This window comes from Vibrio sp. 16 (assembly GCF_963681195.1).
GTDB classification, from domain to species: domain Bacteria; phylum Pseudomonadota; class Gammaproteobacteria; order Enterobacterales; family Vibrionaceae; genus Vibrio; species Vibrio sinaloensis_D.
Window position 1 is genome coordinate 461,370 of record NZ_OY808998.1, and the last position, 115,343, is coordinate 576,712.

Here is a 115,343-nt window from a genome sequence, read left to right on the forward strand (position 1 = left end):
GATGCCAAGCTTCGCCAAAGTAGCCACCACCACGAACATGAGCAATCGCATAAATGATCCCGCGATCCATCAATGAGATTGTCTGCGGCATAAAGTAAGGCTTCATCGTAAACCCATACGCACCATATCCATAAACCACCACAGGAGATCGCTCAGTCAGCATTGACGTCTTGTACGCCAGAGTCACAGGAACCTGAACACCACCCGATGGGATGAATATCGTTTCTGTATGGTACTCTTCGGCTTGGTATGACGGGTACGTATCTTCGCTCAATCGGCGACGGGTTAACGTAGAAACATCGAACTCTTCCCAAAGCGCAGGTTGGGTCATCGACATTGAACGAATACGCAGTTTGTCGCTGGCGTAATCCCCAACTCGACTCAGCCAAGCGACGCTGCCTGAAGGAGAAAGTAATTCTCGATGTTGCTCCCGACCACGGTGGTTTAAAATGACGAGACTTTTTTGTCCTTGCTTCTGTTCAATCGCCGCAAGGCCTGATTGGAAAACGTAGTAAGTTTGCAATTCTGCGCCTGAGCTAGTCGCGTAGATGACCTGCCAGTCCGAATCCTTTAGCGAGCTTGAGTATAGAGCGAACTGACCATCACGGTTGCTTTGTACATACAGCTTGCCCTTGGCGATGTCTGCGTAGTACTCGAAGCCCTCACGTCTTTTGGCTAACGGGGCTGACAACTCACCATTCGACAGATCAAGAACGCGCTGTTCGCTGGCAGATTCAGAGTTGCTTTGCACAATGGCAAATTGGCGATCGCTAGCTAGGTAGGCAGAGACAAGCCATGATTGATCCGTCTCGGTGTAAACGTCCGTGACTTTTCCACCCACTAGCGAATAACGCACCAATCGACTTGGTCTGGCATCCTGAACCGTTTTCACGATGCCATACACACTCTTGCTATCGGCAGACCAAATCACAGTAGTGTCACCGTTGGCATTAAAGCGCTGCTCTTTACCAGTGGCCACTTCAACCACCACCATTTGGTACTGCTCGTTACCAACTAGGTCTTCAGTAAGGGCAATTTTTCGTCCATCTGGGCTGACTGACCAGCCACCAAGCTGATAGTAGTCATGCTGGTTTGCTCGCTGTTCGATGTTGAGTAGATCAACGATTTGAGATGAATTGGCGTCTCTGACTCTCAGCCATCGTTGACCTTCTACGCGGGTGACCAGATACTCTTTTCCATCACGGATCAGCCATGGCTGACTGCCACGCTGTACGCGATGATTTGCCCACTCGTCTTGAAGCGCATCGCTCAGAGGTTGGAGGGCTTGTTGGAATTGTTCGACTTGACGATTGCGCTGCTCAAGATAGCGAATTACCTTGGCATTTGAGCGAGAATCGTCTCGAAGCCATTGATGGTTTTGCTCACTCTCTTCACTCGCAATAGCATTTGATGCTAATACTGAAAAAGAAAGCAAAATAATATTCACTAATCTCATTATAAACAACGCAACATACAAATTATTAATAGGCGCCGAAGTTTGCATGAGAATGGTAATGAGATCAATTATCGTTTACAGATAAATGTGATTTAGATCTCATTGGTGAGCGAATTTTATAGAGTAATTGCTTTATCTGGTGAAGAAGTGTTCCTGTGTTTTATCAGGAACACCAATGATGTGGGTGAATAGTTATCCCATAATATGCAGCGAATCCGTTATTGAATTAGTCTAACGACCAACGATCCCGGCGCTCGAACTGACTCAACATTGTGGCTTATGACGGTACCGTTAATCGGCGAGTAGTAAACCTCGATTTCATCACCGAAACTATTGTATTGCGTTGCCAATTTCTCCCCTTCACAAACCGTTTGCATTAAGTCGACATGGCAGATTACGAACCCCCCTTGGCTTGCTCTGACACTGACAATTTGCTCGCCTTCCACGCAAGGCACCTCAGATTCGTCCACATTGCCTGACAGCGCTTCATAAGACTTAAGAATGTTCATCACCCCTTTGGTTGCTCGCTCTACCATCACTAAATCGGTGTAGCGGCCAATGCCAACCTCTATCGTGATCGAAGGAATGCCGGCGCGGTTGTAAACCGTTTCCAAAATGCCAGGGTCACCGGGATCATTAAGAATAACGTCGGGGTTAATGAGCCTAGCCATACGAATCGCATCTTCTAGGCGGTAATCAGCAAACGCATACAAGGGATAAGCACTGCCGCTGGTTTGGGAATGGAGATCGATAGCCAGATCCGCATTGGGTTTGAGCAGATTCTCCCACAAACTGTTTGCGTAGCGGCTTGCGTCATCACCAGTAGGGCTACCCGGGAAGACGCGATTAAGATTCGCAGATGAGCTATCCGGCGCGGCGGAGTGAAAGTCTCGGCTATGGCGGGCAATGCCTGACAGGTTAACCGTAGGAACAATCGTCACGACGCCCGCAATGGCTTTGCCGACGAGCTCCCGAGCGATTTGCTGCGCCGTTAAAATACCATTTTGCTCGTCACCGTGAACACCTGCTGTGATCATAAATCGCTTACCCGGATTTTGACCTTTAAACACTCTCACTGGCAGTGTTTGCGGATGGCCAATAGCATCCGTTGCCACAGCAAACCAAAACTTGTGCTCCCCCGCCTCTAACGCGTTAACGTCTAGCGCTTGAATGGTTGGGTACATAGGGACGATACACTCGTTCAAAGGTTTGCTCATTCTTTACTCCGATTGTTCTCTGGGCAGGCCATTGCCTCTTAGTTCGCCTTCATAGTAACCGATGTGTAAAGAAGATCCATCCTCTGGGTATTAGGCTTTATTTTACGATGAGGATTCAACGCTTTAGAACGTGATGCAGGAAAAAGAAAACCGGGCATTCGCCCGGCTTGGTTAGCTTTCTCGGGTTGAAGTGACTATCACACTGAACAAGATAAGTGCCCCACCAGCAAGTTGGGTTACACTCAACGTTTCTTGCAGCCAGACCATAGCGAAGATCGCACCGAATAACGGCTCACTGCCCATTAGCAAGGAAACACGAGTAGGCGAGGTTCTGCGCACCGCGTAGTTTTGGACATAAAAGGCAAACAGCGTACAAAACAGCACTAAGTACGCAACCGTAATCCAAAACTCCGTCGAGGTCGGCAACACAAACTCCGACGCAGGTAGAAACGCGACTGCGCCAACAATCGCACATGACGCCACAACCAACGACTGAAGTGAGGTTAACGTTGAGGTGGTAATCTCTTTGCCCTCAGTAAACCGTTTGGTTAACGTCACCATCAGCGCACGTAGCAGCGCCGCGGTCAGAATAAAGTAATCGCCCGTATTTAACGAAAACTCGATCCCTTGTTCACTGGTCAGCAGCAAAACCCCCACCACACTACAGACGGTGAGACCAAGTAGGGTATTGCTTACGCGCTTTTTGTTAATTATCAGTTCCGCGAAGGCCGTTAAGATCACGGTCAAGCTGATCAAAAAGGCCGCATTGGATGCCGAGGTCTGAGAAACCCCAAACACTTCGCAGAAAAAAATCGCCGATAGAATAAAGCCGGTCGGTATTGCTATCTTCCAATCTTTATTGAGCCCTCGGCGAAAGTCTCGAATCACTACAGGTAGCATACATAAAAAAGTGATTGAGAAACGTATCGTAATGAAGAGTAAAACACTGGTATACACTAAGGCACTTTTTGTGAGCCCGTAACTGGTTCCCCAAAATACCGCCACCAAAAGCAGCAATGATTCTGTTACTGGAAACTTAAAACTTCCTTTTTTTAACGAACTCGCAGCCGTAGTCATACTATTCCTCCATTTTTGTAAAAGCGATCACGAGTACATCCCGGTACGCGCATTTGTCTGAACTCTCAGGTCGAATTGGTGAGACTTCGTGCATGGTTTGCTCATCGTCCGCCATCACGACATCAAACGTTTTATCCAACACTAAGGTCTCCAACTCTTGTTTGTTTGCATCGGTGATGGTAGTCAGCCCTCCCATCACATTGATTTTGTTGATCATCAGCGACGCAATGTAGGTGACACCATCACGATGCAAACCTTCCGGTGTGGGCTGTCCCAACTCGGAATCATCAGCAATGATTCGGTAAGGGTGGAGCCGAATATTCCACTTGGTTGGCTTACCTTCTGCGCCATCGTAAATGTCACTCATCAATTGCAGCAGTCGCTCCAAAATCGGCGAAGTCACAAAGCGGTCTGTCAACGGTTCAAAGTGACGTTCAATATCACCATTGAGCTGGTTAATGTAAGAAGGCTGAACATAAGGTTCATGAGGCAACATGGTAATCTCATGGCTGCCCGGCAACTTCATAAACTGACCATATCGGCGATAGCGATACGTACCGCCGTCTGCCATGTATTGATCCCTTTCCAAGTGATTCCAACAGTTTTTAAAACGAATCACCTCATCGACGTTGGTTTGCAGTAAGGACGTCATGTGCTTACCGCTGACAAAGACATATTGATTTTGCGCCAATATTTGCGTAATCACTGAAACGTTACGACTCGCGACCTGTTTAACGCTCTCCATAAATTGCACCTCTCTACTACACTGCTTGATGGGCTTTTTGCGGTTGAGTATCCAACGGCAAGGAGCGCTGGCTTCGTTCATGAGCCACTTCCACTTCCCAACGGTCACGATCACACAGATACCTTGGGTTTTCCGCCACGATACTTGTCGCCAGAGCACTTCCTCTGGTGAGATTGAATAGAACACTGCCAGAAATGAATTCCGCAGTGTGGGCGATGAACGCATAGCTGGCATTTTGCATCATGCTGCCAAAGCGACCTTCAACCGCTTCTTGTGTCCACATGTCGTTATGCATTGCTTTTGCTTTGAGAACATCGGTAGGTAAAGCTGCTGTTTCCAGCAGCTTGTAAGCCTTCATCAGGAGTGTTGCGGCGGGTGCTTCGCGCACCTCTAGTACCTTTTCGTCCTGATCGAGATGGTCGAACCCTACATATCGGCCAATCTCGTACGCGCCAACGTGGTTGTTAATGAAGGTAATTAACTCAAGTAAATTAATGGGCTGATCGTTCAAGGTGACAGGGTAGCCTTGACGAAAGCCAATCTTAATTTGATCGTTTTCTAGATGTTTTTCTGGCTGCCAACGCGACCAGGTAAACAGAGATTCTGAAACGGTGAATTGTTCTGGGTTGTCGAGAACGCCAGACTCAAACTCACGACACCAAAGGTTGGAGTCACCGCTCACATTGCGGCTTTTAAAACCAACTAAACCTGAATGGAAAAGTGCTTTGGCTTTCTCTTCTCTTGTAAGCGCGGAATACTCATAAGGAGAGCCATAAAACCCATCAAAGCCCGAGCGCTCAATCGCGCCATTAAGACGACGTAAACTGTTTTGTGACTGGTTGGCGGTATGAATAATCGCATCACAGCCAAGGATTTCCGCCAGCTCCACCGCTTTTTTGACAATAATTGGGCGTGAGAGTGACGAGCTAACAGGGTAATCCCCTAGGTACATGGATTGAGCCTGAATCGCGGACACTAAGCTGTGTTCAACGAACTCCTGCTTTGCATCGATGATCTTAAGATCGAAGCCGTAGTGATCGGTGATGAGCTTTAGGTTCGATTCTTCGATACCATCACCCAAGTCGACCGCGACAGCCGTGACTTTTGCGTGACTATTTTTGAGTAGTTCTAATACATATGAGCTATCTAGCCCCCCACTGAATAAGGTCAAAATATGCTTCGAAACGTCAGCAACTGCCTGAACATCCTCGATACTTCTGATCTTCTTCATGTTTCACGTCCTTTATTATTTTTAGTTGTTGTCAATTGACTTAATTAGTATCTATAAGTAACTTGAGCGAAACAATATAGCCATAATGCAAAGGATAATTGCGCCATGGACACAAATAAGCTTATTCCGCTACTTTCAGAGATGGCAATCTTCGTAAATGTTGTGGAGTCGGGCAGCTTCTCAAAGACCGCCAAAAAACTTGGTGTATCCCCGTCATCCGTGAGCCGATCGGTCACTAGGCTAGAGAACGCGTTGGAAGAAAAACTGCTAGAGCGCACCACTCGCCAGATGCGTCTTAGCTCAACCGGGCAAGAGGTTTATAGCCTGTGTAGTGACATGATGAACTCTGCCAAAATGGCGGTTTCTGCGGCGCAGGTCGATAAAACCGATGTTTCAGGTAGCCTACGTGTTGCAGCGCCAAAAGCATTGTCTCGCCAAGTACTTATGCCGATGATCCTCGACTTTATCGACGACTACCCCAACGTGTCGTTGCAGCTCAAAGTCGCCGACCACTACATTGATCCGATTGGCGATGAAGTGGACATCATCATTATGATCACCAACAAACCAACGGAAGGGTTGATCGCCAAACCTTTAGGTCAATGTCGATTGGTTTTGTGCGCAAGTCCAGCCTATATCGAAGAATATGGGATGCCGATTCACCCAGAAGACATTTCAAGCCACAACTGTTTGTGTTTAGGGGAGAATCCTCGCGACCGAGTTTGGGAATTTACTAACAATAACAAGCGTGTATCGATTAACGTTAACGGCTCATTTGTTGTGAACCACAGCGAAATTCGCCGTGAAGCTGTGTTGCGTGGGGTAGGTATTTCGGTCTTTCCAGAGTTCGCTATTCAATCGTATATCGACTCTGGGCAAGTGGTAGAAGTCTTGCGAGACTGGCACGTAGGCGGCAACTATCAAGGCAAAATCATCGCCCAATACGCGCAATCGAAGTACATCCCAAGCCAGATCAAGACTTTTATTGAGTACTTGCAGCAAAGATTAGTGTAATCCAACTAAAAAAAGTGAAGCCTGAGACTTCACTTTTTAGGTGCGAACGCTTGGGTGTCCTTATCGCTTCGACGCGTTCAAACGAGCGACAAGCGCCTCTGCAAGTTGATGGGTAGCAATGTTGCGCTCGACGATATGGCTCGCCAGTTGCCCCGCCCTGATCACCGACAACCAGTCTTGTATCATTGCTTCAAAACCCTTTGTCGTTAGCATTGGTGTCCAATCTTTCAATGCTAACGCCACCTCTTGCCCCTCTTCCCATTGGCGACCAGCCATAAAGGAATCAAATTGCAGCGCCTTATTTTGGTAGGTTGCCGAGACCCTTTCTGTGGTCACACCAAACTGACGATTCATTGAAGCATGGAGCAGCGTTTCGCCGGCCTGCCACTGAATATCTAGCCGACCTAACTGCTCACCCACCCATTGTTGGGTGACATAGGCGTCGTTTATGTCCGCTCGACAATCTAAGTTAACGCTATCAAGTGGATGGATAAAATCATCAAATACGAACGTTCTCACCTCACCAGATAGATTATGACGATGCTTCTCCCAACGAAGAGAGGTTAATGCCCCACATCGACCATTAGCGACTTCCGGCAAGTAGTGATTATAGAGAGGAATATGACGACGATTATAACCGACATAAAGCGGCGCGTTATGCTTGCTCGCAATGTCATACAGTTCCATGACATCTGCGGCATTGTCCGCTAATGGCTTATCGACAAACGTTGGGATGCCTAGCTGCAAAAAATAACTCGCGATCTGCTTATGCACACTCGTGGCAGCATGAATCATTACGGCGTCGACCCCGAGCCGAGGTAAATCGCGATAGTCATGACAGGTTTGCCCCACTCGATATTGCTCAGACAATACCTGCAAAGCGTCTGAGCTTCGGGTACAAAATATAGGCTCAACATCAGCCAGTTGAGTGATAATGGGAAGGTATGCCTTCTGAGCGATATCACCTAGGCCAATAATGCCAATTTTCATCATTGTTTTAACTCCACTTAAGCATGCGTACTTCGTTGCCCTCTTCAGGCTTTCTTGGGATATTGAGCGACAACAACAAACTGACCATCGCCATCCCAGCACCGATATAAAACACGGCAGAGGGAGAGATTAACCAAATAAATCCAAACGACACTGGGATGAATACCGCAGCAATATGGTTGATAGTAAACGACACACCCGCTGTAGAGGCCATGTCAGCAGGGTCGGCGATTTTTTGGAAATAGGTTTTAATCGCAAGGGCTAAGGCAAAGAATAGATGGTCGATAACATACAGCGCGGCCGCCCATTCTGCAGTTTGAACCATTGCGTATCCAACAAACACACCAATTAAGCCAACATACTCAAAAATCAGCGCTTTCCGCTCGCCCACTTGACCAATGAATTTACCAATTCTTTTTGCAAACAAGAAGTTAAATAGGTAGTTGATAAGAAACAGCAAGGTAATATCTGCAGCCGAATAGCCAAATTTTTCGACCATCAAAAACCCTGCAAAAACGGTGAAAATTTGTCGACGAGCACCACTCATAAAGGTTAATGCGTAGTAAAGCCAATATCGCTTGCGCAACACCAACTTTTTATTCTGAGGGACTTTCGACTGAAACTCGGGAAAGGCAAACGCCATCCAAACCACCAGCAAGAATCCGACCCCACCGAACGTTAAATAAACCCATTTGAAGTCCATATGGAAGACTTCAAGGCAGAACCACAGAGCCCCATAAGTACACAGTGAGGCAAGCGCGCCTATCGATATAAACTTACCCAACATTTCCGGCGCTTCATCTTTCGATAACCACTGAAGTGACAGCGATTGCTTGAGGGTTTCGAAGTAGTGGAATCCAATCGACATGAGTAAGGTCGTCATCAGCAAGCCAAATAGCGTGGGAAAGAATCCGGTAATCGCAGTGCCCAGAGTAAGCGCCGCAAGCGAGAGTAAAATAAAACGCTGCTCACGAATAAAAAGAAGGACGAACACGGCGGTAAACGCAAGGAAACCGGGGATTTCACGTACACTTTGCAACAAGCCAATATCGGCGCCATCAAAGCTCGCTTTTTCTATCACAAAGTTGTTTAGCAACGCCATCCAGCTTGAGAAAGCGATAGGGACAACAATGGAAACCACCAACAGGAAGTTCTGCGGCGTTTTCCACGATGTGGATTCAGAGTTCATAAATCATCCTTGGTTTGAAGAATCGCTCCGAAACGAATACTCGTTTCCAAACATTCAGAGTCATAGGTTTTGATGCGCCATTCAATATGGAATAAAGTGCGCAACCTCAGCGAACTCTAACACGTTATTCTCGTTTCTTCTGCTCAAATGTCACGTCTAAGGTCTCTCAAAGCAGAATCCATTCATATCTTCAAGAGCACTAAAAAAGACACCTCCAATAGGCTTTGCAACCTAAGTGGAGGTGTTCATTGGTGAAGTGCTATTGGTTATTGCTTATTGCTTATCGAGCTGCTTTAACATGGCCTCCACTGCGACTTCAAGTTGTCGATCTTTGTTCTTGGCGACATCTTCTGGCGATTTGTAGACCAAGATGTCAGGGACAATTTCTTGGTTTTCAAACCAATTGCCGTTGTCATCTTTGAAGCCTAACTGTGGCACACCATAGTTGATCCGAGACTCTTGCAGGCTTGGCCAAATTACCGCCGTCCCCGTCCCTGGTACGCGCTCGCCGACTAACATTCCTAGCCCCTCTCGCTTATAGAAGAATGGCGTGATAGAACCATCAGAGTAGCTGTTCGCATCGGCAATCATAATGCTTGGTTTTGCCCAGCGTCTTTCTGGGAATGACGTCAATTTATACCCATCACGAGTTTCAATCGAGCTGTGACGTACACCAGAAAGCACCTCCATCAATTGACTAGTCAGGTTGCCGCCCATATTAAAGCGCACATCCACAACCACCGCTTCCTTGTCGCGGTACTTGCCAAACAGATCATTCTGCATTCGCTCAAAGCTATCTGGCCCCATTTCAGCTAAGTGGACATAGCCAAGTCGACCATTCGACAGTTTTTCCGTCAGCGCTTGACGCTCCTCAACCCACGCATCATAAGCCAGTTGCCCTTCTTGCCAAACGCTAATTGGAACAAGCTTAAAGTCTTGAGCTGATTCATCACCCGGCTTCAATACATTGAGTTTGGTGACACGCCCCTGCTTAAAGTTGAGGTGGGAGTAAATGTCTTGATTTGGCGCAATCTCTACCCTATCTACAGAGTAAATAATACTGCCCGCTTTGATTGGAGACTGGTAGGTATCCGCAGGACCGCCTGCCAATACCGCTTTTACTCGCACGCCTTTGCCTCGGTAATTGTGATCATAAAACAGACCGAGCGAAGACGGCTCTTCCCAAGTACTTAGCGAATCATCAAACTGGGAGCCCGTATGAGAGGCGTTCAATTCACCGGCAAGCTCGCTCAGTAGCTCAGCAAAATCAATGTAGTTGTGAATACCCGGAAGCTGCTGTTTGTACAACTCACCATACTTATCCCAATCAACACCGTGCATGTTCGGGTCGTAGAACTTCACTTTGGTCAACTGCCACACATGGTCAAACATGGCGCCAACTTCGGCTGAAAAGTCGTAATTGGCCTGTGCTGCGTAGTCAATGTATTCGCTCTCGGCTGTCACAACATTGAGCTTCTCGATGCCTTGATCGCCAATGATCACCAAGGTTTCATCATCGGGTGCCATGGCAGCAGCGCGAACGTCGTAGTAACTGCGAGTGAACAGAGGTGTGCGCTCTCCGGTTGTTAGATCAATCTCAAAGATTTCCGCATTATCCCCTTCAGCACTGATGACCACCATATACTGATTGTTTGCCGATAAGTGAGTGAACATCGGTGACGTCGAGTAAGCAGTGACGCGCTCAGTTCGATATTTCAGCCCCTTCTCTTCAATGATGCTTGGCTCAGGTGGCGAGTTTTCAGCATCACTCTCTTGGTTTGCTGCAATCTCTTCATCAAGCCAACGCTGTTCATCGGTCTTATTGGCATTAAACTGCGCTTGCTGGTTTAAGTAAGTGATGTAGATATCTTGCTGCTGGGCGAAGCCATCAATGCCATAAGTAGAATTGGCGTTACTCAACCAATACACCGCTTGGCCATCTTGGGAGAATTTCGGGCGATTTTGGGTAAACCCGCTCTTAGTGATATTGATTGGCGCTTCACTGCCATCGGCTTTGATCAGAACAACGTCACTGTCTAACTCAGAGTTGTTGCGCGTCGCCACATATTCACTATCTGGGGACCAGCTGTAAGACAAATCCCCATCCATGTAGGAATAGAGCGCTTGATTGTCCAATAAGGTGTACGTTGCATCTTGCTCAAGATCGTACACTTTCAGCGTATTACGATCTTCTCGATACAACACGCGCTTACCATTCGGTGAATAGAGCGGTTGGAACTCATCGACTGGTTTATCAGACAATTGCTCTTCGACAATATCATACGATGTCGAGAAGCTTTTCCCCGTGTCATTCACATAACTTTGGAATACATCCCAGTTACCGTTTCGCTCCGACGCATACATGATGGAGTAGCCGTCGTTTGAAAATGAGATGTCTCTCTCTGCCGCTGGTGTGTCGGTAATTCGTTTCGTCATGCCAGATAATAGCGACACAACGTACACATCTCCACGGGCAACAATCGCCACTTCAGGCGCGTATGGTGAGACCGCGATTTCCGTCGCTTCATGATTCAAAGTCACAAAGCGTCGTCCCTGATTTAGCGAGGTTTGACGAATAAACACATCAACAGGCTCTGCGTTTGCCTGCTCTGCTTTCTTAAGCCAGATTTGGCCATTGTAACCGTAGGCGAGATCACCGCTTAAACTCGCACTGAGGAAACGAACAGGTAAGGTGTCATGGTTGGTGATTTGCTCTGGCTCGGCGCCATCCTCCATGCGCTTTTTCCACACATTGAATGACCCAGAACGTTCAGACAAATAGTAAAAGCTTGAGTCATCACTCGCCCAAACGGCATTTCTGTCTTCGCCGCGAAACGAAGTGAGTTTACGATGCTGCTTCGTTTGCGTGTCATAACGCCAAATGTCACGAGTAGCGTCTGAAACTGCTCGCTTTCGCCACTCTTGCTCAAATGAAGGCTCATCCGTATAGAGATATGCGGTGCCATCCGGCTTCATTGACAACGCACTCACTGGATTTGATAACAGCAGCTTCTCGCGTCCACCTTCGCTTGATACGGAATACAAGCGCTTGCTGCTATTGCCCATAAAGCCGTTATTTAGCGTTGCGTCACTGTCACCAAGTCGTCTTGAACTGAACAACACCTCTGAACCATCAGAACTAAATTCGTATGGCACGTCGGCGCTTGAGTGATAGGTCAACCTTTTCGCTTGTCCACCAGTAACGGGCACGATGAACACATCACCAGAACCAAACCGTTTCGATTGAAACGCAATCGACTGACCATCAGGAGACCAAACCGGGTGATCGCTATACACATCACTCCCGGTCAATGGCGTCGCTTCTCCCCCGTTCGCGCTGATAAGCCATATCTGCCCAGCATAGGTAAACGCGATCTTTTCGCCGTCTGGAGACATCGCGATATCTCTTAACCATTTAGGGCTCGTATTTTGAATGTCTGAAGCAGTGGCAACATTGGGTAATGCAAGTAACAAAGAGAGCGCAAGCAGGCCCTTTCTACGACTGAAGCGTAACATAATGTTCCTTTATTATTATTTTTAAAAGATAATTACTTATCGTAGTACGATAAGTTTTTAATGACAACGATTAATTGAAAAATAGCATGGATTAATTAATACAAATAAGCCTTCTTAATGTACGACATAAGTCAAAAGAGTGCATATCTGAGCACCTTGAGAAGCCCGTCTCAATTAGAGCATTCGTTCTGTAACGCTATGTAAGGTATCCGTACAAAAACATATAAAACGTATAGAATTCTTCCTTATAAAAACGTCGGTGGCTCTATGAAAAGAATAATTGTTGTGTGTATTGCAGTGGCGGTGTTGGGTAGCATGGCTAACTCATCAACCACGACGAACAAAAAGATACTCCACTTAAAGCATGATGGTGAAGTTTACGTCTTCGATCGCGAGGAGTACGCGATGCTTCAATGTCAGTATGTTCTGGATGAAAAAACCTGTAACGAGCTTGAAGTATATTATGCTGAAATGGAATCTACGCCGGAGCAATAAGTACTAAACGCAAGGCTTAATGCGTTTACTCTCCTCCAGCTAAACGTTTTTCATAATTTGGAAAACAAAAACTAGCGATCTATTTTTCGCTGCTTTACCCCCAATAACTGTCCGTATTTGTGGGGCACGTACTTGGTTATACTCAGCCCGAAATTAAACAAAAAGCTCTGAATTTACGATTCAGCTCGCTTACAGGAATGAATATGACGAATTACGTAGTGTGCGCACTGTACAAGTTTGTGCGACTTGAAGATTATGTTGACCTTCGCCCCGCTCTAAAAACGTTAATGGATGAAAACGACATCCGTGGGACGTTACTTTTAGCAAATGAGGGCATCAATGGCACTGTGGCCTCCACTCGAGAGGGGATCGACGCTCTGCTTGCTTGGTTTAAGCAAGATCCTCGCTTGGCGGATATTGTTTACAAAGAATCATTTGAAGCCAATCAGCCGTTCAATCGCAGTAAAGTTAAGCTGAAAAAAGAAATTGTGACGTTAGGTGTCGAAGGTATCGACCCTCGCCATGTGGTTGGCACGTACGTAAAGCCGAGCGAATGGAACGACTTGATCTCCGACCCTGAGGTATTTGTTGTCGATACTCGCAACGACTACGAAATTGAGATTGGCACATTCAAGCATGCCGTAAACCCAAAAACAGACACCTTCCGAGAGTTCCCTGACTACGTTGCTCAGAACATGGACCCAGCAAAACATAAAAAGGTGGCGATGTTCTGTACGGGCGGCATCCGCTGTGAGAAGTCCACGGCCTATATGAAAGAGCAAGGTTTTGAAGAGGTTTACCATCTTGAAGGTGGGATACTCAAATACCTTGAGGAAGTGCCAGAAGAAGAGAGCTTGTGGGAAGGTGATTGTTACGTCTTTGACGGACGGGTCGCGGTAGACCACAAACTAGAGAAAAGCGGTTACGAGATGTGCAACGCGTGTCGCTTACCGATAACGCAAGAAGACATGGCCTCTGAAGCCTACGAAAAAGGCGTCAGCTGCCCGAAATGTGTCGATAAACACACTGATGAACAAAAAGCACGTTTTCGCGAGCGCGAGCGCCAAGTTCAGTTAGCGAAAGCACGCGGCGAAGTGCATGTTGGTGGCGAAGCGGATCAAGTGATCGCTCAAAGACGCAAAGAGAAACTTGAGCGCAAAGCCGCACAACGTAAATCGAAATAAAGTTGTACCCAAACAACATCACTATTTAGCGTAAAAGGGAGCCTCGCTCCCTTAATTTCCTTCTGAAAACCTCATTATCCAATGCGCTCCCCCTCCCACAGATACCTTATCGTTATAAATAACAATTATTCACTGAAAATTTATTTTTAAACAATACTTTAACAATTCATTTTTTCCAGTTATGGTTGAGCGATGTTTAACCCGTCGTGAGATAACATTATGGAAATATTGATCCGTCCTACGCTTGTCAATGATGCTGCAGCAATTTGTGACATTTACTCGCAACCGAGCGCTCAAAGAGAGACGCTGCAACTGCCAAAACCATCGGTTGCCATGTGGACCCAACGACTGGAAAACATCCCCGCTGGCGTATACAGCTTTGTTGCTGAAGTTGATGGAAAAGTGGTAGGAAACATTGGTTTTGAGCACAATCAACGCCCTAGAATTAGCCACTGTGCCACTTTTGGTCTGGGGGTTCACGATGAGTATCAAGGCATTGGGGTTGGCAGTAAACTTATCGAAACGGTACTCGACCTTGCCGACAACTGGTTACAAGTAAAGCGAATCCAAATTGAAGTCAACACAGACAATGAAAAAGCGATTGCCTGCTATAAGAAGTTTGGCTTTGAGATAGAAGGAGAAGCAAAAGCACGCTCATTCCGCGATGGAGAGTACATCGACACTTACTACATGGCGCGTTTACGCTTCTAAATACAAAACACCAACCTAGACAATTGCGGTTTAGGTTGGTGTTCGCGATTAGTTTATAAGCTGAGTAGCGATCTCAACAAAAGCGGTTAATCTGTCATCTTTACCGCTAGAAGCACAATGGTATCGATAGTAATAGTGACTTCCTTTGGCAGAATAACGCTTATAATTTTCTTCAACTTCTAGCTCATACATATTTGCCCTACCTTCCGCGTAGTGAATGTTTTGATAAAAACTCGCGTTATCTTCGTCTCGCATTGACAGAATAACCCCAGAAGTTGGCATAGGGTGGAGCCATTTTACTGCGTATCGGTGGCATTTCTGCTCAGAAATTGGCGCAGAAAATAACGTATTCCATTGTGTACGTCCGACTTCAATACTGTACTTACCATAAATGGAGTTTTCGAGCCTAAGTATCCCTGATGCTTTAGCTGGCTTACCCGCCTTAAAGACACCATCGCTCCAACGAACAAAGAGACGACCTCCCAATGAGCGTAAATCAATATGCGCTTCAGGCAAAAGCGTTAAGTCAGCAATTGATACCTCTTTGTTGCTTAAATTATGCAGCGAAAACGAACCATCAAACTCTTCCTTCTCAAACCGCTCTAATATATTAACCGGAGCACCGGAAAACGCTAGAATCGCGAATATGGCGTACACAATGGTCGCCACCAAAGCGATAAATGCCACAACGGCGATCGTACTCTTCATAGTTGGCGCTTCCTGTTGAATAAAGAAAATCGGATACACCCAGCATAACTGAGTGTATCCGACCAATCAGCTAGTCATCACTGCCTAGGCGTTATGTCCGAGGCTAGTTAATTGACACTGGCACTAAACTTCCGTCTGATGCGACAAGCTTAACACCTGCCAAAGCAACATTGCCGGAACCTGTCGTACTTATTGTGGTCAATATTCCTTCTGTTGCTCCCGCGTCGAGCCCTATAAAGCCTCCATCTTTCACGGAAGAGATAGAGACACCATCAGCAAGAAGAAAGCTAATCTCATAACCTCTGACACTTTTTCCGTCACGGATGTCCACTTGACCCGTGCTTACGTCAAAACTCACTTTAGCCAATGGTGATGGCGCTCCATCTTCTGTCGCTGACGCCTCAAACGTTGCCGCCGCAACCGTCGCATAACTTCCATCAACTTTAGGCCCAAAACTGCTAATTGCTTTAGTTGGAGAAGCTCCCGGAGTGCTTGGTGTCGGTGTTGCCGCTGAGCCATCGCTTCCGCTATCACTTCCACCACCGCCGCCTCCACACGCGGCAAGCAGCACAGTAAGAATGATGGGAGAAACAATATTTTTAATTAAAAACGGTTTCATCTAAGTAATCCTTATTCTAATTCCATGTCGAGAACTGATTTTCAGCAATACGACTCAACTACTATTTGCTGTAAAGATCGATCTGCATCAGGTCTCGAATATCAATCTGACCATCACCATTAATATCCGCTCGCGAATCAAATTCTGCAGAACTGTACTCCTTGCCCCACGCTAAAACTGCAAGATCGAGATCCGCCTGGTTGATTAGATTATCTTCGTTGAGATCGCCCGCCATCGCGCCGTCTTTCGAGAATAACTTCAAATAAGTGACTAAATCTTCGATACCATCACCATTTGAATCCGTTAGGCTTGGGTTCAAACCAACTTCGTATTCCACCAAGTTACTCAGTTTGTCTCCATCTTTATCACTCGTGGCGTCAGTTGCATCATCGATGTTCAAGCCGTGCTTGACTTCCCATTCATTGGGTAGGCCATCACCATCACTGTCTAGCGGTGCCGCAGGAAGTATTAATGCAGAACTACCAACAAGATGGGTACCGGCTTCGGCTTCAACCGACTCAACTTGGAACATATAGTTTTGTGAACGAATAGATTTGCCACCCGCCAGTGACACAGTCCAAGAAAGCGTCTGGGAACTATCAGCCGGCACTGACGCAAGACTTTGCTCTGGAGTCACAACCGTCACAAGGTCAGCGGTTTCAAACTCACTGTCACCACCTGAAACAATCTCTTTTGGCGGGATGAGCTTCAACGTTACTTGTCCTGAATCGGTGGCACCAGAGTTAGTCACAGTCGCGATCACTTCAAAGCTTTCACTGTCGTCAGATAATGAGCTGACATTACTTGTGAGTGACGAAATGTTCACCACAGGTCCTAGGCTTGACTCTACGGTGCTTAACGCATTATCCATACTGGTATAACTTGCTGCGACAACATCTTGAAGAACGTAAAGCAATTGTGCCAACTGTTCGCGATTCGCCACTGACTCTGCGGAGTCATCAAACTCTTCGCGTACAATAAGCTCACTTAACATCAAACCAGACAACCCTGTCGATACGCTCATTGAAGTTTCAAGTAACGATTGATAATCATCACGCGCTTGAGTTGCCAATAAGTCATAGTTGATTGGTTTGGTTGAGGTAGCGAGCTTGTCACCTGCTGTTACTTTCGCTTTCTCGACTTCCTGCTGTTCTAGATAGCTGTCGATGGCACCAAGCAACTCTGAATCATAAAGATCAACAAAGGTCTCCAGTTGCTTGTTGTCCAAAGCCGTTAACATCGACTGGATTGCGTTGTTGAGCAAATCATACGCCGAAGTATCGATCGCATAGGGTACAACCGCATACTTTGCAGCCGATGCTCTTCTTATTGCGCTGGCCTTTTTCGAACTGCCGCCATACGCATACATCATTCCCAAAGCAGTATCATCGGATAATCCGTACAAGTGGACACCCGCTAAACCACCTTTGGCCACACCAGTCACACCTTCCAAACCAGTTAAGACACTCGGGGCGACAATGATCGCTCGTCGAATTGGAGCTACGTAAGGAGTCGCAACCGGCACTTTCTCTACTACAGCCATCGCCTTATCTAGCTCACCAAGTGTTTCAATTACACCCTTAACCAAGCCAATGGTTCGCTTTACCGAGTCCACGGTATCAAGATTTCGCTCTAGATTGGCAAACTCCGCTTGAATCGCTTTAAGCTGAGTATTCGCGGCCAACAAGGCAGCGTTCATAGCATCAACGTCGGCGGTAGAGATGGAACGCGAACGGGAGAGTACAGTATCGATTGTCGGCTCAACCGCATTCGCATAAACAGGTACAACTACGTTACGCGACAATGGCGCCGCAACCATATTTTTTACGATTTCACTCACAACACCCTTGTAGCTGTTGTCATCACCTGAAGATGCTGAAATCGTATCTTTGATAATCGTAATGATAGGTCCAGCAGAGGAGTAATCGCTCAATGCCCAATCGACGGTATCTAACACCGTGTTGATCAGTTTGACTTTCCATTTGTCCAGTTTCGCAGCGGTCCCAGTTAGAATTTTCTTAACTAAACCGAGAGTTTTCGCTTTAAACCAACCAGCGCCATCTGTATCTAGCTTACTCGCCAGAGAGACCATTGAGTTGGAAAGTTTGTTGAATACGCCGGATAAGTCGAGGACAGCGACGGTCACATCAACGACACTTGAAGAAATTGTTTGAGCATCTTGAATGACTTGTTGATTGGATTCATTAAGAACGAGGTGAGCCGCAATAAGACGTTTCAAACCTTCACGCTGTGCTGCGCTCGGTCCTGAATCGCCGTCAGCGGTATCAGGGATCTCGTCAAGCCAGCTAAGTACGTCCGAGGCTTCGTCTGCAAAAGGCTTTTGAACCCATGTACCAAATTCTGAGGCTTCATTGGCGAGTTTGCGCATTCTTGCTTTTTCGTCTTCGACGGTAGAGAGCGCAAGCTGAACGTCCAATGTAGTCGGTGCTAGCGAAGCTGACTCATCTTCCACAGCGACAGCGACGGCTTCACTCATTGGTGCGTAATCAGGTTCTTTGGTTATGGTTAGCGTCCAATCCCCTTCGCCTAGCTCGATCTCAAATGTGCCGTCCGATTTAGTTGAAGCGATAACACGCTCATCCGTTTCATCGTTGACCGCCGAAATTTGCGCATCAGCCAACTCGAGAGGAACGGGGTCGTTATTGGTGATTTTACCTGTCAGCGTGCCAGTCACTTCGCTTGGCGTATAACTTGCCGAGTCTTGCACGTCTGAACTTGTTGATGATTTAAGAACTAAATTTCTCGTCAAACCGTCGCGCTTACCACTTGGGTCGTCAAAGGCAACAATGTATTTACCTGTGATACTTTCTCCAAGTTTACTGAGCAACGTGGAGGACTGAAATGGCCACCCCAAACTGCTACCAAGGGCGGCGTACTGTGATTCAGGAGACGAATAGAAAAAACTCAAGCCATTGAGCGCGCGGTCTGCTGCAGAAAATGTCGCGGACGTATTACTATCACCGCCATCTCCGGCAACGTGTGCTGGCGCGTCAGTGATGAGCACCACGATGTTTTGCGCATCATCACGGTAGTCCATCGCACCACTTGCGATCACTGAATCTAGAGGGTTTTCTGGCCAATCATTACCACCAGAAGCACTTAGCCCAGAGACCCATGACTTAAACGCATTCGAGTCAGAGGTAAAGGCGATTCTTCCGCGATAAGGGGTTTCATCACCATAGTGGAAACCAGCCAATCGATAATCGACTTTGTCGCTCTCTAATTGGTTTACAAAGGCAATAATGTTATTGATAACAACACCTATTTCACCGCCCATAGAACCTGTGCTATCGAGTATAAATACGATATCAGCACGACTTTCAACGGCACCTAACTCTTCAACGGAAGTCGGAGTAACGGCCGTACCTACCGATGTTCCATCGTATGGGTGTTTCACCGAAAGTTTGAGATCCGAAGTCGTTAACCCTTCAACATGCTCTCCTTCGCCATCTTTAATTTGAACAAACAGTTTTACCTGTTCAAAATCGGTTACGTCTGTCGAACTCACCTCAATTGAACGGACTGTTTTAACCTCACCATCGACACTTGAATACGCCGAACGTTTTCTTTGTGTCAAAAGCTCATCAATGCTCGCTTCTACCGCTTCATAATACCCATCGGAAACACCACCTTGCTGTTCATCAGCCGCAAAAACAGACTGAGAAACAAAGGTCAGTGAACAAGTTACGACTCCAGCAATCTTAAGTGCCGAAAATGCTTTCCGCATGACGTAATGGCCTTTAAGCTCCATAAAACTCTCCATGTGTCATCTATACTCGCCAAAGTAATAGATCCTGTGATTTAGGGGGAACTTGTCGAAGAAAGTGGATGAGAGAAATGGACTTACCAGACCACCATTCACATCATGTCATCGCTTTGCTTCGATAAAAAATCAGAATGGGAGTATGCCAATTAATATATTAGGCTTCTTTATGGATTATATAATTTGAGATCTAAAACTTACGATAATTATAAATATTCCCTCATGTATCAAAATTAGGAATATAAAACACAACAGAAGATTAGTTATTTTCAGATAGGTCAATAAAAATCAAGCGTGAATAAAAATGTGCTTTTATAACAATAACAAAGCTGACATAAAACACAGTTTAAAAGAAAGTAAACCACAATAACAAGGACGAAAAAACATCATTTTCAATTAGATATAATATTAATTTTAATAATAGAGATTAGGTGGTGTTAGATTAATTAAACAGAAGTCTAGTCAACTTCCTACTATTTAACTAGACTGTTCAATAAACTTAAGTGCTCGTAAAGTGAGGTTTTCAGTATAAGCATTAATCTTCCAGTGGTTGGGGCTCCACCCTTTTACAAATCGTTGAAAATCTGCCCAAGCGACCATAAACATAGGTCGAAGCTTTTGTTCCACATCCTTACTATCCAGTTCGGGGCGATATTGACTTAACGCGATCCTAAGCTGCGTGAAGTATTCGTCCAAAATCCACGCTTCCATCGCCTCACACTCTTCCGGCGGTACCGCGCTGCTCATAAACAGGGCGATATCTTTCATGGCGCAACCGTTACCAACGTATTGGAAGTCAACGGCAGCCGCTCGCTCGCCGCTTGGATCAAAACAGAAATTGGCCAACTTTCCATCGCCGTGGACGAGCGTCGAATACGGCGCAAACTTCAGTGTCCGATCAATCTTTTCAGCCGCATGTTTCAACCGAAGATCGCTCAGGGCGGCGAACTCATCTGGTCGAGTATCTAGATGCCAATATGTTCCTGTAGGCCATAATCCGTCAGCTCTGCTCGACATGTGTTGGGCATGAAAATGAGCGAACCACCGCAGCGCAGCACGCAAATGGGTCTTGGAGGCTTCCTGAATCACTTGGGAAAAGCCTATTTGGCTAAGATCTTCCATCACCAAAAGGAGCTCATTGTCTCCCTGCTCCACCAATAAGGTTTGAGGCACCGTGGCATAGCCTTCGCATTGGCTAGCGACGCGTTGGTAGAAGTTCATTTCGACTTGATAGGAGTGCAACTTGCGTTTGTGGGAAAGCTCGGTGTTCCAACCTCTGGGGTGATGTTCAGGCTTGGGTAGCGTGATGTGTTTGACCACAACACTGGTCGAGTCAATCCATAACCGAACCAACTCGCCATAACCACCCCAGAGTGATTGCAACACATCGACACGATGAAGAGTGTTAAAACCTAGCTGTTTAACAATCGCCTGATAGCGGCCTTTTTCCATCATGCTTTTAAATGCGCCCATTCAGGGTGGCGATCTAAATAATGCACCACGTAACTGCAGACAGGCACAATCTTCACATCCAATTCTTCTAATTTGGGAAGTACCGCTTCCATCATCACCTTGCCATACCCTTTCCCTTGCAAAGCATCAGGCACGCGTGTTGAGGTAATATGGTACACCCCACCCTCAATTTTGAATTTAACAGTCGCATAGTGTTCAGACTCTAAATGCACGCGAAACTGGCCTAATTCAGGCTCGAAAAGTACGGAATGCTGCATAGTAAACTCCTAAATTGATACATAGCTCAAAAAAATCATTACATTGATGTTTGAACAAACGCTCAAGCATAAATAGAATTTATACCAGTCTGAGCATTTAGACGTGAAAGATAATAACCTGCGGCAAACATAGCACGCAGAGCTAATGGAGGCTAGATGAGTACTCAGGCGGTGGCAATGAAGGAACAGTCTTCAAGTCCTTATAACAAACAGAGAAATGTCGTCACAGTCAATAGTGTCGATGCCCTAGCCATGGTTGAACATGGTGGTGAACTTACCATGAGTATCACGACGCCTGTCGGCCGTACTTTTCGCTGTAAAACGGCGTTTATTGGCACTCACTCAGACAGCATGATTCTTGCCGAACTTCCGAAAGTCTCCGATGAAGATTTGAATTTCTACTTTCAAGAAGGTTTTTGGACCACAGTGCGCGCCATTTCTCCACGAGGGGAAGGCGCCATTATTCATTTTAGAAGCCAACTCCAGCATATCCTTAAAGAGCCGATGCCATTGGTGATGATGTCTGTGCCAAAAGACATGCAGGTATCGCAGCTACGTAAAGAGCCACGCTTTGATGTAAACCTTGAAGCCAAAGCCAGCACTGAAAATAGAAAGATGGATTGCGAGATCCGTGATTTATCGAAAAGTGGTTGTCGATTCTTCGCGCCGCCTTTGAGTCGGCCTTTCCAAGTCGGTGACGAGATTGAGCTTATCGTTCAGGTACGAAACGGCAAGCAGATTCAGTTCGAGCCTCTATTTGGTACTGTGTGTAACTTGCAACGCTCAATGCACTACGCCAGATATGGCGTCCAGTTCAATGAAATGGGCAGAAACAACGCCAAGACGCTACTTAGCCATCTAAAGTTCGATGGCACCAAGCTCGCATTACGAACCTAGCAAACGAAAAATCCCCGCACGATGCGGGGATTTTTGTTTTTAAGCCCGTCTGACCTTCAAACCTGTCTAACCGATGAAGGAAATGTAGCCCTGTAAAATAATCAAGTTAACGATGTCGATAAAAAACGCCCCAACAATAGGCACAACCATAAACGCCTGTGGGGAAGGGCCAAATTTGTTCACTAAAGAACCCATGTTCATCACTGCCGTCGGAGTGGCTCCCAAACCAAAGCCACAGTGCCCACCAGCAATGACCGCAGCATCATAGTTTGCCCCCATAACTTTGAACGTCACGAAGTACGCAAAGATACCCAGCACGAGTGACTGAACGGCCAAAATCACCAAGAATGGTACCGCCAGATCGAAAATATTCCACAGCTTTAAGCTCATTAACGCCATTGCTAAAAACAATGACAAAGAGACCGTACCTAAAATATCAACCGTCTCTGCATCCACCTTGTGGACTTTCGTCACCTCAAGCAAATTGGTAATGAATACACCAATAAACAGCGCATAGACAAAGTCAGGAATCATCAGCCAACTGATATTAAAACTGCTTACCCACTGCTCTAGATATTTCGCGCCAGTCACGCAGATAAGCAGGATAAACAGCACTTCAATCACTTTCTTGGCGGTGACTTTATCTTCCTCGTACTCGTTATAGGTCACGAGCTCAGGGAATCTTTCGTGGGTTTGAGTGCCACGACCATACTCGGATTCAATCCCATTTTTATCGATAAGCTTTTGAGCCACCGGACTACCGATGATGCCGCCGATAATCAGACCAAAAGTCGCGGAAGCCATGGCAATTTCAAGCGTGTTGCTGATGCCGTAGTTTTCTGAAAACGTCTGCGACCACGCCGCACCGGTCCCATGTCCACCTGATAGAGTGATAGAGCCGGCGATGAGCCCCATTAAAGGATCAAGCCCTAACGCGGTGGCCAACGACACTCCAACACCATTTTGAATGATGATGTAAAAAGATGCGACCGCCAAAAAGACAAAGACCTTTGCGCCACCTTTCATCAGCTGAGTGTAGTTTGCAGCAAGACCAACGGTGCTAAAGAACATCAACATAAAGGTGTTCTGCAGCGGAAGTGAAAACTGAAGATCGACCCCGTTAAAATGCAAAAAAGTGATGACAACAGCCACAATTAAGCCACCTACGATCGGCTCTGGGATGTTGAACTTTTTCAATACGGGTAGTTTGGAATTAACAAAATGACCTAAGAATAGAACGCTGATGGCGATTAAGAAAGATTCTAGTGGTCCAATTGAAATTATCTGATTCATATAACCTCTTCATTGTGTGTCACCCATCTTCCTTAACGAGTTAAGAGCCCTTTGGCTCAACGTTTAAGTTCTGAGTCGTCGCCTCCCGGCGGCTGACCTAAACGCGATTAATCACATTTCTCTATTGAAAAAATCCTCTAAACAGTGGGATACCCACTCTATTTCAACAGTAAAAACCCTACAAAAATCGGTAGAGTTGCGAAAGAAAGCCGCCATTATTAATAAAAATGGAGCAATTTGTCGAGTATTGACTCCAAAAACGTACCTAGGCTAGATGTAAAGTGTGAAGAAAAACGACGCTAACGAGCTGTTATTTGGGGAGTTTCAGGCAAAAAAATAGCCAATCGCAAAAAGGGCGATTGGCTTATATATAGTGTGAACAAATGTTATTCACTAACAACGTCAGTTGGCTAGGTGACCCTCGGCTTAAAAAGGGTCGAATTAATTAATGCAGAATGCGTGCCAACTTTAAAACCGCGATATTTGATGATCCAGCCGCATTTTTGGCTAATTTTTGATTATCAAAATGCAATATGAAAATTGCAAAATGCAAACCTTTGCAAATTAATATTAAACTAGATTCTTATAAACAGTTCTATCAGTTTATTTTTTCATACTTTTTTTTATCCAGAATCGATATACTCCGTGTACCTAAATTTATTTACTGAGTAGCATGAACTATTTTTCGACATTTCTAAAAGGCATGGCGATGGGTGCAGCTGATGTTGTACCTGGTGTATCGGGTGGTACTATCGCGTTCATCACTGGCATTTACGACACTTTGCTAGAAAGCATCCGTCGCATTAACCCAAAAGTATTGGGAATTTGGAAACGTGATGGATTTAAAGCCGCATTTGACCATATCAATGGCTTTTTCCTGATCGCCTTGTTTGGTGGTGTCCTTACCAGCATTGCCACATTAGCGAAGCTGATTTCATGGCTATTGGTAGAACACCCTGTGCCAATCTGGTCGTTTTTCTTTGGTCTGATTTTGGTGTCAGTGTTCCATATCTTAAAACAAATTGAGCAGCGCTCCGCTAGCCGATTTGTCTTTTTGTTACTGGGTGTGGCGTTCGCCTACAGCATTACTGTGCTGCAACCGCTACAAATGGATCCGACCAGCGTAAACATCGTTATTGCAGGTGCAATCGCGATTTGCGCTATGATCCTTCCGGGCATTTCAGGCAGCTTTATCCTACTTTTGATAGGCATGTACACGCCTGTCCTTGGCGCTGTAAAATCCTTCGATTTAGCTGTCATTGCGCTATTTATGAGTGGCTGTGTGCTTGGCTTACTAAGCTTCTCCCACGTTCTTTCTTGGCTACTAAAGCGCTTCCGTGATTTCACTCTTGTCTTTTTGACTGGCCTGATGATCGGCACGCTACCTAAGATTTGGCCTTGGAAAGAAACGCTCACATGGCGTACAAACTCTAAAGGCGAGCAAGTGCCATTGATTCAACAAAACCTGTCACCATTTGACTTCGAATCGGTGACATCTCAACCTGCGCAGCTAGGTATTGCGATTGTCATGATGATCTGTGCAATTGCCTTAGTTTTAGGTTTAGAAAAATTCGCGGAGAATCGAGACATCTAATTGTCACGAAATGGAAAAAGGCGACTCGAAAGTCGCCTTTTTTGATCGGATATCGTTGAGCTGGTTACGCTGCAACCGATTGGTAGTTCCCTAGCAGCGCTTCATAGAACTCGCTGTCATTAAGTACCCCCACCAACTCTCCATCTTCTATCAACAGGATTGGTTGACCACTGCGCTGTTTCAGTTCAATCGCTTCGCGCATGCCAATGTCTGGACTGGTCACAATCACCGTCGAGCTATCCACTTCCTCAATTTGGCTGCTATTTAAATCCCAATGCAGCAGCTTTAACGACTCATCAGTTTTGATCAAACTGAGCTTTTGCTGATTTTGCTCGACCCAAATCGGCTGAGATGTGCACACTTGCAACTGGGTATCTTGGCTGTTCAGTTCACTGACTGGCTGCATGAGCGAGCGACCTTTTAAGACATTTAATGGATTGGTGTGAGCAACGAAATCGCGCACATAATCATTTTTAGGTGCCAGTATGATCTCTTCTGGTTTTCCATGTTGAATCAAACGACCAGATTCCATAATCGCGATGTTATTGCCGATTTTTAACGCTTCGTCGAGATCATGACTAACAAACAAAATCGTCTTGTTGAGCTTCTCTTGCAGTACCAATAACTCATCTTGAAGTTGAGCACGTATCAATGGGTCTAACGCAGAGAAAGGCTCGTCCATCAGCAAGATGTCGGTGTCCATAGCAAACGCACGGGCGAGCCCAACTCGTTGCTGCATTCCGCCAGAAAGCTCATGGGGGTATTTCTCTTCCCATTCTGCCAGATCGACCATCTCCAGTTGCTCACGCGCTTTTTTACGGCGCTCAGCTTTTCCCATACCTTGGAGCTCAAGGCCAAACGCAACGTTGTCGAGAACCGTCAACCAAGGCATTAGGGCGAATTTTTGAAACACCATAGACACTCGATGCGTGCGAAGGTGGCGCAGCGTCTCTTGGTCACAATTTGCCAAATCGACCGCTTGCTCTCCATCTTTGATTTCTAGGTGACCGCGTGAGATTGGGTTCAGACCATTCACCGCGCGGAGTAAACTTGACTTCCCCGAACCAGACAGCCCCATCAGGACACAGATTTCTCCTTCTTTGACGGTCAATGAAACCTTGTCCACACCAACAACTTGCCCTGTCTGGTCAATGATCTCTTGACGAGTGTGGCCTTGGTCTAGTTGCTGTAATGCCAGTTGTGGTTTATCACCAAAGACAACATCAAGATCGGTAATTGTGATTGCATCCATTGTTATGCTTCCTTTTGATTCGGTGATTTACACAAGCGATCCAAGATGATCGCAACCAGTACAATCGCAAGACCCGCTTCAAAGCCCTGTGAGATGTTCACAGTATTGAGTGCGCGAACCACTGGCTTGCCGAGCCCATCTGCCCCGACTAATGCTGCAATCACAACCATAGACAACGACAACATGATGCACTGAGTCACCCCCGCCATAATGGACGGCATCGCAGCGGGCAGCTCCACTTTGAATAGAAGCTTCATTCTGGTCGCACCGAATGCTTTACCCGCTTCCACGAGCTCCTCTGGTACTTTTGTAATACCAAGATACGTCAGTCGAATCGGCGCAGCGATAGCAAAAATGATGGTTGAGATTAACCCTGGGACAATACCCAAGCCAAACAAAACAAGCGTTGGAATTAAATAGACAAACGTTGGCACCGTCTGCATCAGATCTAGAATGGGTCGCAATAGGGTATAGAGCCAAGGCCGGTGCGCCGCCATAATGCCAAGTGGCACGCCAACCAACACCGAAATCGTCGTCGCGGCGAAGACTAAAACGAAGGTTTCAAGCATCTCTTCCCAGTAGCCAAGATTTAGAATGGTCAACAGCGCTGCCACAATAAATAGGACTAACGGAATACTTCGGTGGAGATACCAAGCGATCGCTGCGGTCATCAAGATTGGCATTGCCGGTGGCATCCATTTAAAACCATCTACAACAAAAAGAATGATGGTTTCGAGGAAGATAGAAATCGCATCAAACAAGCCAGCAGCGTTGTCCGTCAACCAATCAACACCGGCTTCCATCCATTGACCCAGCGGGATTTTGTTGTCAGTAATAAAATTCACATTACAACCTTTGTGTTATTTGTGTTTGCTGAAAGGGTCGGTGGGCAATACCCACCGAGCTGGCTTACGCCTTAGAACCAATGTAATTTTGAACCTGTGATACCGCGTCTTTGCCATCTAGCGTCTTCACGCCCTCTAGCCAATTTTCCACTTGCTCAGGGTTGGCTTGCAGCCACTGTAATGCCGCTTTCGAAGGCTTAACGTTCTGGTTCAAAATGGATTCCATCAATTGGTTTTCCATTTCTAAGCTAAACTCAAGGTTCTTAAGTAGCTGACCAACGTTTTGACACTCATTCAGGTAATTAGCGCGCACATTGGTGTAGACGTTGGCACCGCCATAATTTGGGCCAAAGAAGTCGTCACCGCCTGCTAGGTACTCCATCTCAACATTGCTGTTCATTGGGTGCGGAGCCCAACCTAAATAAACAATCCATTGGTTACGGCGTACAGCACGGGACACCTGTGAAACCATGCCTGCCTCACTCGACTCCACTAAGTTAAAGTCCTTTAGACCAAAAGCATTGCTGTCAATCATCGATTGAATCAGGCGGTTACCATCGTTCCCAGGTTCAATGCCATAAATGCGGTCGCGAAACTTATCGGCGTGAGTGGCAAGATCAGCAAAGCTCTTTACGCCAGCGTCGTACACATATTTCGGCACAGCTAACGTGTACTTCGCCCCTTCTAAGTTGGCACGCACGGTTTCAACCGTTCCCGCTTCACGGTATTTAGCGATATCTCCCTCCATAGTTGGCATCCAGTTGCCAAGGAAGATATCGATATCACCGTTCGCCATTGACGAGTATGTGACCGGGACAGAGAGCAAATCCGTTTTGGTTTTGTAGCCCAAACCTTTCAGCAGCTCTGAGGTGACCGCCGTTGTTGCCGTAATGTCCGTCCAGCCCACATCGGCAAAACGAACCGTTTCACACTGATTCGCGTAGGCATTCATAGCCATAGTACTCAGAGCGAGTGTTGAGAGTGTTTTTGTCATCATAGACATAGTGTTTTCCTTGTAATGATTACTGACTTTGGTTATTTGAATGCTCTTCTCGGAGAATTCATTCGTTGTTTGTTTTTCCACTGCGGCGCTATCCAAACTGGCACGTCTTGCTCAGCCAGCATAGGCTTGCCGAGGATCATGTCGGACGCTCGTTCAGCGACCATCATGGTCGGAGCATTGAGGTTGCCATTAGGGATAGTGGGAAAGACAGAAGAGTCGACCACGCGCAAGCCATCGATTCCTCGTACTCGGCAGTGTTCATCCAGTACCGCCATCGGGTCGTCATCTGCGCCCATTTTGCAACTACATGAAGGGTGATAGGCGCTCTCGACATTGGCTTTCACCCACTCATCAATCTCTTGGTCGCTGGTGATAGCGATGCCTGGCTGAATCTCCTCACCTCGATATGAGTCCATGGCGGGCTGCATCAAGATCTCTCGAGTAAGGCGGATACAATCACGCCAGTCTTGACGATCTTGCTCGGTAGAGATGTAGTTGAATTCAATATGTGGTTTCACCAAAGGGTCTGCGGATGTGATCGCCACATGACCGCGACTCTCAGGTTTGTTTGGCCCAACATGCACTTGGAAACCATGCCCGTCGAAGGCGGCGCGACCGTCATATCGCATGGCAGCAGGCAAAAAGTGATACTGAATGTTAGGCCACTTCAGACCTTCACGAGAACGAATAAAGGCGCAAGATTCAAAATGATTGGTAGCCCCCAATCCAGTGCGGGTTAAGATCCACTGAGCGCCGATCATCCCCTTGCTGACTAATCCTAATTTGCTGTTAAGAGTAATAGGCTGAGAGCAGTGATACTGGAAGTAAATCTCTAGATGATCTTGAAGATTTTGTCCCACACCCGGAAGATCGTGAACAAGGTCAACACCCGCTTTATTAAGCACATCTTTAGGACCAATGCCCGAAAGCTGCAGCAGTTGAGGTGAACCAATGGAGCCTGCGCTAGAAATCACTTCTTTTTCGGCAAAGCATTGCACCACTTTGCCCGACTTTTGAAACTCAACACCGACCGCGGTTTTACCTTCCAGAATCACTTTTCGAGCGACAACGCCTTTGATCAACGTGAGGTTTGAGCGCTTCAGAGCGCGTCGCAAATACGCGTTCGATGTCGATGCGCGAACGCCTTTGTCAACGGTCATGTGCATTGGGCCAAAGCCTTCTTGCTGATAACCATTGTAGTCCTTGGTTTCTGGGTAGCCGGCCTCTTTTCCTGCATCAATAAAGGCTTGGTACAAAGGATTGAGCGCCATATCATTCCCGTTACAGGTTCCGACAGGACCTTGTCCACCCCGGTACTCGTCTTCGCCACCAGACCAAGTCTCCGTTCGGCGGAAATAAGGTAAACATGCAGAATAACGCCAACCTTTGGCACCGTGCTGTTCCCACTCATCAAAATCGCACGCATGTCCACGGACATACACCATGCCGTTGATCGAAGAGCTTCCCCCAAGCACTTTACCTCGCGGGCAGTGGAGTTTGCGCCCATCAAGTCCCGCTTCCGCTTGAGTTTCAAATTGCCACGCGTAGCGGTCGCTATTCATTGGGTATGACAGCGCCGTCGGCATTTGAATGAAAATACTCTTGTCTGTTCCGCCAGCCTCAAGCAATAGAACGCGATGTTCACCACTCTCTGTAAGGCGATCTGCCAAAATACAGCCGGCCGAACCCGCGCCGACGATAATATAATCGTAGCGTTGTTCCATGTTATCTCTCCGTGATTGGGTTAAGCGTATGGGCTTGGGTAATCACCCAACTCGATCAAAATGCTCTTAGTTTGGGTGTAGTGATGCAGGGTTTCGACCCCGTTTTCGCGGCCAATTCCCGAGGATTTATAGCCACCCACAGGCATTTCAGCAGGAGAGTCACCCCAAGTGTTAACCCAACAAATACCCGCTTGCATTTGATGAATCACGCGATGTGCACGCGCTAAATTTTGGGTGAAGACACCTGCGGCCAATCCATAGTCAGTATTGTTGGCACGTTGAATCACTTCTGCTTCATCTTTGAACGTCATCACTGACATGACAGGGCCAAAAATTTCTTGCTGTACATGCGCCATATCGTCAGAGCATTGAGTAAATACTGTCGGCGCAACAAAATTACCGTGTTTTAGGTCGCCCTCTGTGACTTGGAAACCACCCGTAATCAGCTCTGCACCGCTCTGTTTTGCCGCTTCAATCGCGCCAAGTACTTTTTCCAAGTGAGGCTTGGAAATCAGTGCACCGATTTGTGTTTCCATCGACATTGGGTCACCGACACGCAATTTTTCTGTGCGCACTTTCAACTGTTCAATGAACTCTGGGTAAATCGACTCGTGAACAAATACGCGTGTGCCGTGAGTACACACTTCGCCTTGAGTATAGAAATTCGCAACCATTGCCGCCGACACAGCATCATCAAGCTTGGCATCATCAAAAATGATCATTGGCGATTTTCCACCCAGCTCCATGGTCACTTGTTTGAGTGAAACGGCACTATCTGCCATCACCTTTTTGCCCGTACCTGACTCACCCGTGAACGAGACTTTGGCAATATCAGGATGCGCTGTGAGCATTTGCCCGACGCGATAATCGCCTTGTACTACATTGAAAACACCATCTGGCATACCAGCTTCAGTGAAGATTTCCGCCAGTTTAACGGCAGTCAGCGGCGTCTCTTCGGAAGGTTTAAACACCATCACATTTCCCGCGGCCAACGCTGGGGCAGATTTCCACATCGCGATTTGGATCGGGTAGTTCCACGCACCAATACCAGCACAAATACCAAGCGGCTCTCTGCGAGTGTAAAAAAACTGGGATTCGCTAAGCGGTTGCTGCTCACCTTGCAGCGCGGGCGCAAGGCCAGCAAAGTACTCGATCACATCCGCGCCTGAAGCCACATCAACCTCGATTGCCTCTTGGAGTGGCTTCCCGGTGTCTTTCACCTCGAGTTTTGCCAGTTCATCGTTGCGCTCGCGAAGAATCGCCACTGCTTTAAGTAAGATTCGACTGCGCTCGACTGCACTCATCTTCGACCAGATCGCAAAGCCGCGTTTTGCTGATGCTATCGCGCGTTCCACATCTTGCTGGCTCGCTTGGCCAATGTCGGCAAGCGCCTCTCCCGTTGCTGGGTTGTATGTCGTAAATAGCTCACCCGACGTCGCAGAGTGAGTTTTACCATCGATAAAAAGTGATTTCGTTTCCATGTAAAGATCTGACTTAGTAGTTATTTTTTAGAATAAAAAGTGAGCTGTTTATCAAGATAATCGTTGATGATGAAGCGAGCCTTCGTCGCATCAATCCCTGAAGGGTTCAGGGTGCCACGTAGCCAGATACCATCAATCAGAGAAGCAATGACAAACGCAATCAGTTCGGCTTGCTGCGGGTCAAAAAGCCCTTTGAGTTCTAATTTCAAATGAGACAGCAAACGCTTTTCATTGACTGACTGTAGGCGCTTCAACTGAGGGTCGTGCATAGAATGTGACCAGAAAGCCAACCAGGTTTTCGCCACTTTGTTTTCCGCTTGGAAACCGACAAAATTGCCGTCAATGATGGCGTTGATTCTCTCTAGATGTGCCTCTTTGGGAATCTCTCTTAGTTGGCTGGTAATGGTTGAAGAGAGCTGACGCAAAATCGCCCGCATCGTCTCCTCGAGTAAACCGTGCTTGCCGCCAAAATAGTGGTTAATGATCCCAGTCGACACCCCTGCTTCTTTGCTGATCAATGAAATGCTCGCGGCGTGTAAACCCACCCGATCAATCACCGCCATTGTCGCTTGAACAAGCTGAGGTTTTCGTATTTCTGGCATACCCACTTTTGGCATGTTTTAGCCCTCTGTTATTTTTAATTGAACGATTAGTTAAATATAAAATGCCTGAAAATTAATTCGAACTCAAATCAATTTTCTATAAATTCAATTTAAAATTAGGAAAAATTGTCGTTTTTTGGTTAGTGTACAAAATCATAAACAACAACCAATACAGAGCTTAAATCACAGAAGTTAAGTTTTAAAATGAACGAGAAATTGATTAATATCAATGTTATACAAGTAAAACAAAAGCAAAAGTTCGCCACCAACCATCACCACCCAAAGAAGCTACAGAAACTCAAAACTCCCACAGAGAAACCAAAACCATAAAAAACAATTAGTGTACTAACCTTTGGCTTTTGCAGAAAAATTTCGTCCAACAAATAGCCAAATCACATTTCACTTACACAACCCCATTAAAATGATAATCAATTGCATTTACTTGGTGAGTTAATTAGGCTATCCACTCTCACAGCAACGACCAATTAGCCATTCATGAGCACGAACTCTTTTTTTGATCATTTATTTCAACACGCTCAGCAAGTCACCCCTTACTTAGCAGGGAAAGTCGAATCACTCCCCGTAGACTTGCAATCTGAGCGCCTTATCCATATCAGCCAGCCTTGCTCTGAACAAATAGAGCAGCTTTACCTCTCTTTGCAGTCTGCACATCCTGAGGCAGGCAGCGCCTATTGGCTCACTCGTACTTGGACATTACTCTGCTGGCAACCTGTCTATGTGGCGTTTATTTCGATCTATGCATGTCAGGGACTGCCTTACCTCACCCAGATGGCGCAGCAAGTTCAAGAGCGGTTTATTGGTGGATTTCAGTTCGAAGAGGATGAGGTTAGAACAGGAACGAGCGAAGTATTAATCGAGCTGGCAGGGAGTGAACTCATGGTGCTGTTTGACCACTATCGGCAAGAGATGAATCAATGGACGCGCATCAGACCCGGGTTTACCAAGCACCTGATCGCAGATGGCATCTTAGGCTGCATTGTTCGTCTCCACCAGTTCGCTCCCGACTTAAGTCATGATTATCTCAGACAACAAGCCCTGCTTTGGTTGAAAGCCTGTAACTTGCCCGACAAACTCGTTGCGACTTTGCACAGCGACCAACAAGATGGCCACTTGAAACTGGTACGTACGAGCTGCTGCCTTGTCTATAAATGTGACGGACGAGAGCTGTGCAGTGATTGCCCAAGACACCCTGAAAACAAAAAGGTGCTTACCGTTTAGCAAGGCGCAAACGTTCAGACCAAGGGCGATATGCGACCATACCGATGGCAAGAGAAAAGCCAAGACATAAATAGATCGGATAGTGTGGCGACAGGGTTGCGGTAAATGCGAGTAAAGATGCTAAGCCATAGCCTATGGTGTGAGACATAGAAACGTAGCCCGATACCACACCGGGAGTGTCCGGCATCTTCTCTGTCGCCATTGAAGTGTACGCTGGCACCAACAAGGCGGCGCCGACAGAAACAACGGCTGACGCGAGCACGAACACGCCAAAGTAACCGGACAAGAACAAGCCAAACCCAATCAAGAGCGCAATCGAGCCAAGTCGATACATACTCACTGCCGTCAGACGCTTCTTTTTTATAACAAACACTTGCGACAAAAATGTTGCCGCCGCACTGACCGTCAGTAATACCCCAATCGCATCACTGATTTCACTGGTCGACCATTGAGTGACGCTACTAATCAGCGGAGAAAAACTGTATTGCAACAAGGCAATAACCGCACACAAAAGAAGGCCGCTCACTAAAAAGGGCATCAAGACCATCTCAGGTAGCCACGGTGCAGAAGTGCGTTTACGCGAATCGGAATCAAGCGAGTTGGGGTTAGGTAGCCATGCTGCCGCAAGCAAGGCGATAAGAGGTAACAGAATCATTAGCATTAAAGGGGCAAAAGGAGAGAGCTTCAGCGCTAGCACGGCGACAAGTGGACCAATCAAACGGCCAACACTTAAGCCAATGCTGACCGATGTAATGGCTTGCAGGCGGTTCTCTTTGCCACAAAGAAGAATTGCCCAATGCTGGCTTGCTGGCACCATACCTGAGACTGTGCAGCCGTAAATAACCCTTGCCACAATCAAGCCGGTCAGTGTCCAGCCCATTGCCCATTCTCTATCACTGCTCGCCATTGCAAAAAGACAGAGCAGCAGAAAGCTCGCCGTCATTCCTGCAAGTGCTTGGAGGACAACATTTTTTGGTCCGTGGCGATCGCTCACTCTTCCCCAAAAAGGTGCCGAAGGCAAAAACAAGAAACTTCCTACCGCGATAAGCAGTGACCACGTCGAGAGACTGAACGCGGATTGTTCGACCAAAAAAGGAAGTGAGACCAATAAGCCATTTTGCCCCACTCCCATTAGCGCTGCGACCAAACCAATAACCACGAGCTGGAACTGAGAAGATTTTACCCCTGACATACTAAGATACTCTTGAAACGTCAATGTGATGGAATGACACACTGATAGTGATGAGAAATAACCACTTATGATTTTGAAAATCATTATCATTAAGATTAAGTTATGATAAGGTTAGCGCCTTGTAGACAATAACTCAACTTGTAATACCGCTATGTTCCAGTTGGTCGATGCATCATTCCATATTGATGATAGAGCTATTCTATCCCCGACATCCTTAACGTTTTCGCCAGGCAAGGTTACGACGCTACTCGGTCATAATGGCTGTGGAAAGTCGACCTTAATGAAGCTACTCAGTCGCCAAAATGCCCCTTCAACGGGCGAGGTGACGCTTAGTGGCACTCCTGTCAGCCAATTAACGGCGTTGGAATTTGCCCACCGCGTGGCCTATCTACCTCAGCATCCGCCGCTGACTGACGGCGTGACTGTTAGAGAGTTGGTCAGCTTTGGTCGTTATCCTTGGAAAGGAGCATTTGGACGTTACGGAGAGGAAGATAATCGGCTGATTGACCAAGCAATCGACAAAGTTGGCCTCAATTCATTTGCAAACCGTTTTGTCGCCACCCTCTCTGGAGGAGAAAGGCAAAGAGCGTGGGTCGCGATGTTACTGGCTCAGCAAAGTGAATGCATTTTGCTCGATGAGCCCACTTCTGCACTCGATGTTGCCCACCAATACGAGCTTCTTGCCCTCATCAGAGAACTCAATGAATCAATTGGCCTTACTGTGATTATGGTGTTGCATGATGTCAACATGGCCGCAAAGTTTAGCGATCACCTCATTGCACTCCATTCAGGAAAAGTGATCGCGCAAGGCACGCCCGAATCGATGATGACACCAGAAACATTGCTCAAGATTTATGGAATGGAGTTGGCTCTGTTCCCACACCCGGCGACAGGGCAACCCATTAGCTACGTCCCGTAAGTCAACTACCGCTATACACTCAAACTCAAAAGGAACTGTTGTGAAAAGAATCATTCTAGCGCTCACCGCACTGCTTACCTTCCATGTTAATGCGATTGAAATCGAACACGAAATGGGCGTTACGTCCTTTGAACAACGTCCAGAAAAAGTCGTGGCACTCGATTGGGCGTTAACTGAAACCGTACTTAGCCTAGGCATTGCGCCGCAGGGGATCGCTGACGTCAAAGGTTACAACACTTGGGTGGTTGAACCTGCGCTATCCCCTAACGTGATCGATGTCGGCTCTCGTCGTGAGCCCAACCTAGAGCTACTGACTGAAATCAAGCCAGATGTCATCTTGATCAGTAAGCACATGGCCCCTGCCTATGAACAGCTACAAAACATCGCCCCTGTGGTTGTGTTTAGTGTTTTTGGCGAAAGCAAACAGCCAATTGAATCCGCGAAATCCATTACTCTGGCTCTAGGCAAGTTACTTGATAAAGAAGCTCAAGCTCAGCAGGTCATCGCCCAAACAGAGCAACGTTTGCAGCAAAATGGTGACAAGGTTCGCGACGCCAACAAAACTGATAAACCGCTACTGTTTGCGCGTTTTCTAAATGAAAAAACACTGCGCATTCACAGCGATGGCTCATTGGCGCAAGCGACCATTCAAGGTATGGGACTCAAAAACGACTGGAATGAAGAGACCAACGTATGGGGCTTTACCACCGCGGGTACCGAGAAGCTCGCTGAACATCAAAAAGCCAACGTGATGTTATTTGGTCCGCTCAAAGCATCTGAGCGTGAACAGTTAGACAGCAATGCACTGTGGCAAGCGATGGAGTTCACTCGTACAAACTCGGTTTATGAGCTACCTGCCATCTGGACTTTTGGTGGTTTAATCGCTGCACAACGCTTTAGTGACCATATCACCCAACAACTTATTGCACAGTAATGAACACCATAAGCTTGAATAGACCGAACGGGCACTCGTGGAGAGTGCCTTTCTTTGCCATTATTGGCATGGTTGTCTTACTTGGTCTGATCAACTTTTCGGCTCCCTACTCTGGCGGTATCCGTCTTGTGTGGGAGACGATCACACAGTTTGATGCCACCAACTACCAACACTTGATCACCCATCTGACCTATCTTCCCAGATTGACCGTCGCGGTGCTGTGTGGCTTTGCGCTCGCGGTGGCAGGCTGCGTAATGCAGTTTGTGCTGCGCAATCCCATCGCGTCTCCGACAACCTTAGGGGTGGCTGCCGGTGCAGAGCTTGGGTTGGTACTCGGTCTGTTGTTTATTCCCGCTCAGATAGCCGTGTCTGGTTTTATCCCAGCCTTTTTAGGCGGGTGTTTTGCGACAGGACTGGTTTTTCTACTCAGTGCATCTCGAGGGTTTGCGCCTTTACACATGGTGCTTGCTGGCATGGTCATCAGCCTATTTTTAGGTTCATTGAACACCATGCTTATCATGCTCAATGAACAGCAACTGACCAGTGTGTTTGTCTGGGGAGCGGGCGCGCTAAATCAGAATGACTGGTCAAGTGCCAACGCTCTACTGCCACTCGTGATTATCCCGACCACTTTACTCTTGTTGCTACAAAGGCCGCTTTCGGCGCTGCAGTTTGGTGACACGGTCGCGACCTCTATCGGAGTCAATATCAAGCACATCAAACTGGTGTGTTTGTCATTGGCGATCTTTATTGCGGCCGCCGTTGTCAGTGAAGTGGGTCTTATCGGCTTTGTCGGTATCGTTGCCCCCGCTGTCGCTCGTATGCTTGGCGCTAGAAAGCTACTCGCGCAAATTCTCACCAGTGGATTGATCGGCGCGGCAATGCTGTTAGCCGTCGATCTACTTATTCAGCCGTTTTCTGGCGTTGGTGGCGAAATGCTTCCGACCGGAGCAATGACGGCACTCATTGGTGCACCTTTCTTATTGTGGCTGCTGCGCAGAACTTCGCTACAAAGCGATCTAAAAGCGCGAACAGAAACAGTTCAGCATTACCAACATGTCCCAACCATTCGAATCGCGACGGTGTTAACGTTACTGCTGTCTCTATTTGTCGCGGGCGCCATTTTTATCGGCAGGAATCAGTACGGCTGGTCAACTAGCTTGAGTTGGCCGCTGTTTGAACTGCGTGCGCCTCGCGTTTTTGTCGCCCTTCTCGCAGGTATTGGACTAGCGTTTGCTGGCACCATTATTCAACGTATTTCCAATAACCCGATGGCAAGCCCAGAGGTGCTTGGTATTAGCTCTGGCGCTGCGCTGGCATTGGTTCTTGGTACCTTAATAGGCGGTGCTGTCGGTCGAGAGCAGCAAATGTTCATCGGCACCATCGGCGCTTTAAGTGTGATTGGTGTGGTTTGGTTGATGGGTCGAAAGCACCAGTTCGCGCCTACCCAAACCTTGCTCACAGGCATTGCCTTGAGTGCAGGCTTAGACGCATTTTTGAGAATTGCGATGAGCTCTGGTCACGATGACGTGCGAGCGTTACTCACTTGGCTTTCTGGCTCAACGTACTTGGTTTCAAGCCAAGACATCGTACTCCTTTTGGTGGGCGTTACGGTACTCGGTGCTGCTTCCCTTGTTGTCAGTCGGTGGATTGAAATCATGGGTCTGGGCGAGGTTACCGCCAGTGCAATTGGTGTCAACTGCACCAGAGTCAGGCTACTGCTTTTGCTCCTTGTCGCCGCCTATACCACGCTTTGTACCATTGTTATCGGTCCATTGAGTTTTATCGGTTTGCTGGCTCCCCATATGGCGCGTTCACTTCACCAATACCGCGCGGCACCTCAAATGTTAACCGCAGCCCTGATTGGTGCGCTCGTTATGGTCACCGCAGATTGGGCAGGACGAACGCTTTGGTTCCCATGGCAATTTCCCGCAGGCTTGCTTGCATCGATTATTGGTGGGGGATATTTCCTCTATCTTATGAGGCGCTAACTCCCACTTGCTCATTCAGGCACTTCACTCGCCGATCGTCTCGAAGTGCCTGACATTCCTCCCAATTGTTAAAAATATTCACGAAACATAAAAAACTAGTTGATCATAATAATGATAATAATTAGCATTCGCATGTCAGTTTTGTTAATAACTATCGAGAACTATAATGAATCGTACAAACGATCTGCTCAGCACCTCATCGATAATCGATGACATACCCAAGAAGACAAATGGAAATGCTCCTCCCATCGCCTGCTTCCTCAATGCGCTTGCTCGTGAGTGTGAGGCCGTTCAAGTTGTCCATACCGAGACCCAGTCGCGACTTAACATCCCACTAAGTAACCTGCGAACCATTCAAATCGGTTTGCGGTATTTCTCTTCACTGGGCAGTCATGAATACCAACTTCCGGCACAACTTGTTGATTCAAATGGCTCACGTGACATTGAATTTAGTGAAATGCTCCAGCTCATTGTCAGTGACCAGGGCTTAGTGGGCATGGTCAGCCAAGAGCAGCAACAGATTTTTGTTCAACGTGTGCTCGAAAGTGTGCGAAATACCTATCAAGCAATCGAACACTCGCCATACCAACGCCAGCTATTCGAAGAGCGATTAGATTTTAAGACTGCCGAGCAAGGCCTGCTGATTGGTCACTCATTCCATCCGGCGCCCAAGAGCCGAGAGCAGTTTTCTCTGCAAGATGCCAAACGTTACTCCCCTGAAATGGGCTCTCACTTTCCGCTACACTGGTTGGAAGTCCAATCTCACCGCCTCCAGTTTGGCAGCTCCGCCGATGTAAGTTTCGATGAGAGAATGGCTCAACTGGTGGCCCACCATCCGCAGTTGGTTGAGGCACACCAAAACGCGAGAACCCGAGGAAATCAGCTACTGCCTGTGCATCCATGGCAATGGCAGGTGATGCGCGAGCGAGAAGACATTCAAGATTTCATCGAACAAGGTGAAATAACACCACTTGGCCAACTTGGCGCTTCTTGGTATCCGACCTCTTCGACGCGTTCACTGTACGCGCCAACGCTGCCTTATATGTTGAAGTTTTCGTTGAGCGTAAAACTGACCAATTCTGTTCGTAATCTTTCACTTAAAGAAGTGATTCGTGGGACGCGATTAAATGACCTATTCCACTCAACCGAATTAAACAACCAGCTTGGTTCTGAGCGCGGCTTTCAATTAATGCAAGAGCCCGCATTTATCGGCTTAATCGACAAAACAGGGGCAATGATTGACGAAAGTCTTGTGGCATTTAGAGATAACCCTCTTGCAACGAAACCACAAGAAGAGGCCGTTGTCCTTGCAACGCTTACCCAACAAAACCCTTATGCCACATGTTCGCTGGTTGCCCGACGCATTAAAGACTACGCTGCGACTAAACGCATTCCTGAGCCTCTTGCCGCCCAGCAGTGGTTTGATGCGTACTGCCAACACGCTGTCGTCTCTTTGTTTGATTTACAGGCCAATCACGGTGTGGTGTTCCTCGCCCACCAGCAAAACATCGTCATGCAGCTCAAAGATGGCTTCCCTATTGGCATGTATTACCGCGATTGCCAAGGCACTGGTTATACAGATCTTGCCTTTGCACGCTACAGCGACGCACTATCCAACGACAAAGAGAGCCTTGAGAACTACTGGAATCAAGAAAAAGTCAGACGCTACTTTGCCTACTACCTGATTATTAACTCCACCTTCAATGTCATCTCTGCCATTGCCTCAGCAATCAACGTGGAAGAAGCAGATTTGGTGCGCATCTTAAGAGCTCAACTGCAAGCGCTGCTTGATTCGGGCGTCGAGGATGCAGCCTGCTTGAATTACGTACTTGAAAGCGACGTTTTGTGCTGCAAAGGGAATTTCTTCTGCTATCTACAAAATTTCAACGAGAACTCAATCCCTGACCCAGCGGTGATCTACTTCGATCTCGACAACCCATTGGTACAAGTTAAGGAGTCTTCTCATGCATGATTTCACTACCTTTATTTTTGAATATCAACCTGAGCCGACAATACAGCTAACGTTGCAATCCGCTGACATTGAAAACCAAGGGACTCAAGTTGGATTGATAGATGAAATCGATCGACTGTTTACCCGAGAGAAGTCGCTTGCCTCTGTTGCAGTGAGTACCTCTGACCCTATGACTTGGTCCTACCTTGCGCAGCAGTTACCTCTGTTTAATCAAACACTCACTCGTGAAGCCTTCTACCAATCAGGCTATCACTGGCATAAACATACGCCCTCTGCCAATTTCCCACTGCAAAGGGTTCAGTCTGACAGCCGCTATCGTTCTCACCCTTTACGACCGAACAAGCCCAATGGAGAAGTGTACAAGCGCACCGACCTTGATGCGGAACTCGACGTCAGTTTTCGTCTACTCGACATCACTCAAGACATGCCAATGTTCACACGTTGGATGAACAACCCTCGTGTCGCACACTTTTGGGAACAAGCATGGAGTGAAGAAAAGCTGACCGAATTTGCACAAGAGCGACTCAATGACCCGCACATACTGCCTTTGATTGGTGAGTTCAATGGCCAACCCTTTGGCTATGTTGAAGCGTATTGGGTCTGTGAAGATAGATTGAGCCCATACTACGACGTGCAAGATTTTGACCGTGGCATCCACCTGCTTGTCGGAGAACAAGCATTTCGTGGTCCTCGTTTCTTTAACGCTTGGATGCGCGCAATTAGTCACTATTTGTTTATCGACGACAACCGTACACAGCGTATTGTCCTTGAACCCCGCTCTGACAATGAGCGCCTCTTCAATCGTATTCTGCCTTTGGGGTACACAAAATGTTTTGAGTTCAATTTCCCTCACAAACGCTCCGCACTCTTGATGCTTCAACGCGAAGTATTCTTTAAGGAGCAGTGGTAATGGAACAAATCGCGCTACAAAAATACTGGGCGACGGCGAACAAAGCGTTGGTAGGCAAAATCCTCTCTGAGTTCGCGTATGAACAAGCCTTCCAGTTTCAACCTAATGGCGATCGTCTTGGCCTCCATTTGGCGAAAGGCGTGAGCTATAGCTTCTGCGGGCAAACGAACATCTGGGGACAAGTCCGTATTGACCCAAGCACGATCGTCCGTATTGCTGACTCCGAGTCACCCAGTGGTATAACCGCAGCACAATTGATGCGGGATCTTCAACCTTTGCTCAATATGTCCGATGATGCATTTGCCGAGCACCTTGAAGATCTCAATGCCACCCTGCTGGGCGATTGCAAGATCTGGCTGCGCAAAGAGACGATGACGGCCAGAGACCTGGCTCTGCTTGGCGGCGAGCAACAGCAGAGCTACTTCGATGGCCACCCAAAGTTTGCCTTCAACAAAGGACGCAGAGGTTGGGGTTTACACGATCTTCGAGACTATGCGCCGGAAGCAGAAAAAGCCATTCCGCTCGATTGGGTTGCAGTACATCGCGATATTATTCAATTGGCGACCAATCAACACGTCAATTGGCAAGAGCTGTTATCGGCGTCCATCTCGCGTGATGAGCTCAATGAAATGGATCGAATCGTCGCGGCATTTAACGTCGATATCGCGGATTATCACTACGTTCCCGTTCATCCATGGCAGTGGGAGAACAAAGTCGCCATGCTCTTCACTCGAGAGCTCGCACTGAAACAAATGCTGTTTATCGGTTCATTTGGTGATGCGTTTTTACCGCAATTATCGCTGCGCACTTTGAGCAACCTCACCCGCCCCAATAGTTTCGATATTAAACTGCCGCTTACGGTCATGAATACTTCTTGCTATCGAGGCATTCCTGGGAAGTACATTTTGGCAGGCCCGATGGCATCCGATTGGATCGATTCTGTGTTTAAAAGCGATCCTGTGTTGGTTGAAAAAGGTGCGCAAGTCTTGCAAGAACCGGCAGCGGCTTTCGCTCATCAGCACGACTTCCAACAGCTTACTGATGCGCCCTACCGCTATCACGAGTTGCTTGGGGTCATCTGGCGCGAGTCTGCAGCAAGCAAATTGGCGCCAAACGAGCATGCCGTTTTAATGGCCGCGCTAATGGAATCTGACAATCAAGGACAACCATTAATTGCCGAGTATATTGCCCTATCTGGCCTCTCAACCGAGGCATGGCTAACGCAGCTGTTCGATAGTGTGGTTATCCCCTACTACCACTTGTTATGCAAATACGGCGTGTCACTGATTGCTCACGGGCAAAATGTCACCCTAGTGATGGAGAAGCACCAGCCAAAACGCATCCTACTTAAAGATTTTCAGGGTGACATGAGATTGGTCGACCAAGATTATCCAGAACAAGCCTCGCTTCCTGACCCAGTAAAACAGGTGACCGTGCGCTTACCTGAGTCGTTGATCATTCACGATCTACAAACGGGCCACTTCGTCACTACGCTGAGATTTATCTCTCCACTGCTTGCAAAGCTCGGCTTCAGCGAACAGGAGTTTTATCGATTGTTGGGCGATCGAATCAAACGCTACATGGCGGAAAACCCAGAATACCAACACCGATTTGCCAAGTTCGATCTGTTTAAACCTCAGATTTTACGAATTGGACTTAACCTCGCTAAGTTCAGACACAGCACAGACTCAAGTGCTTCAAGAATGCTTCCAGACATGGATGACATGTTGGACAACCCACTCTATCTCGCTCAAGCGAAAACAGAGACCAAATAATAACTATAAAAACATTTAACGCCCGTTTAAGCCCATAGTAAAGGATGATTCAAATGGAAAACACTAACAACGTCAAACTCGACCTTGCAGGTATTGGGGTCGGCCCCTTTAACCTCAGTGTCGCCGCACTTTTAGACACGCAGCCTCAAATCAATGCCACATTTTTTGAAGGTCGTGAACGCTTTTCTTGGCACCCTGGTTTGCTATTGGATAACACCAATATGCAGACCATGTTTTTGAAAGATTTGGTTAGTGCCGTCGCTCCGGAGAATCGTTACTCCTTCCTCTCGTATCTGGTTAGGAACAAAAAGTTCTACCGTTTCCTCTCGGCGGAGCTGAACTGCATCAGCCGACATGAGTTCTCAGACTACCTTGCTTGGGCAGCACACCAAATGGGTAACGTTCAGTTCTCAACTAAGGTAGAGCACGTGGATTACGACGGCGAGCAGTTCACCCTTCATACCAATCAAGGCGCTTACCACGCCAAAAACTTATGTATCGGCACAGGCAAGGTGCCGTCATTCCCTGATTGCAGCAAAAAGTTCATTAGCGACAAGGTATTTCACGCAGCCGAGATTGGGCTGCGAGATCGAGATTTCACCAACAAACGCGTCATGATCGTTGGTGGAGGTCAAAGTGGCGCGGACATTTTCCTTAATGTCTTGCAAAGCAAATGGGGCAAACCTCGCTCGTTGGATTGGCTCTCGCGTCGTTCCAATTTCCAACCGCTCGACGAAGCCGCATTTACCAATGAATTTTTCGCACCGGATTATGTGAACGCATTCATCAACCTATCGCCGGACGTTAAACGCAACGAGATTACTCAGCAAAAGCTCACCTCAGATGGCATAACACAAAAAGCCCTACTGATGATTTATCAAGAGCTTTACCACCGCTTTGATGTTCTCAAAGAAGAAAAGTGGGTGAGATTGCTGCCGCATCGCACTTTAACCAATATGCGTGAAATCAATACTGGCTACGAGCTCTGCGCGGGCAATGCGCTAAGCCAACAAACTGAATACCACCAAGCGGACATCGTTATTCTCGCCACCGGATTTGAGGCACCAACACCTACTTGCCTGAACGGGATTTTGCCGCTGCTCGATCTTGATGAGAACAACCGCTATCAGCTCACCGCCAACTTTGAGCTCAAATGGGCGGGTGCCAAAACCAACAAGATTTTTGCCGTAAACGCCGGCATGCACAGTCACGGCATTGCCGAGCCACAGCTCAGTTTAATGGCGTGGCGAAGCGCGCAAATCATCAACCAGCTCGCTGGGCAAACTCTTTACGACACCGACTCGGGGCAAGGCATGATTGAATGGCTCTCCCCCGATAGCGCCATCAGCAAAGTAGTGGCGTAAGTCAGAAAGTTTTCGTTATTTGCAGGTGCTCAACTTGGTCTCACAAAGCTGAGTACCCGCTTTTTTTGTAGCAACATTGGAAGCCATAAAACCCGACACGTGGTTTGGCTTTCTTCATTTAAAAACAGAGATAAAAATGAAACTGAACAAAGGAAGTTTTCCTCTATCAACCATCGCATTGGCGATAGCTTCAACAACAGCCGCCGTTGCAGTCCAAGCACAAGACACCACCACGTTTGATGAAATGGTCGTGGTATCGAGTCGCCTACCGAAGGCGATCAGCGATATTCCAGGCACCGTCTGGTACATCGAATCTGAACAGGTTGAGCAGGAATATCGTGGTGGTAAAACCTTAGGGGAAATCCTCGCGACCGCCATTCCATCACTGGATGTGAGCAGCGGCGCCCGTACAAACTATGGTCAAAACCTTCGTGGACGCAAAATGCTAGTGATGATCGATGGTGTCTCGCTGCAATCTTCGCGTCCGATCAGCCGCCACCTAGATTCCATCGACCCGTTCAACATTGAACGCATCGAAGTGCTATCAGGTGCGACATCGATTTACGGCGCAGGTGCTTCAGGCGGCGTCATCAATATTGTGACCAAAAAAGGGTCAGAAGATGGCCTTGAGCTTGAAACGCTGGTTGGCGGTGCAACCGGATTTAACTCAAGCAAAGATCTTGACTACCGATTTGCTCAGTCCATTGCTGGCGGCAACGAAAAAGTGCAAGCTCGTACCTCGATCGTGTACTCAAAAACACAAGGTTTCTATGATGCGGATGGTGACATCATCACCCCTGACATCTCGCAAGGTTCACTTCAATTTAACGAGACTTTTGACGTGATGGCGAGCGCCAACATCAACCTTACAGATACGCAAAGCCTCAGCTTATTTGGCCAGTACTATGACAGTGAACAAGACTCTCCGTACGGTCTGTACATTGAGGGCCGAAACTTTGTCGATGTGCGTGATGGGTTTAAATCTGACCGTCAACACGGTACAGAGCGCATTATGCTGAGCGCGGTCTACAACAATGAAGCCTTCTTAGGTCATCAGTTGATCGCCGAGGCCTCTTACCGTAAAGAAGACCAAACCTACACCCCATACTACCAAGGTGCATCGCAACAAATTACCGATGTGCTTACGTTGAAAACAGCACTTTCCAAGCAGTTTGGTGCCGTAAACCTTATCTATGGTGTCGATGCTTATCGCGACAAACTGGACAGCAACCAAGCCTTATTCGATCCGACCATTGCTGGCAACTCTGGTAACCTAATCAACGAGACGTACGCGACAACCGGTCGTTACCCTGGTGTGGAAGTCGGCTCCGTCGCAGGCTTTATCCAAGCGGATTGGGCAATCACTGACGACTGGCAACTGCAAGGTGGCTTCCGTTACCAGTACATGAACAACAAAATCGACGACTTCGTTGCCTACAGTGTGCAAAAGAAAATTGCGGCAGGGAATGGCACATCGGCAGATGCGGTTCCGGGCGGTGAAACAAGCTACAACATTGGTCTTGCAAACCTAGGGACCATCTACAGCTTAAGCGATGCAACGCAGATCTGGGCAAACTTCTCGCAAGGTTTTGACTTAGCCGATCCAGCGAAGTACTACGGCCAAGGTAGCTACTCGTCAGCGCCAGATGCTAACGGTCACTGGTCTTTGCAAAACAGCATCAACGTTGACTCTTCGAAAATGGAAGGGGTGAAAACCAACAGTGTCGAACTTGGTTTCCGCACCAACCAAAACAACTTTAATATCCAAACGGCAGCTTACTACTCACAATCTGACCGCAGCATCAAATACAACCGCACCACGCTACTTATCGAGAAGTTGGACGACAAGCAACGCGTCTACGGTGCTGAAGGTATGGCCTCTTACTGGGTAACGAGCAACCTGCAACTGGGCGCTTCAGGTCACTATGTGATTTCTGAAGTTGAAGCAGAGAGCGGCTGGGACAAGATGAGCGCAGGCAATGCAAGTACATCAAAAGCCAGCGCTTGGTTGGGTTGGTACGACGACAACCTAGCAGCGAAACTGCAAAGCCAAACCATGTTTGACTACGAAGATGACGCGGACAACAAACTGGAAGGCTACACAACATTCGACCTTGTTGGTAGCTACCAACTGCCTGTGGGTAGCTTAGGTTTCGGTATCCAAAACCTTCTAAATGCAGACTACACGACGATTTGGGGTCAACGCGCTCAAATTCTATACGCGCGCCACTACGCAGCAGAAGCCTACGATTACCGCAGCCGCGGCCGTACATTCACGCTGAACTACCAAGTTAAGTTCTAAGCAATAAAAAACCGCCCAACTGATTGGGCGGTTTTTCTTTTGTATAACGCTCAACTGCGATTAAACAAACTGCATCAAGTGCTTCTTCACATCATCTGAAGCAAATGCTTGTTCAACACTCGCCGTATAAATCTGCTTGTAGTCTTCAGCAGTTAGCTCGAACTGCTCCATCACCTTGGTCACTTCGTCCGTCATGGTTGTGTTCGATACCGTGCGGTTATCCGTGTTGATCGTCACAGCCAGACCATCTTTGTGGAAATCGTTTAACGGGTGCGCTTTCAGTTCAGGAATCGCTTTGGTTTGAACGTTGCTGCTTGGGCACGCTTCTAAGCCAACCACATCTTCTTTAACGCGTTGATAAGCCTCTGCGTGATCTTTAATTGCAACACCGTGGCCAATGCGCTCTGCGCCTAGCAACTCAATCGCGTCGTACACGTTTTGGCCGCAACCTTGCTCACCAGCGTGAATGGTAATGCGATAACCCTGCTCGCGCGCATACTGAGTGTACTCAACGTAATCGTGGGCGAAGTTATCCAGCTCTGCGCCTGCTAAGTCAAAAGCGACAACACCGTTACCTAAAAATGGCACACCCGCATCAATAATGTCGTTAACCGAATCGATTGGCAGCAATTTGACCAATGACAGAATGTAGTTGCCATGAATGTCGTACAACGCTTCTGCACGCTTCATGCCCTTAACCACACTGTCGATGATCTCCGCGTAAGTTAATCCTTGCTGAGTATGTAACTGAGGTCCAAAACGCACCTCTAGGTACTTAACGTTTTCTTTCGCTGCGTCTTCAAACAGTTCAAACGAAATACGTTCAAGACTTTCTTTGGTCTGCATCACTTGAATCGGCAAAGCAAAACGGTCTAGATACTCTTGTAGATTAGGGCAAGTTTCAGGCGCAACCATCATCTCTTTGATCACTGCAGGATCTTGGCTAGGTAACTCAATTTTTTGCTCCGCCGCCAAATCAATAACGGTTTGCGGGCGAAGGCTACCATCTAGGTGGCAGTGAAGATCGATTTTTGGAAGATCAAAGTAATTCATCTGTTTACGTCCTAACTTTTACTTTTTATTCGATAAAACGCCTATCGTGGTCACACTATAACTATAGTCACCGTCAGGTTAATCACGCTTTATCTTTTGTTTTTGATAACGATAAAACTCATGTTATATGATCGACCAAGGTTAGCAACACGACAATTGTCCGGTAGAACAAAAAATTTCACTTGGGCATTGTAGATAAATCACTATGGATAAAAGCAAAATATTGGCCGAGGGATTGAGCAAAATCCGTCAATGGGTCAAAAACCAAGAGTATCGCACCATTCAAGTCTCCAAAGGCGACTTCATCATCAAGCAACATACGCAAGTAAGCGAGGTCTACTGGGCGGACAACGCGCAGTTTTCGGTGCTGCACACAGCAGAGAACGGTAAGACGCTCAGCTTGGGTGACTACCATCTCGCAGACAATTTTTTTGGTGAAATGGAATTCTTTTCAGACGGACCCAGCCCATTTAGTGTGGTAGCCACATCGGACGTAGAATTGATCGCCATTCCCATGGACAAGTTTGCTGAGCTGCTACTTCAAGATGGGCATATCGCATTTTGGATGAACCATAGAATGTCGAACATCTACCTCAACACCATGAGCATTGCGATTGAACGATCTTTATATCCGCTGAAATACAACATCATCAAAGATTTGGTTGATCGTCATACCTGTAACGAGAAGTCTCAAGGTCACAGCTATATGTATCAAGAAGCGCAACGATTTGGCTGTACCGAACGTGCATACACGCGCATCATCCGCGAGCTGATTGATGAAGGTTTGGTCGCAAAGGAGAGCGATAAATCGGGCGTTGTGCCAGTGAATCTAGACGCCCTGACTCAATCGTTGGAAAAGTATTACCAATAGCCCAAAAACAAAAGCGCTTTCCCAATTGAGAAAGCGCCGCTATTTATTTTATTGCTAGTCCAACCGCCACTACAAAATGCGAGAGCGGCTTGGCAAGAACACTTCACCCAACATGCAACGCACGCTTCCCCCGCCGATGTTTTCAATCGTCTGGACGTTAAATGGCATCAAACGGCCGTGGGTAGAGAGTTGGACGCGCTGCGCCGGCGAAAACGCATCGTACGCTGACTGCGACATTGCGATCACTTTCTCACCATTGATGGTCTCTAGTTGCAGTATATTTCCACAGAACTGATTCATCTGCTCCATCGAGATGGAAATCACCTGCTTGTCTTTGGCCAATGACTTAATAACGAATCGACGTTCAAACTCCGGGATCACTTCATCGCATATGACACAGAAATTCTCACCGATTGCCATCATCACATTGGTGTGATAAATCGGTTTGCCAGAAGGCAGCGCTGTCTGGAAAGAAACCACACGGCTATAACCAATTCGCTCTGCGTAATCTTCTAACACTTCGCGATCGCAGCGCTGGGAAAGGGCTGCGTAAATCGTCTTGTTTGAGTGGTCCATCACCATCACACCGGTGCTTTCCAAGTGCGCGTCAATCTCCAGATAAGAGGTCAAAGAGTCCACACTACTTACTTGGCGTCCCGCCAGTTCAAGTGTTTCTCGAAGCGCATCCGGTTTGACTTCTTGCTGGCGATTGTGACAGGCCATCGGGAACGTAAAGAGCTCTCCACTTGGCGTTGTGCTGAACCAGTTGTTCGGGAAAACAGCGTCTGGCGTTTCAACATCACCAGTTGGGTAATCAAACACCACCACCTGAACACCAGCATGACGAAGCTGGTCAACCATGTGGTTGAACTCTTGCATCGCCATATGACGAATATGTTCATTGGTATCATTCACCTGATGCTGGAATTCGTTGTCCTTCGCCGTTTCCGCGTTAAACGCAAATTCTTTTGGTGGCACCATCACTACGCAATTAGCGTTTTGAACCACTTCTGATTGTTTTTTTAGTCGGGTTTGCTGTTTCAACATCGTGACAAACTCATTTTTCCTCACTCAATGAAGCCAATTGTAGACATATTGTTAAATCAAAAATCACTGAAGTTAAGGGGGTAAATACGCTTAATTCAGAAATATTTACTGTGAATGCAAATTATTGAAGGGAAATTTATTGCCATAAAGACGGTTTGCTCTATTGGGTTGGATATTATGCAAAATTAAGAATATTCCACTAGTTACATTTTAATTACGAAACGTATACCATTGATAAGCCTTCCTCATTAATGGACGAACACACTCGTCGTATCGACACATTCAGTGTCATTTGTGCGTTTAGGAAACATGTATGTTTAAGAAATTTGAAGGGTTTACCAAACCTTTTCCCGATGAAGAACCCGGGCAGCCCCCTACGGGTATTTTTGCCTTTTGCCGTTACTACACACGTGGATATGAAATTCCACTGATCATCATGTCTTTCATGGCTATGATTGTTGCTATTGTGGAAGTGTCACTGTTCGGTGCCATGGGTAACCTTGTAGATTGGCTATCAACCAGCAACCCAGAGACTTTTTGGCAAGACAACAAAAGTGAGCTCATTTTTTACGCCATTCTACTTTTGGTTGTGATGCCAGTTTTGGTCACCAGTTACTCACTCTTGGCGCACCAAACCCTGCTTGGTAACTACCCAATGTCGATTCGTTGGTTAGCACACCGATACTTGTTAAAGCAGAGCATCAATTTCTACCAAGATGATTTTGCCGGACGTGTCGCAACCAAAGTGATGCAAACCTCGCTGGCAGTAAGAGAAACCGTGATGAAAACCATGGACGTTTTTGTCTATGTCTCGGTTTACTTCACCGCAATGATCGTATTGCTGGCACAAGCTGATATTCGTCTGATGATCCCGATGATGATTTGGCTTGGCTGTTATGTCGCGATCCAAATCTATTTTGTGCCGAAATTGAAAAAGGTCGCTTCGGAACAAGCAGACGCGCGTTCGACCATGACAGGTCGAATTGTGGACAGTTACACCAACATCGCGACGGTTAAGTTATTTTCCCACAGCAAACGCGAAACCGAGTACGCCGAAAAAGGCATGCGAGGCTTCCTTGATACGGTGTACAAGCAAATGCGCTTAGTCACCGGTTTTGACGTTGCGGTAGAAATCACCAACTATTTATTGGTCTTTTCCGTCGGCGCACTGTCAATTTATCTATGGATGGATGGCTCGATCAGCGTGGGTTCAATAGCCATCGCGATTGCATTGGCGCTACGTATTAATGGTATGTCGATGTGGATCATGTGGGAAGTCGGCGCGCTGTTTGAAAACATGGGTACCGTGGTTGATGGCATGAAGACGCTTTCAAAACCCATTGATATTCAAGACAAGGACAACGCGAAACCTCTGACTGTCGAACAAGGCGGCATCGAGTTCGATAACGTTAGTTTCCACTACGGGGATAAAACCAAGGGGGTGATTAGCAACCTAAACTTGAACATTAAGCCGGGAGAAAAAGTCGGCTTGGTGGGACGCTCTGGTGCAGGTAAATCGACCTTAGTGAACTTACTGCTGCGTTTCCATGATGTAGAAAGCGGCAAGATCAAGATTGATGGCCAAGTGATTTCTGACGTTACTCAAGATTCGCTTCGCGCGAAAATTGGCATGGTGACTCAAGATACTTCACTGCTGCACCGATCGATTCGCGATAATATTCTCTACGGCAACCCAGATGCCACTGAAGACGATCTACTGCGAGCCACCAAACAAGCGCACGCTCATGAGTTTATCGAAACCCTGAGCGACCCGTTTGGCAACACCGGTTACGATGCTCAAGTGGGTGAGCGAGGCGTGAAATTGTCTGGTGGCCAACGTCAACGTATCGCAATCTCTCGCGTGTTACTCAAAGATGCGCCATTGCTGATTCTTGACGAAGCGACTTCAGCGCTCGATTCGGAAGTCGAAGCGGCCATCCAAGAGAGCTTGAATGAACTGATGGAAGGAAAAACCGTTATTGCGATTGCGCACCGTTTGTCTACCATCGCAGCGATGGATCGCCTGATCGTGCTTGATAAGGGCGAAGTCGTCGAGCAAGGCACTCACCAAGAGTTGGTCCAAAGCGGTGGCATTTACGCCCAGCTGTGGAACCATCAAACAGGCGGGTTTATTGGTGATGAAGAGCCAACTCAAGAGCTCTCTGCATAATCCTTACATCAATGCCTATCACACTAAAAAGGAAGCTTCGGCTTCCTTTTTTAATCGACGAAATGTGATTGATAATACTTAGGCGTCACCGCCAACCGCTTCTTAAACTGGCGCTGAAAATGGGCTTGGTCAGAAAAACCTAACTCATACGCTACTTGCGAAATCTCTTGCCCAGATTTCAACATCACTTTCGCACGCTTAATCTTTTCATCTAATAAATAGGAGTGGGGCGGCAAACCAAAATGATGCTTGAATGCGCGAAGTAATTGGTAGCGGCTCATCTCTGCTTCCTGAGCAAGCTGTTCAAGTTGATGCGAACCAGTGATTTCATCCAACAGTTTTTCCTTTACTCGGCGCAAGGAACCGCTAGGTTTAGCTGCGATGTTTTGTCTTGTTCCAAGTCGCAAACTGGTTTGAATAAAATCATACAAGCGCGACTCTACCTGCAATGCATCCGCCTCAGATTGCAAAGCGTGGAACAAACGTAAGTAGCCATGTCTCAATGTCTGATCTCTTTCGAAGTCCGCCTTAAACGGCTGGTAATCTTCGCACATCCTGCTTGTCTCATGTTGTAGCACATCCCTTTGCAAGGCTCCCATCTCGATGGCATCAATAAACAACATACTATAAGACCAAGTGCCCGCTTCTGGATTACATGAGTGAACATCAGCAGGGTTGATAGTGACAATATCGCCTTTGCCGATTCGGTGCGATTGGTGACGATTTCGGTACTCGGCTCGACCTTGCTCGATGATGCCAAATGAAAATTCATCATGAGAGTGCGCGTCATAACATGCGCTAGTGCGATTAGCGATACGCAGCTCGACCCAAGGCAAAACTGTGCTTTGTTTAAAGCTCGCACTGCTGTCTTTTTTCATTTGCACTCCTTGCAATTGCTGAATCCAGTGGGCTCACTAAAGCCACATCATGCTGACCGACATAACGAGAATAATCGCCATAGCTCGATTAAAGATACGCTGTTTATTTGGTTGCGACAAATAAGCAGCCAATAGCTTACCGAGTAATGCCCAGACTCCAACGCCAATCAAGCACGCGCCGAGAGAAATAAAGGTAAAAGTCCACAACCATTGAAGAGGATTCATTTGCCCAACAACGTATACACTTACTCCAGACATTGCCACTAGCCAAGCTTTAGGGTTAAGTAACTGAGTCAACGCCCCTGTTACCCACCCAGAAGTCGTTCTCTGCTCCACCTCAATGTTACCGACAGGTGCACTGGCGATCTTGTAGGCTAGCCAGATCAGAAAGCCAGAACCCACTAGCTGCATGGACGATTCAAGCATGGGCAGTTTATCCGACACGGTCGACAACATCGATCCAGACAGATAGACAACCCCCGCATAAGCGAAAGAAGCGCCCAATACGTGTTTGAATGCCTGTATGCTGCCCTGCTGAACGGCGGTAGATGTCGCCAATAGATTTACCGGCCCTGGCGTAACTGCACCGACAAAGGCAAACACCATCATCGCGAATATAAAATTGTCCATAGTTCCTCCTCAATCTGTTCAACTCAAATTACCCTGAATGCCAACACCTTTATTGAACGATATTGCAGCCACAAAAAAGCCGCCCATGTGGGCGGCGGTGCGAAAAAGCTGCAGCAGTGGATTGAAGCAACAATTGCATAAAAATGGCATTAATAGGTTTCAAATAGCCCGTCGTTGTAGTCGCGAATAGTCTGTTCAATTTCAGCCATGCTGTTCATCACAAACGGGCCATAATGGACCACGGGCTCATCGATGGGCTCACCACAAAACAGCAGTGCCCCGCTACTTTGCGTCGATTTAAGCTCAACTAAATCGCCTTGCGAAAGGATGGCTAATTGCCCGCTCGAGACTGAGGTTCCAGACACCTCAAGCGCGCCTTGGTAAACATAAATCATCATATTGAAGTGCTCTGGCGTTTGAATCTGTGACGCTTGATTGTCACTTGCTCGCCAATCGGCCACACTCAACGAAACACCCGTTTTGTCTAGCGGCCCTTTTAATATTTGACCATCGGCATGGAGAGCCCCTGCGAGCACACGGTGTAATCCCGTCTCAGAAGATTCTCTCTCGGTAATCATTTCAGGTTGGAAATCGAAATACTGAGCAGGCTTCATCTTGTCTCGAGCTGGTTGGTTGATCCAAATCTGGAAACCATGCAGATCACCCTCTTCCATAATCGGCATTTCGCTGTGAATCACGCCTCGTCCCGCGGCCATCCATTGGGCGCCTCCTGATCTCAGCTCCCCCACGTTGCCCATGTGATCGCGATGCTGAAAATGACCCTTCATCATATACGTCAGAGTCTCGATACCTCGATGAGGATGAGGAGGAAAACCACCCACATAGTCTGAACGCTGATCAGACTTGAGCTCGTCCACCATCAGAAATGGAGAAAAGTGTTTGTTATTGAAACCCGCCACACGGGAGATTTTTACCCCATCGCCATCTGAAGTAGCGTGCGAACGGATTATTTGGGTGACTTCTCTTAACTTGCTCATCATTCTTCTCCTTCTCACTATAGGAATGAGTGTATCGGGCTGAGAAAAAATGATGAGCTAAGGGATTGGAGGCTCTTATTCGAAAAAATCGAACAAGACTGGGGCCGCTATAGGTATTGACGCTCTAACGCCTTGAGGCTTGAAGGCACAATAATCTTATGCATCGGAGCCACTGGCAGCATATAGACTCGACCTAGCCAGTTTTTTATATGAACGACCGTTGTTACATGCAAGGTGACCCACTCTCCGTTTGGAACCAGCAAAAAAGATAATCGAACGTTTAAATGCTTATCGCAATCTTCAGCTAGTAACTCATTGGGCGTGAGCGACACTAGGGTAAAAATTCCTAAGCGGTCGCCGGGCTTGCATGCCGTTTCATCTAAATCAGTACTTAGCTCGTTCATGCTGCCAAGGTTCTTTAAACCCAGCTTCGAGACAATAAAATTTCGCAATTCCATCAGGCGATTTACCCAACGAGGGGAACTTTTCATCAGCGCTTTATAAACCTCAAACGCAGATTGCTGCTGATTCGGTAAAGTCACTGAGAAACAGTCAGAAAAATGGGCGTTTTCGAGGTACGGTTCAATTAAAGACGGCTTAGACATATCGTGGACTATCCATTCTGTTGCACGTATTTCTCACCATAGCGAACATTCAAGGTATTGAATACTAATGATGATTCAATATCTTGGCTATCTCACTTAAGAGTCAACCTTGTACAAGGGTATGTCGCCAATAATCGTGCAGCGCGCAAATATCTGCGGAGCATAAGTGACGCATCGCCCCTTTAAGTTGTTCGTCTGACCAATACCACCACTGCATTTCAAGTAACATCTCGATCTGCTCTGGCGAAAATCGAAACTTGATATGCTTGGCAGGATTAGACCCGACTACCTCGTAGGGAGCGACATCTTTGGTTACGACCGCTCGACTGGCAATGATGGCACCATCGCCAATTGTCACCCCAGCCATAATCATCGCCTCTGAGCCAATCCAAACATCATTGCCAATCACCGTATCACCTGCGCGAACGAAACCATCACTTGCAGCGGCAAAATTCTCATCGTCTTGATAGAAGAAGGGAAAGGTACTTATCCAGTCGCTTCTGTGGCCTTGATTCCCCGCCATCATAAAGACCGCACCTGAACCAATGGAGCAGAAATTCCCAATAATCAGCTTATCGACATCGTCTCTGTCAGGGTTGAGGTAACGCGCACAATCATCAAAGCCATGACCATGATAATAACCAGAATAGTAGCTATGTCGCCCTACTAGAATATTGGGATTGGTCACTTGTTCAGACAAAGGCTTGCCGGAAAATGGGGATTCAAAATAGTTCATAATTTCATTCTTTTCGTTGTCTATGATTCGTATTCAAGCCTAGGCTTGGCTTCTGAGGATAAGGCAAAATAGGATATCGATCACTCACAATTCGACTGTCACTAACCAAGCACACACAAACTCACACAGACGTTGGTATCACTCCGACAAAGCGCTAAGATACCGCATCACTCACGTCACGGATGTACAAATACAATATGAATGCTCAACCGTTTATCGATGCTGGAGTCAAATACACTCCTCACTATTTTCAAGTGCCACTCAACTATGCCAACCCAGACCAAGGGTCGATCGAAGTGTTTGCCCGCGAGCTCTCATTGGTTTCCGATGGTGACAGCGCAAAGCCCTTCCTAGTCTATTTCCAAGGCGGCCCTGGCTTTCCGTCTCCGCGCCAAAACGGCTGCAATGGCTGGGTCAAACGCGCATTACAACAATACCGAGTTTTGTTGCTTGATCAGCGTGGCACGGGCAACAGCACCGTCATCAGCCATCAGACGTTAGCCCCTCTATCACCACAAGAGCAAGCTGACTATTTGGCACATTTCCGTGCGGACAATATTGTTCGTGACGCAGAATTTATTCGAGAGAAACTAGGCGTAGAGAAATGGGCTATTCTCGGTCAAAGCTTCGGCGGGTTTTGCTCACTGACCTATTTATCGCTGTTTCCTGAGAGTTTGTCGCGCAGCTACATTACTGGCGGTGTGCCTTCTATTTCTCGCCATCCTGACGATGTCTACCAAGCAACGTTCAAACGGACAATGGACAAAAACCAAGCCTTCTTCCAGCAATTCCCGCAGGCACAACAGATGTGTCAACGCATCGCGGAACATTTGCTTGAAAACGATGAGTTCTTGCCTAATGGCCAACGCTTTACTGTTGAGCAGCTCCAGCAGCTTGGCATCAACTTCGGTATGAGTGACACCTTCTTACCCACTTACTACCTATTGGAAAACGCCTTTGTGGAAATCAACGGTAAGACCCAACTGCGTTATGAGTTTCTAAACAGCATGTTGATGGAACAAGGCTTCCACACCAATCCGATCTATGCCATTTTGCATGAGTCGATCTACTGCCAAGGCTTTGCGTCTAACTGGAGTGCACACCGCGTTAGACAGACTCGCGACGAGTTTAACTACCAATCTGGCAAGCCCTTCCTGTTTACCGGTGAAATGGTCTTCCCTTGGATGTTCGATCAATATGAGAACCTAAAGCCGCTCAAGCACGCAGCAGAACTGTTGGCAGAAAAACAAGACTGGACACCACTTTATAACGCCGATGTGCTGGCGAAAAACAAGGTCCCTGTCAGCTGCGCAGTGTATGCCGATGACATGTTTGTTGAAATGGATATTAGCCGTGAGACGCTTGCGACAATACCTAATGCGAAAGCATGGATCACCAATGAATATGAACACAACGGATTACGTGCGGATGGCGAACGCATCTTAGACACGCTAATCGCAATGGGCGAACAAACCGCCGCGACATTGAAATAATGAAAACGCCCCAGCGTCAACTGGGGCGTAAAATCTAGCTCATGGAGTGGAGACCGATCGTGTTTCCTTCAGAGTCTGAGACAACCGAGATAAACCCGTGCTCACCAATCGAAAATTTTTGCGCAATCACCTTACCGCCAGCGCCCTCAACACGCGATTCTTCAACCGCGCAATCCTGACAAGAAAAGTACACCATTGTACTGTTGCCACCAGCAGATACGCCCTTCATCTTAGCCAACGCGCCGGACGCCCCATACTGCTCCATATTTGATGGAAAGCCCCACATCTCGACGCCCACTTTCGCTTCATCTGTGAGCTGTTCAAACGATACACCAAGCATTTCACCGTAAAAGGCTTTCGCTCGTTCCATATCATCCACATAAATTTCAAACCAACCAACTGGATTCATTTGCATAACCGTCTCCTTGCTATTATCGACTCCCCCTTTAAGTTAGTCGAAACAAAGCCAGTTTTCCGAGCAATTGAACAAAGATTAATTCGTGTCTCAGTTTCGGTATTTCGGGAACCTAAGTAATGACTTTGAGTCCATTGAAAATCAATACGCCAGAACACCATGCTCCCAATCGAACTAACCTTTAAGGTACAATAGCCCCCTCTACTTATTTGTTGATGCCCTGACTTATGCTAAAAATCTCAAACACCGTGACCCTGCAAGCTTGGGAGATCCAACTGACGGCGATTCGAGCTCAAGGAGCGGGCGGGCAGAACGTCAATAAGGTTTCTTCCGCGATCCACCTACAATTTAGTGTGCCTCATTCAACGCTTCCTGATATCTACAAAGAAAAGATCCTGGCGCTGCGAGATTCCAGAATTTCGAAAGAAGGCGTCATTACGATCAAAGCGCAGCAATATCGCACGCAAGAGCAAAACCGCGAAGACGCCTTAGAGCGACTCGCAGAGCTTATCCGCTCAGCGATGGTGGTTCAGAAAAAGCGCCGTGAGACCAAGCCGACCCGAGCATCCAAAGAACGCCGCCTTAAAGGCAAAAGCATCAAATCGCAAACAAAGTCATTGCGCGGCCGCGTTAAGCATTAACCTCTCGTGCAAATCCACCTATACTGTTCTAAATTCATATAAGCATCAGATTTAATTCGGGTTTCAGGTCCAGTCTTATGAATAAACCATTATGTTCTCTCGCCCTTATTGCGCTTCTCGTAAGCGCTCACTCGCTGGCAAGTAGCAACCTTTATTGGCAATTTGAGGGCGATAGTGAAGGCATTAGCGTTTATTCACGTGAACATACCGATGGCTTAGTCGAGATTAAAACGCAGATGTTCACGCCGACCAGCTATGGGGCGTTTTTAACGCTGTTGGAAGACTCGGAAAACATCCCGAACTGGGTCGATAACGTCAGCTCAAGCCGCGTATTGAATCAACTGTCGCCAACAGAAAACATTGTCTACACCCAGTTCTCTGCGCCTTGGCCAGCGAAAGACCGTGACATGGTCACGTACTCCCGATACACGCAAGATGAGCTCGGATTTACTTTAACCATTACTGACGCACCACCGGCAACTTTCCCTCTCCAAGAAGGTTACATTCGTATTGAATCGGTAGACGCTCAGTGGCAATTGCAGAAGCTCACCTCTGGCACCACCCTAATTGAATACACAGCCTTTGCCGATCCTGGGGGCGCACTGCCCAATTGGCTGATTAATAAGCTAGCGAAAGAGAGCGCTCGTAAAACCTTTGAAAACCTAAAGGCTCAGTTACCACGTTACCAAGCCTTTCAGCATCCAAATGTGGAGGAGTCGCCTAAACAGAGCGCGGTTTTAGAATAAACATTTGATAGTCAACCTGCCCTTTGCGCGCTTTAGATACTAGGATTTCATGCTCTAAGTCGTTCAAAATCGAAGAATCTGTCAATGACTCCCTTAACTCGGCCACGCGTTTGGCGAGTGGGTGGTAATAGTTATCCCATGCTTGCTCGCTGAGCGCAAACGTGGCCACGACGTCGTACCCCGCGAGTTTTGCTGCTGTCATTCTCTGCTCGGCACTCACCATTTGGGGATACTCTCGCTGCCAAAACTCTTTAACCATGGCGTCTGGCTGCTTTGTAGACCACACAGCATCACTTATCACGAGAACCCCTTCGCTTTTAAGTAGTGGTCGCCATGCTGCCAGTGCTTGCTCGAACCCCATAAGGTAAGCGCATCCCTCAGCCCAAATCGCATCAAAACTTTGCCCTTGAAACGGAAGTGATGCCATATTGGCACACACCGTCGTGATAGTGTCATTAAACCCTTTTTCGATTGCGCGTGTCGTCAATGCCGCCAGTGCCGAAGGTTCGTTGTCAACCGCGATAACATGACAAGTGAGATGCTTTGCTAACCACTCTGTTGAGAGTCCTTTACCGCAACCAATCTCCAATAACTCCAAGTGAGAAGCGGGCAGCAGAGAGGCCGCTCTAGCGGTATCTTCATCACTTCCCGGCCCCCAGCGAGACAAGGGCTCAAAAACACGCATAAAGTCATCCATATACTGATCGTGCTGATTCATGTCTTTCGATAGCCAGCGTAAACGTTGAATTTGCTTGTCATCAAAACCCTGATTCTTTAACCACTCCACATGGGCATCGGGCGCAACATCATCAAGGTTTTCATGCCATTCGGTCATCGGAGCCTCGCCTACCAATGCCGCGAGCAGCTCGCGAGACTTTTGTTTTTCTGCGATTTCTTGATCTAGCTGGTGCAAACGCTTTAGCAACATCTCCCGCTCAATCTTTTCCTCAAGACATGCTTGGCACTCTTTTAGCGTCAAGCCACCCGCTTGTAGCTTCTGAATCAACCGAAGTCGCTGCAGATCTTTATCGCTATAAAGTCGATAGCCGTTGTCCAACCGCTTACCTTCAATCAAACCAAGCTTTTCGTAATAGAGAAGAGTGGTTCTCGATAGCCCCAGTTTCTCGCCTAGCTGAGAGATTTTATACATTGAACTTGCCTTTATCGTCCTTGTTTGAATGAGCGAGATTGTTGCTGGACCGTATTAACCATTTTGCCAAACGCTTTATCTTTGGCGCGTTTTTCCGCCAGTGTTGCACTGTTGAAGGCTTGCTCGCGCATCAGCTTTAGATAGCTGTCTAAACGGCGTTGTTCCAGTTTCCCTTCCTCTAGCGCACGTAAGATCGCGCATCCCGGCTCAGAGGTATGGCTACAATCTGAAAACTTACACTGCTCGGCAAGCTCAGTAATCTCACTAAACGCTTCGCTGATCCCTTGTTCACAAGCACTCAGTTGTAATTCGCGCATCCCCGGTGTGTCCATCAACAATCCGCCATGTGGCAGCCATTGAAGTGAACGATAGGTCGTGGTGTGGCGGCCTTTACTGTCATCTTCTCGAATTTCTCCGGTCGCCATGGTTTCTTTACCCATCAATCCATTGACCAGCGTCGACTTACCCACACCAGAAGATCCAAGCAGGGCGATGGTTTTCCCTGTGACGCAATAACCGGACAACTCGTTGAGATGCTCTGCGTCCAATGCGTTAATCGCGTGAACCAACAACAAAGGATCTAGCTTTTGTACTTTGCTCTGTTTCTCACTCACCTCTTCACACTGATCCGCTTTAGTCAGCACGACGATCGGTTCAACTTCTGCCTCTTTAGCTAACGCCAAATAACGCTCGATGCGGTTTAAGTTGAAGTCATCATTGAGCGAGCAGACGATAAAAACACTATCAATATTGGCAGCAATGAGCTGAGTATCTAACTTGCTCCCCGCCGCTTTGCGCTGAAACAGCGAGCGACGTTCGAGAACTCGGCTGAGTCGATGTTGAGCATCGAACGTGACCCAATCTCCGACGCACACTCTGTCTGACTTAGGTGTCAATGTTAACGTTACACGTCCAGAATCGGTCATCACAATCACTTGGCTTCGGTGCTGTTCAATGACACGACCGATTGATTGCGTCTCCAACTCAGTAAGGTCTAACTGCTGCTGGAAATAGGGCTTCCAGCCGAGTTGTTGCAATGAGGGATGTTCATTACCCATTCGATGTTCTCCAAAAGCCTACCAAAACTCAGGCTTGTTAAATGCCGCCACGCACTGGCTTGAACCCTGAATCGCAGAAAGTGGTTGCTCTGTTAAGGATTGAGCTAACCAGCCATGCGGATAGCTCAGTGGTAACGGAGCCGGATAATCGCTTTCTAACACAGCTTCAAACCCTACCTTAGCGTAGTAATTCGGGTCGCCGTAAGTAAAAGCCAGTGACACACCTTCTTGACGCAGAAGCTGCAACCCATAATTGAGAATCGCCTGACCAACGCCTTTACCTTGCACTTCAGTTGCCACCGCTACTGGCGCGACTAAAAATGCTTGCTCTGGTGAATCATAGCTCAGACGCGTTAGCAGAATGCTCGCAAAGATCGCATTTTCCTTTTCGGCAACCACCACATATCTGTCTTCACAACTTGTCGTCGCTAAAAGGTCTGCGACGAGGCGACCAATCGCCTTGCCTTCTGCCTCACCCTCCGAGTCACTAAACGTACGCGTAAACAATTCAATAATCTGCTGCGTTTGTTCTGGTCTAAATAGTTTGTATTCCACAATATAACCCTCAATTGATAATAGCTCGAGGATAAACTGTAAAGCTGTAGACAGGTCAAGACTCTGAGAGTAAATATTTCTTCGGACTCTTAAGCCAGTTATGATGAGTCGTAATAGACCGATGTTAGGAAACAAGATGGATCTCAATCTACTCAAAACCTTCGATGTAGTAATGAAAACACGCAGTGTTAATGAAGCAGCAGACAGCCTTGGGATTACGGCACCAGCGGTCAGCCAAGCATTGAATCGGCTTAGAGAGCAATATCAAGATCCGTTGCTGATCCGCAAAGGACGTGGCATTGCCCCGACCAACTTTGCCGTAGAATTGCATGAGGAAATTCAAGAACCACTTAATCTACTGTTAAACGGCGCTAAATCGAGGCAGCAATTTAATCCGTCACTGAGCAACCGAACATTTCGCCTATCAAGCCACAAAGATCTCGATTTGATGATTGTGCCGCCTTTGATTGATTATCGTGACCAGCATGCACCAAACGTAAAGCTGAGTGCAGACATTGAGCATACCGATGAGTCTAATCGTCAAGCGGATTTGCGCATGCGTCGCGTCGACATCATACTCGCCACCACACCACTGGATGAGCATGGGTATCATAACGAGCTTTTGTTTGAGCTCCCACTTGTCGTGATTTGCCGACATGATCACCCGAGAATCCGCCAAGAAATAAGCCACCAGCAATTTTTTACCGAGCGGCACTTGTTGTGGGGTACGCAGAGATTAAACCAAGACATCGTCGACTCACTGAGTATTAAAACTCAGCCGCAACGCAATATCGTCTATAAAACGGATTCTATCTGCAACGCCGTTATGATGGCAGCGCAAACCGACTGGCTCTGTGTGACTAGCCAATGGCACGCCAATCTATTAGCACCTGCCAACCAGATGCAGATTCTTCCCCTTCCCTTTGAGCTCAATACCCTTCCCGTCTATATGACGTGGCACGAGTCACAGCGACAAGACAGCGGTCATCAGTGGCTCAAAGAGACCTTACTCAACATCACAGCTCAGTTTCGAAACTCCTTAGTGGATTAAATAAAACTTAATCCACTTTTTAGCCTTGGTCTATCGATTGATTAATCCGCCAGTTCTACTATCTCTCCATCGACGAGCGCTGGTCAGCTCGCCCAAAAAGAGAGAGATAAATTATGAAACTTCAAAAATCTATCGTGTCATTGGCAATTCTCGCTACCCTTGCGCCAACTCTTAGCTTCGCCGCACCAACCACGAGTGCGCCGAAGGAAGCATCAAACTTCACTATCGCGAAAAATGAACAACTCAAACAATACCTAAACTTCGCCAACCAAAGTGACTTTGATAATGCCTCTCGTGGCTTCATTGCTACCTGGCCAGAGAAAACCATCAAAGACGCCGATGGCAACGTCATTTGGGATTTCTCTAAGTATGACTTTATCGACCAAGACACAAACACCGGCACCATTAACCCGTCACTGCTGCGCCAAGCCAAACTGAACAACATTGATGGTCTGTTTAAAGTCAAAGAAGGCGTTTACCAAGTGCGCGGCTTTGATCTTTCCGTCATGTCCTTTATTCGTGGCGACAAGGGCTGGGTAGTAGTCGATCCTTTGATCTCTCCCGAAACCGCGGCGGCGGGCTTGAAACTGCTACGCGACAACGTGGAAGATCTTCCGGTAACTGGCGTTATTTTTACCCACTCACACGTTGACCATTTTGGTGGCATCTTAGGCGTCACCAGCCAAGCAGACATCGATGCAGGTAAAGTCGATATTCTTGCTCCTGAAGGCTTCTTCGATCACTCGATTGCTGAAAACCTAATGGCAGGCAATACCATGTCACGCCGCGCTTCCTACATGTACGGCAATTTGCTAGAGGCCAGTCGCAAAGGTCAAGTCGATGGCGGCTTAGGCAAAACCACATCGTCTGGTGCGCCGGGTATTGTCAAACCGACCCATATTGCCAACATTACCGGTCAAGAGATGGAAGTTGACGGCGTAAAACTTGAGGTAGTCATGGCGCAAGAGTCAGAAGCGCCGTCGGAGTTCATGTTCTATTTCCCTCAATACAAAACCATGATGGCTGCGGAAGTGATGACGCACACAGTGCACAATATCTCGACACTGCGCGGTGCCAAAACCCGTGATGCTTCCTCTTGGGCGGAGTACATCGACGACGTTCTCCATGCCTATGGTGACAAAGCCGATACCATGATTGCGTCTCACCACTGGCCAACCTTTGGCAAAGAGAACATTCAAAATCAGCTAGAAAAAACGCGCGATATGTATAAGTTTGTCCACGACCAAACTCTGCGTCTCGCCAATAAAGGCTACACTCCGAACGAGATTTCCGCTTCTATTCAGTTGCCAGATTCACTCGGTAAAGAGTGGTACAACCGCGGTTACTACGGCACAGTGTCACACAACGCACGTGCGACCTATGACTTCTACTTTGGCGCATGGTGGGACGGCAACCCTGCTAACCTAAATCCGCTGACACCAACAGAGCAAGGCGCCAAATACGTCGAAGCCATTGGTGGCGAAGAGAAAGTGATCGAACTGGCAGAAGCCGCGATAGCGAAAGGCGAATACCGCTGGGCAGTGACGCTACTCAACAACGTGACCTTTGCTAACCCAGACAATATGGACGCTCGTTATCTTGAAGCGGACGCAATGGAGCAGCTTGGGTACCAAGCCGAATCTGGCCCATGGCGCAATTACTACCTAGGTGGTGCTAAAGAGCTACGTGAAGGAATTAAACCTGTCGCAACGCCGAACACCGCGGCGATTGCTAAAAACATGCCGTTTGATCAGTTCATGAACTATCTCGGCGTAACAGTAAAACCGGACGCAGCGAAAGGGTTGGATATCAAAGTGAATATCGATGTCAAAGGCGATGGTCAATACGCCATGGATTTGAGCAACTCGGTATTAAAGTCCTACTCTGACAAGCAATTTGAAGCGGCCGACTTAACCATTACTCTGTCACGCCAAGCATTCGAAAACATGATGACGAAGCAATCTACTCTTGAAGAGGAAATCAAAGCGGGTCATTTCAAAGTGTCTGATCAAGTTGAGTTCAACAAACTCATGTCTGTGTTTGACCAATTTGATATGTGGTTTGGCGTGGTAACACCTTAACCCAAGCCCAATGTCCAAATAGTTGTATAAAAAAGCCCGCAATCTGCGGGCTTTGTTGTTATTGCACTTTAAACTGGGCGACGACGCTGCTGAGATTGCGCGATGTGCCGCTCAATTCATCACTGACCGCAGCGGCTTGTGATGCATTGCCATTAAGCGTGTGAATAATGTCTTGAATCGCCACCATATTGCGGCTGACTTCATCGGTCACTTGACGCTGCTGCTGAGCGGAAGTGGAAACGTGAATATTCACTTCATTAATTTCGGTCACCGAATCTGTCACTTCATTGAGCGATAGCATAACTTGTTCGGTATGCTCTGCGGTGGCTTCACAACTTTGACGCGTCACGTCCATCTCATTAACCACACTGTTGGTCGTCTCTTTGAGCTTTTGCAGCATCTCATTGATTTGAGACGTACTCTGTTGAGTGCGTCCAGCCAAGGCGCGAACCTCATCCGCAACCACTGCAAAGCCTCGACCTTGCTCACCAGCACGTGCCGCTTCAATCGCAGCGTTCAGTGCGAGTAAGTTGGTTTGCTCAGCAATTTCACCAATCACTTGCAATACCGTACTGATTTGCTTGGTGTCTTCATCCATGGTGCTGATGGTCGACGACATCGAGGTCACTTGCTCAACTAAATTACTCACGCTCTCGACAGCGTTGGCAACAGTTTGCTTCGATTGTTCAGAGTAACGGTTTGCTTGCTCAGTTAGTTGGGCGGCGTTTTCTGCACTTTGGGCGATAGAGACCGCGCTGGCGCTCATCTCTTCCACTGCCGTGATGACTTGCTCTGTCTCTAGCGTGTGCTGATTTAACGTATGCAAATTCGACGATGACTGCTGGCTAATATCACGCACCGCAGAATCAATGCCTTTCGAAGAGTCCGACACCTCAATAAACATGGTCTGTAACTTCTCGATAAACTGGTTAATCGAGCTGGAAATCTCGCCAATTTCATCTTGCTTTTCTACGCTAAGGCGGCGAGTCAAATCGCCATTTCCTTGCGCCAAATCCGCAACCAGTTCTTTCAGGCGCATTAGCGGTTTGAACGAGTACTGCAGCAGCAACACACTCAACACAACAATCACGACACCGATTACCGCTAGCGCAATAGTCACGTTCCAACTCAGCGACGCAGTGTTGGCTGCGATGCTGTCATTGTCAATGTAACCGGTAAGTTGCCAAGTTTGCTCACCCAGTTCAATCGAGCGATTTACTGGCGTAAAGTTACCCGCCTGAGTGTTTGAAAAGATTTTGATGTTACCTGCGGTCAATTCCGCATAGCTGCCTTGATACGTGTAGACATCGATCACCTTGCCAAGATCGGTCAAGTTAAGCACAAAAAAGTCGACCGAATCATCCAAGCGTTTGATTGAAAAAGTAATCACGGGTAAGCCGTCCATCATGGTAACGGGGCTGATTTTGATTTCTTCTCCGTGTGATTCCGCTTGTGCGATAAACTGCTCAGCGGCCTCATCACTCATGTTACCACTGTCATCAAATGCATAACCATTGACAATTTTAACGATACGATAAAAGCCTGAACTCTCTTTCGTTTCACTAATATCCATCATGCTAAAGTTTAGGCTAGTTGCGAGATTAAGCTTGCTTTGCAGATCCTTTTCTAGCTTCTGCTGAATGAGGTCAATACTGTGAGTAATGCTTTGTGTATCAGTACGTTGTATATAGTGACTAATGAAATAATTTACGCTGATAAATGATGTGAGAATCGTAGTAAAAATAATAGATATGATGAGCACTACGATTTTATTCTTGAACGAAATGTTCTTCATGACACTTTACATCCTTAAAAGTGAAGATTGAATAAACTTGCATCCTTGATGGGAAAATATCTAATTTATTTAACCAGTTAGATAACGTTCCGCTGACAATGGTAAGCCAGCGAAAACGTTGGCGCAATGACCAATCGTCTCTTTTACCGTCCCCCTTCTATTAAATTGCAGCCCATGCCACACTTCATTGAGAGGACGTGTGATCACACACCGCGCATCATTAGATCACAATTTGATAACATTTTTGCTTCTCTGCTTCTAAAACCAATTAGAATAAAAACTCAATGTTGTGATTCTGATTAGGTGAATAATGGACGATTTACTCAAAGACTTTCCTGTTATAACGAAAGTACCAGTTGCTTGGGGTGAAATGGATGCCCTCCAACACGTCAATAACGTGGTTTATTTCCGCTATTTTGAAACCGCTCGCTTGGAGTACTTTGATAAAATCAAGCTTTTGGTCAATATCGCCGACAGTCACATTGGTCCTGTGCTTGGGGAAACCAGTTGTCGTTATAAGCTGCCCATCACTTACCCAGATACCTTGCTGATTGGGTCTCGCGTTGTGGATCTGCAAGATGACCGTTTTACTATGGAGTATCAAATTGTTAGCCAAAAGCTAGGGCAAATCAGCACCGTGGGGAAAGCAACCTGTGTGATGTTTGACTTTAAAAACAACAGCAAAGCGCTCGTCCCAGACATCGTCAAGCAAGCAATATTAGATTTAGAAGAGCAGCACTAAGCCCTTGACCTTAACCCTAGGGTAAGCTCTATACTCAATAAATCTTTTTGACTTAATGGTGCGACATGAGCGTTTCTCTGACTCGCAAAATTTGGATTTCTCTATTCAGTATTCTCGCAATGCTGATGTCGAGCTTTGCATCCAGCGCACCATTGATGACGTTTCAAATGCTGTCTAGCAGTTACGTTGAAACCGAAGCGGCCACGCATTGCGCGATGACCTCTTCATCTGAGATGAGCCATCACCAAACCAATCAAACGCATTCCAATCAACCCGCGCAGCCATCATGTGATTCGGGTAGCGATAAGGCCCACAACTGCTGTGGATCGGTTTGCGTGACTGTGTTGGCATTGTTTTCGCCACAGGACCAACTCACTCACCTCACCTCTTATCTAGCCCTGATCCACCCAGAAGCCCATGGCAACGCAATCTATCGCCAAGCTTCGCTCTATCGCCCCCCAATAGCGTAAATCCGTTCATTTTTTTGTCCTCTTCTCAGCCTTGACTGAGGAGTCGTTTACTCGTGCGCTTTGCACATAACAACGGATTACACTGTGAAAAATATTGCGACGATAGCAGCGCTCTCTGTTAGCTCTGCACTATGGGCGTCCAATGCTTTGGCGGCAACACAACCCGTAACGCAACAGCATTTGGTGCCACCGACACTCCCTGAATTAATTCACTCAGCTCTGAGCAATGACGCGACTCGTTATCAGTTTTATGCTCAGTCACAAGCCATGCGCGAAACCGGCGTGGCGGCCTCAACGCTCATGGACCCAAAACTGAAAATGGGCTTTGGGGGCTTGCCTGTCGACAGTTTCAAATTTGATGAAGACCCAATGACCAATGTGTCAGTTGGGTTGATGCAGCAATTTGAACGCGGCTCAACCTTAGAGCTGCAACAAAAGAAAGCCAATACACAAGCCGACGGTATCGCGGCTCAAGTTCAAAATCGGGAGATCGATGTCGTCAACCGTATCACTCAGCTTTGGGTTGAACTTGGCTACCAACAGTCGGCGCAACGCATTCTTGAACAAAACAAAGGATTGATGCGTGAGATGGAGCGTTTCATTCAGACCAACTACGCCATTGGTAAAAGCGAAGCGCAAGATCTACTCAATGCCCAACTGCAGATCGCCAAACTGGATGAAAAACTCCAAGCCAATGGCCAAATGCAGCGCCGCATTGTCTCGCAACTCTCAGAATGGCTAGGCTCTGAGTGGATTCGCTCGGCGCAAAATATCCAAGCTGACAATCAGCTCGATTGGCATAAACTTGAGCGCATTGTGGAGCCCAATTCCGTCGACCACTACCGCCGCTTAAACCAGCATCCAATGGTCAAAATGGCAGACATCAACATTGCGGCAAACCAAACGCAAGTCGACATCGCTGAGCAAGCCTATACGCCCCAGTTTGGTGTTGAAGTCATGTACGCGCACCGCCAAGCGAACAATATGATGGGCGAACCGGCTTCCGATCTAGTCAGTGCCTATTTGACGATGGACATTCCGCTGTTTACGGGCAACCGCCAAGACCGAAATCTCGCGGCGGCTCAGCATCAAGTTGGGGCGGCGCAGTCTCAAAAAGATTCACTTCTCTCGCAAATGAATGCACAAGTGAATGCACTGCTTGTTGATCGCGAGAACCTTCAGCAACGCCTCGACCGCTATACCGACACGCTTCTCCCTCAAGCGAACGCGCGCATCAAGGCCGTCGAAAGGGGTTATCAAAACAACACTGCGCAGTTCAATGATGTGATTTCAGCCACCACCGACGAACTCGCTCTTCGAGTCGAACAAGAGCGGTTGATCGCCGATCTCAATATCACCAACAGCAATCTTGCAGCCTTGCTGGGTGGTTTCGAATACCACGTTTCTCAACCTCAACTCAGCAAATAGAAGGTAACCCAATGAAAACATTACAAGTGGCAACTCTTGCCTTGCTGGTTGGGGGCGCACTCGGCTTTGTAACCAATCAGCATTTCATTTCCGCCAATCATGATATGACGGCGATGACATCGGCAAACGCAGCCGACAGTAACGAACCGCTCTACTGGGTTGCGCCTATGGATCCCAATTACAAGCGTGACAAGCCAGGTAAATCTCCCATGGGCATGGATTTGATTCCCGTTTATGCAGAAGACCTTGCCGGTGGAAACAGCCAACCGGGCACGGTCACCATCTCTCCTGAAGTTGAAAACAATTTGGGGGTAAAAACGGAATCCGTACTTCGCGAGCCATTGAGCCCACGCATTGAGACTGTCGGTTACATTGCCTTTGACGAAAGTCATCTATGGCAAACCAACGTCCGCGTTGCTGGCTGGGTCGAGAAACTCAATATTAACGCAGTAGGGGAAAAAGTAGCCAAAGGCGATGTGCTGTTTAGCTTGTACTCGCCAGAGCTGGTAAAAGCCCAAGAAGAACTGCTCAACGCCTACCGAACCGGACGCAGTGGCTTAGTGAAAGGAGCGACTGAACGTTTAGTTACGCTTGGCGTCGATCGCAGCCAAATTCAAGCCATTAAGCGCAGTGGCAAAGCCTCACAAACCATTGAGATAAAAGCTCCCGCGGACGGCGTGATTGCTAGCCTAAACATCCGTGAAGGTGGTTACCTTTCACCTGCTCAAGCTGTGATTAGCGCAGGCCCACTCGATAATGTCTGGGTCGACGCTGAGGTATTCGAGCGTCAAACCCATTGGATGAAAGCGGGCAGCCAAGCAACCATGACACTCGATGCGATTCCGGGCAATGAGTGGCAAGGCGTGGTCGATTATGTTTATCCCATTCTCGATCCAAACACTCGAACATTGCGCGTACGCCTCAAGTTCCCCAATCCAAACGGTGAGCTCAAACCCAACATGTTTGCCAACATTGCGCTGCAACCTGTTAGCGAAGAATCTGTACTGACGGTCGCGAAATCGGCGGTGATTCGCTCTGGGGGCATGACCCGAGTCGTGCTTGCTGAAGGAGAAGGCAAATACCGCTCCGCACGCATCGAAGTGGGCCGTGAAGCGGGCGACAGAATTGAAGTGTTGCAAGGGCTGACTCAAAACGATCGTATCGTCACTTCTGCCCACTTTATGCTCGACTCAGAATCGAGCCAGTCGGCCGACTTATCGCGCATCAACGGCATAGAGCCCCCCGCTGAAACCGTCTGGGCCAAAGGCGAAATCACGGATGTGATGGCAGGGCACCGCATGTTAACCCTCAACCACCAGCCCGTCCCAGAGTGGAACTGGCCAGGGATGGTGATGAACTTCAATCTGGCAGAAAACGTAGACATGAGCGTTCTCAACAAAGGGCAAGCGATTGAGTTTGAGATGAAGAAAACCAATTCCGGTCAGTATGAGATTGTCGATATCAAAGCAGACAACAGCATCATTGCCGCAGAAGTATGGGTGACGGGTGACATCACCATGTTGATGGCGGATTTTGGCATGATCACACTCAAACACTTGCCGGTCGCCGAATGGAACTGGGAAGCGGGGGAAATGAACTTTTCGGTCGGTGAAGAGGTGAACTTATCTGGATTTGAAGAAGGGCAAAAGGTTCGCTTTCTAGTTGAAAAACAAGGCTCTGACTATCAGTTGAAGAAACTTGAAGCGGTAGAGGGCTAACCATGATCAGTGCAATCATTCGTTGGTCGATTAGCAATCGATTCTTAGTGTTACTTGCGACATTCGCGATCGTATTGGGTGGACTTTACAGTGTAAAAAATACCCCAGTGGACGCGATTCCCGATTTGTCGGATGTGCAAGTTATCATCAAAACAAGCTATCCGGGTCAAGCGCCGCAAGTGGTTGAAGACCAAGTCACCTACCCGCTCACCACCGCAATGCTCGCGGTTCCGGGAGCAGAGACGGTACGCGGCTATTCGTTCTTTGGCGACTCCTACGTCTATATCATATTCAACGATGATACAGACATGTATTGGGCTCGCTCTCGAGTACTCGAATACTTGAGTCAAGTCGCACCTAAGCTCCCGCCAAGCGCGAAACCAACACTCGGCCCTGATGCGACGGGTGTGGGCTGGGTCTACAGCTACGTCCTACAAGATAAAACCGGGCAGCATGACCTTGCCCAGCTGCGCAGCCTGCAAGATTGGTTCTTAAAGTACGAGTTGCAGACCGTAGCCGGCGTTTCAGAAGTGGCAACTGTCGGCGGCATGGTCAAACAGTACCAAGTACAAATCGATCCCGCTAAGTTGCGCGCTTACGATTTGACGCTGCAGCAAGTCAACATGGCGATTCAAAACGGCAACCAAGAGACGGGCGCGTCCGTCATTGAAGTGGCAGAAGCTGAGCACATGGTACGCACGACCGGTTACCTCAGCAGCATCGAAGACATCGAATCTTTGCCGCTCAAAGTGACCAGCAAAGGCACACCACTCTTGCTTGGTGACATTGCAGACATCAATCTTGGCCCACAGATGCGTCGTGGCATTTCCGAGTTCAACGGTGAAGGCGAAGCGGTGGGTGGCGTGATTGTGATGCGATTTGGCGAAAACGCCAGTGAGGTGATCCACAATGTCAAAACCAAACTGGCAGAACTTCAACGCAGCCTGCCAGACGGCGTGGAGATCGTCGCCACCTACGATCGTTCAACCTTGATTGATGCCGCAGTTGAAAACCTATGGAAGAAACTGGCAGAAGAATTCATCGTTGTGGCGGTTGTTTGTGCACTGTTCTTGTTCCACATTCGTTCATCACTGGTGATCGCCCTCAGTTTGCCTGTTGGGATCCTGTCGGCATTTATCGTCATGCACTGGCAAGGTATCAACGCCAACATCATGTCTTTGGGCGGCATTGCGATTGCGATAGGCGCGATGGTCGATGGCGCAATCGTAATGATTGAAAACGTTCACAAACACATAGAGCGTACCCCGCTAACGGACAAAAACCGTTGGCAAGTGATCGGCAAAGCGGCGGAAGAAGTGGGGGCTCCCCTATTCTTCTCACTGCTTATCATCACGTTAAGTTTCGTGCCAGTGTTCGCACTGGAAGGTCAAGAAGGCAAGATGTTCTCGCCGCTTGCCTTTACCAAGACGTATGCGATGGCTGCGGCGGCAGGCCTCGCTATTACCTTGGTGCCGGTTCTGATGGGTTACTTTATCCGTGGCAACGTACTCCCGGAGCATAAGAACCCGGTGAACAAAGGGTTGGTCGCGCTATACCGACCTCTGCTTAACCTGAGTCTGCGCTTCCCTAAGACAATGATCCTGTTAGCGGTGGCGTTAATGGCATCGGCTTACTATCCAACCAGCAAACTGGGTAGCGAGTTCATTCCGCCATTGGACGAAGGTGACTTGATGTACATGCCGACCACTTACCCCGGCATCTCCATTGGTAAAGCACGTGAGCTACTGCAGCAAACGAACAAGCTAATCAAAACCGTTCCTGAGGTGGAAACCGTTTGGGGCAAAATTGGCCGCGCCGAAACGGCAACCGACCCTGCGCCGTTAACCATGATCGAAACCGTCATTCAGCTCAAACCGAGAGAAGAGTGGCGCGACGGTGTGACCACGGAGTCGCTGCGCAAAGAGTTTGATCAGTTGGTGCAATTCCCGGGATTAACCAACGCATGGGTCATGCCAATCAAAACTCGCATCGACATGTTAGCTACCGGTATTAAAACACCAATCGGTATCAAGATTGCGGGACCTGACCTCAAGGTAATCGAGCAAATTGGCTCAGAGTTAGAGCCCATTTTGAACCAGATTTCAGGTACGGCATCTGTCTATGCGGAACGCGTTGCGGGTGGACGCTATGTCACCATTGACATTAAACGTCGCTCCGCGGCTCGCTACGGCTTAAGTATCAAAGATGTCCAGCAAGTCATCTCTACAGCGGTGGGCGGAATGAACGTGGGTGAGACCGTTGAAGGACTGGAGCGTTACCCAATCAACGTCCGCTATCCACAAGATTACCGAGACTCGGTAGTCAAACTGCAAAACTTGCCGCTGGTGACTCCGAACGGTGCACGTATCGCACTCGCCGACGTGGCTGACATTCGCTACGAAGATGGCCCACCGATGATCAAAACCGAGAATGCACGCCCGAATGGTTGGGTATTTGTCGACATTGATGACCGCGACTTGGGCTCTTACGTGGTTGAAGCGCAGCAAACTGTCGCAGAGCAATTGCAGCTTCCTGCGGGTTACTCGCTCACTTGGTCGGGTCAATACGAATACATGGAGCGCGCCAAAGAGCGGTTGAGTGTCGTGGTGCCTATCACTATTGCCATCATCATGCTGCTGCTTTACTTCAGCTTCCGCCGCGTCGGAGAAGTGATGATCATCATGCTCACACTGCCTCTCGCGATGGTGGGAGGCTTATGGCTGATGCACTACCTCGGCTACAACTTCTCCATTGCGGTTGGCGTTGGGTTTATCGCTCTTGCCGGTGTCGCGGTTGAGATTGGCGTGATCATGCTGGTTTATCTCAACCAAGCGTGGCACTACAAAAAACTCCACGCAGAAGAAGAGCAAAAAGCGCTCACTGCGAAAGACCTTACCGATGCCATTCGCGAAGGCGCGGGGCTACGCGTTCGCCCTGTGATGATGACGGTGTTGACTGTCATCATTGGTCTTATCCCAATCATGTACGGAGACGGCACAGGCTCAGAAGTGATGCAGCGAATCGCCGCACCAATGATAGGAGGTATGGCCTCCGCGCTTCTACTCACGCTGTTGGTCTTACCGGCTCTGTTCAAACTCTGGAAACAACACGAAGTTAACTAACACCAAGCAATCGTATGTCGAGCCAATGAGCTGCTCGACATACGCAATACCCGATTAAAAGAGGAACACACCATGAAAAAAACACTGATTACCCTAGCGATTACCATGTTCAGCACAGGCGTACTTGCCGATGCCATGGATCACTCAAAAATGGACCATTCGAACATGGACCACGGTGAGATGAAGATGGATCATAGTAAAATGGATCACTCGAACATGATGAATATGGAGGGTATGTCTGAGGTTGGAATGCCTGCCAAGGGCGCAAAACCAGACAAGGTCGTGCACGTTATTTTGACTGATGACATGAAAATCAACTTCAAAAAAGACGTGAAGATCGAGCCAAATGACGTGGTGCAATTTGTGGTGATGAACGCTGGAAAAATTGACCATGAGTTTTCCATTGGTTCAGCACAAGAGCAACTGAAACACCGTGAAATGATGAAGAACATGGGCAGCCACGCGCACGATTCTGGCAGCACTGTCACTGTGAAACCGGGCAAAGCAAAACAGCTTTTATGGCACTTCCACGGCGATAAAAATGTTGAGTTTGCCTGCAACATTCCCGGCCACGCAGAAGCGGGTATGGTGAAAAAGATCACCTTGTAGTGATCAATAAAGTCGCCAGCAAACCCTGGCGACTTTTAGTGAGAACTTTATTTTCGGCTATTAATAGCGTTTTCTAAACTCTCAATTTTACCGACTACATCCAGCGAAATAGGCTCTATTTGCTCAAATAGTTTATTGGCTTGTTCGTGTTGACCGCTGTCTATCCGGTCCAAAACATCCTTTATCACCCCATGCAATTTAGCATGCGGCGCTTCCAGCGCTTTGAATGTGGGCTCTGAGCCATACAGGCTCTTTCCTTTGCCGTAATACCATTTACCCAGCGCGCACATATGATGATCACAGGCGACTTTTTTGTCGAGAGCTCCATGATCGCCGTTTAAATAGGATCTTACTTTCGTTTTCCAAGCGAGATGCGCATTCTTCACATCAGTAAAGTCCACGCGCTTTTCCGAACCAAGCTTAAAGTCTGCCAACTGAGCTCTCAAATCCAGCGCTCGCTCACTTAATCCTTTCGCTTTTGCTTGCAAGTGCAGAGCGCCCTCCTCGGTATGAGCGCTTTTTTCACTGATCTCTTCTACTGATTTGTTCATATCTTGAACAACCGTAGACTGCTCTTCTGAAGCCGCCGCGATCTGAGCACTCATATCATTTACACTGCTCACCAGATCAATGATGTCTGAGAAGGTCTCTCGTGCTTTGCACACGCCTTCATAAGCATCTTGCGCCAGCACATTGTTATCAGAAATTCGAGTTGATGAGTTCTGCACACCCTGCTGCAAGTTTTCCAACATAGATTTGATATCTTCTGTCGCGGTCTGTGTTCTCTGAGCGAGATTACGGACTTCGTCAGCCACAACCGCAAAACCTCGACCTTGCTCACCAGCACGTGCCGCTTCGATTGCAGCATTAAGTGCTAGCAGATTGGTTTGCTCCGCAATATCGCTAATAGTGTTAATGACTTGGCCAATACTTTGGCTTTGCTCCGATACCGTGGCAATTTGCGCAATCGTCGCGTCGAGTTCGGTTAAAAAGTTAGACAGTTTATCCAGCCCTTCACCAATCAATTGGTCTCCCACTTCGACGTTTTGCTTGGCTTGAAGCGCTTTATGAGAAGATGACACCGTACTTTCAGTTACCTGCTGGACCGTCGCTGCCATTTCAGTCATAGCGCTGGCAATTTGAGCGGTATGCGATGATTGAGAAGCCATCATGGTTTGCATACTGTAGCTGTCAGATGAGACTTGATCCGAATCCTGCACAACAGCCTGTGCGGTACCGACCACTTGACCTAAAATGGCTTTATAGCGTGCTTGCACCATTTTGGCCGCTTGGGCCAATAAACCGATTTCATCTTGCCGACCAAGCACAATATTGCTGGCGAGATTTCCTTCAGACATGCTTTTTATCATTTGCTCGACATCCGAAATCGGCTTGAGAACTCGCGCACCGATTATGAACCAATTGAGCAACGCAATCGCCACCAAGACAAAAGCGATGACGGCTGACGTAATGTCTTGAGATAAGAAAGATCGTATCGCAAGAAAGGCTCCACCAGCCAGCAGGAGAAGATGAGATACCGCAAACACCTGCCTAAAACTTAGTTTTTCAACCCATGAAGGGCCAGGCAACTCCAGAGAAGAATCATTCTTCATTTTCTTGTACAGCGCTTCTGCTTCTGCAACTTGCTGTTTAGAGGGCTCCGAGCGAACAGACTGTATGCCAACCACTTTACCCTGTTTCATAATGGGCGAAACGAACGCATCAACCCAATAGTGATCACCATTCTTACATCGGTTTTTTACGATGCCGCGCCACACTTTGCCGTCTTTAACCGTGGCCCACAAACTTTTGAACGCCGCTGGCGGCATATCCGGGTGCCGAACGATATTGTGATCTTGACCGATTAGCTCCTCGCGAGAAAACCCACTGATTGATACAAACTCATCGTTTATGAACTTAATTTTTCCCTGCGTGTCTGTCACTGACACCAAATCACTGCGGCCAGCAAAATGCACTTCTCGCTGGGTAACTGGACCATTATTCTTCATACTGCGCGTTCCTAAAACCTTCCTATCAAAGAAAGCCAACGTCTTTTATTAGTTATTATTAGTCACGTAAGTGTAGTCACGACTTGGGCAGTTTTCCCATCTGGGGGTAAATGTGTGAGCTGAATTCCTCTTTAAAGCAACAAAGGGGCAAGATACCATCGACGTTGAGCGACTGGCTGCAATGACAGCCAATGCGCGTTCTAAAACCACATCACTTGTAGACAAGCTCAAAAGTCACAAGGACAAGTTCCGTCGAGTCGTTAAACTCAATGCCATACGCAGACGCGCAATCTTTAGTAAAAAAGTCATTGTGTGCTTTGTACCACCACTCGTAAGTGCCATCCCCTTCGCCTTCCGACTCAGCGAACTCTCGGCTGACCTGCCCAAACGGACAAAAATCCACATCGGTGATTTTGACAATACAGACTGGGTTCTTTTCCCAATCCAATACAATTTGGTGTTGACCAACTTTAGGTAGCGGCTCTCCTTCAATTTTATAGGCTTCTTTCACGCTGCACGTCGCGCGCTTTTTGCCAATTGAAACAAGTCTGGCACACTCATTGGTGTTGTACTCATCATCACAAAAATAGGTGGTTTCTACGCCGTCAATCTCCGCGAGTTGAGACGCTGATAAAGTGCTGGTGTAAGACTGAAAATAGTCTTCATATATTTCTTCCATGACTCATTCTCCGTTGAATCTCTAGTATTAGTTTGAATGACAGAAAAGCCCGCACAAACGGGCATCAGTAGGGCTGGGGCTCAATTCTTGCTTCAACGATTGTACTTCTCTTTATTAAGCACTTCTTTCATGGTGTGGGTAGCCTCCAGATCCACACCGTGAATATTGGCAAGCGCGCAGACATAGTACAAAACATCGTATAACTCTTCTGCTACCGAGCCTTTAAGTTCTTCAAAGCTTGGTTGCCCGCCAGTGCCACTACGAATCGCTTCCGACAACTCCCCTACCTCTTCAATCAGTTTTAAGAAGTAGTGCTCGGATTGTTCAGGGGCATAATCGAACTCTTTTATGTGGTTTTGCAGCTCCGATAACTTCATAACATCCTTTTCTTTGGTCTATCATTCGCTTGGTGCTGCATTTTATAAACCTTAATCACATAAAATCAAACACTTGATGAGCAACCCTACGCTTAGGTCGTAAGAGTAAAAATGCGTTCAACCCCACTCTCGCGAACAAAATCCTCATCATGGCTGACAAGAATAAAGGCGCCTTGGTAGCGTTTTAACGCATCAGCCAGCATCTGCTTCGAGTCGAGATCTAAGTGATTGTCTGGCTCATCGAGTAGTAAAATAGGTGATTGAGGCTGATGACTAACGATCAGCATCGCCAATTTCATCTTCTCACCGCCACTGAGCTCACCCACCAACCGAAATACGCTGTCCGTACGAAAGCCAATCCCGGCAAGCAATGTTCGCGCGTCACTTTCTAGCATCCCTTCACAGTGGTGCGTCATGTTGCTAAGGAGTGAACGCTCCACACTCAGCAAGCCAAAATGCTGGTCAAGATAACAAACCGCGCGATTGACATGCAGCTCTCCGCTTTTTAAGCCCATCTCCCCCGACAACACTTTGAGTAGCGTAGATTTCCCCGAACCATTCCCACCTGAAAGGTGCAACTTGCTGCCCGCCTCCAGCGCGAGATTAAAAGGGGTACCCACTCCAAAAGGAAGCACCGCCGCCACCATGTTGAATACATTACCGCGCCCAGATTCCCCTTGTTCAAGGTATAGCCTTTGCTGCTTAACGTGTTCATAGCGTTCACTGAGCGCCCGCTCTTTTTGCTCTAGCTTGGTTCGGCGACTGTTCTCGTTTTTGTGCCGATTCGACACCGAATTTTCCGCGCTGTTCTTCATGCCATCGAGGATCAACTTAGATTGGCTGCCTGATTTGCGTATTTTGTTCCCTTGAGACTCTCGCTGCTGCGCTTTTTCGCGATTTTTCTGCGCTTGAACCTCCAGTCGATGCTGCTCTCCTCTTACCGCATCCAGTTGGCGCTCGAGTGCACTACGCTCGCGCTGTTTCTGCTCCTCATACGCATCGAAATTGCCCCCATATTGGGTTAGCCCCAGTTGGCTCAGCTCCCAAATCTGGTCCATTTGCCGTAGCAACTGTCGATCGTGACTGACCAACACAAGATGACCTTGGAATTGATTCATCTGCGCGATCAACCACTGCTTTGCCAATTGATCAAGGTGGTTAGAAGGCTCATCCAAAATGAGCAGTTCGACGTCGGACTGAAACAGCTTCCACAACTGCAATCTGGCCAGTTGACCACCACTCAAGCTCCTGCAAGAAAAATAGGGGTTAGGTGGTAAGCCAAGGGCTTCTAACTCGTTATTTAACGCCTGTTTAAGCTGCCAACTTTCACCGACAATCTCGAACCATTTAGGATCGCAATCGCCCTTTTCAATGCGTTCAATTGCGTGGAGCCTCTCTTGATAGCCGAGAAACTCGGCAATACTCATCGAGCTTTCAAGTAGCTGAGACGGCAATTGGCTGTAGCACGCGACACTGGCCGAAGTAACGACACTTCCCGAGGTCGGCGTGCGTTTTTGAGCGAGCATGTCCGCAAAGTAGGATTTACCAATCCCATTTCTTCCGACTAAACCCACTCGCCTTGCTGACAGAGTGCATGAAATATTTTCGAACAGCACATCGCCGTTGTTGAACTGATAACTGATTTTGTGCGCTTGTATAACTGGCATATTTGTCTCCTGTAAAACAGGATTAGGCGTAGCGGCTGCAATGAGTTCGATCCAATTTTTGCTCTACGAGCCAACATGGACGCGCACCTCTAAAGGTACATAACGTGTTGATGCTATTGATAAGCTAAGACGAAGCTACGCCGACTAACCCTGTGAAATCCAAAATATGGTGTAAAGGTGGATAACAGGTGTTAGTTGTTCATATTGGCGTAAACTCCTAAAGAAATGATGCGGCGATTATAGTGCAATTTTTCGCCACATAGCAAATAAAACGCGACCAGTTGCAACACGGCTTCAATCTATTTGATCAAGGCCGGCCAAAAGGGATTGTGGTTAATCAATCTGCTTTACTGTAATTCGGTTTTGAAACTCAAACACCTTCTCAGCACACACATCAATACACCGCCCACAACTGATGCAGTTCTGGTCTAAGACGCGTTTATCACCTTCTTTCAGCGGTTGACGCAGCACATCCGGTTCGGGGCAAACGTAATAGCAATCCATACATTTAGTGCAATCTTCACGGCGAACAGCAGCCACTCGCAGCAAGCTCTTTCGCCCTATCACCCCGTAAGTCGCCCCCAGTGGACATAAACGGCCACACCAGCCGTGTTCAACCAACAGCAAATCGAGCACAAACACCAAGCCAACCAGCACCCAGCTCGCCCCAAATCCAAATACCAGCCCGCGATGCAGCGCAGCAACAGGATCAATCCAAGCCCATAAAACACTGCCCGAGACGGCACTGCCGATCAGCAATACGGGAATCAACCAGTAGCGCAGCTGGGGCGACCAACGGTAGCTGGTTTTGATATTGAGTTTACGACGCAAAAACGCCGCCAGATCGGTGACCATGTTCATCGGGCAAACCCAGCCACAAAATGCCCTTGGGCTGATTAGCGCATAGAAAATCACCACAATGGCTACGCCCATTAGCGCCGTGATTTCAGGTAAGTGCCCTGCGGCTAGGGTTTGTAACACAATCAGAGGATCACTCATTGGAATCACATCAAACAAGTTACTTGAGGAGAGATTGCCTTTTAGTAATCCTAGCGTTGGTCCTGCCATAAACAAAGCGACGATCGTTAACTGACAGAGTCGTCTAAGCAGCAAAAAACGGTGCGCTTGCCACCAGCCTAAGGTTTTTATCGCGTCTTTTCCGGCATCTTTAGCAAGGTTCTTAGCCATTACAACTTCCCTCCCAAGGTTTCCAGCGCTTCGGTCGGCACTTCAGGCGCACTGTTCTCTAGTGGCTTTTTGATCTCTTCCCAACCAAGCTGATAGTGAGCGCCCATTTTGCCTTTGGCCAATTCTGTCGGAATAATTTTAATCGCCGCCACTTCAGTGACACACGCTTCTTCACATTTACCACAGCCGGTGCATTTATCTGAGTGAACAGTGGGAATAAGTTTGGCGTGATACCCTGTACGTTCATTGCGAACATGTTCAAGCGTGATTGCTTCATCAATCAAGGGGCAAACTCGGTAACACACATCACAGCGCAGCCCCTGCCAGTTCAAACAGCTTTCATGGTCGATAAGCACCGCGGTGCCCATGCGAGCATCATCGATATTGGTTAAGTTAGGGTCTAGCGCACCAGTCGGACAAACAGGGACACACGGAATGTCTTCACACATCTCACACGGGATTTCCCGCGCATTAAAATACGGCGTGCCTGACTCGACCGATGAGAGTAGTGTGGCAAGCTTTAGGGTATCATATGGACAGGCTTGTACGCACAATCCACAGCGAATGCACGCTTTTTCAAACTCGCCTTTTGGCAGAGCACCCGGTGGCCTGATCGGCACACCAGAACCATCTCTTGCTTGGCTTTGCATCGACTGAAGCCCAAGTACCGTCGCAGCCGCACCAACGCCCGCTGCCGTTCTTGCCGCATCTCGTAAAAATCGACGTCGGCTTTGCGATGTTTTTGATTTTGCATCCGTCATGGCTTACTTCCTTACCCTAGCAGATCACTTCGCTCAACGAGCACGTTAAGCATAGCAACCACAATTATGATAAGGATATTTTCACGGCACGTGATAAGGGCATATACCTCCAAAGAGGTGTATGAGAGATGACTTGATAAGAATCAACTAATGGGCTTGTTTGAGGGCGCATATTGGTCAACTAGCACGGAAGCAGAGCGCTGAAAACAAATACAACACCAGTGGTCTAAATGATAAAAATGCAATAATTGAGTTTTTTGTCACACGAACTTTCCTTGCTAGGCATTATCCTTATAGAATGTAAGGCTTTGTGAATTACGCTGCGGGGGTCTTATGATAGAAATCATAATCGACGGCAAATATCGAATTGTGGAAGAGGGTTCAACCCTTCTAGAAGCAGCCAAAGTGTGTGGGGTAGAGATCCCTTCTTTATGCGGGCTAAATAAATCTAATCAGAAAGTGCCTTGCGACTTGTGTGTGGTAGAGGTAGAAAGCGGCGGCACTCAGCGCGCCTGCGAACTCGAAGTCTACCGCGGTCTGAATGTTAAAACGCAATCAGACCAGTTAAGCGAGCATCGCCGTCAAGCGCTCAACCGCATCATGCAAGATCACTATGCTGACTGCGAAGCGCCGTGCAAAACTGCCTGCCCAGCTGGGGTAGACATCCAATCGTACCTTTACTTCATCGCACAAAACGATCATAAAAAAGCGATTGAAGTGATTAAACGCACGCTGCCGATGCCACTATCGATTGGCCGCGTTTGCCCTGCCTTTTGTGAAAGTGAATGTCGCCGCTCCTTGGTGGATGAGTCAATTGCCATTCGTCAATTAAAACGCCACGCCGCAGATGCCGACCTAGCAGCACAAGAAGCCTACACGCCAGAAAAGAAAGCCGATAAAAACCTCTCTATCGCCATTGTCGGCAGTGGCCCGGGTGGCTTAACGGCGGGCTATTACCTTTCCAACGAAGGCTATGACGTAACCGTATTTGAGTCGATGCCAAAAGCAGGCGGTTGGCTTCGTTATGGCATTCCTGAATATCGACTACCAAAAACGATCCTCGATAAAGAAATCGAACTAATGTGCCGCAATGGTATGCAGATCAAAACCGAGCAAAAGCTAGGCGAAAACCTCTCTCTGAGCCAGTTGAGTGACGACTATGATGCGGTCTGCCTCGCCGTTGGTGCTTCCTTAGCGGTCGAGATGAAATACCCAGGCAGTGAGCTTGCTGGCTGCTATCTTGGGGTTGACTACCTAAAAGACTTTGTCACCGAGCAAACCTACACCACAGGTGAAAAAGTGGCGGTAATTGGTGGCGGTAATACCGCGATTGACTGCGCGAGAACCGCTCGCCGCGCAGGGGCAGACACCACAATTATCTATCGCCGGACGCGCGAAGAGATGCCAGCAGAAGATTACGAAATTGAAGAGGCGGAGCACGAAGGCGTTAAGTTCCTGTTTCTAACCAACCCTGCTGAAAACATTGCAGATGAAACCGGCCACGTTAAAGAAGTTCGCTTAGAACGAATGGCGCTGGGCGAGCCCGATGCGTCAGGTCGCCGCAGACCAGAGCCAACCGGAGAGTTTTTCACTCAAGCATTTGATACCGTGATTGCCGCTGTCTCACAAAAGCCTGATTTAAGCTTTCTAGAAGGCGACGATTTATCGATTCCATTAACTCGGTGGAACACGTCCGAGTCTGACCCACAGACCATGCACACGGGTACAGGCAATATCTTCAGTATTGGTGATTTTCGCCGCGGCCCAGCGACGGCTGTTGAAGCGGTTGGAGATGGCCGAATCGCCGCCAAAGCGATCGACCTGTTCCTCAATGGCGACATGGCCGATATGCCAGCGCCAGCCTTCAACTCGCGTAAAGAACAAAAACTGGCGCAAGTGGACCCAATCCACTTTGAGAGCTTCCAAAAAGTGGCTCGCTCAATCATGCCAGAGCTCACCCCAGCTCAACGCGAACAGAGCTTTGATGAAATCGAGCTCGGCTTTGACAACGAAGAGGCCATCAAAGAAGCCGCGCGCTGCCTTGAATGTGGCTGCCAAGCCAACACCAGTTGCGATCTGCGAGACTACTCAACCGAGTATGGTGCAGAGCAGCACTTTGAGCTTGGCCTTGAAGTGAAAAGTCATCAAGATTGGCTCAATGTAAGAGCGAAAGATTCACGCCATAAATTCAGCGTCGACCGCAGTTCTGAGTTCATTGAGTTCGATGCCAACCGCTGCATTAGTTGCGGTCAATGCATTCAAGCCTGTAGTGAACAAGCAGTACACGGCATTCTCAACTTTGTCCATGACCAACATGGCCGCCCTGCACTGCGCCCTGATGACAGACCGCACTTTGGTTCAAGCAAAAATGGGCGCTTGCTGATGGGCGATTCCAACTGCGTTCAATGTGGTGCCTGCGTTCAAGCGTGCCCAACGGGTGCCATGGTAGACAGCCGTGACCGCGCTCAAGGACGTGAAGAAGTATTGAAGAAGGTCGACACCATTTGTACCTATTGTGGTGTGGGCTGTAAATTGACCATGCATGTCGATGAGGCAAACAACCAAATCATGCATGTCACCGGGGCACACTCTCCGGTCAATGAAGGTATGCTTTGTGTGAAAGGTCGTTTCGGCTTCGATTTTATCAGTGACGATGCCCGTTTAACCACGCCTCTGATTCGTAAAGATGGTTGGCTACAACCGGCAAGTTGGGATGATGCTATTGCGCTTATTGCTAAGAAGTTCACCGCCATCAAACAAGACTTTGGCGGTAATGCACTCGCTGGGTTCTCGTCCGCTAAAACCACCAACGAAGATAACTACGCCTTCCAGAAGTTTATTCGCCGTGAGCTTGGCACCAACAATATCGACCACTGCGCGCGCTTGTGCCACGCCTCCAGCGTTACTGGTCTCGAAGCTTCTCTGGGTAGTGGTGCCATGACTAATGACATCCCAAGCATCAAACACTCGGATGTGATTTTTATTATCGGCTCAGATACCACCTCGGCTCACCCTATCATCGCTTCTCACATCAAGCAGGCAATTCGCCACCACGGCGCACGCTTGATTGTCGCTGATCCTAAGCGCATTGATATGGCCGATCACGCCGAGCTTTACCTTGCTCATCGACCAGGTACAGATGTGATGCTGCTTAACGGCATCATGCAGCAAATCATCAAAAATGGTTGGTACGACCAAGAGTATATTGAGGAGCGCGTGGACGGCTTTGACACCCTACTCCAAGAAGTAATGTCTCCTGCCTATGCGTTAGACAAAGTTGAGTTGGTCACGGGTGTCAGTGGCGACGACATCTTTGCCATGGCGCGTATGATTGGTACCGCCGAGCGCACTGCGGTCTACTACTCAATGGGCATCACCCAGCATACTACCGGGCACGACAACGTGCGCTCGATTGCTAACTTACAGCTTCTTTGCGGCAACATCGGCATTGAGGGTGGCGGTATCAACCCGCTGCGTGGTCAATCCAACGTGCAAGGTGCCTGTGATATGGGTGCGCTACCCAACAATTACCCAGGCTATCAGAAAGTCTACAACCCAATGATTCGTCAGAAGTTCGCTATTGAATGGGACGCACCAAATCTCCCTTCAGAGCCGGGGCTGACGCTAACCGAAATCATCGATGGTGCCTGTAATAGAGAGGTGCGCGGCCTTTATATCATGGGGGAAAACCCTGTACTGAGTGACCCTAATCAAGCTCACGTTATTGAAGGATTGGAGACGCTCGACTTTTTGGTGGTGCAAGACATCTTCTTAACCGAAACCGCTCAATATGCAGATGTTGTATTGCCATCTTGCTCGTTTGCCGAAAAATCAGGCCACTTCACCAACACCGAGAGGCGCGTGCAACGCGTCAATCCAGCAGTGAAAGCACCAGGGGAAGCCAAAGAAGATTGGTGGATCATTCAGCAAATCGCTAACGCCATGGGTGGGGATTGGCACTACAAAGAGGTATCAGACATCACCAGCGAAATCGCTCGCGTGACGCCACAATATGCAGGGCTTCGTTGGGAGGCGATCACCCCAGATGGCGTGCAGTGGCCAAGCAACAAAAACAACCCGAACGGCACGAGGATTATGCACCAAACCCAATTTACTCGCGGCAAAGGACAAATGGTTGGGGTGCCATTCCGCTATGCAGCCGAACTTCCGGACGAGGATTTTCCTTTAGTCCTGACGACTGGGCGTGTGCTTGAGCAGTTCCATACCGGAACCATGACGCGCAAAACCAAAGGTTTGGATAACTTAGCTGGCCCAAGAGCCATGATAAGCGTCCAAGATGCAGAAGCGCTAGGCATTAGCAATGGTCAACGCTTGCGAGTCTCCACTCGGCGCGGTTCAATTGAGATTGATGCCTTTGTGACCAAGCGAATTCAACAAGGTGTGGTGTTTATTCCATTCCATTTTGTTGAGTCGCCTGTGAACCGATTAACCACCACCGCAACCGATCCCCATGCAAAAATACCGGAGTTCAAAGTGGCTGCGGTCAAGGTAGAGACAGTAGAGCCTCAAGCTACGCACTAAAAGCAAAAGCCGACGTTATCGTCGGCTTTTTTATTTGGTTAAAAACCATTAAAAGTGCTCGCGTACAAAGGCTAACGCATCATCGCTGTTATTGTAGACGTGACTGTCGATCCCCATCGCTTTGGCGGCAGCCACGTTAGCCTCGCTATCATCAATAAACACCGCATTGACGGGATTGCCTCCGGCCAGTTGCAGCGCAATCTCAAAAAACAGTCGGTCAGGCTTAGCGACACCAATATGTGAGGAGCTAACAACAAGATCAAAGCTATCTTGCAATGAAACAGAGGCGAGGTCTGCTTCTAACTGAGACGTACCGTTAGTCACCAATACGAGTTTACTCTCAGGGGTATGGTGACGAATCCCTTCTATTAGCGGCGTATCAATAAACCACTCCGCTTGATTCCATATTTTAACCAACTGTGCTGCAGCCTCCTCACCCCAGTGGCGCGCCAGTTGCTCAGTGACTCTGTCACACCATTGCTGATGAGAAATCTCACCGCATACCGCTAAATTCAATAGTTCGGTAGAAAACGCACACGAATACAATGCGCCCTGAGAAACCCCTAGCACCGCTTCTGCCTGAGAAACTTCATTACCCGGCCACTGCCTAATCACCCCATCAAAATCAATTAATACAATACTCTTCAACGCTCACCTCCATGTGATTGTTTCACGCTTTCGCTTTTTCTATTTGTTTTACTACTTTATAGCCAAAGCCAGAGATTAACTCATTGATACGATGCACATTTCCACACTCCCCTTGCGCTAAACGCAAACAAAGTTCTATGGATGTGACATCATCAGGGTAGTATTGGCGCAAAACCTTGGCGATGGAGTCCAAATCACTCAACCAGCTATTGTCTTGCTCTGCGACAAGTAAATAGGCACTGCGCAGCAGTTTTTTACCCAACACTTTAGCACTAGCTTTTCCATCTTGAGCTTGAATAGATTCACGCGACGATTCCAATACCTGCGGAAGATCCTCATTGAGCTGCCAAGCGATCCGTAAGCTCGGTTTATGAAGACGAAATCCAGTCGATAGATCTTCTCCCCATAAGCAGCAACAGCAATGTTTGAGCCAAAACTGCCAACGATACTCCTCCTCTTCAGCCAGCACTTCTTGTAGGTGCCCAGGGTCAAAGTCCAGCTTGCTAATGGCGGAATATTGCAAAGTTAGCTCATTGGCAATACGTTGCAGCTGCTTATGGTCATTTGAAGAAAGCGGTTGATGGAAAACCACGGACGCATCCAAATCTGACTGGCCAAACACAGCATTTCCCCTTGGCACACTGCCATAGAGATAAACGCTATGCAGCTGGTCTGGAAAGGTCTCTTTCAAGCGTCGCAGCATTTGCTCGACTACCGGAGTAAACTCCAGCTGAACATGTTCAACGCTGTATGGGTTATCAATATAGCCTTGGCTAGTGAGTCCTTTATTTTCAAACATGCTGCTCTCCCTAGGCACATCAAATCTATTAAACTAACAGCTCCTGAAAACTGCTGATTTGTTTAATCGACTGGCTCAAATCATTGTTACCATTAAAGCTATGATGAACTGCAACCACATCACAGCCTGCCGAAACACCCGCGCTTACCCCTGCGTGAGAATCTTCGAAAATCACCGCCGCCTCTGTAGGTAAGTCCAGTTGAGAAAGTGCCAATAAATAAGCTTCAGGGTCAGGTTTGTGTTTGGAAACATGCTCTTGAGTGATCACGACATCAAACAGTTCATCAAGGTCTAGTGCCCGTAAAATGTTGTCGACCATCCAAGTGGCCGCAGAGCTAACAACAGCGCATGTTTTACCTTGCTTTTTGAGATATTGAAGATAAGTCAAAGCTCCATGATTGAGCTCCAATTCACTGGCAAGCAATGCCTCATAGTAAGCTCGAAAATGCGTATTAAATTCAGCCAAATCAGGCGAAATACCCGCATGTTGAAAGAAATGCCCTGTGACCACAGGCCAGCTTTCACCCATCACTTGCTTGTAAATATTGAAATCGACCTCTGCTCCATAGTCCGCGCACGCTTTTGCCAGCGCCAACCCTTTTAACGGTTCCGAATTGACTAAAGTTCCGTCCATATCAAACAAAAACGCTTGGTACTGCTCCACGGTTATCTCCATATACAACTTATTTTATGAATGAGCTCTCACATATACAGATTCATGACGTTAATTGCAAAGACATCAGCCAAATAAATGATAACATTAGGTTTTATAACTGATAACAATTAAGTCACAATGCAAACCAAACTACTTACTCTAGCAGTAATGCTGCCAATTTTGGGCGGCTGCGCTTCAAACTCCTTAACTCCTGCCAATGGTAACGGAGCTCTGCTGATAGGCTCCGATGTACAGAACAACGGCGGGCATCACCCATGTAGAAAAGTGGTCGTCTCTCTTTATGAAATGATCAGTGGTGGCGAATATAGCGAAACCCCAATTGAATTGGAGTTTATGCCCAAGCAAAATGAAAAATACTATGTTTTCTCAGATATCAAACCGGGATATTACGTTGCCAAGAACATGCGTTGTTATTCTCAAGCCGGACGCTATTTCAATGATGGTGAACAATTTCTGGATGATAGTCAGAGCTTTGGGGAAACCGTCGAAGCCAATAAGATTACTGTAATGCAGTACTCTTATTACGGTAGAAAGTATAACGATGGTAGTTTCTCTGCCTACCTAACTTATGATAAGCCTGATTTGAAAGAAACGGGCATTTTGGCTGAACTCGAAAGTGACCCAAACTTTGCTGGCTGGAGCATTCGCGACTAAGTCACACCAGAGCGATTACAGAGCGCCAAAACGAACAAAGCCGACCTAGTGGTCGGCTTTTTATTTGGGAAGTTGGTTATTCTAGAACACCACTAGCAACGCCGCTAGTACTCCCATCGTTAGCTAAGAAATCACTGACCAGACTTCTCATCGCCTGTATTTGGGCAACGTCCGTCAAATCAGATTTAGGGACGATAAATGTACTATGTGTTCCTACATCACTGAATTTGGCGAACAATCGCGAGCCTGTAGTTGCACGCGTCGCTTCAGTCAACTCTGTAAGGCCGAGACTACTACCCAACCCTTGAGTCCCCACAAAACTCGCGGTATACGACAGTGGTGTTAATCCATCATCAGCAAGCCCATTATTTGGTACAGTTCCATCTTTATCTACTTGGAGCAACAAAGTTGGGTAAGAGTCACTTGTATCAAAATAACCACTAGCATTTATCATCGAATGAGGATCGACCGTATCAACGAGAGTCTGTGCGGCAACCTTAAATGGAACCAGTTTGGACTCTAGCTCTTTCGCAAGCTCTGGTTGTTGGAGTACGAATCCGTTGTAGCAATCCTTGTCACTTAAGCTGTTAGCTTTACAAACATCCGCAACTTGAGTTTTGTAGTTTGCATCCAACTCTTTCGCTAGATTGTGTTTAATTTCTGGACCGAACTCTTTTGATGCAAAAAGCAGTTCAGCAATATGTCCACCCGCATTTGGGTATGCTGCAGACTTAAAGCCAAATGCACCGACTTTCTGTGCAGTGGCAACGGATGTTAAGCCTGTAATGCCACCCAACGAATGCCCTAAGAACTTGATTGAGTCGTTGGACAAAGTCACACCAGCTAGTGGTGTTCCTGAGAAATCATTGCCTGGCAAAGAAAGGGCCATACGCAGACCAATCACATCAAGTACACTCTGGCGAATGTTGTCTCGCGCAACTGGCAGCGCTGACAAGTTAAGATAGTAAAGTGCATTATCCGTAGTCGAGATCGCTCCACCAGCTAACGCACGCGAGCCATGAATAGGATGATCAATTGCGATGACAGCCAAGTTTTGCGCCGTCAAGTTAGCGGCAAACGCATAAGCGTTCTCTTTGACCGTCGTAATACCATGTTGATAGACAACAACACCATCCGGCGTACCCGTAGTTGGAGTAAACAACAACACATCGACTGATTCCAACGATTTAACCTTAGGGATCGGAGAATATTGGGTAACAATGCGCTCTTTATCCAGTGCGCCGCCCTCTACAGGATCAGTAAGGTCAACGCCCATTAATGCCGTAACGGATAGATTTTGTGGGTCAATACTCTTAGATACCAACTGAGCAATTACGTTATCTTTGGTCTTATCATCAGTCAGAGCATGGTTCAAAATTGCTAAACTCGGCGTTGCTGATTCAAACGGTGTCGTCGCAAAAGTCGTTGGATTGGTTTCTAGGAAATAAGGTAACTTCAGGGTACCTTTGGTAACGTTTACCGAGTTGTAATCAACGCCACCCGCTGTATAAACAGCCGGCACTGCGCCAATGAACGCTGCGGCATCGGTTTCACCCTCTTTGCTTAGATACTTCTTAACATTGGCGTCATTTTGCAGTGCAGCAAGAAAACCCGTTGTATTTGCTGTATCGAATGACAATGAGTAGGCATCACTTAAATCTACGGCATTTGGGTTCGCAGACCCTTTCCACAAAGCATTAAGCGCATTCGTTGGAGCAACGGAAGCCAACACACCCGCTGTAGCCTCAACAACGTCCCCAACAGATGTTGTTGTAAACCAAGAAGAGTAAACAATTTTTGTCGTATCAACACCCACTGCATTTGCCAATGCTTCCTGACCTTTGATAAGAGACTGCGCGCTCGCTAGATCCCCTGATGTATAAGTCACTGTATTGGTCTTTAAGCCCGCATAGCTTTGAGAGGTACCAACGGGATCACCATTCACATCTGTTACGTCATCGGTGATGATAAGCAAATATTCAGACTTCTCATCAAACGGTACAGTCGGAGCAATCGCTAGTGTGCTTCCTTGCTTGTATACAACATAGTCCGTCGTCGCAACAGGAGTAGGGATTAAAGGTGTTGTACTTGTATCGGTAAGTTTCTTAGACAGTTTCAGTAGGGTGACACCTGTAGGAACAACACCAGCCGTTTCTCCAAAACCAGCTCCTTCAAACGAAATGTAGATAGGCATAGTGGTAGAAAAACCGTCAGCATAATTCAGTGCGGCGCGAGGGTTGGAAATACTGTCGTCGCCTCCAGTCGGAATTTTTAGTGTTCCATCAACAGAATCAAACAACAAATTGTTATTAAGGGGTACTGATGCATTCGCCCCTTTCAAAGCCATCTTTTGTGTAGTTGAACGTGCTAAGGAGGTTTCCAAGTAGGCTTCTAGCTTTTGATTCTCGGTGCCAGAACTTTGGGTGTTGTCACCACAACCCGCCATTAAGATAGCGGAGCAAAGTAGAGATAATTTCAGGGTATGTTTCATCTTTTGTCTCCAGAGATCTTATTTAAACGTGTAGTTAAGCTGCATTGCAGAAATATAAGCGGTGCCTTCAGCTTCAAAGGTTCTCTCTTGATCTAGAGCATTCTCTTCAGTGAAAGAGCCTTTCGAACTTACAACTAATGCAAAACCAGCATCTAGAGACAAGTTATCACTCCACATATAAGTCACACCTGCGCTGTACCAACGTCGGTCACTGTCTGGGATGCTTAGGGTCGCCTTACCTGCTTGCTCATCAAACGCGAAACCAGCTCTCAACGTCCAATCAGCATTTAGTTGGTAAGTCGCACCCAAAGATAGTCGATCATTATCTTCATATTTTTCAGGCTTGTAGAAACACTGTCCAGGGACTCCATCGTCACAGTCTGGGCTTGTTGCTTTTAGCTCCTCAAAGGTGCTCCAATCCGTTCGCTGCCAACCATAGTGAACCGCCCATTGCTCGTTCAGCTGATGGAACGCAGATAATTCCATAATTGCAGGCAGGTCAATTTTTAAACGACCTGTCACTTTTGATTCCGTCGCAATACCTGAGTCATAGCTGCTGAACTCACCATCATCGAAATCGAGTTTAACGGCAGAGCGGTAGCCAAAGGCAAACCGATGGTTTTCGTTTAGTTCATAAAGTGCACCAACATTCCAACCATAGCCAAAAGTCTCACCAGTCATACCAATAAGACGGTCAGAGTACTGACCACCAACAAAATCAGCAGTTTCACCCTTATGCCTTGTAAGCTCCGCCTCTGCATAAACCAAATTGACACCAGCACCGACACTAAACGATTCGTTAATGCGGTAAGCAATATTTGGATTTAAGTTAACGGACAAAAGAGAAGTATGGCCAGCCATATCACCAGCAGAGATATCATCTGGATAATCCGTGGCGACACCGTAGTTTGTGAATAGACCTATACCCCAAGCCCAGCTATCGTTGATTGGGCTGATGTAGTAACTCGCTGGAACAACTTGAAGAGGAGCAACATCATCAGACTGCTCTTTGTTATCCACATCGTAAACATTCACCTCAGGATCAACGATCGACAGCGCACCAGAAAAGGTGGTGTTTTCAAAAAGTGTCATGGCAGCGGGGTTACGTGCTAATACACTCGCATTGTCGGCGACCGCGCCTTCACCAGAAAACGCGCGACCGAGGCCCGATGCCGAGTGTTCTGCGACTTGGAAACCTGCGGAATGAGCGTTACACGCAAACAATATGGAGATTGTCAGCAGAGAGCAGTGCTTTTTATTCATCCTTGACCCTCCTAGGGTACGTTCTTTTTCGAATGGCATTGTTGTAGTTTTTGTTGTGCGACACTATGCGGAAATCGGATGTGAATACGCACAATGTTAATTAGATGTTATTTTTTGTATATCGAAATGTCAAAAAATAACCAACATTGGCGCATCAAAAATGACGCATTAGTCATAGCAATAATATAAAGCGTTGTATTATCTACACTTATCTATAGAAAGTGGTCAGATCAGATTTGTTATCGATTACATCGTTTAGATATCGAACCAAACGAGCAAAAAATCAACAAACGCCCAGAGCCGAGTGACTTATCTGGGGAGCTTTTAACAACAACACTAAATCGATGATAACGTTTGCTTCTCATCGATGCGGTTAATCGTTACAATCCCTTACGCGATTTACGCAACTTTATTTATTCTCAGGGCGGGGCGAAATTCCCCACCGGCGGTAAGTTGTTCTTCACTGTTAATGATGAAACAACAAGCCCGCGAGCGCTCGATTCGTCGAGGTCAGCAGATCTGGTGAGAAACCAGAGCCGACGGTTACAGTCCGGATGAGAGAGAATGAAAATACATCACCGAAGTCATCTTTGGTGATGCCTTTCGTTTTGGCTGGAGTTTTAGGACTCTAGTGCTCATATATGCCCTGATTCTGGTGATATTTTAGGAGTTAACCATGAATCAGTCCTCTTTACTTGCCGAATTCGGTGACCCAATTACCCGCGTTGAAAATGCACTTATCGCCTTAAAAGAAGGTCGTGGTGTGTTGTTACTCGATGATGAAGATCGCGAAAACGAAGGCGATATCATTTATTCGGTGGAATCTCTGACCACCGCTCAAATGGCGTTAATGATTCGCGAATGCAGCGGCATCGTTTGCCTATGTTTGCCAGAAGAGCAAGCGGATCGTCTAGAGCTCACGCCAATGGTTGAGAACAACAACAGCGCCAACCAAACCGCATTTACCGTATCAATTGAAGCGAAAGTAGGCGTAACCACTGGTGTCTCCGCGCAAGATCGCGTGACAACGATTAAAACGGCGGCAAACCCAACTGCAAAGCCGTCTGATCTGGCTCGCCCAGGCCACGTATTTCCGCTTCGTGCACGCAAAGGTGGCGTACTAACACGTCGTGGACATACAGAAGGTACTATCGATCTAATGCAGATGGCAGGGTTACAGCCTGCTGGTGTGCTTTGTGAAGTGACCAACTCAGATGGTAGCATGGCGAAAACGCCAGAAATCGTCGCCTTTGGTAAGCTGCACAATATGCCAGTCCTGACGATTGAAGATATGGTGCTATACCGCCAACAGTTTGATCTTAAACTGGCGTAAACCAGAGCCAAGTGCGCGGTCTCTCCTGCGTACTTGGCACTTTCTCGCTAACCAACTGCGGCAGTGACGACCTTGAACATCCAATTACAACGCCTTATTGAACAAGACTCGCAACGCATGGCGATTCTAAGACTGGTCGCTACCTTCAACTTACCTCAAAGTTGTGTCGCCGCTGGATTCGTGCGAAATCTTGTCTGGGACACGCTTCATCACCACACAAACTCAACGCCGTTGAATGATATCGATGTGATCTATTTCGACTCTGAAAACCTTGAAGCGGCGCGAGATCTGGCAATTGAAGCGCAACTTAGTGAACAGATGCCAGAGCTTAATTGGCAAGTGCGAAATCAAGCCCGCATGCACGAGCGAAATGGAGATAAGCCCTATTTGGATGTTGTTGATGCCATGAGTTACTGGCCAGAGAAAGAGACCGCTGTCGCTGCGAAAATTAACGCGGATGGAATGGTCGAATGCATCAGCGCGTTTGGTTACGAATCTTTGTTCGCTCTACATATCTCGCATAATCCCAAACGAGACATCAGCAGCTTTGACCAAAGAGTCACGAGTAAAAACTGGTTAACACTTTGGCCAAAGCTTACTGTCGTAAGGAACTCGGTTTAAGCAGCGACGACGTTGCTTTGTGACTGTCGATGCTTCGTTTCTATCGCCGCAAATAGTGCCAATAAAATCAGTGCTGCAATGGAACCTGCGAACGAGACATACAAGGTGCTGTAGTAGTTAAACAGCTCTCCAACCACACCGACGGACAAGCTCGCCACCAGCATACTGACGTTAAGCATATTTGAGAACAAGGTTGATGCTGTGCCCAAACGGTCTTTCATCATATCTTGAAGCACCACCATACCTAGCGTGGCGCACACGCCGATAAAGAAACCATTCAGCAATTGCGCGGCAAGCATGGCGGCGAAGCTAGTACTCATCAGCATCACAAAATAGAACGCGATGCCACTTGCAATGCCCATCATCAACAGTTTGATGGTCCCTACCCGCTCTGCCAGCCTACCTGCGCCGAGCATAATTGGAATTTCGCACAGTGCTCCCGCGCCAAATAGAATCCCTAGCCAACTTGGATCCACCATTAGTTCTTGCGATAAGTAAAGCGGCATACTGGTGATGTAAAGGTTGTTCGCTGCGAAGGCAAACACTACCACCAAGCAATAGACAGCAATCAAATGATTGGCCGTTTGAGGAGCTTTAGTGACCGCTTGTGGTTCTTCTTCTGAATCTTGTTTAACAACGCCATTGGGCAAGTACTTAGCAATCACCAAAATGGAGACACTGACAATCGTCGCCGAAACACCAAACGACGCATTGTAGCCAAAGCTCGCTTTAAGCATAAATGCCAATGGAGGACCGAATACCCACGCAATGGCAATACCTGCACGCATGGTAGACAGGAAGGTGGTGCTGTCTTCGACATAGCGATCGCCGTACTCGCGACCCAAAGCAAATAGCTGCCCAAATGCGGCGCCACTGACGCTACCAAACACGGTCGCGATGGTGATAGCGAGCCAATAATCTCGCACCGCGATAAAGCTCGATACAGTGATGAGATAGCAAGTCAGCGCCACCAGCAAAATCGTTTTGCGCTTCCAGTTCTTATCTGATTGTCTTGCGATCAGCTGCGACACAACCACCGCACTGACAACCGCCATCACCATATAAAGGCTCAGCATCATCGGCGATGCACCCAATTCTTCGACAATGAACAAACTCGATAGCGGATAAAAAAAGGCCCCGCATAAACCAGTAACGAACGCGGTGATGATAAACAACAATGCTGTTTTATCTTTCAACATATGTGGGGCTCCTTTGAGTTAAGTGTGTGAGTTAGTGAGGCTACAGTTTAATCAAAGATATGCAGGCCCATTGATAGTATTCGAGCTACCTCTAATACTAATCCTTCAACTTACCAAACTCCTTTGACAGAAAAGCAACAGTTACCCTAATCTTGGTTGGTCAGATTAGGAGCTGAGCGATGAAGCCGTATATTGAAAATGTGATGGACACTCCGAGCAACGATTGGATCGTGCGCGAGTATCATTGCCGAATCAAAAAAGAAGAATTTGCCTGCTCATGGCACTATCACACCGAATACGAACTGGTGCTTTATCAAGACCCAGATAACGTCTTTAACGGCAACTATTTTGCCGGAGATTCGGTCGGCTCCATTGGACACAACACCCTCTTGCTTTATGGCCCCGGTCTGCCTCATATGATCACAGGCCAACTTAACGGCTCAGATGAAAAGCCGCATCACTCCGTCATTGTCTGGCTCAAACATCACTGGATAGAAAAACTGCAAGCCACAATTCCAGAAGCTCGAAACATCAAACGCTTACTCGAAGACTCTGCCTATGGCCTCAAATTCAGCCCTGCCGTTTCGCAGCAGGTTTCCGACCTATTGACTGGGGTTGAAAACCTAAATCGAGCCTTTCAGGCGGTTCGGGTGATAGAAGTGTTGCTGCTACTCGCCGGTGATGGGCAGTCAGAGAAACTTTCCGCCTCTCCTTATCGAATTAGCCAGTTATCTGGCAACCGCGAAGCGCGGCAAAAAGTGCAATTAGCCACGCACTATATTGAGGAAAACTACGCCAAAGCGATACGCATCTCCGATTTAAGTAAGAGTCTGCACATGAGTGAAAGCTCTGCGTATCGCCTGTTTGAAAAGCACTATGGGGTGAGCTTTTCGGACCACATCAAACAGTTTCGCATCGGCAAAGCCTGTGAGCTGCTGGCGAGTACATCGTTACCTATTGCGTTGGTGGCCGAAAATACAGGGTTTCAAAACCTCTCGAACTTTAATCGCCAGTTCAAAACGGTGAAAGAGATGACACCAACCCAGTTCCGCAACCAGTTCCAACAGGCGATTAAATAGGACAAACTTTCCGTCAAAGCACGTCATTGCCTGATCCCAATAGAGCGCCGATGCGTAAGGGTATTAAACTCTGTTAAGCAAATGAATGAACATGACCACCATCCGCCTCATCTTAGGTGACCAACTCAATATCAAGCACTCTTGGTTTCAGCACCAAGACGACCGCGTGTTGTATGTTATCGCTGAACTCCATCAGGAAGCGAGTTACACCACTCACCACATTCAAAAGCACTGCGCCTTCTTTGCGGCTATGACCAGTTTTGCCGACGAGCTTAAGCAACTCGGCCATCAGGTGCTCTATCTCGACTTAGACCAGAGTGAACAATATCAAGACTTGCCTCACTTGCTTGCAAGCCTTGTCGAGCAACATCAAGCCACTCACCTTGAGTATCAACGCCCCGATGAATACCGCTTGCTCAAGCAGCTAGAGGCACTCGCTATTGAAGGGGTGAAAATCACTATGGTGGAGAGCGAGCACTTCCTGTTCCCGTTTGAAGAAATTGCCGAGGCTTTTCCGGCTGGTAAACACATCTTGATGGAACACTTTTACCGCAAAATGCGCCGACGCTTCAATCTACTTATGGAAGGTGAAAAACCGGTCGGGGGCAAATGGAACTTAGATGCCAACAATCGCAATGCGTTTAAAGAGGACGACCTAGAGTCGATCCCCAACCCACTGATGTTTGCCACAGATGTCAGTGATATTTTGGCAAGGCTTGCACGCCACAAGGTGAAAAACATAGGTGATGTCTCCAACCCACTGATTTGGCCTATCAATCGTAGCCAAGCTCTTAATTTATTGGCGCATTTTTGCCAGCACTGCTTGCCGCGATTTGGTTTTTTCCAAGATGCCATGACAGACCGTCACCCAGCGAGTTGGAGCTTGTATCACAGTCGACTCTCTTTCGCCCTTAACAGTAAGTTGATTTCCCCTCTTGAAGTTGTCACTAGTGCCATCACCTATTTCGAAAAGGCCAACGGCGACATTTCACTGTCACAGATTGAGGGGTTTGTCCGTCAAATCATCGGTTGGCGGGAATACATTCGCGCGGTCTACTGGGCAAACATGCCCCAATACAAAACGCGAAATCATTTTGATGCAAAACGCCCACTGCCAAATTACTTCTGGACAGGCAAAAGTGGCATGAACTGCCTTAACCAAGCGGTTGGCCAATCTCTGGAGCATGCCTACGCTCATCATATCCAGCGCCTTATGGTGACTGGCAACTTCACACTGCTGGCGGGGATCAACCCTGATGAAGTCGATGAGTGGTATTTGGGTATATACATAGATGCCATCGAGTGGGTTGAGATGCCCAACACCCGTGGTATGGCACTGTACGCCGATGGCGGGATCGTAGGGACTAAACCCTATGCAGCCAGTGGTGCTTACATCAATCGAATGAGTGACTACTGCAAATCGTGCCGCTACAAAGTAAACCAAAAAAGTGGCCCAACGTCGTGCCCACTTAACAGCCTCTACTGGCATTTTATGGTCAGACATCGCGATCGAATTGGCACTCTTCCTCGCATCGGCATGATATACCGCAATTGGGACAAGATGAGCGAAGAAGCACAACATGCCATTTTAGAGACCGCAGAACGTAATCTTCAACGTTTGGAGGAGCTGTAATGAAAATACTCGTAATCGGAGGAAGCGGCGGTATCGGTAAAGCCATCGTCAACCATCTCGTTAGCCACTACCCGCAAGTTGACGTCGCTGCTACCTATCACCGTAACCAGCCCGAGCACCAGCAAAGCCTAGTTCGCTGGTATCCACTTGATGTCGAGGACGAAGCCAGCATTAAACAACTTGCCCAACAGTTTGAACAGTTGGATTGGATCATCAACTGCGTGGGAATGCTGCATACACAGCACCAAAAACCAGAAAAGAACCTTGCCTCAATCGACCCAGATTTCTTCCTCAAAAGTATGGCGGTCAACTGTTTGCCTACTCTACTAATTGCCAAACATTTCCAACCTTTGTTGAGAAAAAGCGCTCACCCCTGCCTTGCCACCGTCTCGGCCAAGGTCGGCAGCATTACTGATAATCAACTCGGCGGTTGGTACAGTTATCGGAGTTCCAAAGCAGCCCTCAACATGGCACTCAAATCCATCGCCATTGAATGGGGGCGCTTAATGCCCAAAAGCGTGGTGGTTGCGCTTCACCCTGGCACCACCGATACCCAATTGTCCAAGCCGTTCCAAACTAACGTGCCTGAGGGAAAACTCTTCACGCCAACTTATGTGGCGACTCAGCTGATAACTATTTTGCACTCACTCAAGGCGAGCGACAGTGGCAGCTTTATCGCCTATGACGGAGAGCGATTGCCCTGGTAGCCAAAAACAAAAAAGCGCTTCGAAGAAGAGTCGAAGCGCGATGGAAAAGGTAAGGACGGGAGTTGAAGCCTACAATACCTGGATGGTGACCTTACCGCTTTTGCCCAACAATCACAGAAGTTACGACTCGCTAATCCCCCTTATGCGCGCATTGCGTCTACGCAACATTTCTAGGGTGACGAGCAACAGTACCGACATCAAAATCAACAAGCTCGCGACGGCCAAAATAGTGGGGCTAATTTGCTCACGAATTCCCGACCACATCTGTCTAGGGACCGTTCTTTGTTCGACGCCGGTAATAAACAGCGCCACCACCACTTCATCAAACGATGTCCCGAACGCAAACAAGCCACCTGAGATCATTCCCGGACGGATGAGAGGAAAAGTCACGTGGCGAAACGCGTAAATGGGATTGGCACCTAGGCTGTATGCTGCTCTAACTAAACTATGATCGAAGCCACTCAAGGTCGCCGTTACGGTAATCACCACAAAGGGCGTCCCTAATGCAGCATGAGCCAGCACAATGCCAACAAAGGTTTGTGAAAGGTCTAACCGCGTGTAGAAAAAGTACATTGCAGCGGCAGAAATGATCACAGGAACAATCATCGGTGAAATCAAAAACGCCATAATGGTATTGCGAAATGGGACATTGTTCGCCGCGAGCCCCATCGCCGCTAACGTACCCAACGCTGTGGCTACAATAGTGGCGCAAATCGCAATCAGCGTGCTGTTTTTCAGGGCATTGATCCACTGCTGGTTAGAAAACATATCCACGTACCAGCGAATCGAATACGCCTCGGGATCCAAACTCAACATACCTTCGGTAAAAGTAAAATAGGGGGTGGCGTTAAATGAGAGCGGAATAATGATTAAGATTGGCGCAATCAGAAACAAGAACACCAAAGTACAAAACCCTAAGTAGCCATAATACGCCACGCGCTCGCGGCCACTACAGTAGCTCGGCAGTGCCATAACTAACCTCCTACCTTAATATTGTTAATGCCAACGACGCGATTAAAGAGGTAAAACAGCGCCAGCACGACTGCCAGAAGTAATCCACCTAGCGCGGCTGCCATCCCCCAGTTCAGTGACGTCTGCATGTGATACGCGATCATATTTGAAATCATTTGACCACTTCGTCCTCCAACCAGCGCAGGCGTAATGTAAAAACCGATAGAAAGAATGAACGTCAGCAGCGCCCCCGCGCCAATGCCTGGCAGAGTGAGCGGCATGTAAACCTTAATGAAAGCGGTCGCTGGCGTCGCACCTAATGACCTAGCTGCGCGAAAGTAACTGGGGCTGATGCCTTTCATGACACTGTAGAGAGGCAATATCATAAACGGCAGCAGGATATGAACCATGGCGACAATGGTGCCAAAGGTATTGTGTACCATCGCCAGCCGTTCGGAAGTCACCCCAGACCAAATCAACACATCATTGATCACTCCTTGGTTTTGCAGTAGCACAATCCAAGATGTCGTTCTCACCAATAGTGAGGTCCAAAAAGGGAGCAGCACCACAATCAGCAATAAGTTCGCCTGTTTGTCTGGCAAATTGGCAAGCAGATAAGCCACCGGATACGCCATCACTAAGCAGATCAAAGTAATAGTGAGTGACATTCCAAACGTTTTGCTAAATAGGTCGACGTAGACTTGGCGCGTCTCTGGCTGAGCGCTGATGTAACCTTGATCGTCATAACGCATATCGAGCGCGGCAAGGTAATAGCTCAAGGTGTAAGGAGAGCTTAAGGTCTTCAATGCCGACCAATAGTGCGGCTTAGCCCAGCGTTTATCGAGTTGTTGTATCTCTGCCGCGCTGACAGGAAGGCGCTCTAACTTCGCCAGTTTTCGCCCCGTTTTCATCATTAAACTGCGCATTCCCGACACTTCGATATTCAATCGATTAGCCAGTTTAGGCAATGTTTTATCTTGATAGCGCGCCTTCAGCTCTTGCATAAATTGCTGCTGGATCGCCACGCTTGGCAAACCTTGATAATCCCACTGTTTGATCACTTTTGCCGTTTGAGGAAAACCACTCGGTACCGCTTGATTGTCGACACTGCGATACAGCATCTCAACGATTGGAAAAGCAAAGGTGACGCAAATAAAACAGACCAAAGGAAGGATAAGCAAAAGGGATCGAATCTGTTTCTGTCGTTCGGCACGCTTCAATTGAGATTTAAGATCTGGCTTGGGTTTAGCCAGCTTTCTTTGCAAGGAAATGACCGAAGAAAGTCCACTCAGCTCACGGCTCATGCCACTTCCTCCTGCTCAAAGGACTCTTTAGGACAATCAAGCGCATGACAATCTTGGCGGTTCCAACCGATCGCAAAGACCCCTCCGAGCTTAAACGCTTGCGAGTGGCGATGATCGTTGGTGACCTTAACCACCAGATCGCCCACACCCGAAACACTGACGACCAGACGATGGTGATCGCCGTGATAAATCAGCTCTTTCAAAATGCCCGTTACTTGGTTATCACTCCCATCCAGTTCCGGCGTAATACTGATCTTCTCAGGACGTATCGACAACAATGTCGGCTCGCCAACCTCACTCACACTTACCGCTTTCGCCGACAGTTGCTGCGGTCCAACCTGAACTAAGCAATGGTTACAATCAAGCGCCTCAACCGTACCGAAGAGTTGGTTGTTTTCGCCAATAAACTGCGCCACAAAGGCATTACTGGGTGATTCGTACAGATCCGTCGGCGACGCCAACTGCTGAACCGCACCGTGATTAAACACCGCAATGCGATCAGACATGGTCAAGGCTTCATCCTGATCATGGGTCACGTACAAAATGGTAATGCCTAACTTCTCATGCAAGTGCTTGATCTCAAGTTGCATTTGCTCTCGAAGCTGCTTGTCGAGTGCCCCTAAAGGCTCATCCATTAAGACCAGTTTTGGCTCAAACACCAATGCTCGCGCCAACGCAACACGCTGCTGCTGGCCACCTGAAAGCTGCTTTGGGTAGCGGTTCGCCACATGCTCAAGCTCTACCATTTTCAAAGCGGCATCGACTTTGCGCGAGACCTCTTCCGAAGGCAGTTTTCTGACCTTAAGCGGAAAAGCGAGGTTTTCTGCAATCGTCATGTGTGGGAACAACGCATAGTTTTGAAACACCATACCAATGTCTCGTTTATGCGGTGCAAGATTATTGACTGGCGTGCCATCAATGTAGATTTCGCCGCCCGTAGCGGTTTCGAAACCTGCCAACATCATCAAACAGGTGGTTTTTCCAGAGCCAGACGGCCCAAGCATGGTGACAAACTCGCCAGGTTTGATGTCTAAGTTAAAATCCTTTACCACCAAGTTTTCACCATCGTAGGTTTTCTGAACGTGCTGAAAGCTGACGTACTCTTTATGCATTGTCATGGTTGTTCCTTTTCGACAAATCGATCACCCAATCCAGCTAGGTAAACAGCTTAACGTCCTAATAAGCCGTTTACGTAAAGGGATTGAAGGCAGGGTCTCCCCCTGCCTTTCTCTCTGAATTAACGGTTTATAGGTTGTACTTAGCAAGATCTGGGCGAGTTGCCATCGCATGCTCCACCATGGCGATCACCCGGGCACGCTCTTCCCCTTTGAGGTTTTGGCGAGGGGCACGCACTTGCTCACTGCCGCGGCCACACACTTGTTCTGCCAGCTTAATACACTGGACCAGCGTCGGAATCGTATCCAAACGCAGCAAAGGTAGGAACCAGCGATAAATCTCTAACGCTTCCGCGTAACGACCTTGACTCGCCAGCTTGTAGATTGCCACCGATTCCGCAGGGAAAGCGTTGGTCAGACCGGAAATCCAGCCCGTGGCACCAAGCATTAATGACTCTAGCGCAATGTCGTCGACGCCACTAAATACGGTGAAACGATCATCAAAACGATTGTACAACTCAGTAATGCGGCGCGTGTCGGTCGTTGACTCTTTTACCGCGACAATGCTTTCGCAACTCGCCAATTGCTCCATCATATCTAGGCTGACATCGACCCCGTAAGAGACTGGGTTGTTGTAAATCATGATCGGCATTTCTGGTGTCGCTTCTGCGAGCGTGCGGTAGTAGTCCACCGTCTCACTGTCTGATGTGCGATAAACCATCGCAGGCATCACCATGCAGCCATCAATACCGATTTTTTGCGCATCCTGCATATATTGCACAGAAGCTGTTGTGATTGATTCAGCGGTACCCGCAATCAAGGGCACACGGCCTGCAACAACCTCGTGCGCCGCCTTTAAGACCTGACGCTTCTCTTCTGGGTACAGCGCGCAGTTTTCACCGACCGTACCTAGACAGATGATGCCGTTCACGCCATCGTTAATTTGATTATCAATGACGGTTTGAGTCGCATCTAAGTCGATGGTTTGATCCGCGCGAAATTGAGTGCTGACCGCTGGGTACACACCTTTCCAATCTACTTTCATTTTTACCTTCCATTTGTATATTGTATGCAATTTTAACAGTCGCACGAACACGACTATCCGACGTTGGGACTACCCCATAAACGATTGTGTATCTTGTTGATCGAGAACGAACCTTACCGCCGCAAGATCGGCAAGTGCGCTACCGACCGATTTGTACAAGGTGATTTCAGAATCATCGGTTCTGCCGATGTGCTTGCCAGCGCACAGGTCTGTTAGCTCAGCGTTTATCGCCTCTTCTGCAAACTCACCATTGGCAATCGGAATCAGCAACTCTCCCGCTTCGGCTAACACATTAACTCGGCTATCAACAAACACACTGGAACGTTGAATGCTTGCGCTATCGCACTCACGTTTATCTTTGTCATGGTTACCTATCAGATCGATATGCGTACCCGGCAGCAACTTTGTACCATCGAACAGTGGCTGCGCCGCTCCTGTGACACAGGTGATCGCATCGACCTCAGCAAGGTGTTCATCGACTCCTGACACCGCTTCAACATGGTAACGACAAGATTCAGCTAACAACTGATATTCACTGCCAGACAAAATCTTATCAACGGCGGCCTGCGCTTTTTGGTTGTTTCTGCCCCACACCAGCACCTTTTTTATCGGCCGAATGGCTGCGTATGCCCACGCCATGTACGGCGCAAGATTGCCAGTCCCGCAAATAAGTAACGTCTCTGCATCCTTCCTTGCCAGATAATCAGCCGCAAGCGCTGAAGCCCCTGCGGTACGCCAATACGTGAGTACCTTGCCATCGAGTAGCGCCAGCGGCTCCCCATGCGAGCGATCAAAAGCAAGGATCTTCGACGCTAAACTGTCTCGCCCTTGCAAGCAGTTATTAGGAAAGTAGGTGAACGCTTTTACCGTGATCAATGAGTCATTCCATGCCGGCAGCAACGCAAAGGCATCATGCTCTCCCTCTTTCAAGGGCATCACACGGCGCTGAGGAATCGTCGCGTGGTGCTGATACGTTTGGCGCATCGATTCAATCAAACCTTGCATCGAAAGCGACTGGACGATTTGCTCTGCATCGAGATTAAGCATTATTGTTTCCTTGTTAAGAGGCGGAAAAGACCGCCTCGTTGACCTCAAATTAATTCAAAAGCCAAGTATTGAACTCTTCGTTCAACTCGTCGGCGTAATCTGACCACCACTCGTCATCGATAAGAAAAGCGGTCTTAAAATTGTTTGGTGCAGTTGGCAGACTCGCCAAGATCTCTTGACTGATGTGTGCCGACGACGATTTACGGGTTGGTCCATAAGCGACATATTTCGCTTGATCCGCAAGAGGCTGTGTGCCGGAAGAGAATTTAATGAACTCTAAGGCTAACTTGGTATTTGGACTGCCTTTCGGAATCGCCCAACCATTCATGTAGCCCAGTTGATGATCCCAAATGATTTTGAACGGCTGGCCTTCTTCCTGAGTCGCACTATGAATGCGACCGTTAAACGCGGATGCCATCACCACTTCTTTGTCTGCGAGCATTTGTGGTGGCTGCGCGCCAGTTGTCCACCAAACCACATGAGGTTTGATGGTATCGAGTTTGGCAAAGGCACGAGCGCGACCTTCTGGCGTCTCTAACACGTCATACACTTCTGCCGGCGCAACCCCATCAGCAATTAACGCCCACTCTAAATTCCCCTGCGGCATCTTTTGTAAAGCTCGGCGACCTGGATATTGAGTGATGTTGAACAGGTCGACTAATTTGTTCGGTGCGGCTTTGCCTGCAAATGCCTCTTCGTTGATGGTAAGAACCGTTGAAACCACAATGGTATTCACCGCACATTCATGGATAGCGCCAGGAATAAAGTCTTTATCCGCTGGCGTGCCATCATCCCCTGCGGGCAGAATGCTTGGGTCTACCGGTTCAAGTAACCCTTCCGCGCAGCCTCGGACGATATCGGGTTTATCCAACGAGACCAGATCCCAGCGAACCTTGTTGGCTTCTACTTGTGCTTTAATCTCGGCAAGACCACCGCTGAAGTCTTCTGAGATCAGCTCAACGCCTGTTTTGGCAATGAATGGCTTGTGGTAAGCCTCGACTTGGCTGTGAGTAAATGCCCCACCCCAAGAGACTACCGTTAACTTCTCTTCAGCGTTCGCAACGCTTGATGTCCCTAGCAGCATTCCAGAAATCAAAAGTGCCAATGGTGTAAATGTCTTTCTTGACATGTTTGGTGCTCCTTTTTGTTGTCTTAACAGGGTACTCCCTGAAATTTTCAGACGCCTGGGTACTGCTGCTAGGCATCAAATTTGATTAACTTTTTATTAACATAATGCACTGGTATATTTTATACAATATTTAATTTTAAAATTTTTTAGCCAAAACGCGATAAACGAAATGGGGTGAGATCCAGCGCGGTTTTTTTCTGATGCCTTAATTGAGCGATAAGATCTGCGGTCACCGCCGCTTGCGTGAGACCTAAATGTTGATGGCCAAACGCGAAAAGAATTTTGCCGTCATAGAGGCTATCAATCACTGGGAGAGAATCTGGTAACGAGGGGCGGTTTCCCATCCATTGCTCACCCATTTCGGTGCTCTCAGAGACACCCGAAAGCAACCCTTTGGCCAGTTTTTTTAACATCAGCGAGCGTTTCATATTGGGCGGCGATTGCAACGCAGCGTACTCGACGGTGCCAGCTAGCCTAAGCCCGCCTTCCATTGGCGTCATAATAAATTTCCGATCGGCGGAGCTAACCGGAAACGGCAAACCTCCAGTTAATGTCGGTAACATAAGGTGATAACCTCGCTCTGCTTGGAGAGGGATTTTTTTACCTGTCATGCGTTTTACCAGCTTCGTAGACTCCGCACCGGTGGCAACAATAACCCGATCAAATGACTGCGTCTTGCTGTCACTGACCACTGACAGCGTATCCCCCGCATGCACATCATCAACCTGATGACACACAAACCGACCACCGAGATTTTCGAACGCCATTTTTAGCTCAAGGCATATTTTATAAGGGTTTAGGGTATGTCCCGTGTCTGGGAAAAACACACCATGCTTTACCCGATGGGATAAGTTGGGTACCTGCTCTCGAATCGCTTTCGTCCCCCACAGTTGGTACGCCACCCTCTGTTCATCAAACCCTTTCAATGTTGCGCCATAGGCTTTGAACAAGGCATCACTTTCGAACGTCAGTAGCGACCCTTGCATCACAATCAGATGGCGAAGACCGACCGATTCAAGCAAGGAAAACCAACTCGACATGGCGTGTTCGTTGAGCTTGGTAAGTGCCTTCGTGGCATGTTGTGTTGGTGCTTTTCTCGCTTTTAGTAAGAAGCGCACCATCCAACCTAAGGTTTGCGGTAAGTCTTGGAAACGAATCGACACTGGGCTCGACGGTGACAACAACATCTTCGGTAATTGAGGAACCAAAGCGGGAGTCGCCAATGGAAAAATCTGCTCGGTAGCAAAGTGCCCTGCGTTACCTTTCGAGCACCCTTCCCCCGCACCAGATTTATCAAATATCGTCACCTTATCGCCATGTAATTGAAGTTTTAACGCGCAGCATAACCCGATAATACCGCCACCAATCACGGCCACATTTTGACCAGAAGTTGATTGTTCACTGACCATTTATTTCTGCTCCTTATCACGTTTCCAAAACAAAATTGTATAAAATATACTTAACATCACGATAACATCCAACCCCAACAGTTCAACCAATTTCCTATTCAAGGAGCGAAAAATGAGACAAGGGACCTTCTTCTGTATCGATGCGCATACCTGTGGAAACCCAGTTCGGTTAGTTGCTGGAGGCGTACCGCCATTGCGCGGTGAAACCATGAGTGAAAAGCGCCAGTTCTTTCTTGAGCACTACGATTGGATCCGTCAGGCGTTGATGTTTGAGCCTCGTGGTCACGCCATGATGTCAGGTTCTGTGGTTCTCCCTCCATGCAGCGACAATGCCGATGCTTCGATCCTGTTTATTGAAACCAGTGGGTGTTTGCCGATGTGTGGTCATGGAACCATAGGCACCGTCACATCAGCGCTGGAACACAAACTGATTCGCCCGAGAGAAGAAGGTCGCTTGATTTTGGACGTTCCGGCTGGGCAAATTGAAGTGCACTACCAGCGTCGAGGCGAGAAGATCACCTCAGTGAAGATCTTTAATGTGCCTGCTTACCTTGCCCATCAAGATGTCACCGTTGAGGTGGAAGGGCTTGGGGAAATCACCGTCGATGTATCCTATGGCGGCAACTACTACGTCATTGTCGATCCTCAAGAGAACTATCGCGGATTAGAACACTACTCGTCAGATGAAATTTTAATGCTCAGCCCGAAAGTTCGTGATGCTGTCTCGAAAGCGGTGGAATGCGTCCATCCCAATGATCCGACGGTGTGTGGCGTCTCCCATGTACTTTGGACGGGTACGCCAACCAAACCAGAATCAACGGCCAGAAATGCCGTTTTTTATGGTGAAAAAGCGCTGGATCGCTCGCCTTGTGGGACCGGAACCAGCGCGCGCATGGCTCAGTGGCACGCGAAAGGAAAACTCAAGCAAGGTGAAGACTTCGTCCACGAAAGCATTATTGGCAGCCTATTCACAGGTCGAATCGAAGGAGTCACAGAAGTGGATGGTCGAGCCGCGATTCTGCCAAGCATCGAGGGCTGGGCGCAAGTCACCGGACACAACACAATTTGGGTCGATGATGAAGACCCGTACGCATTTGGTTTTGAATTAAAATAGCCCTAAGGATCTGATATGCATACCTTTCATGCCCTAAACCCTGCCACCGAGCGACCACTATCTGGCGAATTTCCAGAGCATGGCGCAAAAGAGGTGGATCTTGCAGCCATGGCCGCAAGCGAAGTGGCAAAAGCCTTTCGCCAAACCACCCCAGCACAGAGAAGTTCACTCTTACACGCCATCGCCGACGCTTTGGAAAGCGCCCGTGACGCCATTGTCGCCAGAGCCGAATTAGAATCTGCCCTGCCCAACGCAAGACTTAATGGTGAGCTAAGCCGCACGACCGCGCAGTTGCGTTTATTTGCCGACGTCGCTGTGGGTGGCTTATGGCAAGAAGCGATTTTTGATAGCGCCAATCCTGATCGTCAACCATTGCCCAAGCCTGACATTCGTCGCCACAACATCGCATTGGGGCCTGTGGCCGTGTTTGGCGCGTCAAACTTTCCTCTCGCTTTTTCGACAGCTGGGGGAGATACCGCCTCTGCTCTCGCAGCGGGCTGCCCTGTGATCGTCAAAGGCCATCCGGCCCACCCGGGAACCAGCGAGATTGTTGCCCAATGTATTGCCAAAGCGCTTGAGCAAGAACAGCTTCCACAAGCGATCTTTACGCTGCTTCAGGGAACCAGCCATGAATTGGGGCAAGCTGTGGTCACTCATCCGAGTATCAAAGCGGTTGGCTTTACTGGCTCTATCCATGGTGGGCGTGCGCTGTTTGACCTTGCCCAGCAACGCCCAGAACCCATTCCTTTCTTCGGTGAACTCGGCGCGTCTAACCCTGTTTTCATTTTGCCTCAACGTATGGAAAACCAAGCAGAGTCACTGGCGGAAGAGTACCTCATGTCGATGAACATGGGCTGCGGCCAATTTTGTACCAAACCCGCAGTTGTCTTTATTACCCAAGGCGAAGCCAGTGAACGATTCCTACAAGCAATGCGCGAGGGCATTAAGGCTCAAACAGGGCAAACCATGCTCACATCCGGCATCAAGTCTAACTATTTGACCCAAAGTCAACGGCGCGCTCAGCAATCTGGGTTAACGCAGACTCAGTCTTCTCCTGAATCGGGCGTTCCCTCAATCTTGTTTGAAACCACCAGCGAGATTTGGCGCACGAATCCGCAGTGGCAAGAAGAGATCTTTGGCCCTCAATCGATCGTCGTCGTGTGCCAAGAGAGTGAAGAGATGATCAGTTTGAGTCAAAACCTTGCAGGAAGTTTGACCGCAACGATCCACGCAGACGCCGACGATTATCCGCTCGCCAAGCGCCTGCTACCTGAGCTAGAAGAAGTCGCGGGGCGCATTGTCTTTAACGGTTGGCCAACGGGTGTAGAAGTCAGCTACGCGATGGTACACGGAGGCCCTTACCCAGCCTCAACCATGCCTGCCAGCACCTCGGTTGGGGCTGAAGCGATTAAACGCTGGTTACGCCCGGTCGCCTATCAATCCGTGCCGGACGCGCTTCTGCCATGCAGCTTACAGCAAGACAACCCCCTCAATGTTCGTTGCAGTGTGGACGGCAAATAAACTTTGTACAAAGCCAGCACAGATCGGCTGGCTTTGAAAATATAATTATCAATAACTTAAGACATCTTGCTTCTCAATTTGTAACACTGCACTATCGCATTGATTAGGTGAATAGATTGTTTTATTCACGCAGCACAAATTAGGAGCAACGATGTTTCCATCAACCCGAAAGCGCTTGATCAAATCCATCGCTCTAGAGGTTGCACCTCGACTGGCGGTCAAGTTTGGTAATAAAGCCTTTTATGACCCAGGTGAAATCGACTGGGTACTCTCCCAATTAGGTAAAGAGCAAGACAGCAAGTATTGTCGCTGTGCATACGCCATGATCACCCAGCAAAGCTTTTATGATTGGCTGGATCTCGCGAGTGAATTTGGCGAACAAGCGGAGTTTCTAAGAGAAGTCAGCATGGCGCTGTTTAAGCAAGATGCCCTACCCAGTTTTGAAGCCTACCTTGAGTACGCCAAGATCCACGCGGTGAATTCGAGTCACCCAACCAATACCTCACTCGACAATGCAGGCGTGATCGATTTTGGCTCAGACTCTTCAGGCGATGGTGGCATTTTTTAGCTTGTCTGTATTCCAAACAAATCAATTACGTGACGTGTCATCATCCCAAACCGCTTTGCGTTCGTTGCACCCAACAGGGATGAAAAAGCCAACCTCGGGCGAGGTTGGCACTCTTACCAAATTAGGGGGTCGGTAAGATTAAGACAGTGCGAGCACACCATGAATATCCAATTTAATCACTTCCCATAACCACACATCGAACTCTCCCAATCGAGCCGCATTGAGAGCGTTCAAAGAGCGTCACCCCAATCAGCCAAAGATGCTCATCTGCACAGTGACCAGCGTTGGGTAATACAAGACGTTCGGCGTTGCGAAGTCTAAAAGATCTTAACCAGCTATCGCGCCTTCAAGGTTACAAAACACTGCGGGTTTGTAAGTGATGACTTACAAAATCGTTCCTTTGTAACCCATAATTTAGACCCAGTTCGATTGAGAATTTCGGTCGAAAATAGCATCATATTGAAAACTCGCAGCAGGGACGTAAGGTGATGGAAAACAAGCAGATACTCGTCGTTGACGACAACTTGGATCTTAGAGAAGCATTGTCTGATTATCTGGGTCGCGCTGGGTTTGAAGTCATTGGTGCGGGCAATGGACGCGAGATGTGGCAACAACTCAAAAAGCATACTCCAGATCTGATCATTCTCGATATTATGATGCCGGGTGACGACGGATTTACCTTGTGCCAGAAGCTGCGCCGAGATTCCCAAATCCCGATCATTATGCTCACCGCCGTCACCGAAGAAGCGGACCGCGTCGCTGGACTAGAAATGGGCGCCGATGATTACATCACCAAATCGTTTAGCCCAAGAGAACTGCTAGCAAGAATCAAAACCATCTTACGCCGCAGCCAACTTAATCCTCAAACTCAGTTAGCCAGAAAAGTCCGCTTTGATGACTGGTCCCTCGATACCGTTACTCGCCAACTCACCCGCCTAGAAGACCATCAAGTCAAACAACTGAGTGGCGCCGATCTCTCCTTACTCGGCTTATTCGTCAACAACGCTAAATCAATCTTATCCCGTGATGATATCGCTCGTGAAATTTGGGGCAGAGATGCCGACCCCTTTGAGCGCGGTATTGACGTCCAGATCAGCCGCCTTCGCCACCACTTGGAAGACAAAGATCGTTCCTTGATATTAACCGTGCGCAACAAAGGTTATATGCTGACAACGGACGTCCACTATGAGAATTAAAACCTGGACTCGTTCACTGGTATTTCGCACCAGTATTTTCCTGCTGTTAGTGATCATTCTTGCTCAACTTCTGTCGGGCATGATTTGGTATCAACACGCCAACGAACGAGACAAACAAGGCTTAACCAATACGGTGAAAAGTTTGGCACTCAGTGCTTCATCCACCATCTCCTTTTTCCAAACCTTGCCCTCTGAATACCGACACCTTGTGCTCAATCAACTACGCAATATGGGCGGCACGCGCTTTTTTGTCTCACTCAACAATCACCATATCGAAACCCCGCCTTTGCCCGACAGCGAACGCAAAACCTTGGTTCTAAATGAAGTCAAACAGGTACTTTCATCCGAGCTGCAAGACATCCCCAACATCTCGGTGGAATTTACCCAACGCGACAATTTAAGAGTGTTTAATAACGAACTGCCGATTGATGAACTGCCGTTACTTTGGGCGCATTACTCACTCTCGTTTGGTGCGCTTAATCCTCCAATATTGGTGATGCAGGTCGAAGTCGATGAAAACGAATGGTTCTACCTTGCTGCGGTATTGCCTGCCCCGTACGTTAATCTTGAGACCCATTACTTTGATATTCGTGAGTGGATCACCTTACTCTTGTCTGCGCTACTGCTGCTGATCTGTACTTGGTTTGTCGTTCGTAAAGAGATTCAACCTATTCGCGAACTCGCCAAAGCCGCTACCTTAATGTCGAGCAGGCTCGATATTCCTCAGGTCGAAGAGCGCGGCAGCAACGAGCTCAAAGCCGCCATCCGAGCCTTCAACAAAATGAATCGGCGTATCGATAGCCACATTAAGGATCGCGAAATGCTGTTTGGCGCGATCTCCCATGATTTAAAAACGCCCATTGCTTGCCTCAAACTGCGCGCAGAAATGCTTGATGATGACACAGACAGAGAACGCTTTACCCGACTGGCGAATGACCTAGACTTGATGGTCAAAGGGGCTTTGCAATGCATCAAAGAGACGGACATCCACGAAGAGATTGAACCCATAGACTTCAATCAGTTAATTGAGCACATCGCCACCACAGTGACGCCGGAAACCGAGCGTATTCAAATTCAAGGTTCTATCGAGTCTGCGGTGGCCGGAAAACCCCTAGCGATTAAGCGCTGTATTCAAAATCTCGTCGATAATGCGTTGAAATATGGCGATAAAGTCAATATTCAGCTATTCGATAGTGCCGATGCCGTGAACATTGTCATTGATGATCATGGTGAAGGCGTCGATGAGGCGATCCTCGATAAACTGTGCCAACCCTATTACCGAGCCAATAAAACACAAGAAGGCTCTGGGTTAGGACTGACTATTTCCCAAAGCATTGCGAAAGCGCACGGTGGCTCTCTTGCTCTTAGCCACTCTTCATTTGGCGGGTTGCGCGCCACGCTATCCTTCCCAAGAGACTCACTATGAACAAATTGGCGATTTATCTTTCGACCCTGTCACTGACCGCCGTTGGGCTCACCGCCCCTCGCGCAGCAGAGGTTGAATTCCTTCATTGGTGGACATCCAAAGGTGAACAACACGCGATGGACGTGTTGACCCAACATTTAGAAAAACACGATATTCAACTGGCACCGAAGCCCGTCTTGGGCGGTGGCGGTGACAGTGCGATGACGGTATTACAAGCAAGAGCGCTGGCAGGAAATCCACCCAGTTTTGCACAAATTGAGGGCCCAAGCATTCGAGCATGGGATGCAATTGGCATACTCCATGACATGAACGCTGTCGCTAAAGACCATCAATGGGAGGCCACTCTCTACCCCCTTTCCCAGCAGATCAATCAATCTGCCAATGGTTATGTTGCCCTGCCGTTAACTCTGCATCGACTCAACTGGTTATGGGTGAACCACCAGCTATTGTCTGAGCTCAACCAACCGGTGCCGACTACTTGGCAAGCGATGTTTACGGTGATGGAACAGGCAAAAGCCCAAGGCATCACCCCACTCGCTGTCGGCGAACAACCTTGGCAAATTGCCCAGTTATTTGAAAATCTGGTGATTGCCACGGGCGGGGTGGATTTCTATACCCGAGCAATGGTCGACCTTGATCCAGACAGCATCAATAGTGACACCTTACGCGCCGCATTAGCTCAGTTCCGTCGCCTAAGTTTGCTGATTGATAACACCTTGCCCAACACAAGATGGGACACCGCGACGAAAGCACTCGCAAGCAACCAAGCCTTGTTCCAACTCGGAGGCGATTGGATTCTTGGTGACCTGATTGCGAAAGGCGTAGAGGTGCCGAATCAGATAGGCTGCTACCCGGCCCCCGAAAGTGACGACGTTTTCCTCTATAACATGGACAGCTTGATCTTTATGGTGAGCAAATCGTTCACTAAAGACCAAGCCAACCATGTGGCCAATGTGTTGGCAGATCCAGAGTTTCAGGCGCAATTTAACCTACACAAGGGGTCCATCCCGGTACGAACCGACATTGCACTCACCGACTTTAACCCTTGCCAAATCAAAGCCTATCAAGCCTTTAAAAAGGGAGTGGCACAAAGCAAAGCGGTGCCAAGCATGATCGACTCCATGGCCGTCAACCCTGTCGCCCAACAAGCCATCAACTCGGAGATATTTCGCTTCTACCGCAACAAGTCGCTCACCGAAGAGAGGCTGATTAAGCGCATTATTGCCATCGCTGAAAGTCACTAACTCACATAGGTAAGATGAACAATTGACCTACCCCCCAAAAACGGGGCGAGTTAAAAGCGGAAAGTCGCAATCCCAATCACCAATGGTATATTGAATACAATTTATTGTGATTTAGATATACCGGAGACTGGGATGTCGCAAAAACCCGTTTTTAAAACTCGAACGCAGTTAGTTGAAGAAGCTATTCGCAGCAAAATTCTCAAAGGTGAGTTAAAAACTGGCCAGCCTCTGCGCCAAGATGCCTTAGCCAAAGAGTTCAATGTCAGCCGAATTCCCGTTCGTGAAGCCTTAATGCAGCTTGAAGCGCAAGGACTCGTCAGCTTCGAAGCCCATAAAGGGGCAACCGTGACTGAGCTTTCGCCAGACAAGATCGACGAGCTGTTTGAGCTAAGAGCCGTTGTCGAATGCCACATCCTCGAGCGCGCGATTCAAAACATGACCGATGAGGATCTGGCGCGTGCCAATGAGATTCGCGCTAAGTTCGATGATTTGGTCAATCGTGGCGATGAAGTTGAAGAGTGGAGCAATTACAACTACGAACTGCATAAAGCCCTCTATGCCCCAGCTAACATGCCTGAAACCATGGATGTGATTTACAACCTAAACACCAAATGCGACCGCTATATTCGTATGCAACTGCTGTTTACCGAGGGCACTGCTAAAGCCGATAAAGAGCACAAAGCGCTCCTTGAGATGTGCCAAAATCGCGATATAGAGGGTGCAAAATACATGCTGAAAAAACACATCCTTGAAGCGGGCGCGGCCATTCGTGACCTGCTGCTAGAGCGTCAAAGCTAAGCGCGACCAGACAACTCCAACATAAAGAAGTGAGTACCCACTATGCACATTGGTCCAGAGTTTTTGCTTGCAGCCATTCGGCAAAAGATTCGTGATGAAGGGCTTTGCTACAGCGCACTTTCCGATAAGACTG

95 protein-coding genes and 1 riboswitch (2 of these 96 cut by a window edge) are annotated in these 115,343 nt (G+C 47.9%); of the genes, 43 read left to right on the forward strand and 52 right to left on the reverse strand.

The window, feature by feature from the left end; translation table 11 throughout:
- The 5 genes from U9J37_RS16375 to U9J37_RS16395 all read right to left on the reverse strand — a co-directional run.
- Positions 1-1,456 carry the 5' portion of a prolyl oligopeptidase family serine peptidase gene (locus tag U9J37_RS16375; RefSeq protein WP_005469640.1) on the reverse strand. 554 nt of this gene lie to the left of the window's left edge, so the window shows 1,456 of its 2,010 coding nt (coding positions 1-1,456); it begins with the start codon at positions 1,454-1,456; the stop codon falls past the left edge of the window.
- A 218-nt stretch (positions 1,457-1,674) separates the two neighbouring features.
- Positions 1,675-2,673 carry a succinylglutamate desuccinylase/aspartoacylase family protein gene (locus tag U9J37_RS16380; protein ID WP_005469612.1) on the reverse strand — a complete coding sequence of 333 codons (999 nt, stop codon included), beginning with the start codon at positions 2,671-2,673 and terminating at the stop codon, positions 1,675-1,677.
- 171 nt (positions 2,674-2,844) lie between these two features.
- The gene (locus U9J37_RS16385; RefSeq protein ID WP_005469535.1) at positions 2,845-3,750 is read right to left on the reverse strand and encodes a DMT family transporter; all 906 of its coding nucleotides are present in this window, start codon (positions 3,748-3,750) and stop codon (positions 2,845-2,847) included.
- A gap of 1 nt (position 3,751) precedes the next feature.
- Positions 3,752-4,495, reverse strand: a complete 744-nt coding sequence (locus U9J37_RS16390; RefSeq protein WP_005469689.1) for a 2OG-Fe dioxygenase family protein — start codon at positions 4,493-4,495, stop codon at positions 3,752-3,754.
- Positions 4,496-4,511: 16 nt separating this feature from the next.
- Positions 4,512-5,726: an argininosuccinate synthase-related protein gene (locus U9J37_RS16395; RefSeq protein WP_005469475.1), complete on the reverse strand. Its 1,215-nt coding sequence runs from the start codon at positions 5,724-5,726 to the stop codon at positions 4,512-4,514.
- Between the two features lie 105 nt (positions 5,727-5,831).
- Here U9J37_RS16395 and U9J37_RS16400 point away from each other — a divergent pair, with 105 nt between their 5' ends.
- Positions 5,832-6,740 carry a LysR family transcriptional regulator gene (locus U9J37_RS16400; RefSeq protein ID WP_005469702.1) on the forward strand — a complete coding sequence of 303 codons (909 nt, stop codon included), beginning with the start codon at positions 5,832-5,834 and terminating at the stop codon, positions 6,738-6,740.
- Between the two features lie 60 nt (positions 6,741-6,800).
- Here U9J37_RS16400 and U9J37_RS16405 read toward each other — a convergent pair whose 3' ends face one another.
- The 3 genes from U9J37_RS16405 to U9J37_RS16415 form a co-directional block, all read right to left on the reverse strand.
- Positions 6,801-7,730 carry a Gfo/Idh/MocA family protein gene (locus U9J37_RS16405; RefSeq protein WP_043886532.1) on the reverse strand — a complete coding sequence of 310 codons (930 nt, stop codon included), beginning with the start codon at positions 7,728-7,730 and terminating at the stop codon, positions 6,801-6,803.
- Between the two features lie 7 nt (positions 7,731-7,737).
- A complete protein-coding gene (locus U9J37_RS16410; protein WP_005469671.1) occupies positions 7,738-8,919 on the reverse strand; it encodes an MFS transporter in 1,182 nt (393 codons plus the stop codon).
- 273 nt (positions 8,920-9,192) lie between these two features.
- Positions 9,193-12,435 (reverse strand): S41 family peptidase, encoded by a 3,243-nt coding sequence (locus tag U9J37_RS16415; protein ID WP_005469723.1) that lies wholly within the window; start codon positions 12,433-12,435, stop codon positions 9,193-9,195.
- Positions 12,436-12,702: 267 nt separating this feature from the next.
- Between U9J37_RS16415 and U9J37_RS16420 the strand changes: the two genes are divergently transcribed.
- From U9J37_RS16420 to U9J37_RS16430, 3 genes are all read left to right on the forward strand, one after another.
- Positions 12,703-12,930 carry a hypothetical protein gene (locus tag U9J37_RS16420; RefSeq protein WP_005469634.1) on the forward strand — a complete coding sequence of 76 codons (228 nt, stop codon included), beginning with the start codon at positions 12,703-12,705 and terminating at the stop codon, positions 12,928-12,930.
- Between the two features lie 203 nt (positions 12,931-13,133).
- Positions 13,134-14,114: an oxygen-dependent tRNA uridine(34) hydroxylase TrhO gene (locus tag U9J37_RS16425; RefSeq protein ID WP_039623901.1), complete on the forward strand. Its 981-nt coding sequence runs from the start codon at positions 13,134-13,136 to the stop codon at positions 14,112-14,114.
- A gap of 219 nt (positions 14,115-14,333) precedes the next feature.
- Complete coding sequence (locus U9J37_RS16430) at positions 14,334-14,825, forward strand: GNAT family N-acetyltransferase (protein ID WP_005469774.1); 492 nt, start codon at positions 14,334-14,336, stop codon at positions 14,823-14,825.
- Between the two features lie 48 nt (positions 14,826-14,873).
- On the opposite strand, the gene U9J37_RS16435 is transcribed toward U9J37_RS16430, so the two are convergent.
- The 5 genes from U9J37_RS16435 to U9J37_RS16455 form a co-directional block, all read right to left on the reverse strand.
- A complete protein-coding gene (locus U9J37_RS16435; RefSeq protein ID WP_005469733.1) occupies positions 14,874-15,533 on the reverse strand; it encodes a hypothetical protein in 660 nt (219 codons plus the stop codon).
- 103 nt (positions 15,534-15,636) lie between these two features.
- Entirely contained in the window at positions 15,637-16,152 is a 516-nt protein-coding gene (locus U9J37_RS16440) for a hypothetical protein (RefSeq protein WP_005469777.1), read from the reverse strand.
- Positions 16,153-16,213: 61 nt separating this feature from the next.
- The gene (locus U9J37_RS16445) at positions 16,214-19,924 is read right to left on the reverse strand and encodes a VWA domain-containing protein (RefSeq protein WP_043886499.1); all 3,711 of its coding nucleotides are present in this window, start codon (positions 19,922-19,924) and stop codon (positions 16,214-16,216) included.
- Positions 19,925-20,413: 489 nt separating this feature from the next.
- Positions 20,414-21,409 carry an aminoglycoside phosphotransferase family protein gene (locus U9J37_RS16450; RefSeq protein WP_005469597.1) on the reverse strand — a complete coding sequence of 332 codons (996 nt, stop codon included), beginning with the start codon at positions 21,407-21,409 and terminating at the stop codon, positions 20,414-20,416.
- A complete protein-coding gene (locus U9J37_RS16455) occupies positions 21,388-21,666 on the reverse strand; it encodes a GNAT family N-acetyltransferase (protein WP_005469544.1) in 279 nt (92 codons plus the stop codon). Before U9J37_RS16455 ends, U9J37_RS16450 begins: the two co-directional genes overlap by 22 nt.
- A gap of 156 nt (positions 21,667-21,822) precedes the next feature.
- Here U9J37_RS16455 and U9J37_RS16460 point away from each other — a divergent pair, with 156 nt between their 5' ends.
- Positions 21,823-22,563, forward strand: a complete 741-nt coding sequence (locus U9J37_RS16460; RefSeq protein ID WP_005469575.1) for a flagellar brake protein — start codon at positions 21,823-21,825, stop codon at positions 22,561-22,563.
- A gap of 66 nt (positions 22,564-22,629) precedes the next feature.
- Here U9J37_RS16460 and gltS read toward each other — a convergent pair whose 3' ends face one another.
- Positions 22,630-23,856 (reverse strand): sodium/glutamate symporter, encoded by a 1,227-nt coding sequence (gene gltS, locus U9J37_RS16465; RefSeq protein ID WP_005469512.1) that lies wholly within the window; start codon positions 23,854-23,856, stop codon positions 22,630-22,632.
- A 673-nt stretch (positions 23,857-24,529) separates the two neighbouring features.
- On the opposite strand from gltS, the gene U9J37_RS16470 reads away from it, so the two are divergent.
- A complete protein-coding gene (locus U9J37_RS16470; protein WP_005469650.1) occupies positions 24,530-25,450 on the forward strand; it encodes a polyprenyl-phosphate transporter in 921 nt (306 codons plus the stop codon).
- Between the two features lie 64 nt (positions 25,451-25,514).
- Here the strand turns inward: U9J37_RS16470 and choV are convergent, their stop codons facing one another.
- From choV to betI, 6 genes are all read right to left on the reverse strand, one after another.
- Complete coding sequence (choV, locus tag U9J37_RS16475; RefSeq protein WP_005469694.1) at positions 25,515-26,702, reverse strand: choline ABC transporter ATP-binding protein; 1,188 nt, start codon at positions 26,700-26,702, stop codon at positions 25,515-25,517.
- Positions 26,703-26,704: 2 nt separating this feature from the next.
- Positions 26,705-27,547: a choline ABC transporter permease subunit gene (choW, locus tag U9J37_RS16480; RefSeq protein ID WP_005469675.1), complete on the reverse strand. Its 843-nt coding sequence runs from the start codon at positions 27,545-27,547 to the stop codon at positions 26,705-26,707.
- A gap of 64 nt (positions 27,548-27,611) precedes the next feature.
- Positions 27,612-28,550: a choline ABC transporter substrate-binding protein gene (locus U9J37_RS16485; RefSeq protein WP_043886501.1), complete on the reverse strand. Its 939-nt coding sequence runs from the start codon at positions 28,548-28,550 to the stop codon at positions 27,612-27,614.
- 32 nt (positions 28,551-28,582) lie between these two features.
- Positions 28,583-30,274, reverse strand: a complete 1,692-nt coding sequence (gene betA, locus U9J37_RS16490; RefSeq protein WP_005469802.1) for a choline dehydrogenase — start codon at positions 30,272-30,274, stop codon at positions 28,583-28,585.
- A gap of 20 nt (positions 30,275-30,294) precedes the next feature.
- A complete protein-coding gene (betB, locus tag U9J37_RS16495) occupies positions 30,295-31,755 on the reverse strand; it encodes a betaine-aldehyde dehydrogenase (RefSeq protein WP_005469772.1) in 1,461 nt (486 codons plus the stop codon).
- A 20-nt stretch (positions 31,756-31,775) separates the two neighbouring features.
- Positions 31,776-32,372, reverse strand: coding sequence for a transcriptional regulator BetI (gene betI, locus U9J37_RS16500; protein WP_005469727.1), 597 nt, complete (start codon positions 32,370-32,372; stop codon positions 31,776-31,778).
- A 480-nt stretch (positions 32,373-32,852) separates the two neighbouring features.
- Between betI and U9J37_RS16505 the strand changes: the two genes are divergently transcribed.
- The gene (locus U9J37_RS16505; RefSeq protein ID WP_043886502.1) at positions 32,853-33,596 is read left to right on the forward strand and encodes a siderophore ferric iron reductase; all 744 of its coding nucleotides are present in this window, start codon (positions 32,853-32,855) and stop codon (positions 33,594-33,596) included.
- On the opposite strand, the gene U9J37_RS16510 is transcribed toward U9J37_RS16505, so the two are convergent.
- Entirely contained in the window at positions 33,586-34,788 is a 1,203-nt protein-coding gene (locus tag U9J37_RS16510; RefSeq protein WP_043886503.1) for an MFS transporter, read from the reverse strand. The genes U9J37_RS16505 and U9J37_RS16510 overlap by 11 nt on opposite strands.
- A 151-nt stretch (positions 34,789-34,939) precedes the next feature.
- Between U9J37_RS16510 and U9J37_RS16515 the strand changes: the two genes are divergently transcribed.
- The 8 genes from U9J37_RS16515 to U9J37_RS16550 all read left to right on the forward strand — a co-directional run bounded on the left by U9J37_RS16515 (position 34,940) and on the right by U9J37_RS16550 (position 46,955).
- Entirely contained in the window at positions 34,940-35,707 is a 768-nt protein-coding gene (locus U9J37_RS16515) for an ABC transporter ATP-binding protein (RefSeq protein ID WP_005469788.1), read from the forward strand.
- A gap of 40 nt (positions 35,708-35,747) precedes the next feature.
- Positions 35,748-36,641 carry an ABC transporter substrate-binding protein gene (locus U9J37_RS16520; protein WP_005469713.1) on the forward strand — a complete coding sequence of 298 codons (894 nt, stop codon included), beginning with the start codon at positions 35,748-35,750 and terminating at the stop codon, positions 36,639-36,641.
- Positions 36,641-38,632, forward strand: a complete 1,992-nt coding sequence (gene fhuB, locus U9J37_RS16525) for a Fe(3+)-hydroxamate ABC transporter permease FhuB (protein WP_043886504.1) — start codon at positions 36,641-36,643, stop codon at positions 38,630-38,632. Before U9J37_RS16520 ends, fhuB begins: the two co-directional genes overlap by 1 nt.
- Positions 38,633-38,798: 166 nt before the next feature.
- The gene (locus U9J37_RS16530; protein ID WP_005469681.1) at positions 38,799-40,604 is read left to right on the forward strand and encodes an IucA/IucC family protein; all 1,806 of its coding nucleotides are present in this window, start codon (positions 38,799-38,801) and stop codon (positions 40,602-40,604) included.
- Positions 40,597-41,514 carry a GNAT family N-acetyltransferase gene (locus U9J37_RS16535; protein ID WP_043886505.1) on the forward strand — a complete coding sequence of 306 codons (918 nt, stop codon included), beginning with the start codon at positions 40,597-40,599 and terminating at the stop codon, positions 41,512-41,514. Before U9J37_RS16530 ends, U9J37_RS16535 begins: the two co-directional genes overlap by 8 nt.
- Complete coding sequence (locus U9J37_RS16540) at positions 41,514-43,289, forward strand: IucA/IucC family protein (RefSeq protein WP_005469810.1); 1,776 nt, start codon at positions 41,514-41,516, stop codon at positions 43,287-43,289. Before U9J37_RS16535 ends, U9J37_RS16540 begins: the two co-directional genes overlap by 1 nt.
- Positions 43,290-43,342: 53 nt before the next feature.
- On the forward strand, positions 43,343-44,653 hold the full coding sequence (locus U9J37_RS16545; protein ID WP_043886506.1) for a lysine N(6)-hydroxylase/L-ornithine N(5)-oxygenase family protein: 1,311 nt from the start codon (positions 43,343-43,345) through the stop codon (positions 44,651-44,653).
- A gap of 136 nt (positions 44,654-44,789) precedes the next feature.
- On the forward strand, positions 44,790-46,955 hold the full coding sequence (locus U9J37_RS16550) for a TonB-dependent receptor (RefSeq protein WP_005469571.1): 2,166 nt from the start codon (positions 44,790-44,792) through the stop codon (positions 46,953-46,955).
- 60 nt (positions 46,956-47,015) lie between these two features.
- On the opposite strand, the gene add is transcribed toward U9J37_RS16550, so the two are convergent.
- The gene (gene add, locus U9J37_RS16555; RefSeq protein WP_005469889.1) at positions 47,016-48,008 is read right to left on the reverse strand and encodes an adenosine deaminase; all 993 of its coding nucleotides are present in this window, start codon (positions 48,006-48,008) and stop codon (positions 47,016-47,018) included.
- Between the two features lie 205 nt (positions 48,009-48,213).
- Between add and U9J37_RS16560 the strand changes: the two genes are divergently transcribed.
- Positions 48,214-48,879: a Crp/Fnr family transcriptional regulator gene (locus U9J37_RS16560; protein ID WP_005469838.1), complete on the forward strand. Its 666-nt coding sequence runs from the start codon at positions 48,214-48,216 to the stop codon at positions 48,877-48,879.
- Positions 48,880-48,948: 69 nt separating this feature from the next.
- Here U9J37_RS16560 and U9J37_RS16565 read toward each other — a convergent pair whose 3' ends face one another.
- Positions 48,949-49,926, reverse strand: coding sequence for an arginine deiminase-related protein (locus U9J37_RS16565; protein ID WP_005469610.1), 978 nt, complete (start codon positions 49,924-49,926; stop codon positions 48,949-48,951).
- A 313-nt stretch (positions 49,927-50,239) separates the two neighbouring features.
- Here U9J37_RS16565 and U9J37_RS16570 point away from each other — a divergent pair, with 313 nt between their 5' ends.
- Positions 50,240-52,096, forward strand: coding sequence for an ABC transporter ATP-binding protein (locus U9J37_RS16570; protein WP_005469692.1), 1,857 nt, complete (start codon positions 50,240-50,242; stop codon positions 52,094-52,096).
- A 50-nt stretch (positions 52,097-52,146) separates the two neighbouring features.
- On the opposite strand, the gene U9J37_RS16575 is transcribed toward U9J37_RS16570, so the two are convergent.
- The 5 genes from U9J37_RS16575 to catB form a co-directional block, all read right to left on the reverse strand.
- Positions 52,147-52,974, reverse strand: coding sequence for a helix-turn-helix transcriptional regulator (locus U9J37_RS16575; RefSeq protein ID WP_043886507.1), 828 nt, complete (start codon positions 52,972-52,974; stop codon positions 52,147-52,149).
- A 36-nt stretch (positions 52,975-53,010) separates the two neighbouring features.
- Positions 53,011-53,604, reverse strand: a complete 594-nt coding sequence (locus tag U9J37_RS16580) for a LysE family translocator (protein WP_043886508.1) — start codon at positions 53,602-53,604, stop codon at positions 53,011-53,013.
- Positions 53,605-53,753: 149 nt separating this feature from the next.
- Positions 53,754-54,602, reverse strand: a complete 849-nt coding sequence (locus U9J37_RS16585; RefSeq protein WP_005469867.1) for a pirin family protein — start codon at positions 54,600-54,602, stop codon at positions 53,754-53,756.
- Between the two features lie 107 nt (positions 54,603-54,709).
- Positions 54,710-55,207, reverse strand: a complete 498-nt coding sequence (locus U9J37_RS16590) for a DUF2867 domain-containing protein (RefSeq protein ID WP_005469710.1) — start codon at positions 55,205-55,207, stop codon at positions 54,710-54,712.
- A gap of 103 nt (positions 55,208-55,310) precedes the next feature.
- On the reverse strand, positions 55,311-55,943 hold the full coding sequence (gene catB / locus U9J37_RS16595; protein WP_005469829.1) for a type B chloramphenicol O-acetyltransferase: 633 nt from the start codon (positions 55,941-55,943) through the stop codon (positions 55,311-55,313).
- 197 nt (positions 55,944-56,140) lie between these two features.
- On the opposite strand from catB, the gene U9J37_RS16600 reads away from it, so the two are divergent.
- Positions 56,141-57,436, forward strand: coding sequence for an alpha/beta fold hydrolase (locus U9J37_RS16600; RefSeq protein ID WP_043886509.1), 1,296 nt, complete (start codon positions 56,141-56,143; stop codon positions 57,434-57,436).
- Positions 57,437-57,470: 34 nt separating this feature from the next.
- Here the strand turns inward: U9J37_RS16600 and U9J37_RS16605 are convergent, their stop codons facing one another.
- Positions 57,471-57,851 carry a VOC family protein gene (locus U9J37_RS16605; RefSeq protein WP_005469797.1) on the reverse strand — a complete coding sequence of 127 codons (381 nt, stop codon included), beginning with the start codon at positions 57,849-57,851 and terminating at the stop codon, positions 57,471-57,473.
- Positions 57,852-58,078: 227 nt separating this feature from the next.
- On the opposite strand from U9J37_RS16605, the gene arfB reads away from it, so the two are divergent.
- Positions 58,079-58,492 (forward strand): alternative ribosome rescue aminoacyl-tRNA hydrolase ArfB, encoded by a 414-nt coding sequence (arfB, locus tag U9J37_RS16610; RefSeq protein ID WP_005469583.1) that lies wholly within the window; start codon positions 58,079-58,081, stop codon positions 58,490-58,492.
- Positions 58,493-58,569: 77 nt separating this feature from the next.
- Positions 58,570-59,238, forward strand: a complete 669-nt coding sequence (locus tag U9J37_RS16615) for an START domain-containing protein (RefSeq protein WP_005469716.1) — start codon at positions 58,570-58,572, stop codon at positions 59,236-59,238.
- On the opposite strand, the gene U9J37_RS16620 is transcribed toward U9J37_RS16615, so the two are convergent.
- Genes U9J37_RS16620 through U9J37_RS16630 form a run of 3 tightly spaced genes read right to left on the reverse strand, consistent with a single transcriptional unit; the run spans position 59,213 to position 62,001 of the window.
- On the reverse strand, positions 59,213-60,388 hold the full coding sequence (locus U9J37_RS16620; protein WP_005469550.1) for a MerR family transcriptional regulator: 1,176 nt from the start codon (positions 60,386-60,388) through the stop codon (positions 59,213-59,215). The genes U9J37_RS16615 and U9J37_RS16620 overlap by 26 nt on opposite strands.
- An 11-nt stretch (positions 60,389-60,399) precedes the next feature.
- Positions 60,400-61,446, reverse strand: coding sequence for a ribosome small subunit-dependent GTPase A (gene rsgA, locus U9J37_RS16625; RefSeq protein ID WP_005469596.1), 1,047 nt, complete (start codon positions 61,444-61,446; stop codon positions 60,400-60,402).
- Positions 61,447-61,464: 18 nt separating this feature from the next.
- Complete coding sequence (locus U9J37_RS16630; RefSeq protein ID WP_005469771.1) at positions 61,465-62,001, reverse strand: GNAT family N-acetyltransferase; 537 nt, start codon at positions 61,999-62,001, stop codon at positions 61,465-61,467.
- Between the two features lie 136 nt (positions 62,002-62,137).
- Here U9J37_RS16630 and U9J37_RS16635 point away from each other — a divergent pair, with 136 nt between their 5' ends.
- Together U9J37_RS16635 and U9J37_RS16640 are read left to right on the forward strand one after the other, a co-directional pair.
- Positions 62,138-63,052 carry a LysR family transcriptional regulator gene (locus tag U9J37_RS16635; protein WP_043886511.1) on the forward strand — a complete coding sequence of 305 codons (915 nt, stop codon included), beginning with the start codon at positions 62,138-62,140 and terminating at the stop codon, positions 63,050-63,052.
- Between the two features lie 113 nt (positions 63,053-63,165).
- The gene (locus U9J37_RS16640; RefSeq protein ID WP_005469701.1) at positions 63,166-65,133 is read left to right on the forward strand and encodes an alkyl/aryl-sulfatase; all 1,968 of its coding nucleotides are present in this window, start codon (positions 63,166-63,168) and stop codon (positions 65,131-65,133) included.
- Positions 65,134-65,191: 58 nt separating this feature from the next.
- Here the strand turns inward: U9J37_RS16640 and U9J37_RS16645 are convergent, their stop codons facing one another.
- Positions 65,192-66,928, reverse strand: coding sequence for a methyl-accepting chemotaxis protein (locus U9J37_RS16645; RefSeq protein WP_005469581.1), 1,737 nt, complete (start codon positions 66,926-66,928; stop codon positions 65,192-65,194).
- 310 nt (positions 66,929-67,238) lie between these two features.
- Between U9J37_RS16645 and U9J37_RS16650 the strand changes: the two genes are divergently transcribed.
- The 6 genes from U9J37_RS16650 to copI all read left to right on the forward strand — a co-directional run bounded on the left by U9J37_RS16650 (position 67,239) and on the right by copI (position 75,017).
- Positions 67,239-67,670 (forward strand): acyl-CoA thioesterase, encoded by a 432-nt coding sequence (locus U9J37_RS16650; RefSeq protein WP_005469814.1) that lies wholly within the window; start codon positions 67,239-67,241, stop codon positions 67,668-67,670.
- A 65-nt stretch (positions 67,671-67,735) separates the two neighbouring features.
- Positions 67,736-68,140: a hypothetical protein gene (locus tag U9J37_RS16655; RefSeq protein WP_043886512.1), complete on the forward strand. Its 405-nt coding sequence runs from the start codon at positions 67,736-67,738 to the stop codon at positions 68,138-68,140.
- An 84-nt stretch (positions 68,141-68,224) separates the two neighbouring features.
- Positions 68,225-69,568: a TolC family protein gene (locus U9J37_RS16660; RefSeq protein ID WP_005469591.1), complete on the forward strand. Its 1,344-nt coding sequence runs from the start codon at positions 68,225-68,227 to the stop codon at positions 69,566-69,568.
- An 11-nt stretch (positions 69,569-69,579) separates the two neighbouring features.
- Positions 69,580-71,286 carry an efflux RND transporter periplasmic adaptor subunit gene (locus tag U9J37_RS16665; RefSeq protein WP_005469786.1) on the forward strand — a complete coding sequence of 569 codons (1,707 nt, stop codon included), beginning with the start codon at positions 69,580-69,582 and terminating at the stop codon, positions 71,284-71,286.
- Positions 71,287-71,288: 2 nt separating this feature from the next.
- Positions 71,289-74,408, forward strand: coding sequence for an efflux RND transporter permease subunit (locus U9J37_RS16670; RefSeq protein ID WP_005469497.1), 3,120 nt, complete (start codon positions 71,289-71,291; stop codon positions 74,406-74,408).
- Between the two features lie 72 nt (positions 74,409-74,480).
- The gene (gene copI, locus U9J37_RS16675) at positions 74,481-75,017 is read left to right on the forward strand and encodes a copper-resistant cuproprotein CopI (protein WP_005469574.1); all 537 of its coding nucleotides are present in this window, start codon (positions 74,481-74,483) and stop codon (positions 75,015-75,017) included.
- A gap of 47 nt (positions 75,018-75,064) precedes the next feature.
- Here the strand turns inward: copI and U9J37_RS16680 are convergent, their stop codons facing one another.
- The 6 genes from U9J37_RS16680 to napG form a co-directional block, all read right to left on the reverse strand.
- Positions 75,065-77,026 (reverse strand): methyl-accepting chemotaxis protein, encoded by a 1,962-nt coding sequence (locus tag U9J37_RS16680; RefSeq protein ID WP_005469900.1) that lies wholly within the window; start codon positions 77,024-77,026, stop codon positions 75,065-75,067.
- Positions 77,027-77,237: 211 nt separating this feature from the next.
- Positions 77,238-77,705 carry an ASCH domain-containing protein gene (locus U9J37_RS16685; RefSeq protein ID WP_005469726.1) on the reverse strand — a complete coding sequence of 156 codons (468 nt, stop codon included), beginning with the start codon at positions 77,703-77,705 and terminating at the stop codon, positions 77,238-77,240.
- Between the two features lie 92 nt (positions 77,706-77,797).
- Positions 77,798-78,082 carry a MazG nucleotide pyrophosphohydrolase domain-containing protein gene (locus tag U9J37_RS16690; protein ID WP_005469508.1) on the reverse strand — a complete coding sequence of 95 codons (285 nt, stop codon included), beginning with the start codon at positions 78,080-78,082 and terminating at the stop codon, positions 77,798-77,800.
- Between the two features lie 92 nt (positions 78,083-78,174).
- Entirely contained in the window at positions 78,175-79,749 is a 1,575-nt protein-coding gene (locus U9J37_RS16695) for an ATP-binding cassette domain-containing protein (RefSeq protein WP_005469769.1), read from the reverse strand.
- A 333-nt stretch (positions 79,750-80,082) separates the two neighbouring features.
- Entirely contained in the window at positions 80,083-80,937 is an 855-nt protein-coding gene (napH, locus tag U9J37_RS16700; protein ID WP_005469856.1) for a quinol dehydrogenase ferredoxin subunit NapH, read from the reverse strand.
- On the reverse strand, positions 80,937-81,698 hold the full coding sequence (napG, locus tag U9J37_RS16705; RefSeq protein ID WP_005469791.1) for a ferredoxin-type protein NapG: 762 nt from the start codon (positions 81,696-81,698) through the stop codon (positions 80,937-80,939). Before napG ends, napH begins: the two co-directional genes overlap by 1 nt.
- Positions 81,699-82,031: 333 nt before the next feature.
- On the opposite strand from napG, the gene fdhF reads away from it, so the two are divergent.
- A complete protein-coding gene (fdhF, locus tag U9J37_RS16710; protein ID WP_005469808.1) occupies positions 82,032-86,240 on the forward strand; it encodes a formate dehydrogenase subunit alpha in 4,209 nt (1,402 codons plus the stop codon).
- A 48-nt stretch (positions 86,241-86,288) separates the two neighbouring features.
- Here the strand turns inward: fdhF and U9J37_RS16715 are convergent, their stop codons facing one another.
- From U9J37_RS16715 to U9J37_RS16725, 3 genes are read right to left on the reverse strand one after another with little or no spacing between them, the layout of a single operon-like run.
- A complete protein-coding gene (locus U9J37_RS16715; RefSeq protein WP_005469565.1) occupies positions 86,289-86,888 on the reverse strand; it encodes an HAD family hydrolase in 600 nt (199 codons plus the stop codon).
- Between the two features lie 22 nt (positions 86,889-86,910).
- Positions 86,911-87,687, reverse strand: a complete 777-nt coding sequence (locus U9J37_RS16720; protein ID WP_005469506.1) for a nucleotidyltransferase domain-containing protein — start codon at positions 87,685-87,687, stop codon at positions 86,911-86,913.
- Between the two features lie 28 nt (positions 87,688-87,715).
- The gene (locus U9J37_RS16725; RefSeq protein ID WP_005469579.1) at positions 87,716-88,363 is read right to left on the reverse strand and encodes an HAD family hydrolase; all 648 of its coding nucleotides are present in this window, start codon (positions 88,361-88,363) and stop codon (positions 87,716-87,718) included.
- A 117-nt stretch (positions 88,364-88,480) separates the two neighbouring features.
- Between U9J37_RS16725 and U9J37_RS16730 the strand changes: the two genes are divergently transcribed.
- Positions 88,481-89,017, forward strand: coding sequence for a hypothetical protein (locus tag U9J37_RS16730; RefSeq protein ID WP_005469555.1), 537 nt, complete (start codon positions 88,481-88,483; stop codon positions 89,015-89,017).
- Positions 89,018-89,093: 76 nt separating this feature from the next.
- Here the strand turns inward: U9J37_RS16730 and U9J37_RS16735 are convergent, their stop codons facing one another.
- Positions 89,094-91,508 carry a VolA/Pla-1 family phospholipase gene (locus tag U9J37_RS16735; protein ID WP_043886514.1) on the reverse strand — a complete coding sequence of 805 codons (2,415 nt, stop codon included), beginning with the start codon at positions 91,506-91,508 and terminating at the stop codon, positions 89,094-89,096.
- A gap of 18 nt (positions 91,509-91,526) precedes the next feature.
- Positions 91,527-92,771, reverse strand: coding sequence for an outer membrane protein transport protein (locus U9J37_RS16740; protein ID WP_005469764.1), 1,245 nt, complete (start codon positions 92,769-92,771; stop codon positions 91,527-91,529).
- Positions 92,772-93,182: 411 nt separating this feature from the next.
- Positions 93,183-93,341, forward strand: a riboswitch (FMN riboswitch).
- Between the two features lie 106 nt (positions 93,342-93,447).
- Between U9J37_RS16740 and ribB the strand changes: the two genes are divergently transcribed.
- Together ribB and U9J37_RS16750 are read left to right on the forward strand one after the other, a co-directional pair.
- Positions 93,448-94,104: a 3,4-dihydroxy-2-butanone-4-phosphate synthase gene (gene ribB / locus U9J37_RS16745; RefSeq protein ID WP_005469768.1), complete on the forward strand. Its 657-nt coding sequence runs from the start codon at positions 93,448-93,450 to the stop codon at positions 94,102-94,104.
- Positions 94,105-94,221: 117 nt separating this feature from the next.
- Positions 94,222-94,725: a nucleotidyltransferase family protein gene (locus tag U9J37_RS16750; RefSeq protein ID WP_043886534.1), complete on the forward strand. Its 504-nt coding sequence runs from the start codon at positions 94,222-94,224 to the stop codon at positions 94,723-94,725.
- Here U9J37_RS16750 and U9J37_RS16755 read toward each other — a convergent pair.
- The gene (locus U9J37_RS16755; protein ID WP_005469737.1) at positions 94,722-95,924 is read right to left on the reverse strand and encodes a sugar efflux transporter; all 1,203 of its coding nucleotides are present in this window, start codon (positions 95,922-95,924) and stop codon (positions 94,722-94,724) included. The genes U9J37_RS16750 and U9J37_RS16755 overlap by 4 nt on opposite strands.
- A 179-nt stretch (positions 95,925-96,103) precedes the next feature.
- Here U9J37_RS16755 and U9J37_RS16760 point away from each other — a divergent pair, with 179 nt between their 5' ends.
- The 3 genes from U9J37_RS16760 to U9J37_RS16770 all read left to right on the forward strand — a co-directional run bounded on the left by U9J37_RS16760 (position 96,104) and on the right by U9J37_RS16770 (position 99,343).
- Positions 96,104-97,003 carry a helix-turn-helix domain-containing protein gene (locus U9J37_RS16760; RefSeq protein ID WP_005469740.1) on the forward strand — a complete coding sequence of 300 codons (900 nt, stop codon included), beginning with the start codon at positions 96,104-96,106 and terminating at the stop codon, positions 97,001-97,003.
- A gap of 85 nt (positions 97,004-97,088) precedes the next feature.
- Complete coding sequence (locus tag U9J37_RS16765) at positions 97,089-98,636, forward strand: cryptochrome/photolyase family protein (RefSeq protein WP_043886516.1); 1,548 nt, start codon at positions 97,089-97,091, stop codon at positions 98,634-98,636.
- A complete protein-coding gene (locus tag U9J37_RS16770; RefSeq protein ID WP_005469725.1) occupies positions 98,636-99,343 on the forward strand; it encodes an SDR family oxidoreductase in 708 nt (235 codons plus the stop codon). The genes U9J37_RS16765 and U9J37_RS16770 overlap by 1 nt, the downstream gene beginning before the upstream one ends.
- A 120-nt stretch (positions 99,344-99,463) precedes the next feature.
- On the opposite strand, the gene U9J37_RS16775 is transcribed toward U9J37_RS16770, so the two are convergent.
- The 7 genes from U9J37_RS16775 to U9J37_RS16805 all read right to left on the reverse strand — a co-directional run bounded on the left by U9J37_RS16775 (position 99,464) and on the right by U9J37_RS16805 (position 107,343).
- Complete coding sequence (locus U9J37_RS16775) at positions 99,464-100,315, reverse strand: ABC transporter permease (RefSeq protein WP_005469635.1); 852 nt, start codon at positions 100,313-100,315, stop codon at positions 99,464-99,466.
- 2 nt (positions 100,316-100,317) lie between these two features.
- Positions 100,318-101,598 carry an ABC transporter permease gene (locus tag U9J37_RS16780; RefSeq protein ID WP_005469603.1) on the reverse strand — a complete coding sequence of 427 codons (1,281 nt, stop codon included), beginning with the start codon at positions 101,596-101,598 and terminating at the stop codon, positions 100,318-100,320.
- Positions 101,595-102,716 carry an ABC transporter ATP-binding protein gene (locus U9J37_RS16785; RefSeq protein WP_043886518.1) on the reverse strand — a complete coding sequence of 374 codons (1,122 nt, stop codon included), beginning with the start codon at positions 102,714-102,716 and terminating at the stop codon, positions 101,595-101,597. Before U9J37_RS16785 ends, U9J37_RS16780 begins: the two co-directional genes overlap by 4 nt.
- Positions 102,717-102,843: 127 nt before the next feature.
- The gene (locus U9J37_RS16790) at positions 102,844-103,758 is read right to left on the reverse strand and encodes a dihydrodipicolinate synthase family protein (RefSeq protein ID WP_005469747.1); all 915 of its coding nucleotides are present in this window, start codon (positions 103,756-103,758) and stop codon (positions 102,844-102,846) included.
- A 69-nt stretch (positions 103,759-103,827) separates the two neighbouring features.
- Complete coding sequence (locus U9J37_RS16795) at positions 103,828-104,805, reverse strand: bifunctional Delta(1)-pyrroline-2-carboxylate/Delta(1)-piperideine-2-carboxylate reductase (protein ID WP_005469601.1); 978 nt, start codon at positions 104,803-104,805, stop codon at positions 103,828-103,830.
- A gap of 49 nt (positions 104,806-104,854) precedes the next feature.
- The gene (locus tag U9J37_RS16800) at positions 104,855-105,934 is read right to left on the reverse strand and encodes a polyamine ABC transporter substrate-binding protein (RefSeq protein WP_005469657.1); all 1,080 of its coding nucleotides are present in this window, start codon (positions 105,932-105,934) and stop codon (positions 104,855-104,857) included.
- A 146-nt stretch (positions 105,935-106,080) separates the two neighbouring features.
- A complete protein-coding gene (locus tag U9J37_RS16805; RefSeq protein WP_005469877.1) occupies positions 106,081-107,343 on the reverse strand; it encodes an NAD(P)/FAD-dependent oxidoreductase in 1,263 nt (420 codons plus the stop codon).
- A 112-nt stretch (positions 107,344-107,455) separates the two neighbouring features.
- Here U9J37_RS16805 and U9J37_RS16810 point away from each other — a divergent pair, with 112 nt between their 5' ends.
- From U9J37_RS16810 to U9J37_RS16845, 8 genes are all read left to right on the forward strand, one after another.
- Positions 107,456-108,457, forward strand: a complete 1,002-nt coding sequence (locus U9J37_RS16810) for a 4-hydroxyproline epimerase (protein WP_005469865.1) — start codon at positions 107,456-107,458, stop codon at positions 108,455-108,457.
- Between the two features lie 15 nt (positions 108,458-108,472).
- Positions 108,473-109,978, forward strand: a complete 1,506-nt coding sequence (locus U9J37_RS16815; RefSeq protein ID WP_005469585.1) for an aldehyde dehydrogenase (NADP(+)) — start codon at positions 108,473-108,475, stop codon at positions 109,976-109,978.
- 151 nt (positions 109,979-110,129) lie between these two features.
- A complete protein-coding gene (locus U9J37_RS16820) occupies positions 110,130-110,546 on the forward strand; it encodes a DUF6559 family protein (RefSeq protein ID WP_005469659.1) in 417 nt (138 codons plus the stop codon).
- A gap of 488 nt (positions 110,547-111,034) precedes the next feature.
- Entirely contained in the window at positions 111,035-111,742 is a 708-nt protein-coding gene (locus U9J37_RS16825) for a response regulator transcription factor (protein ID WP_005469770.1), read from the forward strand.
- A complete protein-coding gene (locus U9J37_RS16830) occupies positions 111,732-113,168 on the forward strand; it encodes an ATP-binding protein (RefSeq protein WP_005469863.1) in 1,437 nt (478 codons plus the stop codon). Before U9J37_RS16825 ends, U9J37_RS16830 begins: the two co-directional genes overlap by 11 nt.
- Positions 113,165-114,412, forward strand: coding sequence for an ABC transporter substrate-binding protein (locus U9J37_RS16835; RefSeq protein ID WP_005469804.1), 1,248 nt, complete (start codon positions 113,165-113,167; stop codon positions 114,410-114,412). The genes U9J37_RS16830 and U9J37_RS16835 overlap by 4 nt, the downstream gene beginning before the upstream one ends.
- A gap of 132 nt (positions 114,413-114,544) precedes the next feature.
- Positions 114,545-115,210 (forward strand): GntR family transcriptional regulator, encoded by a 666-nt coding sequence (locus U9J37_RS16840; RefSeq protein ID WP_005469739.1) that lies wholly within the window; start codon positions 114,545-114,547, stop codon positions 115,208-115,210.
- Between the two features lie 42 nt (positions 115,211-115,252).
- Positions 115,253-115,343 carry the 5' portion of a hypothetical protein gene (locus tag U9J37_RS16845; protein ID WP_005469695.1) on the forward strand. Its footprint extends 674 nt past the window's final position, so 91 of the gene's 765 nt are visible here — the first part of the coding sequence; its start codon is at positions 115,253-115,255; its stop codon lies off the right edge, out of view.

Coding starts and splice junctions, on each gene's coding strand:
- U9J37_RS16380 (WP_005469612.1), bottom strand. CDS start 2,673: ATGAGCAAACCTTTGAACGAGTGTATCGTCCCTATGTACCCAACCATT.
- U9J37_RS16385 (WP_005469535.1), bottom strand. CDS start 3,750: ATGACTACGGCTGCGAGTTCGTTAAAAAAAGGAAGTTTTAAGTTTCCA.
- U9J37_RS16390 (WP_005469689.1), bottom strand. CDS start 4,495: ATGGAGAGCGTTAAACAGGTCGCGAGTCGTAACGTTTCAGTGATTACG.
- U9J37_RS16395 (WP_005469475.1), bottom strand. CDS start 5,726: ATGAAGAAGATCAGAAGTATCGAGGATGTTCAGGCAGTTGCTGACGTT.
- U9J37_RS16400 (WP_005469702.1), top strand. CDS start 5,832: ATGGACACAAATAAGCTTATTCCGCTACTTTCAGAGATGGCAATCTTC.
- U9J37_RS16405 (WP_043886532.1), bottom strand. CDS start 7,730: ATGAAAATTGGCATTATTGGCCTAGGTGATATCGCTCAGAAGGCATAC.
- U9J37_RS16410 (WP_005469671.1), bottom strand. CDS start 8,919: ATGAACTCTGAATCCACATCGTGGAAAACGCCGCAGAACTTCCTGTTG.
- U9J37_RS16415 (WP_005469723.1), bottom strand. CDS start 12,435: ATGTTACGCTTCAGTCGTAGAAAGGGCCTGCTTGCGCTCTCTTTGTTA.
- U9J37_RS16420 (WP_005469634.1), top strand. CDS start 12,703: ATGAAAAGAATAATTGTTGTGTGTATTGCAGTGGCGGTGTTGGGTAGC.
- U9J37_RS16425 (WP_039623901.1), top strand. CDS start 13,134: ATGACGAATTACGTAGTGTGCGCACTGTACAAGTTTGTGCGACTTGAA.
- U9J37_RS16430 (WP_005469774.1), top strand. CDS start 14,334: ATGGAAATATTGATCCGTCCTACGCTTGTCAATGATGCTGCAGCAATT.
- U9J37_RS16435 (WP_005469733.1), bottom strand. CDS start 15,533: ATGAAGAGTACGATCGCCGTTGTGGCATTTATCGCTTTGGTGGCGACC.
- U9J37_RS16440 (WP_005469777.1), bottom strand. CDS start 16,152: ATGAAACCGTTTTTAATTAAAAATATTGTTTCTCCCATCATTCTTACT.
- U9J37_RS16445 (WP_043886499.1), bottom strand. CDS start 19,924: ATGGAGCTTAAAGGCCATTACGTCATGCGGAAAGCATTTTCGGCACTT.
- U9J37_RS16450 (WP_005469597.1), bottom strand. CDS start 21,409: ATGGGCGCATTTAAAAGCATGATGGAAAAAGGCCGCTATCAGGCGATT.
- U9J37_RS16455 (WP_005469544.1), bottom strand. CDS start 21,666: ATGCAGCATTCCGTACTTTTCGAGCCTGAATTAGGCCAGTTTCGCGTG.
- U9J37_RS16460 (WP_005469575.1), top strand. CDS start 21,823: ATGAGTACTCAGGCGGTGGCAATGAAGGAACAGTCTTCAAGTCCTTAT.
- gltS (WP_005469512.1), bottom strand. CDS start 23,856: ATGAATCAGATAATTTCAATTGGACCACTAGAATCTTTCTTAATCGCC.
- U9J37_RS16470 (WP_005469650.1), top strand. CDS start 24,530: ATGAACTATTTTTCGACATTTCTAAAAGGCATGGCGATGGGTGCAGCT.
- choV (WP_005469694.1), bottom strand. CDS start 26,702: ATGGATGCAATCACAATTACCGATCTTGATGTTGTCTTTGGTGATAAA.
- U9J37_RS16485 (WP_043886501.1), bottom strand. CDS start 28,550: ATGTCTATGATGACAAAAACACTCTCAACACTCGCTCTGAGTACTATG.
- betA (WP_005469802.1), bottom strand. CDS start 30,274: ATGGAACAACGCTACGATTATATTATCGTCGGCGCGGGTTCGGCCGGC.
- betB (WP_005469772.1), bottom strand. CDS start 31,755: ATGGAAACGAAATCACTTTTTATCGATGGTAAAACTCACTCTGCGACG.
- betI (WP_005469727.1), bottom strand. CDS start 32,372: ATGCCAAAAGTGGGTATGCCAGAAATACGAAAACCTCAGCTTGTTCAA.
- U9J37_RS16505 (WP_043886502.1), top strand. CDS start 32,853: ATGAGCACGAACTCTTTTTTTGATCATTTATTTCAACACGCTCAGCAA.
- U9J37_RS16510 (WP_043886503.1), bottom strand. CDS start 34,788: ATGTCAGGGGTAAAATCTTCTCAGTTCCAGCTCGTGGTTATTGGTTTG.
- U9J37_RS16515 (WP_005469788.1), top strand. CDS start 34,940: ATGTTCCAGTTGGTCGATGCATCATTCCATATTGATGATAGAGCTATT.
- fhuB (WP_043886504.1), top strand. CDS start 36,641: ATGAACACCATAAGCTTGAATAGACCGAACGGGCACTCGTGGAGAGTG.
- U9J37_RS16530 (WP_005469681.1), top strand. CDS start 38,799: ATGAATCGTACAAACGATCTGCTCAGCACCTCATCGATAATCGATGAC.
- U9J37_RS16535 (WP_043886505.1), top strand. CDS start 40,597: ATGCATGATTTCACTACCTTTATTTTTGAATATCAACCTGAGCCGACA.
- U9J37_RS16540 (WP_005469810.1), top strand. CDS start 41,514: ATGGAACAAATCGCGCTACAAAAATACTGGGCGACGGCGAACAAAGCG.
- U9J37_RS16545 (WP_043886506.1), top strand. CDS start 43,343: ATGGAAAACACTAACAACGTCAAACTCGACCTTGCAGGTATTGGGGTC.
- U9J37_RS16550 (WP_005469571.1), top strand. CDS start 44,790: ATGAAACTGAACAAAGGAAGTTTTCCTCTATCAACCATCGCATTGGCG.
- add (WP_005469889.1), bottom strand. CDS start 48,008: ATGAATTACTTTGATCTTCCAAAAATCGATCTTCACTGCCACCTAGAT.
- U9J37_RS16560 (WP_005469838.1), top strand. CDS start 48,214: ATGGATAAAAGCAAAATATTGGCCGAGGGATTGAGCAAAATCCGTCAA.
- U9J37_RS16565 (WP_005469610.1), bottom strand. CDS start 49,926: ATGTTGAAACAGCAAACCCGACTAAAAAAACAATCAGAAGTGGTTCAA.
- U9J37_RS16570 (WP_005469692.1), top strand. CDS start 50,240: ATGTTTAAGAAATTTGAAGGGTTTACCAAACCTTTTCCCGATGAAGAA.
- U9J37_RS16575 (WP_043886507.1), bottom strand. CDS start 52,974: ATGAAAAAAGACAGCAGTGCGAGCTTTAAACAAAGCACAGTTTTGCCT.
- U9J37_RS16580 (WP_043886508.1), bottom strand. CDS start 53,604: ATGGACAATTTTATATTCGCGATGATGGTGTTTGCCTTTGTCGGTGCA.
- U9J37_RS16585 (WP_005469867.1), bottom strand. CDS start 54,602: ATGAGCAAGTTAAGAGAAGTCACCCAAATAATCCGTTCGCACGCTACT.
- U9J37_RS16590 (WP_005469710.1), bottom strand. CDS start 55,207: ATGTCTAAGCCGTCTTTAATTGAACCGTACCTCGAAAACGCCCATTTT.
- catB (WP_005469829.1), bottom strand. CDS start 55,943: ATGAACTATTTTGAATCCCCATTTTCCGGCAAGCCTTTGTCTGAACAA.
- U9J37_RS16600 (WP_043886509.1), top strand. CDS start 56,141: ATGAATGCTCAACCGTTTATCGATGCTGGAGTCAAATACACTCCTCAC.
- U9J37_RS16605 (WP_005469797.1), bottom strand. CDS start 57,851: ATGCAAATGAATCCAGTTGGTTGGTTTGAAATTTATGTGGATGATATG.
- arfB (WP_005469583.1), top strand. CDS start 58,079: ATGCTAAAAATCTCAAACACCGTGACCCTGCAAGCTTGGGAGATCCAA.
- U9J37_RS16615 (WP_005469716.1), top strand. CDS start 58,570: ATGAATAAACCATTATGTTCTCTCGCCCTTATTGCGCTTCTCGTAAGC.
- U9J37_RS16620 (WP_005469550.1), bottom strand. CDS start 60,388: ATGTATAAAATCTCTCAGCTAGGCGAGAAACTGGGGCTATCGAGAACC.
- rsgA (WP_005469596.1), bottom strand. CDS start 61,446: ATGGGTAATGAACATCCCTCATTGCAACAACTCGGCTGGAAGCCCTAT.
- U9J37_RS16635 (WP_043886511.1), top strand. CDS start 62,138: ATGGATCTCAATCTACTCAAAACCTTCGATGTAGTAATGAAAACACGC.
- U9J37_RS16640 (WP_005469701.1), top strand. CDS start 63,166: ATGAAACTTCAAAAATCTATCGTGTCATTGGCAATTCTCGCTACCCTT.
- U9J37_RS16645 (WP_005469581.1), bottom strand. CDS start 66,928: ATGAAGAACATTTCGTTCAAGAATAAAATCGTAGTGCTCATCATATCT.
- U9J37_RS16650 (WP_005469814.1), top strand. CDS start 67,239: ATGGACGATTTACTCAAAGACTTTCCTGTTATAACGAAAGTACCAGTT.
- U9J37_RS16655 (WP_043886512.1), top strand. CDS start 67,736: ATGAGCGTTTCTCTGACTCGCAAAATTTGGATTTCTCTATTCAGTATT.
- U9J37_RS16665 (WP_005469786.1), top strand. CDS start 69,580: ATGAAAACATTACAAGTGGCAACTCTTGCCTTGCTGGTTGGGGGCGCA.
- U9J37_RS16670 (WP_005469497.1), top strand. CDS start 71,289: ATGATCAGTGCAATCATTCGTTGGTCGATTAGCAATCGATTCTTAGTG.
- copI (WP_005469574.1), top strand. CDS start 74,481: ATGAAAAAAACACTGATTACCCTAGCGATTACCATGTTCAGCACAGGC.
- U9J37_RS16680 (WP_005469900.1), bottom strand. CDS start 77,026: ATGAAGAATAATGGTCCAGTTACCCAGCGAGAAGTGCATTTTGCTGGC.
- U9J37_RS16685 (WP_005469726.1), bottom strand. CDS start 77,705: ATGGAAGAAATATATGAAGACTATTTTCAGTCTTACACCAGCACTTTA.
- U9J37_RS16690 (WP_005469508.1), bottom strand. CDS start 78,082: ATGAAGTTATCGGAGCTGCAAAACCACATAAAAGAGTTCGATTATGCC.
- U9J37_RS16695 (WP_005469769.1), bottom strand. CDS start 79,749: ATGCCAGTTATACAAGCGCACAAAATCAGTTATCAGTTCAACAACGGC.
- napH (WP_005469856.1), bottom strand. CDS start 80,937: ATGGCTAAGAACCTTGCTAAAGATGCCGGAAAAGACGCGATAAAAACC.
- napG (WP_005469791.1), bottom strand. CDS start 81,698: ATGACGGATGCAAAATCAAAAACATCGCAAAGCCGACGTCGATTTTTA.
- fdhF (WP_005469808.1), top strand. CDS start 82,032: ATGATAGAAATCATAATCGACGGCAAATATCGAATTGTGGAAGAGGGT.
- U9J37_RS16720 (WP_005469506.1), bottom strand. CDS start 87,687: ATGTTTGAAAATAAAGGACTCACTAGCCAAGGCTATATTGATAACCCA.
- U9J37_RS16725 (WP_005469579.1), bottom strand. CDS start 88,363: ATGGAGATAACCGTGGAGCAGTACCAAGCGTTTTTGTTTGATATGGAC.
- U9J37_RS16730 (WP_005469555.1), top strand. CDS start 88,481: ATGCAAACCAAACTACTTACTCTAGCAGTAATGCTGCCAATTTTGGGC.
- U9J37_RS16735 (WP_043886514.1), bottom strand. CDS start 91,508: ATGAAACATACCCTGAAATTATCTCTACTTTGCTCCGCTATCTTAATG.
- U9J37_RS16740 (WP_005469764.1), bottom strand. CDS start 92,771: ATGAATAAAAAGCACTGCTCTCTGCTGACAATCTCCATATTGTTTGCG.
- ribB (WP_005469768.1), top strand. CDS start 93,448: ATGAATCAGTCCTCTTTACTTGCCGAATTCGGTGACCCAATTACCCGC.
- U9J37_RS16750 (WP_043886534.1), top strand. CDS start 94,222: ATGGCGATTCTAAGACTGGTCGCTACCTTCAACTTACCTCAAAGTTGT.
- U9J37_RS16755 (WP_005469737.1), bottom strand. CDS start 95,924: ATGTTGAAAGATAAAACAGCATTGTTGTTTATCATCACCGCGTTCGTT.
- U9J37_RS16760 (WP_005469740.1), top strand. CDS start 96,104: ATGAAGCCGTATATTGAAAATGTGATGGACACTCCGAGCAACGATTGG.
- U9J37_RS16765 (WP_043886516.1), top strand. CDS start 97,089: ATGAACATGACCACCATCCGCCTCATCTTAGGTGACCAACTCAATATC.
- U9J37_RS16770 (WP_005469725.1), top strand. CDS start 98,636: ATGAAAATACTCGTAATCGGAGGAAGCGGCGGTATCGGTAAAGCCATC.
- U9J37_RS16775 (WP_005469635.1), bottom strand. CDS start 100,315: ATGGCACTGCCGAGCTACTGTAGTGGCCGCGAGCGCGTGGCGTATTAT.
- U9J37_RS16780 (WP_005469603.1), bottom strand. CDS start 101,598: ATGAGCCGTGAGCTGAGTGGACTTTCTTCGGTCATTTCCTTGCAAAGA.
- U9J37_RS16785 (WP_043886518.1), bottom strand. CDS start 102,716: ATGACAATGCATAAAGAGTACGTCAGCTTTCAGCACGTTCAGAAAACC.
- U9J37_RS16790 (WP_005469747.1), bottom strand. CDS start 103,758: ATGAAAGTAGATTGGAAAGGTGTGTACCCAGCGGTCAGCACTCAATTT.
- U9J37_RS16795 (WP_005469601.1), bottom strand. CDS start 104,805: ATGCTTAATCTCGATGCAGAGCAAATCGTCCAGTCGCTTTCGATGCAA.
- U9J37_RS16800 (WP_005469657.1), bottom strand. CDS start 105,934: ATGTCAAGAAAGACATTTACACCATTGGCACTTTTGATTTCTGGAATG.
- U9J37_RS16805 (WP_005469877.1), bottom strand. CDS start 107,343: ATGGTCAGTGAACAATCAACTTCTGGTCAAAATGTGGCCGTGATTGGT.
- U9J37_RS16810 (WP_005469865.1), top strand. CDS start 107,456: ATGAGACAAGGGACCTTCTTCTGTATCGATGCGCATACCTGTGGAAAC.
- U9J37_RS16815 (WP_005469585.1), top strand. CDS start 108,473: ATGCATACCTTTCATGCCCTAAACCCTGCCACCGAGCGACCACTATCT.
- U9J37_RS16820 (WP_005469659.1), top strand. CDS start 110,130: ATGTTTCCATCAACCCGAAAGCGCTTGATCAAATCCATCGCTCTAGAG.
- U9J37_RS16825 (WP_005469770.1), top strand. CDS start 111,035: ATGGAAAACAAGCAGATACTCGTCGTTGACGACAACTTGGATCTTAGA.
- U9J37_RS16830 (WP_005469863.1), top strand. CDS start 111,732: ATGAGAATTAAAACCTGGACTCGTTCACTGGTATTTCGCACCAGTATT.
- U9J37_RS16835 (WP_005469804.1), top strand. CDS start 113,165: ATGAACAAATTGGCGATTTATCTTTCGACCCTGTCACTGACCGCCGTT.
- U9J37_RS16840 (WP_005469739.1), top strand. CDS start 114,545: ATGTCGCAAAAACCCGTTTTTAAAACTCGAACGCAGTTAGTTGAAGAA.